Here is a 114030-nt window from a genome sequence, read left to right on the forward strand (position 1 = left end):
GGTGACGGGGCCCGCGCCCGCTATCACGGCGCCGGTGTCGGCCTCGACGAGAGCCTCACCGACAACCTCACCGACAGCCGCGCCGCCGGTCGCGCCGCCGTCCGTCGACGCCACGGTCTCAGTCACGATGTCCGTCATGGTGGAGGCCTCCTTCGGGCCCGGCTGGGTGGGGATGGCCCCCACGCGCCGCGCCATGTCAGCCGGGGTCGCCGTCGTCTTCCTCATGCCGCCCTCCGGGGTTCGCCGGGAATCCGGCCGAGGACCCCGGCCAGGCTCTGGGCGGTGGACGCCCAGCCGTTCAGGGCCGCCCGGCGGCTGCGCGCGGCCGCCTTCAGCCGGCGCCGTACGTCCGCCTCGCCGAACCAGCCGCGCAGTTCCGCGGCGAGGGCGGCCGGGTTCTCCGGCGGGACGAGGATGCCCGGCATCCCGCCGTCGGGTGCGCGGCCGACGGCCTCGGGCAGCCCGCCGACATCGGTCGCGAGGACCGGGATGCCGCGGGCGAGGGCCTCGGTGACCGCCATGCCGTAGGTCTCGGCGTAGGAGGTGAGGACCATCAGGTCGGCGGAGGCGTACGCGGCGTCGAGCTCGGCGCCCGCCTTCGGTCCGGCGAGCTCCAGCCGGTCCTCGAGGCCGTACTTCCGGATCAGGCCGCGCAGATGGGCGACGTACTCCGGGTCCTGGCCCAGGCCGCCCACGCACACGCAGCTCCACCGCAGGTCGGTGACCGCGGCCAGCGCCTCCACCAGCCGGTGCTGGCCCTTGCGCGGAGTCACGGCGGCCACGCACAGCAGCCGGGAGACCCCGTCGGTGCCGGAGGCGAGGGGCGCGATGTCGGCGCCGGGGGCGGCGCAGTGCACCTTCTCCGGGGCGAGGCCGTGGTGGGAGACGAGCCTGCGCACGGCCCAGTCGCTGGTGGCGATGACCGCGGGCACCGCCCGCAGCACGGCCCGCTCCTTGGCGTCGAGGTCGGCGGCCACGAGCGGCTCCAGGCCGGTCTCGTCGCCGAGCGGGAGGTGGACGAGGACCGCGAGCCGCAGCCGCTCCGCCTCCGGTACGACGATCTCCGGGACGCCGCAGGCCACCAGCCCGTCGAGCAGGACGACCGTGCCGTCGGGGAACTCGGCGAGGGTGCGCGCCAGTTCCGTACGGGCGGCGGTGTCCGGGCGCGGCCAGGAGCCGTTCACCAGATGCTTGTGGACCTGCCAGCCGAAACCGGGAAGGTCCAGGCAGACCCGCCGGTCGTATGCGTTGCCGCCGCTGGGGTTGGCCGTGTCGTGGACGCCGCCGGGCATGACGAAGTGCACGGAGCGCAGGGACATGGGGATGAGGTCACCCGTCTTCCGGGCCGTGGGGGCCGTCGGGGCCTTGGGTGCCGCGGTCTGCGCGGGCACGTACGCGAGCGGGGTCTTCTCCAGGGTCACGTCGGTCACAGCGCACGCTCGTAACTCGCCCAGGCGATGTGCGACTCGTGCAGGGTGACGGAGATCGAGGCGATGCCGCGGGCGCCCTCGCCGAGCGCGCCCTTGTGGATCCGCTCGGCGAGCCGGTCGGCGACGACCTTGGCGAGGAACTCGGTGGAGGTGTTGATCCCGGCGAAGTCGGGCTCGTTGTCCAGGTTGCGGTAGTTGAGCTCGGCGACCACGGCGCCGAGCTCCTGGGTGGCCAGTCCGATGTCGACGACGATGTTGTCGTCGTCCAGCTGCTCGCGGCGGAACGTGGCGTCCACCAGGAACGTCGCTCCGTGCAGGCGCTGCGCGGGTCCGAAGACCTCGCCGCGGAAGCTGTGGGCGATCATGATGTGATCGCGGACGGTGACACTGAACAACGGACGACCCTCCAGGTGCGGCGCGTCTGGCCCCACCGGCCCATTGCTGCCGGGGGATGCCGGGTAGTACGGCTCCTCGCTTCCCCGTGTTCAGCCGTATCTCACTCTTTTCTCAGGTCAGGCGCTCCTGCTGGTCCCGGACGGGTACCTGACGCGGTGACACAGGGCGGGGATCTCGCCGGACGCGAGCCTCGGCATCACCTCCGGCAGCTCCTCGAACGCGCTTTCCCCCGTGACGAGTGCGTCGAGCGCCGGATCGGCCAGCAGGTCGAGGGCGAGCGCGAGCCGGTCGGCGTAGCTGCGGTTCGCGCGGGCCGGGGAGACGGTGCCGACCTGACTGCTGCGGATGACGAGCCGGCGCGAGTGGAACGCCTCACCGAGCGGCAGCGCCACCCTGCGGTCGCCGTACCAGCTCAGTTCGAGGACGGTGCCCTCGGCGGAGAGCAGTTCCAGGGAACGGGTCAGGCCCTGTTCGGTGGCGCTGGCGTGCACGACGAGGTCGCAGCCGCCGAGCGCGTCCTGCGGCAGCGCGAAGCCGACCCCGAGCGCCTCGGCGGTCTTCGCGCGCGCCGGGTCGGCGTCCACCAACTGCACACGCACCCCCGGGAAGCGGGCCAGCAGCGCGGCGACCGAACAGCCGACCATGCCGCCGCCGACCACCGCGATCCGGTCGCCGACCAGGGGCCTGGCGTCCCACAGGGCGTTGACGGCGGTCTCCACGGTGCCGGCCAGCACGGCCCGCCCGGCGGGCACGGAGTCCGGTACGACGGTGACGGCCGCCTCGGGGACGACGTACCGCGTCTGATGCGGATACAGACAGAAGACAGTCCGCCCGACGAGCCGCTCGGGCCCCTCCTCCACCACCCCCACACTGAGGTAGCCGTACTTCACGGGTCCGGGGAAGTCGCCCTCCTGGAACGGCGCCCGCATCGCGGCGTGCTGGCTCTCCGGCACCCCGCCGCGGAAGACGAGTGTCTCCGTGCCACGGCTGACCCCCGAGTACAGCGAGCGGACGACGACCTCGCCCTCCCCCGGCTCCCGCAGGACGACGTCACGCACCTCGCCCCGCCCCGGGGAGTCGATCCAGAACGCGCGTCCGCTGCGGTCCATCGGCATCCTCCTGAACGATCTGCTGAACGATCTGCAACCGGTGCACGTACCGAGGTGTGCACAGGTCGCGCACAGTACGCGGCACTGATCATCTCTGTCACCTGGCCGGAGGAATGTGCGGTGGCCCTGAACAACACTTACGACGCAAGGCTGGTCCAGCAGGAGACCGCTGTGGGAGCGGGCGTTCAGATCCTGTTGCTGGCCCTGCTCGGCTCGGCGATCGGCATGGGGCCGGCGGGCTGGGTCACCGGCCTCGTCTTCGCCGTCGCCACCTGGGCGGTCCTCTCCCGGGCCCTGCACCGCTCCCGGCTGCGCTCCTTCGGCCCCGCCAACCGGGTCACGCTCGGCCGCGCCACCCTCGTCGGCGGTGTGACCGCCCTGGTCGCCGACTCCTTCGAGTCCACGCCTCCGGTGACCCTCCTCGTCGGCCTCACCGCCGTCGCCCTGATCCTCGACGGCGTCGACGGCAAGGTCGCCCGCCGCACCGGCACCTCCACCGCGCTGGGCGCCCGCTTCGACATGGAGGTCGACGCGTTCCTCATCCTCGTCCTGAGCGTGTACGTCTCCATGTCGCTCGGCCCGTGGGTGCTGCTGATCGGCGCCATGCGGTACGTCTTCGTCGCCGCCGCCCGCGTCGCCCCCTGGCTCAACGCCCCGCTCCCGCCCAGCATGGCCCGCAAGACCGTCGCCGCCCTCCAGGGCATCTGCCTCCTGGTCGCGGGCGCCGACCTCCTCCCCTACGCCGGCAACTTCGCCGTCATGCTGCTGGCCCTCGGCTCCCTGCTGTGGTCCTTCGGCCGCGACGTCCTGTGGCTGTACGTCACCTCCCGCACCCGCGCCGAACGCCCGGCGGAGCAGCGGGTGCTGGAACTCGCGTAAACCTGCCCGGGGGTTCACGCCCCCGCCCGCCATCGCCCCCCACGGGAAAGGGCCCGCACCGTCACGGACGGTCCGGGCCCTTCCGTATGGACCGCACGCGCCTGTGGCGTTTATACGGCGGTGTCGACGACGTTTTCACGACGGTGCCGGGCGCTTCTACGACCGTACCGATGGTGCTACTACGACCGTGTCGGCGGCGCTTCTACGACCGTGCCGATGGCGCTTCTACGGCCGTGTCGGCGGCGTTTCCACGACGGTGAGGGCGGTCGCGGCCGGGCAGCAGGGCGATCGCGGCGGCCGGTACCGCGGCGAGCAGCAGCCAGGGCACGGCCGGGGGCAGCCCGGTGTCGAGGAGGGTGCCGGTGGCGGCGCTGCCGAGCAGCACGATCAGCCCGGAGACGGAGGACAGCGCCCCGGTGTAGAGGCCGAGCCGGCCGTCCTCGGCGAGGTCGGGGACCCAGGCGCGGGCGGCGGGCGCGACGAGCATCTGGCCGAGGGTGAGCAGTACGACGAACCCGGCGGCGGGCAGCAGCGCGGCCGTCCCGGTCCGCCCTGCGGGCAGCGCGGCGGCCACCACCGCGAACCCGGCGGCGATCAGCGCCAGCCCGGCCGCCATCGAACAGCGTGTGCTGAGCCGCTCCCCCACCCACCGGGTGACGGGCAGCTGGGCGGTCACCACCAGCAGCGACGAGAGCGCCAACAGCCAGGCCAGCGGAGCCTGCGAACCCGCCGCACGCTCCACCTCGGCGGGCAGGGCGAGATAGAGCTGGTTGTAGGCGAGGAGGTAGGCGCCGTAGGCGCAGCACAGGACGAGGAAGCGGCGGTTACGCAGCAACGGCCCGATCCCGCCCCGCACTTGAACCCGCTCCCGGCCGGAAAGATGCTGCGGCAGCAGCCGAACGTGAGCGGCGAGCACCAGGACGAAGATCCCGGCGCCGACGAGACACACGGTCCGGAAGTCGACCGACAGCAGCAGCGCGCCCAGCAGGGGTCCGACGAACGCCCCGGCCTGTCCGGCAACGGTGAACAGGGCCAGCACCCGGGTCCGCGGACCACCGCCCGCCTCCTCGTGGACGACGGCCTGCCGCGCCACCTCCGACTCGACGGCCGGGGAGAACAGCGCGGCCGCGAACCCGACCAGCAGCACCGCACCGACCACCGCCCAGGCCTGCCCGGCGTACCCGAGCCACACGAACCCGGCGATCCGCAGCACACAGCCGGCCAGGACGACGGGCCGTACCCCGTACCGATCGGCCAAGGCCCCTCCCACCACGAACAGCCCCTGCTGACTGAAGGTCCGCAATCCCAGCACGAACCCGACGAGCCACCCGGCCATCCCGACCGCCCGGCCCAGATGCTCGGCGAGAAAGGGCAGCACCATGAAGAAGCCGATATTGAAGGCGAGTTGGGTGAGAACGAGCAATCGGAGGAGAGGGGAGAGCCGGAGGAGGTTCATCACGCCTCGCCCACTCGCGCACCCGCACCGGCTCGCGCTGTTGCCGTGACCGCGAGGGCACCCAGCAGGGCCAGGACGGCGGCGGGGGCGAGAACGGCCCAGGGGGCGCGTTCGGCGTAGGGCTGGTTCTCGGCGAGCAGCAGCCCCCACTCGGGCGACGGCGGCTGCGCACCGAGCCCGAGGAACCCGAGCGAGGCGAGCGCGAGGGCGACCCCGGGCAGCCGCAGCAGTGCGTGCCGGACCACCGGCGGCAGAACGGCGGGCAGGAGCCCCCTCCGCAGCAGATACCAGCGCCCGGCACCCAGGGCGCGGGTGGCGGTGAGATGCGGGGTGGCCCGCTCCTGCAGCAACAGCGCGGAGGTGTGCGCGGCGAGGGGCGCCCACGCCACGACGGCGACCGCGACCACGGGTGTCGCACCCCCGCCGCCCCACAGCGCGGCGACGAGCAGGGCGGCCAGTACGGGCGGCACGGCGTTGACGGTGTCCACCAGCGGCCCGGACAGCCGGGGCGACAGCCCGAGCAGCACACCGGCGGCCAGGGCGAGCGCGCTGACCGCGAGGGCGAGGAGGAGGGTGTCGAGAGCACCGTGGGCGACGCGGGCGAGCAGGTCCCGGCCGAGGGCGTCGGTACCGAAGGGGTGGGTGGTGGAGGGGGGCTGGAGGCGGGTGGTGGTGTCGAGGGCGAGGGGGTCTCGGGGGAGGCCGAGGGCGATGACGACGAGCAGCAGAAGGCTGTATGCAAGAGGCGAGATCCTGCGGGCGGTCGACTGCCGACCGTTGAACGTACGCAATGACCCGCGGAGTGTATGCAGTGGCCTGTGGAGTGTATGCAGCGCTCCGTCGCGCAGGGCGGTGCCGACGAGCCGTCGTACGGCGAGGCGGGTCGCGGCCGTGGTGACGGCGGCGAGCGCGACGAGGGCGAGCGTGCCGGCCTGTAGGACGGGGAGGTCCTGGGCGAGCGCGGCCTGGAGGGTGGTCCGGCCCAGGCCGGGGATGTCGAAGATCTGTTCCACGGCGACCGCCCCTCCGGTCAGGCCCACGGCGAACAGCCCGAGGTTGGGCAGCAGTCCGGGCAGACAGCGGCGCAGCGCGTGGCGGGCGATGGTCCGGCCGGGCAGTCCGCGTGCGGTGGCGGCCGCGGCCCAGGGTTCGGTGAAGGCGGCGGGCAGTTGGTCGTCGAGGAGGCGTCCGAGGACGGCGCCGGCGGGGAGGCCGAGGGCGAGCGCCGGCAGGACGGTCCACTGCGGCCCGTACCAGCCGAGCGCGGGCAGCCAGCCGAGCCGTACGCCGACGACGGTGGCGAGGACGGACGCGGTGAGGAACTCGGGGAGTGCGGCGAGGGCGGCGGAGACCGAGCCGCCCGGGGTCCGTCCGTGCAGTCGGCGCCGGGCCCCTAGGCAGAGGGTGCGGGCGCACACGGCGGCGGCCGTGCAGCAGGCGACGACGAGGGACACGGTCATCAGCGGCAGGGACGCGCCCAGTGCCTGCGTGACGGCGGGGGCGACCTCGGCTCCGGAGATCCAGGACCGTCCGGCGTCCCCGCGCGACAGCCCGCCGAGCCACCGTCCAAGAAGGACCAAAGGGCCTTCCTCCAGGCCGAGTTGGGTGCGGACGGCAGCCAGAGCCTCGGGGTCGGGGTCGCGTTCGGCGGAGCGGGCCCTGAGGACGGTGAGCGCCGGGTCGGTGTGCGAGAGCCAGGGCAGCAGTCCGATGCCGCACACCGGCGCCGCGGCCACTCCGGCACGCCACAGCAGCGTGCCCACCCGGCCTCCCACCCTGTTTCCCAACCCGCTTCCCACGCGGCTCAGCGCCGGGTGCCGGTGCCGACCAGGGTGCGCTCATACGGGTCGAGGAGCACCCCGCCGACCGAGGCCGCGACCCCGGTGATGACACGCTGGTGGACCAGGGGGACGACGGCGTCGGTGCCGAGGATCACGGCCTCGGCGGCCAGGGCGGCGTCCTGCCGCTTGCCGGTGTCGGCGACCGCCCGCGCCCGTTCGACGGCCCGGTCCACGTCCTTGTCGCACAGCAGCGCCAGGTTGTAGCCGCCGTCGCAGGTGAAGTCACTGGCGAGCAGGGAGACCGGGTCACCCGTGTCGAGGAGGCTGTTGCGGGCACCGACGAACGCGTCGAACGTCCCGGCCAGCGCGTCGCTCTCCAGACGCGCGTACGCGCGCACCTCCAGCCTCACCACGAACCCGGCGTTCTCCAGCTGCTGCTTCAACACCTGGGCGACTTCAGGGAGTTCGGGCCGGTTGTCGTAGGTGGCGAGAGTGATCGAGGCACCCTCGGGCTTCCCGGCCTCGACCCGCCCGACCGGCGTGACCCGCTTGGCCCCGGCCCAGGTGACGGCGGGGCCGTAGATGCCGGCGCCGGGGTCGGCATGACCTTCGTGGACGCCGTCGGCGAGCACGCCGGTGTCGACGGCGGCGCGGGCCGCGGCCCGCAGCGAGGCGTCCTTGAAGACGCCCGACCTGGTGTTGAGGAGCAGGCTGGTGGTGCGGGTGGTGGCGGTCTCGCGGCGGCTGCCGGCGTCGAGCGTGGCCGCCTGGGCGACGGGTATCGCCTCGGCGAGGTCGATCTGTCCGGTGCGCAGGGCGTTGGCGCGGGCGGTGCCGTCGGCGATGAAACGCGCGTCGATGCCGGAGGCCTGGGCGCGTCCGCCCCAGTGGTCGTCGAACCGGTCGAGGGCGGCGGCCGTGGTGCCGGTGACCTCGGTGAGTTCGAAGGGGCCGGTGGCGGTGCCGACCGGGTCGACGGCGCCCTTCTCCTCGTACGCCTTCGGAGCGAGTACGGCGAGGCCGGGACTCGCCAGCCGCAGCGGCAGCACGGGGTCGGGTTCGGCCGTGGTGATCCGTACGCCTGTCGCCCCCCGCGCCTCCGCCGTGAGGGTGACGCCGGTCAGGGCGGCCGGAACGGGCTCGGCCCGGCCGGCGCCGATGAGGGCGGTGACCACGGCGGCCGGGGTGACCTCCGTGCCGTCCTGGAAGACGGCCTCGCGCAGGGTGAACAGCCAGCTCCGGTCGTTCTCGCGCCGCCAGGACGAGGCGAGCGCGGGCGCGGCGGCGCCGTTGGCGTCGAGGGCGGTCAGCCCCTCGGTCACGCCCAGGCGGCTGAGGATCGTGGCGTCGGCGCCGTACGGGGAGAGGTTCTCGACGGGCGGGAAGGCGAGGGCGACACGCAGCCGCGCACCGTCCTTGCCGTCGGCCGCCTCGCCGCTGTCGCCGTCTCCGGGGGAGGCGAAACAGCCGGTGAGCAGCGGGGTGAGCAGGAACGCGGCGAGGAGACGCGGGCGGCGGGGAGGGCGCATGGGAGACCGACCTAAGGAGTGAGAGAGCGTGGGGCTGCGTGACTGAGGGAGGGCAGGGGGAGCTCGAAATGGACGATCCGCTGGCCGCCGTCGGGGTCCTCGCGCTCGTCGTGCACGACCTCGCCCAGCGACCGCCAGAAGGCCTCGGCCCCCTCGACGGCGGGGTCGGTGTGCAGATAGACGGAGCGGTATCCGCCGTCGGCGGCGGCGAAGGCGAGGAGTGCCGCGACGAGCCGCCGGGCGAGACCGCGCCGCCGGTGCTCGGGGCGCACGTACACCCGACGCACCTGCGCGGTCTCCCCCGACGGAAAGCGTTCGGCCACCTGCCGCGGGTTCGGCGGATGCACGGGCCCGCGCGAGTCCAGCGCGCCAGTGCCAACGACCTCCCCGCCGGCACCGCCCAGCGCCACCAACAAGGTGTGGCGGGGCGGCGTCAGATACGCGGCGGCCGGGTCGATGATGTCGCCGTGCCAGCGGGGGACGTATCCGCTGCCGAAGTCGCGGTAGACGGTGTCGAGCATGACGGCACGGGCACCGTCGAGGTCGTCACGGCTTGCGGTCTTGATGCAATAACTGTGCACTTGCAGATCATATGCATTAAGGAGCTCACCGACGATCACCACGCCCCTCCCGCCCTCGACTTGACAGTGATCACGACCGAGCCCTAAACATAGCCACATGACATTCATTTTCAAAACGGCGGGTCGGTAGATGCGCGTCGCGTTCGTCGGCAAGGGCGGCAGCGGCAAGACGACCCTCTCTGCGCTGTTCGCCCGCGAACTGGCACGGTCCGGCGCACCCGTGCTCGCCGTCGACGGCGACATCAACCAGCACCTGGCCGAGGCGCTCGCCCCCGACGCCGGCCCGTTCACCGCCCCGCCGCTCGCCGCGCACCTGGGCGAGATCAAGGACCTCCTGCGCGGCACCAACCCGCGGATCGCCTCCCGCGAGGCGATGATCAAGACCACCCCTCCGGGCCGGGGATCACGGCTGCTGCGCCTGCTCGGCGACGACGAGTTGCACACACGCCACGTCCAACAGGTGGGCGGCGTCCCGCTGATGGTCACCGGCGAGTTCGACGAGAGCGATCTGGGAGTGGCCTGCTACCACTCCAAGCTCGGCGCGGTGGAGCTCTACCTCGGGCATCTGGTCGACGGCCCCGGCGAGTACGTCGTCGTCGACATGACCGCGGGCGCCGACGCCTTCGCCTCCGGCCTGTTCACCCGTTTCGACATGACGTTCCTGGTGGCCGAACCCACCCGCAGGGGCGTCTCCGTCTACCGCCAGTACCGCGACCACGCCGCCGAGTTCGGCATCCCGCTCGCCGTGGTCGGCAACAAGGTGACCGGTGAGGACGATCTGCTGTTCCTCAAGGAGCAGGTGGGCGACGACCTCCTCACCCACCTGGCCCACTCCCCCTGGGTACGCTCCGCCGAACGCGGCACCCCCCAGGGCGAGTTGGAGTCATCCAACCGTCACGCCCTCACCGTCCTGCGCGAGACGGTCGACGCCCGCCCCAAGGACTGGCCGACGCTCCACCGCCACGCCGTCGACTTCCACCTGCGCAACGCCCACGCCTGGGCGGACGCGGCGACGGGCCAGGACCTGGCGGCCCAGGTGGACCCGGAGTTCGTACCGGGCCCGGCATCACTGACCTGACCCCCTCCCTGCCTCCCCTCTCCCCTCTCCCCTCCACAAAGAACAGGACACCCATGTCTCTCGACGTCTCCCCGAGGCTCCTCGCCGAGGCCGAAGCCGGTGACATCCGCGAGGCGGACTTCGTCGACACCGTCCGCACCTCCCTGCCGTACGCCTACGACCTCGTCGAGTCCCTCGCCACCAAACTCCACGCGGGTATCGCCGAGTTCGCCGACAACCAGACCCCGCCGTCGTCCGAGCGGGAGCGCGGCCAACTGCTGCGCGCCCTCGCCAGCGACGCGATCCGCGGCAGCCTGGAACGCCACTTCGGCGTGGCCCTCGCCTTCCAGAACTGCCACCGCGTGGCCGCCTTCCGACCGGAGGCCCGGGACGGGCGGACATACACCCGGTTCACCTCGACCCGGGCACAGGTCCTGAACCAGTCGGCGGAGCTCCGCGACTGCTGACCGACACCCACGACAGTGTGCGGAACCGGGTCCGCGTGCCCCCGGTTCAGAGAAGGCCGGCCAAGGGCTTCGCCGTGGTCAGCGACAACACGCTGACCGTCACCGTGCCTTCCGCCATGCGATCAGCCGTTCCCGTCACCGTGACCGCGAGCGGCGGAACGGCGATCGTCGGCCACTACTACTACCGCAGACTGCCCGTCGTGAACCAGATCTCGGTCACCTCCGGGTCGATGAACGGGGGAAACACCATCACCCTCACCGGGCAACGGTTCGTCGGGGTCAAGACCGTACGGTTCGGCACCCTCAACGCGCCCGCCACCGTTCTGTCGGACACCCAGCTCACCGTGACCGTCCCGCCGTCGGGTCTCGCCCACACCGTCCCCGACTACCTGGTCAACCCGGGAGGCGTCCCCAACAGCCTCTCCTACACCTACATCGGCAGCCCCACCATCACCAGCATCAGTCCCACCTCCGGGCCGAGCACCGGAAGCCGCATCGTGAACCTCAACGGCACCTTCCTGTCCCAGGTCACCGGCGTCACCTTCGGCGGCGTCCCGGTCCTCTCGTTCAAGGTCATGTCCGCCATCAAGGTCCAGACGGTCACACCACCGACGTCCACCCCCGGCCCCGTGACCGTGGTCGCGACGACCTCCACCGGAGCCACGGCCACGTCGCCGACGCCGTACACCTACACCTGACCGCCGTCCGGGCAGGCGAGGTCAACTATCCGTCAACGTCCGCGTAACACGCCAGGAGCAGCCGAACCCGCCCGACCCGTGCTGATACATTTTCTTCACGGTTTTGTACAACCTTTTCCACATCCGGAGAGTCCGCGTCGAAATGCACGCGGACGTTCCGGACCGGCAGGCCCCATCGGGCCAACTCCGTCCCGCAGCCGGGCGGACTCGACCTCACCGAGCCCCAGGGCTCTTCAGGAGCAGGCGTTGGACAACGAGATCCAGCTGATCAGTGACGGCCATGGACTGGCGGTCATCGGGGATGCGACGGACGTCGAACGCTTCCTCGCCTCGGAGGGACTGCCGTCGAAGGACCTCGGGGCGCAACGACTCAAGTCCGTCTTCGGTACCGGGGCCACAGTCACGCAGGCGGGTTCGGACATTGCCGCCAACTCCGGTCGCTGGGTCAAGCTGACCAAGGAGTCTGCGGAGCGCGTCAAGAAGTTCGGATTGATGGACACCAAGACACCAGGCATCAGCCACGCGATGATAGGGAAACCCGGCTCGATCAAGAATTGGCTTCAGATCGATAAGGGGGCCGGCTCGTTCCTGACCAACCCCGCACGTCTGGCCGGTGCCGCAGGGCTCATGGCACAGCTCTCGATGCAGCAGACCATGGAGGAGATCACCGACTACCTCGCCACGATCGACGAGAAGGTCAACGATGTGCTCCGCGCCCAGAAGGATGCTGTGCTGTCCCGCATGATCGGAATGGACCTCGTGATCGAGGAGACCATGACCATCCGAGAGCAGGTGGGCCGAGTCTCCGAGGTCACGTGGTCCAAGGTACAGGCCGCGCCGACGACGATCGCGGAGACCCAGGCGTACGCATTGCGTCAACTCGACGCTCTCGCAGAGAAGTTGGAAAACAATCCCAAGATCGGCGATCTCGCCACGAAGGTCAAGGAAGTCGAGCCCAAGGTTCGGGAGTGGCTCGCTGTTCTGGCTCGCTGCTTCCAACTGCAGGACGCGATCGCCGTGCTCGAACTCGACCGGGTGCTGGACGCGCATCCGGATCAGCTGGACCAGCACCGCCTCGGGCTTCGGGCTTCGCGCCAGAACCGGCTGGATCTCATCTCGCGGAGCACCGTGCGCCTGGTGGCCCGGATGATATCGGCTGCCGACGCGGCCAACTCGAAGGTGCTGCTGCACCCGACCAAATCCCCGGTGGTGGTCCAGTCGAGCAACCATGTGGTGACCGGCGTCCATGACTTCCACGCGCGGCTCGGGATCGAGTCCGGTCGCCAGTCGTCGGAGGCGAGACGATGGGGGGAAGCGGCGGCAGAGGTGAAGGACAAGGCGCTTGAGACTGGAGCGAAGGGCGTCGGTGCCGCCAGAAGCCTCAGCAACGTGACCCTCGACCGGGCCAGTTCGGTCACGGGCAGGCTCTCCAACGAGATCGCCCAGCGAGCGCGCCGCCTGCGCGGGGACGAAAAGGAACGTGACGAGGAAAGCTGAGTGAGCGTCGACCCCCCACACCGTGGGGCGAGCCATCAACCGCCCGCCCCACGGCCAGCCTCTGTCAGTCCTGCCCCGCCGCGAACCCCACGAACCGCGACCACTCCTCACGCCCGACGGCGAAGTGAGGGCGCGTCACATCCTTGGAGTCCCGGACGCAGACGGCCTGTTCGGTGAGGGCAACCTCAACACAGTCGTCGCCCTGGCTACCGCTGAAGCTGGACTTGAACCACGCCAGTTCCGTCGTGCTCATAGCTCTCCTCGGAGTCGCTCCAACAGACCCCGCGAGTCCTTGGCATTCAGGGCCTGCGAGCGCAGTGTGTCATAGCGCTGGAAGAGAAGGCTCACCTCTTTCGGGTCGGAGATCAGACGGCCATTCTGCTGCCCCTCCGAGTACCCCAGCCGCTGCCCCTTCGGGGTCTCCAGCAGCCGAACAGGTCCATCCAGACACGCATGCAACCCCGCCTCCAACGGCACGACCTGCAACGTCACATTGCGCGGCGCGCTCAGCTCCAACACCCGGTCAAACATGTCCCGCATCTGCTCCGCGTCCCCGAACCGCCGCCGGAACACGTGCTCCTCGACGATGAAGCTGAAGGGCGTCGTCGGCCGCTCGAACAGCATCCGCTGCCGTTCCATCCGCTTGGCCATGAAGCTCTCCAACTGCTCGTCCGGCGCTACCGGCACGGTCCCCTCGAACACCGCCCGCGCATACGCCTCCGCCTGCAACAACCCCGGCACCAGCCTGCACTCATACGTACACAGACTCACCGCCTCCCGCTCCAGCCGAGCCCACTGCCGGAACCAGGCCGCCAGCCCCACGTCACCGCGCCCCCGCGTCACGTACTTGGAGCCCTTCCGCAGCGCCCCCGTGTTGCCCAGCACCTCGTCCGCCCGCTCCACGAACGCCACATCAGGCATCCGCCGCCCCAACTCCACCGACTCCACGGTGTGTTTGGAGAACCGGACGAGGTCCGCGAACTCGGTCCTGCTGTATCCCGCGTGTTCACGCAGTGCCTGCTGCACAGCACCCCACGTCCGCAGGCTGTCCGAGGGATCGGGCTCCCGGTCCGCCTCGCCGCCCGTCAGGTCGTCGTCGTTCCCCATGCCGCCGTCGGTCATCCGCGGCCACCTCCGTCTCGCGCACTCCTCGTGGCCCCCACGCCCCGACGGCACCCAGGGTGACGGACAGACCACCGTACTGTCCACAGAATGTGCCCGTACGCTGACGCAGCGTACGGAACCGACAGCCCTCGACCCCCCTCGAACAGCCACCACGATGGCCTCATGAACGCCACCGCGCCTCAACGCCTCGCCACCGTACTCACGTTCGTCCAGCCGCTGTCCGCCACCCGACGCGCGGCCCGGCTGGCCCGCCTCCTCACCACCCGGCAGCTTGAGGTCTGGCAGGTGTCACCCGGGGTGACCGAACGCGTCGAGCAGATCGTCGCCGAACTCGCGTCCAACGCGGTCCTTCACGGTCGAGCCCCGGGACGCGACTTCCGTCTCACCCTCTCCCTCCACCCCACGGCCGGCACCCTCCGCGTCGCCGTCACCGACGCCCGCCCGGACCGGTTCCCCCTCGTGCCGGGAGACGTACCGCCCCTCCCCGACGCCGAGTCGGGTCGCGGGCTCCTCCTGGTCACCGCTCTCGCCGACCGCTGGGGAATGGACCTCTCCGCCCCTCCCCTGAAGACGGTCTGGGCGGAACTCGACGACCGTCCTCCCTCCTTCCACGATCACCATTGATCGCAAGAAGTCCCCAGTTCACCACCACCCCGCACCCCTGAAGCGCTAGGTCACCACGCACCCACCGGTGCGCGAACACAGATCCGGCGCACGAGTGACCGACGGGGGCAGGGGTGACCGACAGGCTTCGCCACGGCAAGGGTCAGCTTAGGGCGTCGATTGCCTTCACGATCAGGGCGCGCGCATCAGCCCCGTACACGGCCAGTTCTGTGAGCCGGGCGAACGCCCGCAAGTACATGTCGAGTTCGCTCGGCGCCGTGACGGTCACCTTCGCGGCGAGCAACTCCACATGGATCCGCGAGTCGTCGAACACCGTGAACTGCTCCAGCGGCCACATGACCGCCTCCCGTGCGGTCGCGGCCGGGATGATGCCGAGAGACATGGATGGCAGAGACATCGCGGCCAGCAGGTGGCCGAGCTGGCCGGCCATCACTTCCTGATCGCCGACCCGGTGATGGAGGACGTTCTCCTCGACCAGGGTCGCGAACCGGTGGTCTCCCTCGTGGATGACGCGCGCGCGGCGCATGCGGACCTTGACCGCGTCGGCCACATCGTCGGGGGTACCGCGAAAGCCCGCGATCGTGCGCATCAGCGCCGTCGCGTAGCCAGGTGTCTGCAGATAACCGGGCACGACGTGGGAGGCGTACACGCGGAACTGGCGGGTGCGCTCGTACAGTTTGGCCGAGGTCTCCGCCAACTGCTTCATGCCGGTCCGCTGTAGCCGCTTCCACTGCAGGTACATGGAGTCGGCTTGCCGGTTGGCCGCGATGAGGTCGTCCGCCTGGTCGTGCGCGCCGCAGGCCGCACACCAGACGCGGATGTCGGCGTCGGCCGGCGCCGTGACAGCGTTCTCGATCCTCGACGACTTGGCGACAGACCAACCCGCGAAACGGGCGAGTTCCTTGCCGGTGATACCCGCGTCCAGGCGCAGTTCCCGCAGCCGGGCCGCGAGAGCTGCGCGCGCTTCCTGCACGCTGGACGTGGGGAACGTAGACATGGACGGCTACTTGACCTCGTACTGATCGTGCGGGATGGCCCGTTCCCAGATCCGTTCGTATGCGGCCGCGTGCCGGGAGACCGTGCTGGGTTCGTCGCAGAGTTCCTTGCTGACCCATTCGCCGTCGCCGGAGAAGTGGTGGATGCGTATCAGCCGCCCGTCGAAGATCCACAGATCGGCGCCCGGGACGAGCAGGTCCCACGCGCGGTGTCGGGGGAGCCAGCGCACCTCCTCGCCGGCTTCCACGTTGGCGCGGGTCTGGTAGTGCTCCCACGCGATGTAGGCGGTGACCGGCTCGGACACGATCCTGACGCGCCGCACGCGCACGCCACGGGCGACAGCGTCCGCGATGTTCTGGTGGTAGGGACGCCACCAGGAACCCCGGTCGTCCCAGTCCACGCACCGGCCGTCCTGCCAGGCTTCGAAGCGAGGGTTGGTGAAGTAGGCGTCCCTCATCTCCAGATGGGCGGCCGACTGCCTGGCGTCGGCGAGGAGTTCAGCGAACTCCGGGATCGAGCTCATCACACGCCTTCCTGATGATCGGGATCATACGTGCCGGGATCCTGATGACGGTCTCGCCGGGCGGGATCGGCGCCCTTGCCGGGGACAAAGCGTCGCAGGTCGCGGTCGTCTCGTCGTCGGCCTGGTAGCTCTGGATCAGCAGATCGTCCGTGTTGGTGTCCACCCAGACTGTGGGGCATCCGTCCTCGTCCGTCTCGGGGTCGATCCCGACGAACCGAATGTTCATGGTGGCTGGTCTCCCGCGCTGGTCGGTTGCAGCGATTTACACCACCATCATGCGCACGCATCGCGTGGTCAAGAGCACATGTCGTTCATGAACAGCGCTCTCAAACTACCGTGTAATTCAGTGCAACTTCGTGGCGCGGCCAATGAAGGAGCTCCTACGGTCGGGGCGGACGATGAACCCGGCGGCCTCGCGGCAGGCCACCTGAACTCCCCGCCGCGGCTCCCCACCCCTGGACAGGTCGAGCAGCCGGGGCGGGTTGCACCACACAGCACGGCAACGCCACCTCCGAAGGGCAGGTCAATGACCGTCACACTCGAACAGCCCGCCAGGACGCTCACGCGGGACCCGAAAGAACTCCTCGACGCGGTCGCTCCGCACATCACCGAGTTGACCGTCAACGTGTTCGACTCCGGCATGAGCCTGTGGGACCGCGAGGTCTCCCTGCTCCTGCGCGACCACACCATGGTCCGCGACATGGCCGAACGGATCCTCGGCAACGCCGTCATGTACGTCATGGGTTCCATCGAGAACCCCGACGTCCATCTGGGCGTCGGCAAGCTCGTCGACATCGGCGTCCACCAGCTCATCCTCGACACACCCGTCTGGTGGGGCATCTGCCGCCTCTACAACGGCGGCCGGTTCAAGCACCACGCCCCGTTCATCGAGCGCCGCCGCGATGGTCTGTGCCTGCGCACCGGCGACTTCCTCCGCTCCCAGGGCTGGGCGATCGACGAGGAGCTGTGGGCCATCGACGGCACGGACTGCTCACCGTGCGACGACAAGGTCCCCGACAGCCACTGATCCCGGCTACAGTCGCCCCCGTCCTCACGGCTCCCCGAGGGCGGGGGCTCCCCGCATCCCGACGACCAAGAGGAACAGCTGTGCCCGTACCGCACGACATCGCCGCCGAGACCGAACTGTGGGACGCCTACGCCGAGTCCGCCTTCAAGGACGACGCCGAGCCGTCGTTCTGCTGGACCCAGTACGTCGGCCACGGCCCCGGACCCGAACTCCTCGGCAGCCCGGAGACCGTGCTGGAGATCGGATGCGGCACCGGCCGCGCCCTCGCCCACCTCGCGCAACAAGGCGTCAAGGCCACCGGGGTCGACCTGTCGCCGCGTATGGTGGCGCTCGCGGGCGAGAAGTGGGCGCCGCTCGGGGTGCGAATCGAGCCGGGGGAGATCCTCGACTGGCTCGCCGCCGATGAGGGGCGGTACGACGCCGTCTACTCCGTCTTCGGCGCGGCCTGGTTTACCGACCCGTCCCGCCTCTTTCCTCTCGTCCACAGGCACCTCGTCCCGGGCGGCGTCTTCGTGTTCTCCCAGCCGCCGGCCATCCCGGGCGCCTACGGACCGCAGGGCATGTACAAGGGCGGGTTCGCGGGGAAGGCCATGTTCACGTATCGGTACAGCTACAAGCCGGCGGTGTGGGAGCGACACCTGCTCCGGGCTGGTTTCACGTCCGCTGAGGCGACGGTGGTGGATGCCCCGGAAGCCGGGCACATCGGCACGCTCATCGTCCAGGCCCGCGCCTGACAGTCGCGTCACGGCCCCGATCGCGGAGGAATCCCACCGATCACCAACCACCGATCGCCGACGGCTGACCGTCGTCGGTCCTCTGCCACTCAGAACAGTGCCAGGCCCTCGCCGCCGGTGTCCGCGACGACCGGCCGGGGCTGGGCAGGAAGGCCGTCCAAGCGGTCGGGGCCGGCCGCGGCGGCCACGGCGGGGGCCGTCTCGGCCAGCCAGAAGCGAAACCGCTCGGCGGCTTCGCGGTAGGGGACTCGCGCCAGGACACGGTGCTCACCGGAGGGGCAGCTGTCGACGGCGACCGTGAGCAGACAGGAACGGGGCGCGTTCTGACTGCCCGTCCAGGACACGCGCAGGACACCGCAGGGCGTGCGCCCACGGGGGACTCGGTGGGTCGGGCGCAGCGATCGGCAGGCTATGTGGGCCGTCCATGCGGCGAGGTGCGGCAGGGGCAGGGTGGTGCGTGCGCGACAGCCGGGGCAGCGGTGCCAGTGGCGGAGCCAGTCGTCGGTGTCGGTGCGGAAGAGGCGTGTGTAGCGGCTCGCCACGCGGATGTCGTTGCTGTACAGGTGGTCGGGACGTTCCAGTGTGTTGCAGGACTGGCAGACGGGGGCGCGGACGTAGCCGTGTTCGTGGCAGTGGTCGAGGACCGCGGCGGGTGCGATACGGCAGACGGCGCACGCCCACCCGGCCAACCTGCGGGAGATACCGGGCTTCCTGCTGAGCACCGAGTACAACTGGCCTTCCAGCTCCGCGGTGTACGGGCGCGGTGAGGCGGTGGGACCCTCGGGGCTCGTCGTCTGCCGACCACGGGCGTCCCGGGCCCGCCGGAGGTGGGAGGACGGCTCGGCGACGGCCGCGCTTGCCTGGCGGGTCCGCGCGGCTCGCACCCACTGCGTTTCGGTGTGCTCGGCCGCGTCCAGCAGCCTGACCACGGCGCGGGGCAGCCACCACGTCCGCCGCGTCCCGTCGCGGGTCTGCTCCACGAGCACCTGCCGCCAGTCGATCCCGGCCAGATGGTACGGCCGGCCGACGTCACGTCGTGCCGCCCCGTCGGGGCCGCCCGGCTCCCGCAGTTCCTGTGTGATGCGCCGGCGCCAACGCAGTGGCGTTTCCTCTTCGCCCTCCTGCGTCGGCGCCCCGCGAAACGGACCGATGCGGACCAGGTCCTGCCGATCCATCCTCACCGCGTTCAGTTCCGCGGCCGCCCTGCGCACCTCGGCCTCCGAGACACTCCACTGACCGCCGCTCGCCCTCACCGTCGCCACCGCGTGGCTGCCGAGCAGGACGTATCCGGTCCGGGCATGGGCAGGCGGGCACGTGAATGCCCCCGAAGCCGTCGGCACAGCGCTGTCGGCCGTCAGATCGACCCATAGACCGTCCGCGGCGCCCAGGGTGATCAGTCCGTCCGTGCGACCGGGCATGACACGCTCTGACATACCGACAGGTTAGCGGCGCCGATGCGGCAACAGGTCTCCCGGCAAGATCCCCGCATCACCCACCAAAGATATCCGTACGCGGGGTTTTCATTCCATGCCGCTCATCACCCCTCATCTCCTGGCGTTTGCCACTTGGAATGTCATGGGCATTCTGTATGGGTCTGATCACCGTGCGTGCGCGCAGCCTTGGGGGGCCGATGCCACGAGGGGATATACGGACGGGACAGGGCACCACCGAATCGGTCGCGGACCTCGTCGCCCGGTTCGGCGAAGAGGTCAGGGCCAAGCTGCAAGGCCCCGCAAGCGCGGTCAGCAGCAGGGAGGACAGCCTCACCGCGCCGGTGGAGCAACTGCTGCGCGGTATGGCGTCGCGGCAGCGCCTCACGCTCGTCGTCCACGGTCAGAGTCGCGTCAAGGAACTCGGCATCCGGCCCGACTTCGCCATCACCAGCGGCGGCAGGACCCTGGGGCACGTCGAACTGAAGCAGCCGGGGTCGGGGGCCGATCCGGAGCGGTGGTCGGTGAAGAGCCACGACCGCAGGCAGTGGGAGAAGATCAAAGCCCTCAACAACGTGCTGTACACCGACGGATACCAGTGGGCGGTCTAACGTCTCGGCGTGCAGGTCGGCCCGACCGGGATTTTGGCCGGAGACCTGGAAACCGGCAGTCGGCAACTCGTGGTCGCGGACACCGGGTTCGAGCGCGCCCTCACGCACTTCTTCCTGCCGGCGCCCATCGTCCACGGCAGCATTGACGAACTGGTCAGGCGCATCGCGGGAATCTGCGCCCTGTTACGCGACGAGGTCACCGAACGTCTCGCCCGCGAGGAGCACGGAGAGGCCGACGCGGCGTTCTCGATCCTGGCCGGCAACTGGAAGGACCTGCTCTTCCCCGACGCTCGTCCGGAGGAGTTCGCGGACCAGTACAGCCAGACACTGACGTTCGCCGTCCTGCTGGCCCGTCTTGAGCACATCGACCTGGGCAGGCTCACCCTCCCCGAGGTCGCGATCCGACTGGGCAAGCGGCATTCCTTGATGGGCAAGGCTCTGGCGGTGATGACCGACGACGCCCTCGACGATCTGAAAGGCATCATCGACCCGTTGATCGACGTCATATCGGCCGTCGACCCCGAGATGTTCAAGGACGAGACCGGAGACGCCTACCTCCATCTGTACGAGGGCTTTCTGGGCGCCTACGACCCGGAACTGCGACGACGGACGGGCACGTACTACATACCCGGTGAGATCGTCCGCTTCATGGTCGGGTTCACCGACGAGGTGCTGCGTGACCGGCTCGGCCAGGAGGACGGGTACGGAAGCGACGACGTGACCGTGGTCGACCCCGCCATGGGCACCGGAACCTTCCTCATCAACATCATCGACCACGTCGCCAAGTCCCTGTCACTCAAGTACGGCAGAGAACTCAAGTCCGGGCTTCTCCGCGAACTCTCGGGCCGGCTGGTCGGGTTGGAGAAACAAACCGGGCCGTACGCCGTCGCCGAACTCCGTGTGCACCAGGCCCCTCCAGTCCCACGGCGCCGATGCCACGCGTCGCCCACCGAGGCTCCTGGTGGCCGACACACTCGACGATCCCGCCGTCGAGCATCACTTGGGGTTCATGTACGAGGCGATCGCCCGCCACCGCCGCATGCGAACAAGATCAAGGCGGACGAGAGAGTCATGGTGGTCATCGGTAATCCGCCCTACCTACGACAACCTCTACGTCTACTTCTGGGCATGGTCCACCTGGAAGGTCTTCGACCAGCTGATGGCCTCAGGCACACCGAAAGCGCCCAGCGGGATCGTCGCCCTCATCACCAACTCCGGATACCTGGACAGTGAGGGCGCGGCCGGCATGCGCCACTACCTGCGCGAGGCGGCCGACGAGGGCTGGGTCATCGGTCTCTCCCCCGAGGGCGCCTACTCGGACACGCGCACCCGTGTGTTCCAGGACGTGAAGCGCGAGATATGCATCGCCGTCTTCGTTCGCCACGGCGCCCCAGATGCGAGCACCCCGGCGCGGGTCTGGCGGCTCGACGTCCCCGTGGGCACGCGCGAGGGGAAGTTCGATTGGCTGGATGGGCTCAGCCTCGAAGGCCACAGTGACGGGACCTCCTGGCAGCTCTGCCCTGCACAGTGGACCGCTCGCTTTCACGTCACGTCCGACGCCGAGTGGTCAGCCATGCCACCAGTGGACGCCTTGTTGCCCTGGACGATCACTGGCAACACCAACAACCGCAGTTGGCCCGTCTCACCCAGCCGGGACGTTCTGGAAAGGCGCTGGCGCGGGCTCGTCCAGGCTCCGGCAGACGCCAAAGCGGCGTTGATGAAAAGCACCGGAGACCGCCGTCCGGACAAGCCGGAACCACCCCTGCCCGGCGGGCGGGAGATGGGCAGCCTCGCCGCAGAGAAGGAAACTGTTCCGGTCATCGTCCCGTACGGACGGATGACCTTCGACCGGCAGTACATCATCGCGGACCGGAGAGTGATCGACCGGCCGCGGCCGGCCTTGTGGTTCGCCCACAACGACCAGCGTCAGATCTACCTGTCCGAACTCCACACAGAATCAGGCCGTCCGGGGCCCGCGGTGAGCTTCACCGCCCTTCTGCCCGACGTTCACCACTTCAAAGGCACCGAAGGCGGCCGCGTTGCCCCCCTCTACCGCCACCCCCACCAGGCGGAACCCAACGTGACCCCCGGCCTGTTGCGGCTTCTCACCAAGACATACGGCGTGACGGTCACCGCCGAGGACCTCTTCGCGTACATCGCGGGAACAGCCGGACACGGCGGCTACACGCGCCGCTTCGCCGCGAACCTCGCCGAGCGGGGCACTCGCATCCCCCTGACACGCGACCCGGCCCTGTGGGCGGAGGTGGTGGAGGTGGGGAGGCGCACGGTGTGGATCCACACGTACGGCCGGCGCTTCGCCTCTCACCACCACGACAGTCCGCCTGGATCGACCCCGAGACTGCCCCCGGAGGAGCGACCGGAATGCGTCGTTGCGATCGGAGAGGACGACGGGCTTCCGGAGGACATCTCCTACGACGCGCCCACGCGCACCCTCACGGTGGGCACCGGCTCCATTCGCCCTGTGGCGCCGGAAGTCTGGGACTACCGGATCGGCGGGGTGCAGGTGGTCCGCAAGTGGTTCGGCTTCCGCAAGCGCAGGCCGGACGTGGAGCGGCAGACACCGTTGAACGACATCCTGCCCCCGACCTGGCCCGCCCGGTGGACCGTTGACCTCCTCGACCTCATCAACGCGCTCGGGCTCCTCCTGGCCCTCGAACCCCGACAGGCCCGGCTCTTGGACGCCGTGAGCAGCGGACCGCTCATCACCACCGACGATCTCCGGGACGAGGGCATCCTGCCCGTGCCCGCCTACGCGGCGAAGGAACCGAAGGCGCCTCGACTGTCCCGGCGCAGCCCCGGGCCCGGTCAGGAAGCCCTCGACTTCCCGGACTGACACGCGCCCAGCCCGAGTGCCTGACACCCGGACCGCAAGCAGCATGTCCTCGCACGATGACGCATCGTACGAGCCGTCACCGACCGGTACCGAACACGCGGAGCACATCGTCGCCGAACTCTGGGCGGGGTGCGCCCTGTGAGCGTCTGGTCGTAGCCCCGGTGGAGTTCCGGGACGACTTCCCGAGCCGGGCGACGCGCCGCCGCGGACGAAACTGCGGTCAGCCCTCGGGGGCTCCAGGTGCGGGAGCCCCCGAGGGCTGTGGTGGTATTACGGCGTCATCGCCGCCGCCGCGGGCGCCGGGGCGTAACCCGTGGGGCGGGCCGTGAAGGTGCCGCGGCCCTGGGTGCGGCTGCGCAGTCGGGTCGCGTAGCCGAACAGTTCCGCCAGCGGGACGGTGGCGGTGACCACCGCCGAGCCGCCGCGCACCACCGAGTCGGTGACCCGGCCGCGCCGGGCGGCGAGGTCACCGAGGACACCGCCGACGACGTCCTCGGGCACGGTGACCGTGACCTCGACGACCGGCTCCAGCAGGACCATGGCGCAGGCGCGCAGGGCCTGACGGAGTCCGAACCGGCCGGCCGTGCGGAAGGCCGTGTCGGAGGAGTCCTTCACATGGGTCGCCCCGTCGGTCAGGGTGACCCGCAGCCCCGTCACCGGGTGACCGCCGAGGGGCCCCTCGGCGAGGGCGTCCCGGCAGCCGGCCTCGACGGCCCGCACGTACTCCTGCGGCACGCGCCCGCCGACCACCGCCGACCGGAACTCGAACCCCTCCTCCAGCGCCTCCACATCGAGCACGACATGTGCGAACTGCCCGGCACCGCCGTCCTGTTTGACGTGCCGGTACACCGTGCCGGACACGCCTTCGCCCACGGTCTCCCGGTAGGTCACCCTGGGACGACCGACGTTGACGTCCAGCCCGAGGGTGCGGCGGATCTTCTCCACCGCCACCTCCAGGTGCAGCTCACCCATGCCCGACAGCACGGTCTGTCCGGTCTCGGGATCGGTCCGCACGACCAGCGAGGGATCCTCCTCCGCCAGCCGGGCGAGCGCCGAGGCCAGCCGGTCGGTGTCGGTGCTCCGGCACGCCTCGACCGCCACCGACACGACCGGGTCGGCGACACCGGGCGGCTCCAGGACCAGCGGGGCCGCGGGCGCGCAGAGGGTCGAGCCGGGCCGGGCCGACTTCAGCCCGACGACGGCCACGATGTCCCCCGCGACCGCCCGGTCCACCTGCGCGTGCCGGTCGGCCTGTACGCGCAGGATCCGGCCGATCCGCTCGACACGCCCCGTACCGGACTCCCACACCGAGTCTCCCTTCTCGACCGTTCCCGAGTACACCCGCAGGTAGGTGAGCCTGCCCGTGGGCGTGGCGCTGACCTTGAAGGCGAGGGCGGCGAACGGGGCGGCGGGATCGGCGGGGCGTCGCCCGTCGACGGCATGAGCACCATCCTGACCATCCTGGCCATCCTGCATACGGTCGACCGCACCCTTCCTACGGTCGGCGCCATCCCGGATTCCGCATACCGCCGGCACGTCCAGCGGCGACGGCAGATAGTCGACGACCGCGTCCAGCAGCGGCTCGATCCCCCGGTTGCGGTATGCCGACCCGCACAGGACGACCACACCGTCCCCCGTGCGGGTCAGGTCCCGCAGGGCGGCGGTGAGGGTCGCCGCGGAGAGCGTCTCCCGGTCGCAGAACTCCTCCAGCGCGGCCGGATGCCGCTCCGCCACCGTCTCCTCCAGGAGCCGGCGCCTGCGCAGCGCCTCCTCCCGCAGTGCCTCCGGTACGTCCCCCTCGACAGCGGTGTCGTTGCCGTCGCCCCAGGTCAGTGACCGCAGGCGGAGCAGGTCCACGACTCCGGTGAAGGTGTCCTCAGTGCCGATGGGCAGGTGGACGACGAGCGGGACGGGATGGAGGCGTGCGCGGAGGGAGGCCACGGCGGTGTCGAGGTCGGCGCCCGCACGGTCCATCTTGTTGATGAACGCGATCCTCGGTACGCCGTGCCGGTCGGCCTGGCGCCACACCGACTCACTCTGCGGTTCCACGCCGGCGACGGCGTCGAACACCGCCACCGCCCCGTCGAGCACCCGCAGGGCGCGCTCCACCTCGTCGGCGAAGTCGACATGTCCGGGGGTGTCGATCAGGTTGACGCGGTGACCGTTCCAGTCGCAGCTGACGGCCGCGGCGAAGATGGTGATGCCACGGTCGCGCTCCTGGGGGTCGAAGTCGGTGACGGTCGTGCCGTCGTGGACCTCGCCGCGCTTGTGCGTGCTCCCGGTGGCATACAGGATCCGCTCGGTGACAGTGGTCTTGCCGGCGTCGACGTGGGCGAGGATGCCCAGGTTGCGCACGGCGCAGAGGTGACGACGGTCGAGGTTGTTGCGCACGGCCCTTGGCCTTTCGGGTGTTCTCGGGGAACGGGCGGCGCGATGGGCCGATGCCTGGTGAGGGACGCGCCGTCGGCTCGGTGGAGCGGACGGCGCGTCGCGTACTCGGACGGGCGTCAGCGCATCCGGTGTCCGGCGCGCAGCGGACACCGGACGGACGAAGACACGAGGATCACCTCGTAGCGTGCGCGGGGAGCGACGGCGGCGGTGCGGTCTCGCATGGCCGGGCTCCCTTCGTTCGTCATGGTGCGCCGCGGCCCCGGTCGTGGGCGGCGCTCGGCCTGCGGTGAGTGTAGGAGCGAACCGGCGTGCCCCGCACGGCATTTACCTCACGCCGGAGCCGCTGTGGTCGCCTCCGTGTAGAAGTGCCGCCGGACCCGGCGCAGCCAGGCCTCCGCCGGCCGTTCGTCGGGCTGGTCGGGCAGCACGCTGCGGGTGCCCGCGAACCTCTCCTCGAAGTCGCGCAGCAGCGGCTGGGCGGCCTCGGGATCGGCGGCGACCTGCTCGCCGAAGCGGTGGTAGCTCTCCGGGTCGTCGACGCGGATCGTCAACCGGCCGTCGGCGTACAGCTCGTAGCCCTGGGTGCACAGCCGCTTGAGGTGCCGGGCGTGCTTGGCGATCCGCTTGGCGGTCTGCTCGGTGTGCGTGCCGTCGCCGCGGTTCTGCAGTTTGCGGAACTGCTGGGTGGCGTAGCCGAGGTAGGCGTCGCGGACACGCTGGGCGCCGAGCAACGTCGTGCGGATGCCGATGAGTTCGTCGCCGAGGGGGGTGCGGACCTCGTACAACTCGTCGGGGAGCCAGACGAGTTCCATGACGGTCGGGTTGCCGCCGAGCGCGAGCCGGCACCACTTGGCGGCCTCGTGCACAGTGCGGTCGGGCGCGGTGGAGACGTGGGACTCCTTCGGCGTGTGCAGGCCGTGCAGGTCCTCGGTCGGGGCGGCGAACATGCCGAGGCGGTCCACGTCGGATCCCGCGTGCGCGAGCCCGTAGGCGGTCGAGCCGACGACGCCGGACAGAAGGATGTTGCTGACGGTCACTGGTGCCCCCGTTGATGTGCGCCCGGCGGTGTGCCCGGGTGACGTGAGCGCCATGATGCCCCGGCGTGCACCCCGCCCACCTCACCTTTTCGGCATCCGGCCGCCGTCCCGCCGTTCACCCTGACGGATCCGTCCGCTGGTCGCGGGGCCGACCCGGTGGTGCCTTGGAGGAGCGGTCCCTGCCGCGATCCGACCTCAGGAGGTATCCGTGACCACCCCCAGCCCGTCCCGGCCGTCCGGCCCGACCCGTCCCGCCGGTCCGGGGCGCCCGGGTCGTCCAGGACGTCCGGGACGCCCGGTTCACGCGCGGGCCGCCCTTCCGCGCCCCGGCCTTCTTCCTCACGCCAGAACCATGTGACATATTACTGCGGTGACCAAGCGACCGAGCGGTGACGTCGTGGTCGTCGGCGCCGGCATGGTGGGCGCCGCCTGTGCGCTGTACGCGGCCCGAGCCGGGCTCGACGTCGTCCTGGTGGACCGCGGTCCGGTGGCGGGCGGCACCACCGGCGCGGGCGAGGGCAACCTCCTCGTCTCCGACAAGGAGCCCGGTCCCGAACTCCAACTCGCCCTGCTGTCCCTGCGTTTGTGGGCGGAGCTCGCCGAACAGCTGAGCGTGGACGTGGAGTACGAGCCGAAGGGCGGGCTCGTCGTCGCGTCCACGCCCGAGTCCCTCGGCGCCCTGACCGATCTGGCCGCCGGGCAGCGCGCCGCCGGGGTGGAGACGGTCGCCGTCAGTCCCGCCCGACTGCCCGACTGTGAGCCACACTTGGCGCCCGACCTCGCGGGCGGTGTCCTGTATCCCCAGGACGCCCAGGTGATGCCCACCCTGGCCGCCGCCCATCTCGTACGGGCCTCCGGTGCGCGTCTGGAGACGGGCCGGACCGTGACGAGTGTCCTGCGCGGCGGCGACGGGGCCGTGCGCGGCGTACGCACCGACCGGGGCGACCTCCTCGCGCCGGCCGTGGTGAACGCGGCCGGAACCTGGGGCGGTGAGATCGCGGCGATGGCGGGAGCGGCCCTGCCGGTGCTCCCCCGCCGTGGGTTCGTCCTGGTCACCGAGCCGTTGCCGCCCCGGGTGCGGCACAAGGTGTACGCCGCCGACTACGTGGCCGACGTGGCCAGCGACTCCGCCGCCCTGCAGACCTCGCCGGTCGTCGAGGGCACCGCCGCCGGCCCCGTGCTGATCGGCGCGAGCCGTGAACGGGTGGGCTTCGACCGGTCGTTCTCCCTGCCGGTCGTACGGGCGCTCGCCGCCGGGGCGACCCGGCTGTTTCCGTTCCTGACGGACGTGCGGGTGATGCGCACCTACCTCGGTTTCCGCCCCTATCTGCCCGACCATCTGCCCGCGATCGGGCCCGACCCGCGGGTACCGGGGCTGTTCCACGCCTGCGGGCACGAGGGCGCGGGCATCGGGCTCGCCACCGGCACCGGACAGCTGCTCGCACAGGCGCTGACCGGCCGGAGCCCGGAGCTGGACCTGACGCCGTTCCGCCCCGACCGCTTCGCCGAGACCGAGGAGGCCGCACGGTGAACACCCACAAGTCCTTGCGCGGAGGCCGCCCTTGAATCCGCTGCGTCTGGTGCGGGCCCGACCCGGTGCGCCGTTCACCGTCACCTTCGACGGCCGGGAGATCGAGGCGCTGCCGGGGCAGACCCTCGCGGCCGTGCTGTGGTCCGCGGGGGTCTGCGCCTGGCGCGGCACACGGGGCGAGGGCCGGCCGCGTGGGGTGTTCTGCGGGATCGGCGTGTGCTTCGACTGCCTGGTCACCGTCGACGGCCGCCCCAACCAGCGGGCCTGCCTGGTTCCCGCGGTGCCGGGCGCTGACGTCCGTACGCAGGAGGGGACGGGGCACGATGACTGAACGCCGCCCGGTGCTCGCGGTGATCGGGGCGGGGCCGGCCGGTCTCGCCGCCACGCTGGCGGCGGCCGCGCGGGGTGTCCGGGTGACACTGGTCGACTCCGCCTCCGCACCGGGCGGCCAGTTCTACCGGCAGCCCGCGCGCGGCCTCGGCGCCCGCCGCCCTCAGGCGCTCCATCACCGGTGGCGGACCTGGCAACGTCTGCGCAGCGGACTGGACGCACGGCTCGCCGCCGGACAGGTCACCTGTCTGAGTGATCGTCATGTGTGGTGTGTGGAGCGGGAGTCGGCGGGATTCACGGTGCACGCGCTGCTCGGTCCCGATCAGCGGGAGTCCGTCGCGCTCCAGGCCGATGGAGTGCTGCTGGCGACCGGTGGATACGAGAAGGCCCTGCCGTTCCCGGGCTGGACGCTGCCCGGTGTGGTCACCGCGGGGGGCGCGCAGGCGCTGCTGAAGGACGGACTCGCGCTGCCGGGCCGTACGGTGGTCGTGGCCGGCACGGGCCCGCTGCTGCTGCCCGTCGCCACCGGCCTCGCGGCGGCGGGCGCGAAGGTGGCCGCCCTGGTCGAGTCGGCCGACCCGAGGGAGTTCGTACGCCGGGCCCGCTCCCTCGCCGGGGCCCCGGCCAAGCTCGTCGAGGGCGCCGGATACGCGGCCCAACTCCTCGGACATGGCGTCTCTGTAATGGTTCGTCATACGGTGCTGGAGGCGCACGGCAGCGAGCGACTGGAGTCCGTCACCGTGGCCGCGCTCGACTCCGAGGGGCGCCCGGTGCCCGGCAGCGAGCGCCGTGTCCGCTGCGACGCGCTCGCCGTGAGCCACGGGCTGCTGCCGCACACCGATCTCGCGGACGGGCTCGGCTGCGGTCTCGACGGGCCGGCCGTGCGCGTGGACGACGAACAGCGCACCGACGTCCCCGGCGTCTGGGCCGCCGGAGAGACGACGGGCATCGGCGGCGCGGCCCTTTCGCTGGCCGAGGGCCACATCGCCGGACGCTCGGCGGCGGCCCGTCTGCGGGGCACCACCCCCGACCCGGGCGGGTGGGCACCGGCGGCCCGGACCCGTACCCGACTGCGTGCCTTCTTCGCCGGACTCGACGGCGCCTACGCGCCCGCGGCCCACTGGGCGGAGCAGGTGACCGACGAGACGGTGGTGTGCCGGTGCGAGGAGGTCTCGGCCGGGGCGGTCCGTGAGGCCGTGGGCTCGCTGGGCGCGGGCGATCTGCGCACCGTGAAGCTGCTGACGCGGGCCGGGATGGGCTGGTGCCAGGGCAGGATGTGCGAACCCGGGGTGGCGGGGGTGACCGGCTGTGCCCCTGCCCCGGCCCGCAGACTGCTCGCCCGGCCGGTCCCCCTCGGCGTCCTGGCCGCACCCACCGAACCCCTGGGCACCCAGTGATATGTCACATGCCGTCGACGAAAGAACGGAAGAGAGGCCGGCTCCCATGACCGACGTGACCACCTCCGAGCACCGACCCTGGCGAGGCGTCCTCGTCGCCACCGCGCTCCCCCTCCGCGACGACCTCTCCGTGGACCACGACCGTTACGCAGAGCACTGCGCCTGGCTCGTGGCGAACGGCTGTGACGGCGTCGTACCGAACGGCTCGCTCGGCGAGTACCAGGTCCTCACGCCCGAGGAGCGCGCCCGGGTGGTGGAGACCGCGGTGGCCGCGATCGGCGGGGACCGGGTGATGCCGGGCGTCGCGGCGTACGGCTCGGCGGAGGCCCGGCGTTGGGCGGAACAGGCGGGCGAGGCGGGCTGCGGGGCGGTGATGCTGCTGCCGCCCAACGCCTACCGCGCCGACGAGCGGGCGGTGTTGGCCCACTACGCGGAGGTCGCCGGGGCGGGACTGCCGGTGGTGGCCTACAACAACCCGATCGACACCAAGGTCGACCTCGTGCCCGAACTCCTGGCCCGGCTGCACGGCGAGGGCCACATCCACGGGGTGAAGGAGTTCTCCGGCGATGTCCGGCGCGCCTACCGGATCGCCGAACTCGCCCCGGAACTCGACCTGTTGATCGGGGCCGACGACGTACTGCTGGAGTTGGCGGTGGCCGGGGCCAAGGGCTGGGTGGCCGGATACCCCAACGCGCTACCGAGGGCCTCCGTGGAGCTGTACCGGTCGGCGATCGCCGGGGACCTCACCACCGCCCTGCCGCTGTACCGGCAGTTGCATCCCCTGCTGCGCTGGGACTCGCGCGTCGAGTTCGTGCAGGCGATCAAACTGTCGATGGACGTGGTGGGCCGGCACGGCGGCCGGTGCCGTCCGCCGCGCGGCCCGCTGCCGCCGGAGCAGGAGGCGGCCGTCCGCGCGGCCACCGAGAAGGTCCTGGCCGCAGGCCTGGCATGACGGTCCGGCCCGAATCCACCGCACGGAGGGAGACTTCATGCGCAGCAGACTCGTCCTGCACGCCGTCGACTCGCACACCGAGGGCATGCCGACGCGGGTGATCACCGGCGGGATCGGCACCATCCCGGGCGCGACCATGAACGAGAGGCGGCTGTACTTCCGTGAACACCGCGACGACATCAAGCAGTTGCTGATGAACGAGCCGCGCGGGCACTCCGCCATGAGCGGCGCGATCCTCCAGCCGCCCACCCGGCCGGACTGCGACTGGGGCGTGGTCTACATCGAGGTCTCCGGCTATCTGCCGATGTGCGGGCACGGCACGATCGGCGTGGCGACCGTGCTCGTGGAGACCGGCATGGTCGATGTCGTCGAACCGGTCACGACCATCCGTCTGGACACCCCGGCCGGGCTCGTCGTCGCCGAGGTGGCGGTGGAGGACGGCGCGGCCACGGCGGTCACCCTGCGGAACGTGCCGTCGTTCTCCGTCGGCCTGGACCGCAAGGCGACCCTGGCCGACGGCCGTACGGTGACGTACGACCTCGCGTACGGCGGGAACTTCTACGCGATCCTGCCGCTGGAGGAGTTCGGGCTCCCCTTCGACCGGGCACGCAAGGACGACATCCTGCGGGCCGGGCTGTCGCTGATGGAGGCGATCAACTCCGAGGAGGAGCCGGTCCATCCGGAGGACCCGTCGATCCGCGGCTGCCACCACGTCCACCTGTACGCGCCCGGCGCCACCGCCCGCCACTCCCGGCACGCGATGGCCATCCATCCGGGCTGGTTCGACCGCTCCCCCTGCGGTACGGGGACGAGCGCGCGGATGGCGCAGTTGCACGCGCGGGGTGAACTCCCGTTGCACACCGAGTTCGTGAACGAGTCGTTCATCGGCACCCGGTTCACGGGCCGACTGCTCGGTACGACGGAGGTGGCCGGCCGTCCCGCCGTCCTTCCCAGCTTCACCGGGCGTGCCTGGGTCACCGGAACGGCACAGTACCTGCTGGACCCGACGGACCCGTTCCCGGCGGGGTTCGTGCTGTGACGCCGTTCCGCCGTGACGCCGTGACGCCGGGGACTTCACCGCCGTAGATACTGGTGATACGTGATATGGCACAGCCCGTACCGAGGAGACCCGCCCATGGCCGCCCCGCCCCCGAGCAGCAGCCCGACGCCCGCCGCGCCCTCGCTCCCTGTGCTCGGCGGCCGGCGCAGCAGCTTCCGTGAGCGGGTCGCCGACGCACTGCGGGCCGCGCTGATCGCGGGCGAACTCCTGCCCGGCGAGGTGTACTCGGTGCCGGTCCTGGCCGCCCGCTTCGGTGTCTCGGCGACGCCGGTGCGCGAGGCGATGCTGGACCTGGCCAAGGAGGGCCTGGTGGACGCGGTGCCCAACAAGGGGTTCCGGGTCACCGAGGTCTCCGACCGGCAGCTCGACGAGTACACGCACGTCCGCGGGCTCATCGAGATCCCCACGGTGGCGGGGCTGGCGACGACCGCCGACCCGGTGTCGCTGGAGGCGCTGCGGCCGGCCGCCCGGGAGATCGTCGCCGCGGCGGTGGCGGGTGATCTCATCGCCTATGTCGAGGCCGACACCCGTTTCCACCTGGGTCTGCTCGCCCTGGCCGGCAACGCCCATCTCGTGGACGTGGTCCGGGACCTGCGCGGCCGGGCCCGGCTCTACGGCCTGACCGCGCTGTCCGCTTCGGGCCGGCTGCTGGCCTCCGCCGAGGAGCACCTGGAACTCCTGGACGCCCTTCTGGCACGCGACGAGCAGGCCGTGCGCGAGGTCATGACACGGCACCTCGGGCATGTGCGGGGTCTGTGGGCCGCGGCCCACGAGGAACACGGGCGACCTGCCGGGAGGTAACCGCTTCCACCCCTGATCACACCTTTTTCGCCGGCCCCCGCCTGTGATCCTTGTCGCGGGCGGGCGAAGCGTGGGAGATGCGCCGGATGGGCAGTTACTTGCCCGTACATGAAAGGATGGCATCTCACTTGTGGGGGAATTCGTGCGGCTGTGTGTGATAGGTGCGGGTCTGTCGGGTCTAGCGACGGCACACGCCCTCAAGACCGCCGGGGTCGACTTCGTCTGCCTGGAGCAGGCGAGCGATGTCGGGGGTATCTGGCGTCGGCCGCAAGCCGGCGAGCGCGGCCCCGGCTATCTGTCGCTGCACCTCAACACCGCCAAGCCGCTGACGGGTTACTCGGAATACCCGATGCCGGACTCCTACCCGCTCTATCCCCGGCACAACCAGATCGCCACATATCTACGCGCGTTCGCCGAGTGGGCCGGCGTACTGGACCGCATCGAGCTGGGGACGACCGTGGACTCCGTACGGCAGGACGCCGACGGCGGGTGGACGGTGGTCAGCCGGGATGCCGACGGCACCCTCTCGTCCCGCCGCTTCTCCCACGTGATCGTCGCCTCCGGGCACAACTCGGAGCCGTCGATGCCCGCGCTGCCGCCGGGCGCGGAAACGTTCACCGGAACGATTCGCCATTCCCTCGACTACCTCGACGGCAGCGAGTACGCAGGACAGCGCGTCATCGTCGTGGGGCTCGGCGCCACCGCGGTGGACGTCGCCGCCGACCTGTCCCGGTACGCCGAGCAGACCATGCTCTCGGTGCGCCGGGGGCTGCACATCGTACCCAAGCAGTTGTTCGGCATGGCCCTCGACCAGATAGCCGACGCGCCGTGGTGGATCAGTATGTCCCTGTCCGAACAGCGCCACTTCATCGAACAGGCCCTGCTGGTCGCCCGCGGCAAGCTCAGCGACTACGGCCTGCCCGAGCCGGACCACCCGCTCTTCGCCACGGCCATCACCATCTCCGACGAGATCCTCAGCCGTATCCGCCACGGCGCGGTCACGCCGAGGACCGCGATCGACGCCATCAACGGCGACCGGGTCTCCTTCACCGACGGCACATCGGTCAGAGCCGACGCGATCGTGTACTGCACCGGCTACCGGCTGTCCTTCCCGTTCCTGGAGCCCGGCTGCCCGGTCGGCGCGCAGGGCTCGGTCGAGCTGTACAAACGGGTCGTCGCCCCGGATCGTCCCGGTCTGTTCTTCGCCGGCCTGATCCGCCCCGTCGGTTCGATCACGCGGCTGGTGGAGGCCCAGGCACGGTGGATCGCGCGGCTCGTCACCGGCGACGCGCTGCTGCCGGAGACGGAGTTCATGCGCAAGGAGATCGCGACGTACCTGAGCGGTATCGCGGGTCAGTACGGGCAACGGGAGGGTGCGTCGATCCAGGTCGACATGGCTCCGTATCTGCGGGAGCTGCGGGAGGAGTACTCCTCCCGGTGAAACGCCCGAAGCAAGGGAATGCCCGCCCCGGAGGGCGGGCATCCGGCCTTCTCGTGTGGAACTGCCGTGTGGAGCTACTTGGTCAGCCAGTTGAGGAACTTGCTCCACACACCTGCCTGCTCGGGCTGGCGGGCGGCCACCGGAGTCGGGCGCGCCGACGCCTGTGCGGTGGTCTGCCGGGTCGGCCGAGCCACCGGCTTGATCGGGGTGAACCGGGCGGGGAGTGTGGCGAGACCGCGACTGAAAGCACCCGGACGCCACGTCAGGCTGCTTTCAGGAACGCTGAGTTCGACGTCCGGCAGCCGGTTGAGGAGGTTCTCGATGGCCGACACGGCGATCTGCCGGGCGGGTTCCTTCGAGGGGCAGGCGTGTGGTCCGGCGCTCCAGGCGAGGTGCGCCCGGTTGCTGCCGGCTTTACGGGCCGCCGACAGTGCGGGCCCTGTGTTGGCGGCGCCGATACCGATCAGCATCAGGTCACCGGCGGTGAGCTTCTGGCCCGCGAACTCCATGTCGGACACCGGGTAGTGGGCGGCGAAGGTGGTCATGGGCGGGTTCTCCCACAACGTGTCGTCCATCGCCTCCTCGATCAGCCCGCCCTCGTTGGCGTACCGGTCGTCGGTGAGCAGCCGGTGCAGGGTGTTGCCGATGAGGTTGACCAGGGGCTCGGCGCCCGCGCCCAGCAGCAGGGCGACCTGGTGCAGCATCTCCTCGTCGGTCAGGCCCGTGTGATGCTTCAGCAGCCAGGAGGTGACGTCCTCGCCGGGCTTGCGCCGCTTGAGGGCGATCAGTTCGCCGACGGCCTGGAACAGCACCTCACCCGCCTTCTCGGCGTTGACTCCGTCGAATATGCCGGAGATGCCGAAGAAGACGCGGTCGCCGATGTCGGCGGTGCAGCCGAACAGCTCGTTGAACACGAACAGCGGAAGCTGCTTCGCGTAGGAGCCGATGAGGTCGGCCGAACCGCGTTCGGCGAACTGGGAGATGAGGAAGTCGGAGATCCGCTCGACGCTCTGGCTCAGCTTCATCGGGTCGATGCGCGACATGCTGTCCGTGATGGACTGACGCAGCCTCAGATGTTCGGCGCCGTCGCTGTACATGCAGTTGGGCCGGTGGGCGAGCACAGGGAGGACGGGACTGTCGGGGGCGATCCGGCCCTCGTTGAGGTCCCGCCAGCGGCGCGCGTCCTTACGGAAGGAGCCGGAGTCCTGCAGGAGTTGGAGAGCGGTGGCGTAGTCGGTGACGAGGGTGGCCTCGACTCCCGGGGTGATCTCCACGGGCGCGGTGGGCCCGTAGTGCCGCAGGTATGCGTAGTAGGCCTGCGGGTCGGCCGCGTACTCCGGCCCGTACAGCGGCACTCTGCCGCCGGGCTGGTGCGCCGGGCAACCCGGAGGGGGCACGGGGGCGGTGGGTTGGGCGTCCATGTCTGCTCCTAGTGGGCACGGTCCTGCAGGTGACGGACGAGGGTGATCAGCGCTTCGGCCGAGGACCGTTCGTCCCGTGCGTCGCAGGTGACGACGGGGGTGTCGTCGAGCAGGTCCAGTGCTTCGCGCAGGGCCATCTCGTCGCGCAGCGGCGAGCCGTCGAAGTGGTTGACGGCGATGGCGTAGTCGAGTCCGTACTGCTCGATCAGGTCGATCACGCCGAAGGAGTCGGCGAGTCGCTCGGGGTCGACCAGCACCAGCGCGCCGAGCGCGCCGCGCGCCATGTCCTCCCACATCTGTACGAAACGCTGCTGGCCCGGTGTTCCGAACAGGTACAGCACGACGCGGTCGCTGATGGTCAGACGGCCGAAGTCCATGGCGACCGTGGTGGTGGTCTTGCCCTGGACTCCCTTGAGGTCGTCGACGGACTCGGCGGCCCGCGTCATCGTCTCCTCGGTGGACAGCGGTTCGATCTCGGAGATCGCCCCGATGAACGTGGTCTTGCCCACCGCGAAGTGACCCACGACGAGAATCTTGACCGCCGTCTGGGTCGCGCCCTCACGGACGTACGCCTTCTCATCCAAACTTGGCCCTGAGACCATTCAGCACCTCCTCCAGGATCTCCCTGTCGGCGAGCGGGGCCCGCTGTACGGGCGGGCGGGTGACGAGGTAGCCGCCCTCGGTGAGGGCCGCGAGGAGGATCTTGACGACGCCGAGGGGCAGTTGGGTGTGTCCCGCGATCTCGGCGACGGACAGGTAGCCGGCCGAGCACAGGTCGAGCAGGTTCTGCTCCTCGGGCGACAGCCGGGTGGGCCGCTGCTGCTGGTCGGCGGCGGCCGTGACGAGGGTGATGAGGGAGAGCTTGTCCTCGTCGGGGAGTCCGCGTCCCTTGGTGATGACGTACGGACGCACTAACTCCGGTGTCTGGGGCTCCAGTTCGTCGAAACCGGTCATGACCGTACGCCGTGGTTCTCGCGCGGCGGGGTCGTCAGGGCCTTGCCGAGCTGGCCGACGAGCTGTTGCATACGGAAGGTGATGTCCTGCATGTCGACGTCCGGTGAGGCGGAGACGCCGAGGTAGGCACCCTCTCCGGCGGAGATCAGGAAGACCCAGCCGCCGTCGAACTCGACCAGCGTCTGCCGCCACTTCTGGCTGCCGTCCTCGCAGAAGAAGGCGAGCGAGCGGCTGAGCGACTGCACACCGCTCATCGCGGCGGCCACGCGGTCCGCGTCGTCCTTGCCGAAGTCCTGCGTCCGCGCCATCAACAGGCCGTCGGCGGAGATCAGGACGGCGTGCAGGGCCCCGGGAATCTCCAGGGCGCTGTCAAGCATCCATGACAGATCGTCGTTCACGAGAACTCATGCCCTTCGCTGCTTGCACCACGGGTGCTGCTCGACTGTTCCGCGGGGTCCGTCTGCGTGGCCCGGCCGGACCGGGTGCCGCGCTGGAAGGCGCCCATGATCGCCGCCGTCTCCGCGCCGGATCGGGTGGGACCGGAGCCGTTCGAGGCGCTGCCGGGCACGATGGCCATCGGCCGCTTGCGGCGGCGCTTGGGCAGACCGTCGGAGGTGGTGCCGATGGCCACCGGGGCCTCGGGACCACCGGTGATCGGGGCGGCCGTCCCGGTGGACGGGACCGGGGCCGGCTCCCTCTGCTCGGGTGCCGAGGTGAGCAGGTCGTGCGGCAGGAGAAGGACCGCGCGGACACCTCCGTAGGGGGAGGAGGAGTCCACGGACACCTCGAAGCCGAAGCGCTCGCTGAGCACGCCGACCACCGCGAAGCCGAACTGCGGCGGGTTTCCGAGTGCGGAGACACCGGAGACACGCTCGCTGGACAGGAGTTTCTCGGCGCGGGCCCGTTCCTCGTCGTTCATACCGACACCGGCGTCGTCGACGACGATGCAAATACCCTTGGGCACGGTGCGGATGTTGATTTCGACGACGGTGTCCGGGCTGGAATAGCTGGTGGCGTTGTCGAGGAGTTCGGCGAGGGCCAGGGCGACCGGTTCGACGGCACGGCTGGTGATGCCGAAGTCGACCTGCGAGAGAATTTCCACCCGCCGGTAATGGCGGACCCTGCCCTGGGCGCTGCGGACGACGTCGTAAACGGAGGCGACATCGCGCTGACGTCCGAGCCAGCCGTCACAGAGGACGGCGATGGACTGGGCACGCCGACCGAACTGGGAGTTCGTGTGGTCGATCTCCAGCAGGTCCTGGAGGATGATCGACTCACCGTATTTGCTCTGCAGCCGGGAGACGATCAACTGCTGTTCCGCGGCAAGGCCCTGGAGCGTCCGCATGGCGGACTTCAAGACCGTTTTCGTAGCCTCTTCGGCTCTTTCCTGAGCTGCCTCGACGGATTTCGCGTACCCGTTCTCGAGCTCGGCGTGGCGAGCCCGGACATCTGCGAACTCCTGCCTTAACGTCCGCGCCGCCCTGCGCTGGCGAACAATGACGGCGACTGCGACGAGTACGGCGACGAGGAGAGCCCAGAGTACCGGGTTCTGTATGTAATCAGTCATAAGACTCTCTTCAGGCGGCCTCGACTGACGGCCAGTTGCTGAATTCCCGTCAATATGCGGGTGGACCGGCGGACCGCCCGCATCGGAGTTGCCGCCCGGACTGTCCCCGTAGTCGGAGATGTCGTCTTGCACCCATCCGCCCGCTCTACAAGCGAGCGTGATCGTATCACCACAAGAAGACAACACAGACCGTCAATGTGGGGATCCTGAAGAACGTTGACGACCCGTCAGCCGTACTGGTAAGCGCCTCCACGACGACCCGCGCGACTACCGTGACAGAACAAGTGATAAACGGGCTTCCGCGACATTCGGGCGAGATCCCAGCAATTGCTGCCGACCGAGAAGGCGAGGAACGGCCGGGAAGGGCCAGGGGCGGTCGGGAACGAGAAAACCCGTACCTGGCGGGAGCCGAGCACGGGTTTCAGGCACTCACCGGGCCAAGACCACTCGGTACGGAGAGTGAGAGTGTCCGAGGGGGGACTTGAACCCCCACGCCCGATAAAGGGCACTAGCACCTCAAGCTAGCGCGTCTGCCATTCCGCCACCCGGACAAGGTGTCTGTCGGCCGTCTGGGGTGTTCCCCGCGGCGACATGGACAACAATACCAAGCTTTCGGAGTGCGTTTCACCTGCATATCCGCTCGTCAGACACCCTGGGCGGCCGGACCCGGGGGGCATCACACGATGTGACGGACCGGTCACCCGCTCCGTCCGGGTCCTCGTGTCGTACGAGGACCCGGCGGCCACCCGTGAGACGGACAGTAGGCGGGCGGGGCGTCAGGGCGTCAGCCGGTACTCCGGGAAGTTCCCCGGCAGCCGCTCCCCCGCCGGTCCCCGGGTCACCGCGCGCACCAGCAGTTCGCCGCCGACGAACGCGCCCCGCCAGGACGCGCCGAAACCGCCGAAGAGCTCCTCACGGTCGCCGCGCGAGCGGGGCCGGCCGTGTCCGACCTTGAAGGCGCGGATCTGTGGGGCCAGGCGCTCGTAGGTGGCGCGGTCGTCCGTGGACAGGGTCGCGACGAGCGCGCCGTTGGACGCGTTCATCGCGGCGAGCAGCTCCGCCTCCGTGTCGACCAGGACGATCGTGTCGACCGGTCCGAACGGCTCCGCGTGGTGCAGCGGCGAGGACGGCGGCGGATCGAGGAGCGCGACGGGCTGGACGTACGCCGAGGTGTCCTGGCCGGGCAGGAAACGCGCGTCGGCCGGATCGGCGCGGTACAGCGGGACGGCGCCGCGGTCGACGGCCTCGGCGACCTGGTCGCGCAGCTCCTTGGCCTTGGCCGCGTTGATCACCGGCCCGAAGTCCAGCCGGGGGTAGGGGTCCGAGGGCCGGTCCACGGCCAGTGGGTGTCCGACCGTGAGTGTGCGCACCGCCGGGAGGTAGGCGGTGAGGAAGGCGTCGAACAGCTCGCGCTGGACGACGAACCGCGGATACGCGGTGCAGCGCTGCTTGCCGTAGTCGAACAGCTTGGGGATCACGCCGCCGAGGGTGTCCCAGTCCGAGTAGTTCCAGATGCCCCAGGTGTTGAGTCCCTCCTGTTCGAGTACATGCCGTTTGCCGAGGTCGGCGACGGCCGTGGCCACGGCTGCGCCGGTGTCGCGGCCGCCGACGAAGGAGACGCAGCCGATCTCGGGCGCCCGCACCAGCGCCTGGGACAGCTCGCCCCCGCTGCCGCTCAGGAGAGTGACGGGAATCCCCTCCCGGGCGGCCAGTGCGCAGGCCAGGGTCAGACAGGCGACACCGCCGTCGGTGGGGGTCTTGGCGATCACCGCGTTGCCCGCCAGTGCCTGCACCAGCACTGCGTGAACGAGCACGCTCATCGGGTAGTTCCAGCTCGCGATGTTGGAGACCGGTCCGTCCAGCGGAGCGCGGCCCGCCAGCATCTGTTCGATGCCGTCGACGTACCAGCGCACCCCGTCGACGGCCCGGTCCACGTCGGCCTGCGCGAGCCGCCACGGTTTGCCGATCTCCCACACCAGCAGCAGGGCGAGGAGTTCGCGGTGCGCGGCGAGGGCGTCGAGGGTGGCGGCGATGCGGGCCCGGCGTTCGCCGAGCGGGACGTGCCGCCACGCGCGGTGCTGGTCGAGGGCGGCACGGACGGCGCGGTGCGCGGTGTCCGCGTCGAGGCGGGGCGGTCCGGCGACGGGGGTGCCGTCGACGGGGCTGGTGGCGGGCAGCGTACGGCCGTCCGCGTGCCAGCCGGCGTTCCAGAGGTTGAGGACACGGTCGTCGCGGAAGGCCTCCGGGGCCGTGGCGAGGCAGCGCCGCCAGGCGTCGGCCCAGGAGGTGCCGGACTTCAGGGTGAGGGCGGTGGCCATGGGGATGGGGTCACACCCCTTCGTCTGTGTCTGTGTCTGCGTCTGCGTCTGCGTCTGCGTCTGCGTCCAGTACGGCGAGGGCGAGCCGGGCGGTCTCGGTCGGTGTACCGCCCACCCGGACCCCGGCCGCCTCCAGCGCCTCCTTCTTGGCCTGTGCGGTGCCCGACGTACCGGACACGATCGCGCCCGCGTGCCCCATCGTCCGGCCCTCGGGCGCGGTGAAGCCGGCGACGTAGGCGACGACGGGCTTGGTGACGTGGTCGCGGATGAAGGCCGCGGCACGCTCTTCGGCGTCGCCTCCGATCTCCCCGATGAGGACGACGAGTTCGGTGTCGGGGTCGTCCTGGAAGGCGGCCAGGCAGTCGATGTGGCTGGTGCCGACGACGGGGTCGCCGCCGATGCCGACACAGGTCGAGAACCCGATGTCCCGTAGTTCGTACATGAGTTGGTAGGTGAGCGTGCCGGACTTGGAGACCAGTCCGATACGGCCCGGCTTGGTGATGTCGGCCGGGATGATGCCCGCGTTGGACTGACCGGGGGTGATCAGGCCGGGGCAGTTCGGTCCGACGACCCGCGTTCCGCGTGCCTTCGCGTACGCGGTGAAGGAGACGGAGTCGTGGACGGGGACGCCCTCGGTGATGACGACGGCGAGGCCGATCCCGGCATCGGCGGCCTCCGTCACCGCCGCCTTGACGAACGCGGGCGGGACGAAGACGACACTCACATCGGCGCCGGTCGACTGCATACAGTCGGCGACCGACCCGTAGACGGGTACGGCACGCTCGTCGAAGTCGACGGTACGGCCCGCCTTGCGCGGGTTGACGCCGCCGACGACGTTCGTGCCGGCCGCGAGCATGCGCCGGGTGTGCTTCATGCCCTCGCCGCCGGTCATGCCCTGGACGAGGACCTTGCTCTCCTTGGTGAGGTAAATGGCCATGGTGTCCGGTCTCCTCAGGCAGCGGTGGCGAGCTCGGCGGCGCGGCGCGCGGCGCCGTCCATGGTGGTGACCTGCTGGACCAGGGGATGCCGGTGCTCGTCGAGGATCGCGCGCCCCCTGGCCGCGTTGTTGCCGTCGAGCCGCACGACGAGCGGCCTGGTCAGCCGTACGGTGTCCAGGGCCCGCACGATGCCCTCGGCGACGGCGTCGCACACGGTGATGCCGCCGAAGACGTTGACGAGTACGGACTTCACGGCGGGGTCGGACAGGATGACGGCCAGTCCGTCGGCCATGACCTGCGCGGACGCTCCGCCGCCGATGTCGAGGAAGTTGGCGGGGCGGGCGCCGCAGCCGGCGACCACGTCGAGGGTGGACATGACGAGACCGGCGCCGTTGCCGATGACACCGACCTCGCCGTCGAGCCGGACGTAGTGCAGGCCCCTGGCCGCGGCGGCCGCCTCCAGCGGGTCGGCGTGTCCGTCGGTGTCCGCGCCGACGGCCCAACGGGCCTGCCGGAAGGCGGCGTTGTCGTCGAGGGTGACCTTGCCGTCGAGGGCGAGAAACTGCCCCTGCCGGGTGCGCACGAGCGGGTTGACCTCGACGAGCAGTGCGTCCTCGCGGACCACGACCTGCCACAGCCGCATGAGGACGTCGACGGTCTGCGAGGGGAATCCGGCCGCGGCGGCGATCTCGGCGGCCTTCGCCGAGGTGACGCCCACGGCCGGGTCGACGGGGATCCGGGCGACCGCCCCGGGCCGGGTGGCGGCCACCTCCTCGATCTCCATGCCGCCCTCGGCGGAGGCGATCGCGAGGAACCGTCCGGCCGCGCGGTCCAGTACGTAGGAGACGTAGAACTCGGTGTCGATGTCGACGGGTTGGGCCAGCATCACCGTGCCGACCGTGTGCCCCTTGATGTCCATGCCCAGGATCTGACGTGCCGTGAGCTCGGCGGCGGCCGGGTCGGCGGCGAGCTTGACCCCTCCTGCCTTGCCCCGTCCGCCCGTCTTGACCTGGGCTTTCACCACGACCCTGCCGCCGAGCCGACGGGCGATCCCGCGCGCCTCCTTGGGCGAGTCGGTGACCCCGGCCCTCGGCACCGGGATGCCGTGTTCCTCGAAGAGTTCCCTTGCCTGGTGTTCGTACAGGTCCATTTCGGCTCCTGTCTGAAAGTGCCGCACGCCCCCTGGACACCACCCACCGGATGCGGGATAACAAGCTTCATACAGTATTCGTCGACTGTATGCAATGTACTGCAGACGGCATCCCACCCCCTACGAAGGGACAGGACTTCGCCATGCCCGACGACACGCAGGACGTGATCTCCGGCGGCCATCTCGTGGCCAAGGCCCTGAAGGCGGAGGGGGTCGACCGCATCTACACCCTGTGCGGCGGCCACATCATCGACATCTACGACGGCTGCGTCGACGAGGGCATAGAAGTCGTCGACGTACGCCACGAGCAGGTCGCCGCGCACGCCGCCGACGGCTACGCGCGCATCACCGGCAGGCCCGGCTGCGCGGTGGTCACGGCCGGCCCCGGCACCACCGACGCCGTCACCGGTGTCGCCAACGCCTTCCGCGCGGAGTCCCCGATGCTGCTGATCGGCGGTCAGGGCGCGCTCACCCAGCACAAGATGGGATCCCTCCAGGACCTGCCGCACGTCGACATGATGGCGCCGATCACCAAGTTCGCGGCGACCGTACCGGACACGGCCCGCGCCGCGGACATGGTGTCGATGGCGTTCCGCGAGTGCTATCACGGCGCACCCGGACCCTCCTTCCTGGAGATCCCGCGCGACGTCCTGGACGCCAAGGTGCCGGTGTCCAGGGCGCGCGTCCCCGAGGCCGGTGCCTACCGCGCCTCGACGCGTTCGGCCGGCGACCCCGAGGCGGTCGAGAAGCTCGCCGACCTCCTCGTGCACGCGGAGAAGCCCGCCATCCTGCTGGGCGGCCAGGTGTGGACGACCCGGGGCACCGAGGCCGCCGTCGAACTGGTGCGCACGCTGAACATCCCCGCGTACATGAACGGCGCCGGCCGAGGCACCCTGCCGCCCGGCGACCCGCACCACTTCCAGCTCTCGCGCCGCTACGCCTTCTCGAACGCCGACGTCATCGTGATCGTCGGCACGCCCTTCGACTTCCGCATGGGCTACGGCAAGCGGCTCTCCCCGAACGCGACGGTCGTGCAGATCGACCTCGACTACCGGACCGTCGGCAAGAACCGCGACATCGACCTCGGCATCGTCGGCGACGCGGGCCTGGTGCTGAAGTCGGTGACGGAGGCGGCCTCCGGGCGGATCAACGGCGGGGCCTCGAAGCGCAAGGAGTGGCTCGACGAGCTGCGGGCGGCCGAACAGATCGCGATCGAGAAGCGGTTGCCGCAGCTGCGCTCGGACGCCTCCCCCATCCACCCCTACCGTCTGGTGAGCGAGATCAACGACTTCCTCACCGAGGACTCGATCTACATCGGCGACGGCGGCGACATCGTCACCTTCTCCGGGCAGGTCGTGCAGCCCAAGTCGCCCGGCCACTGGATGGATCCGGGACCACTCGGCACCCTCGGTGTCGGCGTCCCCTTCGTCCTCGCGGCCAAGCAGGCACGGCCCGACAAGGAGGTCGTGGCACTCTTCGGCGACGGCGCGTTCTCCCTCACCGGCTGGGACTTCGAGACCCTCGTCCGCTACGACCTGCCGTTCGTCGGGATCGTCGGCAACAACTCCTCGATGAACCAGATCCGTTACGGGCAGGCCGCCAAGTACGGCGTGGAGCGCGAGCGGGTCGGCAACACCCTCGGCGACGTCCACTACGACAAGTTCGCCCAGATGCTGGGCGGTTACGGCGAGGAGGTGCGCGACCCCGCCGACATCGGCCCGGCGCTGCGCCGCGCCCGCGAGTCGGGGAAGCCCTCGCTGATCAACGTCTGGGTGGACCCGGACGCGTACGCCCCCGGAACCATGAACCAGACCATGTACAAGTGAGGTGAACGCCCATGACCGCCAGGGCACTTGAGGGCATTCGCGTCCTCGACATGACCCACGTCCAGTCCGGGCCCTCCGCGACCCAGCTGCTCGCCTGGCTCGGCGCCGACGTCGTGAAACTGGAGGCGCCCTCCGGTGACATCACACGTAAGCAGCTGCGCGACCTCCCGGACGTCGACTCCCTCTACTTCACGATGCTCAACTGCAACAAGCGGAGCATCACCCTCAACACCAAGACCGAGCGCGGCAAGGAGATCCTCACCGAACTGATCCGGCGTTCGGACGTGATGGTGGAGAACTTCGGCCCGGGTGCGGTCGACCGTATGGGGTTCGCCTGGGATCGCATACAGGAGATCAACCCCAGGATCGTGTACGCATCGATCAAGGGCTTCGGGGAGGGGCCGTACACCGACTTCAAGGCGTACGAGGTCGTCGCCCAGGCCATGGGCGGATCGATGGCGACGACCGGTTTCGAGGACGGGCCGCCGCTGGCGACGGGCGCACAGATCGGTGACTCGGGCACGGGAGTGCATACAGTGGCCGGGATACTGGCGGCACTCTTTCAGCGGGAGCGGACCGGACGCGGTCAGCGGGTCAACGTCGCCATGCAGCACGCCGTGCTCAACCTGTGCCGGGTGAAACTGCGCGACCAGCAGCGCCTGGCGCACGGGCCGCTCGCCGAGTACCCCAACGACGACTTCGGCGACGAGGTGCCCCGCTCCGGCAACGCCTCCGGCGGCGGACAGCCCGGCTGGGCGGTCAAGTGCGCGCCGGGCGGCCCCAACGACTACGTGTACGTGATCGTGCAGCCCGTCGGCTGGCGCCCGCTCACCGAGCTCATCGGCCGGCCCGAACTGGCGGACGACCCCGAGTGGGCCACGCCCGAGGCCCGGCTGCCCAAGCTGAACAAGATGTTCCAGCTGATCGAGGAGTGGTCCTCGACGCTGCCCAAGTGGGAGGTGCTGGAGCGGCTCAACGCCCACAACATCCCCTGCGGGCCGATCCTTTCCACCAAGGAGATCATCGAGGACGAGTCGCTGGTCGCCAACGAGATGGTGGTCCGCGTCCCGCACCCGCAGCGCGGCGAGTTCACCACCGTCGGCAGTCCGCTGAAGCTCTCCGACTCCCCCGTCGAGGTGACCTCCTCCCCGCTGCTCGGCGAACACAACGCGGAGATCTACATCGGCGAACTCGGCCTCGGTGACGGGGAGTTGCGTCTGCTCAAGTCGAACGGGGTGATCTGACGTGATGGCCGAGGACCGGATCGCGCGGGTGCGCGCGCTGCTCGACGCCGTGCGGGGCGAGGGGCGCACCGCGCTCACCGCACCCGAGGGCAAGGTGATCGCCGACGCGTACGGGATCGCCGTACCGGGCGAGGAACTGGCGACGGACGTCGAGGAGGCCGTGGCGTACGCGGCACGCTTCGGCGGGCCGGTGGTGATGAAGATCGTCTCACCGGACATCCTGCACAAGACCGACGCCGGCGGGGTCGTCGTGGGTGTCGAGGGTGCGGTGGACGTACGAGCGGCGTTCCACCGGATCGTGGAGAACGCGCGAGCCTACGACGCCGACGCCCGGATCGAGGGCGTGCAGATCCAGGAGCTCCTGCCGAAGGGCCAGGAGGTCATCGTCGGGGCGGTCACCGATCCGACGTTCGGGAAGGTCGTGGCGTTCGGGCTCGGCGGGGTGCTCGTCGAGGTGCTCAAGGACGTCACATTCCGGCTGGCGCCGGTGGACGCCGACGAGGCGCTGTCGATGCTGGACTCGATCCGGTCGGCGGAGATCCTGCGCGGGGTGCGCGGGCAGGCCGGAGTGGACCGGTGGGCGGTCGCCGAGCAGATCCGGCGGGTGTCGCAACTGGTCGCGGACTTCCCGGAGATCGCGGAGGTGGACCTCAACCCGGTGATCGCGACGCCGGAAAGGGCGACGGCCGCCGACATCCGGGTGATCCTCAGTCAGTCGCAGACAGCGACCCGTCGACGGTATACACGCGACGAGATCCTGTCGACGATGCGCCGTCTGATGCAGCCCCGCTCCGTCGCCGTCATCGGCGCCTCCAACGAGCAGGGCAAGATCGGCAACTCGGTGATGCGCAACCTCATCGACGGCGGTTTCGCCGGCGACATCCATCCGGTGAACCCCCGGGCCGATGACATTCTGGGCCGCAAGGCGTACAAGAGTGTCACGGACGTTCCCGGTGAGGTGGATGTGGCGGTCTTCGCGATCCCCGCCCAGTTCGTGGCCTCGGCCCTGGAGGAGGTGGGACGCAAGGGGATCCCCAACGCCGTACTCATTCCCTCCGGTTTCGCCGAGACCGGGGAGCACGAACTCCAGGCGGAGATCGTGGCGATCGGCGAGCGGTACGGCGTACGGCTGCTCGGGCCGAACATCTACGGCTACTACTCGACCTGGCAGGACCTGTGCGCCACGTTCTGCACGCCGTACGACGTCAAGGGCCAAGTGGCGCTGACCTCGCAGTCGGGCGGCATCGGGATGGCGATCCTCGGGTTCGCCCGCACGACGAAGACGGGCGTGTCGGCGATCGTCGGGCTCGGCAACAAGTCGGACCTGGACGAGGACGACCTGCTCACCTGGTTCGGCGAGGACCCGCACACCCGGTGCATCGCGATGCACCTGGAGGACCTCAAGGACGGGCGCGCGTTCGTCGAGGCGGCGCGGGCCACCGTACCGAAGAAACCGGTTGTCGTCCTGAAGGCGGGCCGTACGGCGGCCGGGGCGAAGGCGGCCGGTTCGCACACGGGGGCGCTCGCGGGCGACGACGCCGTGTACGACGACATCCTGCGGCAGGCGGGCGTGATCAGGGCGCCGGGCCTGAACGACATGCTGGAGTACGCGCGCGCGTTGCCCGTGCTGCCGACTCCGCAGGGTGACAACGTGGTGATCATCACCGGGGCCGGCGGCAGCGGGGTGCTGCTGTCCGACGCGGTCACCGACAGCGGACTGACCCTGATGGAGATCCCGCCGGACCTGGACGCGGCTTTCCGGGAGTTCATCCCGCCGTTCGGGGCCGCGGGCAACCCGGTCGACATCACCGGGGGCGAGCCGCCGTCGACGTACGAGGCGACGATCCGGCTGGGGCTCGAGGACCCGCGGATCCACGCGCTCGTCCTCGGCTACTGGCACACCATCGTGACGCCGCCGATGGTGTTCGCGGAACTCACCGCGCGGGTGGTCGACGAGTTCCGTGCACGCGGCATACAGAAGCCCATCGTCGCGTCGCTCGCCGGCGACGTGGAGGTCGAGGAGGCCTGCCAGTACCTGTTCGAGCGGGGGGTCGTGGCGTACCCGTACACGACCGAGCAACCGGTTGCCGTCCTCGGTGCGAAGTACCGCTGGGCCCGGGCGGCAGGGCTGTTGGGGGACGGTTCATGAGGTGACGAGGAGGGGGCCGGCCGGCGGGTGCGCGTCGGCCGGCCCCGGGACCCGTGCGCGCACGAAAGGCATTGGACAGGGGGCGCTGGCCAGAACTTTCGACGCAAGGGGTGCTGAGCGACATGACAACAACCGACTACTCGATGTCCCTCCCCTACCGGGAGGTGACGGACCGCAACGGCCGCGTGTACCGGATCGGCGAGTCCGACGTCGACATCATGGGCCGTACACGCAGGTGGATGGTCATCCTGCCGTGGGTGGGCATGATGGGCATCAGCTCCGCCGAGTACGCGTTCACATCGGCGGAGGACACCCTCCACGAGGCGCATCTGTGGAGCAGCGGACACATCTTCTGGCTGATGGGCGTCTGGGTGTTCTTCCAGGCGGCCGTGGCCTTCCCGGCCGGACAGCTGCGGGAGAACGGCAGGCTGCCCGCCCGTACGGCGATGCTGATCGGCGCGGTCGGGACCCTGCTGGGCTATCTCTCGCTGGCGTACGCGCCGAACGTGCTCGTCGCCTACTTCGGCTTCGGCATGTGCAGCGGCATCGGCGCCGGTCTGGTGTATGCGACATGCGTGAACATGGTCGGCAAGTGGTATCCGGAGCGCAAGGGCGGCAAGACCGGCTTCGTCAACGGCGGCTTCGCCTACGGCTCCGTGCCGTTCGTGTTCCTGTTCACCTCCTACATGGACCTGGGCAACTACCAGGGTGTCCTGGCGTCGGTGGGCGTCGGGCTGTGCCTGGTGGTGGCCACGGCCGGCTGGTTCTTCCGGGACCCGCCGAAGAACTGGTGGCCGGCGCACGTCGACCCGCTGAAGGTCACCGACGACCCGAAGATCCGCCGGGCGCTGGCGAAGAACCCGCCGGCGACACGTCAGTACACCCCGAGGGAGGCCGCGCGCACCCCCGTCCTGTGGATGATGTGGTTCTGTCTGCTGTGCACGGCCGGCATCAACATCTTCGGCATCGCCTTCCAGGTGCCGTTCGGCAAGGACATGGGTTTCGCGGGCGGGATCGTGGCGACCGCGATGTCCCTGAAGGCGATCGTCAACGGCACCGGCCGCGGCGTGATCGGCTGGATCTCCGACCGGTACGGCCGCCGCAACACGCTGATCATCGTGTGCGTCGTGCTGGGCACCGCGCAGTTCGGCGTGCTGGTGTCCGGCCAGATGGGCAGTATGCCGTTCTTCCTGTTCTGCTCGATGGTCTCCGGCTTCGGCGGCGGGGCGATCTTCCCGCTGTTCGCGGCCATGACGGCCGACTACTTCGGCGAGAACAACAACGCCAGCAACTACGGCATGGTCTACAGCTCGAAACTGATCTCGGGCCTCGTCGGCTCGGGTGTGGGCGCGGTCGTCGTCGACGCGTGGGACTACGAGGGCGCGTTCGTCCTCGCGGGCTCCATCGGGCTGGCCTCGGCGGTCCTGGCGCTGTTCCTCAAGGCCCCGGGCACCCCGAAGTCCCGGAGCATCGTCCCCAACCCGCAACCGCTCGGCGAGGAGATGGCGTAGACGACGACGGACTGGGGCACGCCGATCGGGGCCCACCACGGCGTGGTGGGCCCCGATCGGCGTGCCCGAAAGGGTTTTTGAGCAGACGTCAGGACGGCCTGGTCGCAGCGGGTGCGGGCCCGCCAAGGCCCGCACCCGGGCACGGATCAGGACTTGGCGCGGGCGTGGTACGAGCGCCGGGTGTGCTCCGTGTGCTCCCGCATGAGCCGGGTGGCCAGTTGTTCGTCGCGGTTGAGGATCGCGGTGATCAGGTCACGATGCTCGATCCAGGACTGCTCGCCGCGCTGCCGGGCGACCGGCGTGTAGTACCAGCGCACGCGCCGGTCGACCTGCGCCGCCAGCTCGGCCAGGACCGCGTTGCCCGCCAACTCCATGATCTTGGCGTGGAAGCGGGCGTTGAGGGCGACGGCCGCGTCCACGTCGTCGTCGGCCACGGCCTGCAGGCCCAGGGCCAGGATCTCGTCCAGGACGTCGATGTCGAACGTGTCCGCGCGCGCGGCCGCGAGGCGGGCTGCCTCGGCCTCCAACAGCGTACGGACCGTGAGGAGTTGGTCGGCCTCCTCCTCGGTCGGCTCGTGCACGAACGCGCCCTGGGCGGGCCTGAGGTCCACCCAGCCCTCGGTGTTGAGCCGCTGCAGCGCCTCGCGCACCGGCTGGCGCGAGACGCCGAGATGGTTCGCCAGCTCGCTCTCGACGAGGTGCTGACCCGGCTGGAGTGCACGGGTGGTGATGAGCTCGAGCAGCGCCTCGTAGACGCGGTCGCGCAGCGGGCCTGGCCGTTCGAGCTTGGGCACCGCACCCTGCGGCAGTCCTGTCGACAACATCGGTCGGTTCCCCTCCTGGGCAGCGCGGCGCCGGGCGGCAACGGCCGGCCGGAAAAGCCGCGAATGCGAAAGACGTATGGAGTCAGACTGTATGGAGCCGGACTGTATGGAGCCGGACTGTATGGAGTCGGCTGTCCACCGTGTACCGCGTACTGTCTACAGCCGAGTATCGATTGTCTTTCGTCTACAGTCTACGGCGCACTGTAGCCAGCCCCCGGAACCGTCGGACGCGTCACATCCCCGTCGGCGGTCCGCTCACGGGCAGCGTACGACCTGTCCCGCGTACGACAGGTTGCCGCCGAAGCCGAAGAGCAGCACCGGATCCCCGGTGGAGAGCGCGCCCTGCTCGACCAGTTTGGAGAAGGCGAGCGGGATGCTGGCGGCGGAGGTGTTCCCCGAAGCGGTGACATCGCGGGCGACCACCGCGTTGACGGCGCCGATCTTCTGGGCAAGCGGCTCGATGATCCGCAGGTTCGCCTGGTGCAGTACGACGGCGGCGAGGTCCTCGGGACGCAGTCCGGCTCGCTCGCAGGCCTGGCGGGCGAGCGGCGGCAGCCGGGTGGTGGCCCACCGGTAGACGCTCTGCCCCTCCTGGGCGAACCGTGCCGGCTGCCCCTCGATACGCACCGCGTTCCCCATCTCGGGCACCGATCCCCACAGCACGGGCGCGATCCCGGGCTCGGTGCCGTCGGGACAGGCCTCGACTACCGCGGCGCCCGCCCCGTCGCCGACGAGGACGCAGGTCGTGCGGTCGGACCAGTCCGTCACCTCGGACATCTTGTCCGCGCCGATGACCAGGGCCCGGGTCGCGGCGCCCGCGCGGACGGTGTGGTCGGCGGTGGCCAGGGCGTGGGTGAAGCCGGCGCACACGACGTTGACGTCCATCGCCGCGGGGCGGGGGATGCCGAGGCGGGCGGCGACGCGGGCGGCCATGTTGGGCGAGCGGTCGACGGCCGTGGAGGTGGCGACCAGCACCAGGTCGATGTCGGCGGGGGCGAGGCCGGCGGCGGCGAGCGCCTTGGCGGCGGCGTGAGCGGCGAGCTCGTCCACGGGCTCGTCGGGGCCGGCGATGTGGCGGGTTTCGATACCCACCCGGCTCCTGATCCACTCGTCACTGGTGTCGACCATGCCCGCCAGTTCCTCGTTGGTGAGCACCTTGGCGGGCTGGTAGTGGCCGACGGCGGCGATGCGCGAGCCGTTCATGTGGGGTCCCCCTTGTTGCCGGGTAGCGGGATCCACCAGTCTGATCAGTGACTCGCGGGTACGGGGACAGGTGTTGCGACAGGAAACGGGCGCCGGGGTTGTCGGCTTCCCTCTAACCCTCGGACGCCCGAACACTTTCCGAACACCTGCCCGTGAGCAGCGCGAACGGCTAGCCCGTGAACAGTTTCGCCGCCTTCTGCACGAGTTCGTACAGTCCGTAGGCGAGCGGGGCGCCCACCCACAGCCAGGCGAACGCGATGAGCGGCCGGCGGTCCGGCTCAGGCGGACTCGGGCTGCTGTCGGGCTGTGACATCGGCGGCCTCCTTCGTCGGGGCGGGCAGGTGGTGGCGGGCGGCGACGGGGCGGACGAGCTCGTTGGCGACGAAGCCGACGGCGAGCAGCCCGATCATGATGAACAGGGACAGGGAGTAGAGGTCCGCGCCGTGCTTGCCGGCCTCCTCCTGGCGGTCGGCGATCCAGTTGACGATCAGCGGGCCGAGGACACCGGCCGTCGACCAGGCGGTGAGCAGCCGGCCGTGGATCGCGCCGACCTGGTACGTCCCGAAGAGGTCCTTCAGGTAGGCGGGGATCGTCGCGAAGCCGCCGCCATAGAAGGAGAGGATCACCAGGGCGCACAGGATGAACAGCGGCTTGGAGGAGTCGCCGAACAGTGCGATGAGCGCGTACATGAGCGCGCCGGCACCCAGGTAGAGGCGGTAGACGTTCTTGCGGCCGATGAGGTCGGAGGTGGACGACCAGCCGATGCGGCCCGCCATGTTGGCCGACGACAGCAGGGCGACGAAGCCCGCGGCGGCCGTCACGGACACCGGTGTGGAAGTGTCGGCGAAGAAGTCCGTGATCATGGGGGCGGCCTTCTCCAGGATGCCGATGCCTGCGGTGACGTTCATGCACAGGACGACCCACAGGCACCAGAACTGCGGGGTGCGCACCGCGGAGCGGGCCGAGACCTGCACGCCCGTGACACCGCTCGGCCCGTTGCCGGGTTTGCTGCTCGCCTCGTCGGCGACCGTCCGGACGGTGCGGGGGACGCGGACGAGGAGCACGCCGAGGGTCATGAAGACCGCATACGACATTCCGTGGACGAGGAACGCGAGCGCGATCCCGGAGTGGTCGGAGCCGAAGGACTCCAGCATCTGCGCCGACCAGGGCGAGGCGATGAGCGCGCCCCCGCCGAAGCCCATGATGGCGATGCCGGTGGCCATGCCGGGCCGGTCGGGGAACCACTTGATCAGGGTGGAGACGGGTGAGATGTAGCCGATGCCGAGGCCGATGCCGCCGACGAAGCCGTAGCCGAGGACGATCAGCCAGTACTGCTCGGTGGCGGCGCCGAGGGCGGAGATCAGGAAGCCGGAGGAGAAGCAGACCAGGGCCACCGTCATCGCCCAGCGCGGCCCGTTGCGCTCGACGAGCGTGCCGCCGAACGCGGCGGACAGCCCGAGCATGACGATGGCGAGCTGGAAGGGCAGCGCGCTCTGGGTGCCGCTGAGGCCGAGCGCGGACTCCAGCGGCGGCTTGAACACGGACCAGGCGTAGGCCTGGCCGATGGAGAGGTGGACCGAGAGGGCGGCCGGTGGCACGAGCCAGCGGCTCCAGCCGGGCGGTGCGACAGGGGGACTCATGAACACCGAACGGTAGGAAGGATCAAGGGAGTTGAGAAGGCGGCGCGTCGACCGTATGCGATGAACGGCATGCAGCCTGCGCCGAACGGTCGGACCGTCCCCCGCCTCCCCCGCGCGTGGCAGGTGCTGCGCGGACTCTTGCCGCCGGAAGCACCATACTGTAGACAATATTCAGTCGACAGTGTTCGGCAGTTCCTCGGTACCCTCGACCGAACGGAGCTCCCTCACCATGAAAGTCGCAGTCCTCGGCGCCGGTGCGATCGGCGCCTATGTCGGTGCAGCGCTCCATCGCGCGGGCGCCGACGTGCATCTCGTCGCCCGTGGACCGCATCTGGCGGCCATGAGGCGGGACGGGGTGCGGGTGCACAGTCCGCGTGGCGACTTCACCGCCCGCGCCCACGCCACCGACGACCCGGCCGAGATCGGCCCCGCCGACTTCGTCTTCCTGGGTCTCAAAGCCCACTCGTACGCGGCGTGCGGGCCGCTGATCGAGCCTCTGCTGCACGACACCACGGCGGTGGTCGCCGCACAGAACGGCATCCCCTGGTGGTACTTCCACCGGCACGGCGGCCCCCACGACGGCCACCGGGTTCAGAGCGTGGACCCCGGCGGCGCGGTCAGTGCGGTGCTCGCGCCCGAACGGGCCGTCGGCTGCGTGGTGTACGCGGCCACCGAACTCGAAGCACCGGGCGTCGTGCGGCACTTGGAGGGCACCCGGTTCTCGGTCGGCGAGCCCGACCGCAGAGTCTCGGACCGGTGCACGCGGTTCAGCGAGGCCCTGCAGGCGGGCGGCCTGAAGTGCCCGGTGGAGCCGGATCTGCGCAACGACATCTGGCTCAAGCTGCTGGGGAACATCTCCTTCAACCCGATCAGCGCGCTCGCCCGGGCCACCATGCGGCAGATGTGTCTGCACGGCGGCACCCGCCGGGTCATCGAGACGATGATGCGCGAGACGCTGTCCGTCGCCGAGGCCCTCGGCTGCGAGGTGGGCGTCTCCATCGAACGCCGGCTCGCGGGCGCGGAGCGGGTCGGTGACCACCGCACCTCCACGCTCCAGGACCTGGAGCGCGGCAGACCGCTCGAACTCGACGTACTCCTCGCGGCCGTCGTCGAGTTGGCGGAGATCACCGGCGTCGAGGTGCCCACCCTGCGCACCGTGCACGCCATCTCGGACCTGCTCGCGATCAGGAGCGCCGCATGAACACCGGGGAGCAGCGGATGAGGAAACGGCAACCGAGGACGTACACCAGGCTCACCCACCCCCTGGTGCGCGACTCCCGCGACGAGCCCTTCCGGCCCACGGGCTGGGAGGAGGCCCTCGACCGCGCGAGCCGCGGACTCGGGCGCAACCGGGGGGCGTTCGGCATGTTCTCCTGCGCCCGGGCCACCAACGAGATGAACTTCGTCGCGCAGAAGTTCGCCCGGGTGGTGATGGGCACCAACAACGTCGACTCCTGCAACCGTACGTGTCACGCGCCGAGCGTCGCGGGGCTGTCGGCGGTCTTCGGCTCGGGCGGCGGGACGTCGTCGTACGAGGAGATCGAGCACACCGACCTCATCGTGATGTGGGGCTCCAACGCCCGTTTCGCGCACCCGATCTTCTTCCAGCATGTGCTGAAGGGGATCAGGAACGGCGCCCGGATGTACGCGGTCGACCCGCGCCGCACGTCCACCGCCGAGTGGGCGGAGAGCTGGCTCGGCCTGAACGTCGGCACCGACATCCCGATGGCGCACGCGATCGGCCGCGAGATCATCCGGGCCGGTCTGGCCAACGAGACGTTCATCGAGCGGGCGACGTCCGGCTTCGAGGAGTACAAGGCGCTCGTCGAGCCCTGGACGCTGTCGCTGGCGGAGAAGGTGACGGGCGTACCGGCCGCCGCCATCAGGGAGTTGGCGCACGCCTACGCCCGCGCCGAGCGCGCCCAGCTGTGCTGGACCCTCGGCATCACCGAGCACCACAACGGCACGGACAACGTACGCGCGCTGATCAACCTGTCGCTGCTGACCGGTCAGATCGGGCGCTACGGCGCCGGATTGCAGCCGTTGCGCGGCCAGAACAACGTCCAGGGCGGCGGCGACATGGGCGCCATCCCCAACCGGCTGCCCGGCTTCCAGGACATCCTCGACCCCACGGCCCGGCTGAGGTTCGAGTCGGCGTGGGACACCGTCATCCAGCCGCACTACGGGCTGAACCTGACGGAGATGTTCGAGGCGATGGAGGAGGGCACGCTCAAGGCCGTGTACTGCATCGGCGAGAACCCGGCGCAGTCGGAGGCGGACAGCGAGCAGGCCGTACGCCGCATGCGGCAGTTGGACTTCCTCGTGGTGCAGGACATCTTCCTGACGAAGACGGCCGAGTTGGCGGACGTCGTGCTGCCCGCAACGGCCGGCTGGGCGGAGACGGACGGCACGACCACCAACAGCGAGCGGCGGGTGCAGCGGGTGCGCCGGGCGGTCACACCCCCCGGTGAGGCACGCGAGGACATCGACATCATCTGTGAGCTCGCGGCCCGGCTCGGCCACGACTGGAAGTACGCGGACGCCGAGTCCGTGTGGAACGAGCTCCGGTCCCTCTCCCCCGACCACCACGGCATGACGTACGCCCGCCTGGAGGAGCACCAGGGCATCCAGTGGCCGTGCCCGAGCACCGAGCAGCTCGAACCAACCTACCTGCACGGCCGGTTGTGGGAGGCGGACCCGGGGCAGCGGGGCAGGCGGGCGCCGTTCGGGATCGTGCGGCACGATCCGCCGGTCGACCTGACCGACGAGCGGTACCCGATCCGGCTGACCACCGGGCGGCGGCTGGACTCCTACAACACCGGTGTGCAGAGCGGGAGTTTCGCCTCCCCGCTGCGGCGCGGCGAGTTCGTCGAGCTCTGCCCGGAGGACGCCGAGCGCTACGGCGTCGTGGTCGGCGAGCAGGTGCGGGTCACGTCACGGCGCGCAGCGGTGGTGGCGCCGGTGTGGATCGACACCGCGCTGCGGCCCGGGCTCGCGTTCATGACGATGCACTTTCCCGACGAGGTGGACACCAACCAGCTGACGATCGAGGCCAATTGCCCCATCGCGGGGACGGCGGAGTTCAAGGCGTCGGCGATCCGGATCGAGAAGCTCCCCGCCCCGGTCTGTGAGGTGACGTAAGTGGACCTGCACTTCGGCGACAGCAAGCCGACCGACGAGGAACGGGCGGCCGTCGACGCCCTGCTCGGCCCCGCGCAGTCGGCGTGGGAGGGTGCCGACCGCACGGACGCCGACCTGCGGTGGGCGCGTGGCGGGCGCGAGGCCCGCGACCGCCGTGATCTGCTGCTGCCGGGGCTGCACGCCCTCAACGACCGCGTCGGCTGGATCAGCGAGGGCGCCCTCGACTACCTCTGCCGACGGCTGACCGTGCCGCCGGCGGAGGCGTACGGCGTCGCCACGTTCTACGCGATGTTCTCCGTCCGGCCCCGCCCGGCGACCGTGCTGCACGTGTGCACGGACCTGGCCTGCGCGGCGGCCGGCGCGGCGGGCCTGTGCGCCGGGGTCGAGGCCCGGCTCGGCCCCGGCAGCGGGGTGGCCGTGGAGCGCGGCCCCTGCCTCGGCCTGTGCGAACGCGCCCCGGCCGCCCTCGCGGTCAGGGCGGGCGATCCGGTGCGTACGGCGGTGTCGGCGCCGGCGGCCGTAGAGACGGCCGTGCTCGCCGCGACCGCACCGGACTCGGCGCCGCAGGAGCCGCCGCCGGCCCTGGCGGTCCCGCAGGCCGGCGACCCGTCGCTGACGCTGCTGCGGCGCGTCGGTGTGGTCGACCCGTCGTCGCTGGACGACTACCGGGCGCACGGCGGTTACGCGGCCCTGCGCCGGGCGTTCGCGCTCGGCCCGGCCGGGGTCATCCGCGAGGTCACCGACTCCGGTCTGGTCGGCCGTGGCGGCGCCGCCTTCCCCACGGGCCGCAAGTGGCAGGCCACGGCGTCCCAGCCGGACCGTCCGCACTATCTGGTGTGCAACGCCGACGAATCCGAGCCGGGCACCTTCAAGGACCGTGTGCTCATGGAGGGCGACCCGTACGCGCTGGTGGAGGCGATGACCGTCGCGGCGTATGCGATCGGCGCGCATACCGGATACATCTACCTGCGCGGTGAGTATCCGCGGGCGATACACCGTATGCAGTATGCCGTCGACCAGGCGCGGGCCCGTGGTCTGCTCGGCGACGACGTCCTCGGCCAGGGCTTCGCCTTCGACATCGAGATCCGTCGTGGGGCGGGCGCCTACGTCTGCGGCGAGGAGACCGCCCTGTTCAACTCGATCGAGGGCCACCGGGGCGAACCGCGGTCGAAGCCGCCGTTCCCCGTGGAGAAGGGCCTGTTCGGCAAGCCGACGGTCGAGAACAACGTGGAGACGCTCGTCAACGTCCTGCCGATCCTGACCATGGGAGCGCCGGCGTACGCGGCGATCGGCACGGCGAGGTCCACCGGCCCCAAGCTGTACTGCGTGTCGGGCAGCGTCGAGCGTCCCGGCGTGTACGAGCTGCCCTTCGGCGTGACGCTGGGCGGGCTGCTGGAGCGGGCGGGGGTGCGGCCGGGGCTGCGGGCCGTCCTGCTCGGCGGCGCGGCCGGCGGTTTCGTACGGCCCGACGAACTCGGCATCCCGCTCACCTTCGAGGGCACCCGCGAGGCGGGCACCACCCTGGGCTCCGGGGTGGTCATGGCCTTCGACGACACGGTGCCGCTGCCCCGCCTGCTGCTGCGCATCGCGGAGTTCTTCCGGGACGAGTCCTGCGGACAGTGCGTGCCGTGCCGGGTGGGGACCGTCCGCCAGGAGGAGGCGCTGCGCCGGATCGCCGACCGCACCGGCGCGGCGGCGGCCGGTGACATCGCCCTGCTCAGGGACGTGGGCCGGGCGATGCGTGACGCCTCGATCTGCGGTCTGGGGCAGACCGCGTGGAACGCCGTGGAATCCGCCATCGACCGTCTGGGGGCGTACGAATGACCGTGACACCGCTCGGGATCCCGCGCCGGCTGCTGGGGTTCACCATCGACGGGACGCAGGCCCGGGTTCCGGAGGGTTCGACGATCCTCGACGCGTGCCGTGCGGCCGGGAAGGACGTGCCGACGCTGTGCGAGGGGGACACGCTGCGGCCGAAGAACGCGTGCCGGGTGTGTGTCGTCGAGGTCGAGGGGTCGCGCACGCTGGTGCCCGCCTGCTCGCGCCGGGCCGAGCCGGGCATGGTGGTGCGGTCGGACACCGAGCGCGTCCGGCACAGCCGGAGGATCGTCCTGGAACTGCTGGCCTCCTCGGTCGACCTGTCCACGACACCCCGGGCCGCGGAATGGATCAAGGAGTACGAGGCGAAGCCGGACCGTTTCGGCCCGGACGCGGCGCGCCTGAACGAGGAGCCGAAGATCGACAACGACCTCTACGTCCGCGACTACGACAAGTGCATCCTGTGCTACAAGTGCGTCGACGCCTGCGGCGACCAGTGGCAGAACACCTTCGCGATCTCCGTGACGGGGCGCGGTTTCGACGCCCGGATCGCCGTGGAGCACGACGCCCCGCTGACCGACTCGGCCTGTGTGTACTGCGGGAACTGTATCGAGGTCTGTCCGACGGGGGCGCTGTCGTTCAAGTCGGAGTACGACCGGCGCCGGGCGGGCACGTGGGACGAGTCGGCGCAGACCCGGACGACGACGGTGTGCGCGTACTGCGGAGTGGGCTGCAATCTGACCCTCCACGTGCAGGACAATGAGATCGTGAAGGTCACCTCACCGCACGACAACCCGGTGACCCACGGCAATCTCTGCATCAAGGGCCGCTTCGGCTACCAGCACGTACAGAACCGGGGCTGATCAGCACATGGGACGAGTCACCGAACGACGCAAGGTGCTCCGCATACGCGACGGGGCCGTGTCCACCCGGCCGGACACCCTCGTCGCCGAGGAACCGATGGAGATCCGGCTCAACGGCAAACCGCTCGCCATCACCATGCGCACACCGGGCGACGACTTCGCGCTGGCCGCCGGTTTCCTGGTCAGCGAGGGCGTGCTGGCCGCCGTATCCGATCTGCAGAACATCGTCTACTGCGCGGGGGCGACCGCCGACGGCTCCAACACCTACAACGTCGTGGACGTGAAGACGTCCCCCGGCGTCACGGTCCCCGACATCACCCTCGAGCGGAACGTGTACACCACCTCGTCCTGCGGGCTGTGCGGCAAGGCCAGCCTGGACGCGGTACGGACGACGGCCCACTGGCCCATCGCCGACACTCCCCCGGTCCGCGTCGACGCCGACCTGCTCGCGGTCCTCCCCGACCGGCTGCGCGCGGCCCAGCGGGTCTTCGACCGGACCGGGGGGCTGCACGCGGCGGCTCTGTTCACCGAGGACGGCGAGCTGCTGGACGTACGCGAGGACGTGGGCCGGCACAACGCGGTCGACAAACTGGTCGGCCGCGCCCTGCAGAACGGTGACCTGCCCCTGTCCCGCACGATCCTGCTGGTGTCGGGGCGGGCGTCCTTCGAGCTGGCGCAGAAGGCCGTGATGGCGGGCATCCCGGTGCTCGCGGCGGTCTCGGCGCCGTCCTCGCTGGCCGTGGACCTGGCCACGGAGACGGGGCTGACGCTGGTGGGCTTCCTGCGGGGCAGCTCCATGAACGTGTACGCGGGTGAGGACCGCATCGCCCTGCGGACCGCGGCCGCCCGCGGGTGACCCGGTCTCCCCGCGGCACGGCGGCGGGGCCCCGAACGGCGGGGAGCGCCCCCTGCGCCGCGGGGCCCCGCCTCAGTCCGCCGCCAGGCGCAGCCGCCCCGCCCGTACGACCGTGCCGAGGCGGGGGAAGTCCAGCTTCACCGACGCCTCGTGCTCGGCCTCGGTGAGGGCGGCCATGGCGTCCTCGACGAAGACGAGGTCGTAACCGAGGTCTGCGGCGGCGCGGGCGGTGGACTCGACGCCGAGGTTGGTGGCGATGCCGCCGAGCACGACGGTGGTGACGCCGCGGGCGCGCAGCGCCTCGTCCAGACCGGTGCCCTGGAAGGCGCCGATCGTGCGCTTCACGATCTCCACGTCGCCCTGAGCGAGCAGTCCGTGGACGAGTGCGCTGCCGGGCGGCTGTTCGGCGACGCCGGGGCGTTCGACGCGGACGAGGACGACGAGGGCGCCGGCCGCGCGGAAGGCGTCCGCCAACTCCTCCGCGACGGAGAGGACTTCGGTTCCCTTGCGGGGTTCGAGTGGCAGGGCGACGATCCGGTCCATCAGGTCGACGAGGACGAGGGCGGTGCGTGCGGGGGCGAGCGTGAGGGGTGCGGTCATGACGGAACGTTATCCGTCATGAGCCCTCCGTACCCGGCATCCGGATCAACAGGCCCGCGTGGCGGTCGCGTTCGGGTGTCTCACACCGCTGCCGACGTCCGCCGCGCGACGGCCGCCGGTGACTCCTCCAGCGGATCGCGCGCCCGCCGTTTGGCGATCACCGCGCACACCATCAGCTGCATCTGGTGGAACAGCATCAGCGGCAGCACGGCGAGGGAGGCGTGCGCGCCGAACAGAACACTCGCCATGGGCAGTCCGGAGGCGAGGGACTTCTTCGATCCGGCGAACTGGATGGCGATCCGGTCCTCCCGGCCGAAGCGCAGCGCCTTGCCGCCGTACCAGGTCAGGGCGAGCATCACCGCGAGCAGCACGGCCTCGACGACGAGCAGCCCGCCGAGCCGTACGGGGCTCACCCGGTGCCAGATGCCCTGGACCATGCCCTCGCTGAACGCGGTGTAGACGACCAGCAGGATCGAGCCGCGGTCGACCAGTCCGAGCACCTTCCTGTGCCGGGCGACGAAGGCGCCGATCCAGCGGCGCAGCACCTGCCCCGCGGCGAACGGCACCAGCAGCTGCAGCACGATCTTCACGAGTGAGTCGGCCGAGAAGCCTCCCCCGCTGCTGCCGAGGAGGGCTGCCGCGAGCAGCGGGGTGACGACGATGCCCACCAGGGAGGAGAAGGAGCCCGCGCAGATCGCGGCAGGAACGTTCCCGCGGGCGATCGAGGTGAAGGCGATCGACGACTGGACGGTCGACGGGACGAGGGTGAGGAAGAGCAGCCCCTGGTAGAGCGACTGGGTGAGGAACACCGGCACGAGCCCGCGGGCGGCGAGACCCAGCAGCGGGAAGACGACGAAGGTGCAGACGAGGACGGTGCTGTGCAGCCGCCAGTGCCTGAGGCCGTCGAGTGCCTCGCGGGTGGAGAGGCGGGCGCCGTACAGGAAGAAGAGGAAGGCGATGGCGGCCGTGGACGCCCCGGAGGCGACGTCCGCGGCGGCGCCGCGGGCCGGGAACAGTGCCGCGAACCCGACGGTCCCGAGCAACAGCAGGATGTAGGGGTCGACCGGCATCCGGCTGGGCCACTGCAGGCGTTTCACGGTGCTCCACGTACGTTCGATGGGGGTGCGTCGGGGGCCGGAGGGCCCCTCTCCATCGTCCTCCTCCGTTCCGTGATCGGGAATCCGTCATACCGCTCTGACTGTGATCGCGGTATGCGATGACCAGTACAGTGCCGACTGTGTACGATCCCTCGCATCTGCGGACCTTCCTCGCGGTCGCCCAGACACTGAGTTTCACGCAGGCCGCGCGCCGGCTCGGGCTGCGTCAGTCCACCGTCAGCCAGCACGTACGGCGGCTGGAGGACGCCACCGGGCGGGCCCTGTTCACCCGGGACACGCACTCCGTGGAACTCACGGAGGACGGCGAGGCGATGCTCGGCTTCGCGCGCCGGATCCTGGAGGTGCACGAGCAGGCAACCGCTTTCTTCACCGGCACGCGACTGCGCGGCCGACTGCGCTTCGGCGCCTCCGAGGACTTCGTCCTGACCCGGCTGCCGGAGATCCTGGAGGGCTTCCGGTACGACCACCCCGAGGTCGACCTCGAACTGACCGTGGAACTGTCCGGCACCCTGCACGAACACCTGGCCGCCGGAAAACTCGACCTGGTCCTCGCCAAACGGCGCCCCGAGGACCCGCGCGGCGAGCTGGTCTGGCACGACGACCTGGTGTGGATCGGCGCCGAGCGGCTCCGCCCGGACCCCGAGCGCCCGGTGCCGCTGATCGTCTTCCCGCCGCCGGGCATCACCCGCGCCCTGGCCTTCGAGGCGCTGGAACGGCAGGGGCGCGCCTGGCGGATCGTGTGCACGAGCGGCAGCCTCAACGGGCTGATCGCCGCGGCCCGGGCCGGCCTCGGCGTGATGGCACACTCGCGCGGCCTCATCCCGCCGGGACTGGTGCGCGTCCCGGACCGGGCAGGACTGCCGGAACTGGGCCGGGTCGACTTCGTCCTGGTGCACGGGCGACAGCGCACAGCGGCCCAGGGGGCGGCGGACGCACTGGCGGCGGCGATCCTGGCGGGCGGGGATCGTCTGCAACGGCGGCCGGCGGCGAGGGGCGGGAGGCGGGACGGTTCACGGGAAGGCGGGGAGCGGGGCTGAGACGGCCGCCCGCGCCGGCAACGGGGGGTGCGCATACAAAACACGGCACGTTGCATACCGGAGTGGTTGCATACCGGAGTGACGGAATCCGCCGCCGCGGCGCTGTCCGAGGAGAGGGCGGGGAACCGTCCATGGGCCTCGTGGGGAGGAAGCGGGGCGCGTAAGCGCGGCGGGCGGATTCGGTGGAGATTACGGCACCGAAACTTGCTGAACCGTCGGTTTTCTGTCCGACCCTTCCCCATGTGAGGCCATTTTCCGGCACTGACCAGCGCAGACGAGAGCATCGTTCCGTTTCCGGCCCCCTCCCGGACCGTCCGGGGGTGGGGTAGCTTTCACGGCGCTGCGGCCATGAGAGGCGGGGTGCTGGGTTTGCGCGAGTTCACCAACCCTCCGTTGGCGTTGGCACCGCCGGTCGGCGGTCTGGCCGACGTCGTCTTCCGGCACGCCCAGGAGGACCCGCGGTACGTGGCACTCGGCCGCAAGGACGAACACGGCGAGTGGCGGGACGTGACCGCCGCCGAGTTCCGCGACGAGGTCCTCGCGCTCGCGAAGGGCCTGCTCGCTCAGGGCGTCCGGTTCGGCGACCGGGTCGCGATCATGTCCCGCACCCGCTACGAGTGGACGCTGTTCGACTACGCGCTGTGGACGGTCGGCGCGCAGGTGGTGCCGGTGTATCCGACGTCGTCGGCGGAGCAGTGCTTCTGGATGCTGTACGACGCGGAGTGCACGGCCGCGGTCGTGGAGCACGAGGACCACGCGATGACGATCGCCACCGTCATCGACCGGCTGCCCCGGCTGCGGCAGCTGTGGCAGCTCGACGAGGGCTGCGTGCAGGAGCTGTACGACGCCGGCGCCTCCGTCGAGGACGAGGTGGTGCACCGGCACCGGGAGGCGGTCACGCCCGACTCGGTCGCCACGGTCATCTACACCTCGGGCACCACGGGCCGCCCCAAGGGCTGTGTGATCTCGCACGGCAACTTCATGTTCGAGGCGGACACGGTCATCGAACGCTGGGAGCCGGTGTTCCACTCGCGCAAGGGCGACGAGGCGGCGACCCTGCTGTTCCTGCCGCTCGCGCATGTCTTCGGGCGGATGGTGCAGATCGCCGCGATCCGCGGCAAGGTCCGTTTCGGCCATCAGCCCCAGCTGCACGCGGCCGCCCTGCTGCCCGACCTGGCGGCGTTCCGGCCGACGTTCTTCCTGGCCGTGCCGTACATCTTCGAGAAGGTGTTCAACGCGGCCCGCCGCAAGGCCGAACGGGAGGGCAGGTCGGGGCCGTTCGAGAAGGCCGTCGAGGTGGCCACGGCGTACGCGGAGGCGGTGGAGGCGAAGGCGTGGGGCACCGGGCCGGGCCCGTCGGCGGGGCTGCGGATGCAGCACCAGTTCTTCGACAAGGTCATCTACGCGAAGGTGCGCGCGGCGATGGGCGGCCGGGTGCGGCACGCGATGTCGGGCGGTTCGGCGATGGACCGCCGGCTCGGGCTGTTCTTCGCGGGCGCGGGCGTGCAGGTCTACGAGGGGTACGGACTGACCGAGTCGACGGCGGCGGCGACCGCCAACCCGCCCGGCCGCACCCGCTACGGCACCGTCGGGCAGCCCATCCCCGGCATGACCGTGCACATCGCGGACGACGGGGAGATCTGGCTGCGCGGCGACAACGTGTTCCAGGGCTACCTCAACAACCCCAAGGCCACCGACGAGACCCTGCACGACGGCTGGCTGGCCACCGGCGACCTGGGCTCCCTCGACGAGGACGGCTATCTCACCATCACCGGCCGCAAGAAGGAGATCCTCGTCACCTCCGGCGGCAAGAGCGTCTCCCCGGGGCTGCTGGAGGAGCGGGTGCGCGACCATCCGCTGGTCGGCCAGTGCATCGTCGTCGGCAACGACCGGCCGTTCGTCGCCGCCCTGGTCACCCTCGACCACGAGGCCGTGGAGCACTGGCTGCAGATGCGCGGCAAGCCGCAGCTGACGCCCGCCGAGCTGGTGCGGGACCCGGATCTGGAGGCGGAGGTGCGCCGGGCCGTGGTGGCCGCGAACACGCTGGTCTCGCAGGCCGAGTCGATCCGCACGTTCCGTATCCTGGCCCAGCCGTTCACCGAGGAGCACGGGCTGCTCACGCCGTCGCTGAAGCTGAAGCGCAAGGCGATCGAGAACGCGTACGCGAACGAGGTGGACGCGCTGTACCGGACGTAGAGCTCCGGGCGTGAAGCTCTGAGGGCGTGAATTCCGGAGTCAGGAATGCATCACGGCCTGTGATCGTTGACGATGTCAGTACCACTTGACGGACAACCGAAGGATCGAGAGCTCGTGAGCAGCAAGGTCCCCCCGATCATCCTCAACAACGGCGTGAAGATGCCCCAGCTGGGCTTCGGCGTCTGGCAGGTGCCGGACGACGAGGCGGAGCGGGCGGTCTCCACCGCGCTGGAGGCCGGGTACCGCAGCATCGACACAGCGGCGATCTACGGCAACGAAGAGGGCACCGGCAAGGCGATCGCCGCCTCCGGCGTGCCCCGCGAGGACGTCTTCCTCACCACCAAGCTCTGGAACGCCGACCAGGGCTACGACGCGACGCTGCGCGCGTTCGACACCTCGCTGGCGAAGCTGGGCCTGGACCACGTCGACCTGTACCTCATCCACTGGCCGCTGCCGGCCCGGGACAAGTACGTCGACACGTACAAGGCGTTCGAGAAGCTGTACGCCGACGGCCGGGTCAAGGCGATCGGCGTCTCCAACTTCCCCGTCGAGCAGCTTCGGCGGCTGATCGACGAGACCGCGGTCGTCCCGGCGGTCAACCAGATCGAGCTCCACCCGCATCTGCAGCAGCACGCGCTGCGCGAGTTCCACGCGGAGCAGGGCATCGCCACCGAGGCCTGGTCGCCGCTGGGGCAGGGCAAGGGCCTGCTGGAGGTCCCGGCGATCGTCGCGATCGCCCAGAAGCACAACCGCACCCCGGCCCAGGTCGTGGTGCGCTGGCACCTCCAGATCGGCAACGTGGTGATCCCGAAGTCGGTGACGCCGTCGCGGATCAAGGAGAACATCGAGGTGTTCGACTTCAGCCTGGACACCGAGGACCTGGCGGCGATCAGCGCGCTGAACGAGGACCGGCGGATCGGCCCGGACCCGTCGACGTTCGACATCGGCTGAGCCCGGACCCGGCGCGGGCGAGGTGAGGTGATGCAAGGGGCGTGGCCAGCGGTCACGCCCCTTCGCTCAGCGGTGCGGCTACGCGGGCTTCACCGCCGTATGCACCGTGTGCGCCGCCAGGACGAACACGTCCGGCCTGTGCCGCACGCCCGCCGGGTCGTCGGTGTCGAGGAGCCGGTCCAGCGTGGCGCGGTCCTCGGGGTCCAGGGCGTCGCCGTGGACGTCGCGCAGCCGGGACAGAGAATCGGTGACGTAGGCACGGGCCCGGTCGGAGGCGGGTGCGGGCAGGTCGAGCAGGAAGCTGCGGCTGCGGGAGTGCTTCAGCCCGGCGGAGCCGAGCAGCGCCGGCCAGTCCTCGGTCACCTCGACCGATCCGGGCAGGTCGGCCCGCATCTGCGCGAACCACTCCTCCTGCAGCGCGTCGAGCCGCGACTCCAGGCCGGGACGGCCGATGCCGATGTCGCGCGGCAGGAACCGGGGCGGCAGACCCCCTTCCATGATCGCCAGCGTTCCGCCGGGTGCCAGCCGTTCCGCGAAGGCGGCGAGGGCGGCCCGCTGGTCGCCCAGGTGGTGCAGACTGCGGCCCGCCCACAGCAGATCGGCCGGGTAGTCCAACTCCCCGAGGACTTCCGGGAGTTCACCGGCGAGGGTGCCGAATCGGTCGGCGTACCCGAGTCGGGCGGCCCGCTCGCCGGCCCGCTCCAGCAGCGGTTCGGAGCCGTCGACCGCCAGGACCCTGGCGCCGGGGAAGGTCTCGGCGAACAGACAGGAGACGACCCCGGGACCGCTGCCCGCGTCGACGATCAGCCCCGGCTCGGTCACCTCCTTGCCGAGCCAGGCCAGGGCCCGCTCGTACAGGGGCGTGAACAGTTCGGCCTGCGCTTCGAGGTGCGGGGCCATCGCCGCCCAGTCGATGTCGGTGTCGTGGCCGTGGCCGTGGCCGTGACGGTGGCCGTGCTGGTGCTTGTGCTCGCCTTCGTGCTGGTGCCCGACTTCGTGCCGGTGCTCGCAGGTGTGCTCGTCCTGCCGGGGCTCGTGCCGGTGCTCGTGCGGGTGGTGCGCCATGGTGGTCAGCCTCTCGTCCGGTGTGCCGTCAGCGTGCGCCGACGCACCGCGCGAGGGCCATTCCTGTTGCCGGGACGGCAAAAAAATCCCTCCGCCGGTCCCAGGTTCCGCCGTGTCCGGCCGCTCCCCGAGCACGGGAGCAGCCGGACGGAACCGCGCGCCGGTTCCTACAGCGGCGGGTAGGCGTTCTGCATCAGCTGCTGGAACTGGGCCGAGAACCAGTGCCCGGACAGCGGGGCGCCCGCCAGGGCACCCGACATGTTGTTGCCGTTGCGGGGGTTGCCCGTGTACGTCGGGTCGCACATGCGGTCGAAGCCCTTGCCCTCGTCGTTCGGGATGGCGGAGCTGGAGCCGTCGGACTCGCCCGGCGGCTTCATCCACACGTACGCGTCGATCCCGGCGGCCGGGGCGGCCTGCGGGCGCTCGCCGAGGCCGGCGCCGGACTGGTTGCACCAGTTGCCGATGTGGATACGGCGGTCGTAGCGGCCCCCGTCGACGTACGTGTCGACGCTGGTCGTGGCGCCCGGACCGGTGGGCCGTGCGGTGCCGCCCCAGCCGTTGCGGGAGGTGTCGATCAGCATGCCGATGGTCGACCGGAAGCCGGTGGACACCAGCTGGGTGCGGAAGGCCTGCGCGTACGACAGTTCGTCGACGTACCGGTTCCAGTCCACCCACTTCGACTGCCGTACGGAGGTGCCGTTGACGGAGTCGTTGATGGTGAAGTTGTTCTCCTTCAGGGCGCTGTAGTTCGCCGTGTTGGTGATGAAGCCGTGTACATCGTCTACAGTCGCCCCTTCCGCGTTGGCGGCCTCGTAGAAGAGCTGGGCGGCGGGAGCGAAGTTGTCGTCCCAGCCGAGCCAGCCGTGGTGACCGGCGTCGATGTAGTTGTAGACGTTGGGGATCGCGCCGAGCTTGTCGAGCGCGTAGCCGACGCCCTTCACGTAGTTGCCGTTGGCCTTCATGGTGTCGCAGGCCGCGGTGGCGGTGGGCCGGCTGCCGGTGTTGGTGACCAGGTTCGGCAGCGAGTCGATCTCGATGGTGGTGACGATCCGCAGCGAGGCGTACTTGCTGTCCGCGAGGATCGCCGCGATCGGGTCGATGAACTGCGTCTTGTACTTGTCGATCTCCGTCGGGCCGAGCTCGCCGTTGGAGGCGAGGGCGGCGCAGTCACGTCCGGGCAGGTCGTAGACGACCAGCTGGACGACCTCCTCGCCGCTGCCCTTCTGGGCGAGGGCCGCGTCGAGGTGGTCGCGCAGGCCCATGCCGCTGCCGACGCCCTCAATGGCGGCGATCCGGTCGAGCCAGACACCGGTGGGCTGGTTGGAGATACGGGAGCCACCCGTCTCCGCGGCGGCCTTCGCCGACCATTCCGGGTTCACGTACACCTTGGCGCCCGCGTAGGGGTTGTCGACCTTGGTGGACGGGGTGCCCGGGTCGGTCGGGGTGCCGGGGTCGGTGGGCGTGCCGCCTCCGCTGTCGACGTTGCAGGTGACCCCGTCGAGCGTGAACGTGGTCGGCACCGCGTTGGTGCCGCTGTAGGAGGCCTGGAACCCGAAGCTGACCGAACCGCCGTTCGGCAACGTCCCGTTGTAGGTCTCGTTGTTGGCGGTGACGGCCGTACCGGACTGGGTGATCTTCGCGTTCCAGCCGTTGGTGATCTGCTGGTTGCCGGCGTACGCCCACTTCACCGACCAACTCGTCTTCGCGGCCGAGTTGTTGGTCACGGTGACGTTGGCGGTGAAGCCGGTGTCCCACTGGTTCTGCACCGTGTAGGCGACGGTGCACGGGATGGCGGCGATGCCCGGGTCCCCCGGGACCACCGCGAGTGCCGTCCCGGAGGCGCCGGCGACCAGCGCCAGCGCGGCGAGCATCGCTGTTCTGCTACGGCTCATGAGTGCGGGTTTCCTTGTCCGTCGCGGGTGTTGTCCGTTCTGTCCGTTCCTGACGTCCCTTGCTGCCGATGGCGCCTATCCGTCGAGGGCGCGCAGGTGGTCGCGCAGCCCGGTGCCGTACACGGTGGGGGTCCCGTCGTAACTGGAGATCAGGGACGGGCCCGACGAGCAGTCCCAGGTGTTCCAGGTCCAGCCCAGGTACGAGAGCTCCCGGTCGTCGAACCACTTCATGACCTGGTCGACGAACGCGTGCGAGCAGGTGTTCTCCCCGATCTCGCCCGCCACGAGCGGCACCTGGGCGGCGACGGGGGCGAGCGTGGAGTTCCAGCAGCTCTCGCTCGCACAGGAGTTGAAGTTGTAGACGTGGTAGGCCGCGGCGAGATTGCCGGTCGGGTCGGTGGGCTTGTACGTCAGCCACTGGGTGAGGTCGTTGGAGTAGGCGATCCCGCCGGCGAGGATCACGTTCCGGGCGCCGGTCGACCGTATGGAATCGACGAGATCCTGCATACCGGCGACCTCGTACCCGATGCCGGGGCAGGTACCGCCGTCCCGCCAGCACTGCCACGCCTGAGTGGTCGTGGAGGTCGCGCGGTCCGGGTAGGGCTCGTTGAACAGGTCGAACACGACGGCCTGGTCGCTTTTGAAGGTGTTCGCGACCGACGTCCAGAACGACGGTGTGTACTGCATGTCGGGCATCGGCTTCTGGCAACTGGCGTGCACGTCCGAGCAGCCGGCCGAGTTGCCGGTGTACTGGCCGTAGGTCCAGTGCAGTTCGACGACGGGTGTCATGCCGTGCGCCTCGACGCGGGCCACCAGATCCCTGACGGCGTTGACGTAGTTCGTGCCGCCGTAGGCGGCGTCGATGTTCGACAGGCCCAGCCAGCACTCCTCGTTGAGCGGGATGCGGACCGTGTTCGCGTTCCAGTCGGCGATCGCCCGCACGGACGCGTCGTCGACCGGGCCGTCCCAGATGCCGCGGCCCTGGACGCACATGAACTCGCCGCCGGACCGGTTCACGCCGAGCAGCCTGCGGGTGCGGCCGTCGGCGTCCACGAGCTTGTTGCCGGACACGTGGAGTGCGGGGGGTGCGTCACCGGTGTCGGGCGGGGTGGTGGGGGTCGGCGTGGGAGTCGATCCGTCGTCGACGTTGCAGGTGGTGCCGTTGAGCCTGAACTTCGTCGGCACGGAGTTGGTGGCGCCCTTCGACGCGATGAAGCCCGCGTCGACGCTCGCGCCGGTGCCGAGCGAGCCGTTCCAGCTCTCGTTCGCCGCGGAGACCGTGGTACCCGACTGGGACCACTTGGCGCTCCAGCCCTGGGTGACCTGCTGGCCGTTCGCGAAGTCGAAGGTCAGGGTCCAACCGCTCACGGCGGCCGCGTTGTTGGTGATTCTCACGGCACCCTGGAAGCCGGCGTCCCACTGGCCGGTGACGGAGTACTCCACCGTGCACGCGGGCGTGGCTCCGTGTGCCGTCATGACCGGCAGGGTCACGCCCGTCCCGAGGGCGACCGTGCCGGCGACGGCTAAAAAGAGTGAACGAGGGGGGTGTCGCATGAGCGACTCCTTGCAGCTCAGCGCGTCGTGACGGACGCGTCGACTGATGGAATCGCTCCCACTGGTGTCTCGAAGTTAGCGCCAAGTGCAGGCAAAGAACAGGGGCGTCACTGACTTTCCCTCAACTTCTCGCGTCGAATGTTTTCGACTCTTCAAGCACCTTGACCGCCTTCACCCCTTTCCCCACTATGGGAGCGCTCCCACTGGTTCAGGGCTTGTTGCTCCTCCCCCACCGTCCAGAGCCGCAAGGAGGAACCGGAACCATGCATCCCGTACGCAGACGTCGCGCGGCGCGGCGCCTGTGGACCGCCGTCGTCGCGGCCCTCGCGCTTCCTCTCGCCATGCTCGGCACGCTCCCGACCACCGCTCACGCGGCGGCACCTCAGTGCAGCGTGGACTACAGGACCAATGACTGGGGCTCCGGTTTCACCGCCGACCTCACCCTCACCAACCGCGGTACCGACCCCATCAGCGGCTGGACCCTGACGTACGCCTACACCGGCAACCAGAAGCTGACGAACGGCTGGAACGGGACCTGGTCGCAGTCCGGTCAGCAGATCACGGTGAACAACGCCACCTACAACGGGACCATCGCGGCGGGTGCCGCGGTGAGCACGGGCGCGCAGTTCACCTACAGCGGCACCAACACCGCGCCCACGAGCTTCGCGATCAACGGCACCACCTGCGTCGGCGCGCACCAGCCGCCGGCCACCGTGCTGACCAGCCCGGCCGCGGGCGCCGTCTACACCCAGGGCGACGCGGTGCCGCTCGCGGCGACCGCCGCGGCCGCCGACAACGCGACCATCACCAAGGTCGAGTTCTACGACGACACGACCCTGCTGGGCACGGACACGAGCTCGCCGTACACCCTGTCGGCCTCCGGTCTGTCCGTGGGCGGCCACTCGCTGGTGGCCAAGGCCTACGACAGTCTGGGCGCGTCGGCGTCGTCGACGCCGGTCGGCATCACGGTCGCCTCGGGACCGGCCGTGGTCGCCTCCACCAACCAGCTCGCCGTGCAGCAGGGCGGGACGGGCACGTACGAGCTGAAGCTGTCGACCCAGCCGTCGGCCAGCGTGACCGTCACGACCGCCCGTACCAGCGGCAACGCGGGTCTGACGGTGACCGGTGGCGCCTCCCTCACCTTCACTCCGTCGAACTGGAGCACCGCCCAGAAGGTCACCGTCACCGCGAACGCCTCCGGCACCGGCGCGGCCGTCTTCGAGTCGACGGCCACCGGACACGCGAAGGCGTCGGTCACGGTCACCGAGATCGCCGGCAGCAAGGTGTACGACGCGCGGTTCCTGGACCTGTACGGCAAGATCACCAACCCGGCGAACGGCTACTTCTCCCCCGAGGGCATCCCGTACCACTCGGTGGAGACGCTGATCGTCGAGGCGCCGGACCAGGGCCACGAGACCACGTCCGAGGCCTACAGCTACCTTCTCTGGCTGCAGGCCATGTACGGCAGGATCACCGGCGACTGGACCAGGTTCAACGGCGCGTGGGACCTCATGGAGAAGTACATGATCCCCACCCACGCCGACCAGCCGACGAACTCGTTCTACAACGCGTCGAAGCCGGCGACGTACGCGCCGGAGCTGGACACGCCGAACGAGTATCCGGCGCGGCTGGACACCGGGGTGTCGGTGGGATCGGATCCGATAGCCGGTGAACTGAAGACCGCATACAGCACGGACGACGTCTACGGTATGCACTGGCTGCAGGACGTCGACAACGTCTACGGCTACGGCAACGAGCCCGGCAAGTGCGAGGCCGGCCCGACCGCGACCGGGCCGTCGTACATCAACACCTTCCAGCGCGGTGCGCAGGAGTCGGTGTGGGAGACGGTTCCGCAGCCGACCTGCGACGCCTTCACGTACGGCGGCACGAACGGGTACCTGGACCTGTTCACGGGCGACTCCTCCTACGCCAAGCAGTGGAAGTACACCAACGCTCCGGACGCCGACGCGCGGGCAGTGCAGGCGGCGTACTGGGCGGACGTCTGGGCGACGGCGCAGGGCAAGGGCGGTGACGTTTCGGCGACCGTCGGCAAGGCCGCGAAGATGGGCGACTATCTGCGGTATGCGATGTACGACAAGTACTTCAAGAAGATCGGCAACTGTGTCGGTCCGACCGCGTGCGCGGCCGGCACCGGCAAGAACGCCTCGCACTACCTGCTGTCCTGGTACTACGCCTGGGGCGGCGCCACGGACACCAGCGCCGGCTGGGCCTGGCGCATCGGCTCCAGCCATACCCACGGCGGCTACCAGAACCCCCTGGCCGCCTACGCGCTGAGCAGCTACGCCGACCTCAAGCCCAAGTCGGCGACGGGGCAGGCCGACTGGGCCACGTCCCTCACCCGGCAGCTGGAGTTCTACCGCTGGCTGCAGTCCAGCGAGGGCGCCATCGCGGGCGGCGCGACGAACAGCTGGGCCGGCCGCTACTCCACTCCCCCGTCCGGCACGTCGACCTTCTACGGCATGTACTACGACCAGCAGCCCGTCTACCACGACCCGCCGTCCAACCAGTGGTTCGGGTTCCAGGCGTGGTCGATGGAGCGGGTCGCCGAGTACTACCAGCAGACGGGGAACGCACAGGCCAAGACGGTCCTCGACAAGTGGGTCGACTGGGCGCTGTCCAAGACCACGATCAACCCGGACGGCACCTTCCTGATCCCCTCCACCCTCCAGTGGTCGGGCCAGCCCGACACCTGGAACGCGTCGAGTCCCGGCGCGAACACGGGACTTCACGTCACCGTCGCCGACTACACCAACGACGTGGGTGTGGCCGCCGCGTACGCCAAGACGTTGACGTACTACGCCGCCAGGTCCGGTGACACGGAGGCGAGGACGACCGCCAAGGCGCTCCTGGACGGCATGTGGACCAACTACCAGGACGCCCTCGGCATCGCGGTCCCCGAGACCCGCGCCGACTACAACCGCTTCGACGACGGCGTGTACGTCCCGAGCGGCTGGAGCGGGAAGATGCCGAACGGCGACACGATCAACTCCTCCTCGACCTTCACCTCGCTGCGTTCCTTCTACCGGAACGACCCGGCCTGGTCGAAGATCGAGAGCTATCTCGCGGGCGGTGCCGCGCCCGTGTTCACGTACCACCGGTTCTGGGCCCAGGCGGACATCGCCCTGGCCATGGGTTCGTACGCGGAGCTCCTCGAATAAGTCCCCGCTAACGCTCCGCGTACCGCGCCGGGCGGCCCCTTCCCGCATGGGGGGCCGCCCGGTGGTCGCACATCCCGCACGTCGCACGTCCCGCACCTCCCCCCGCACACATGGCTTCGCGAGGAAGGACCCCCACCGTGCGAAGAAAGCGCATTCTGACGGCGGTGCTGGCGCTCGCCGCCGGCCTGCTCGCCGGCAGCCCGCCCGCGCTGGCCGCCGACGCGGCCCCGAAGGCGACGCTTGCCGCGGAGTCGTACACCTGGAAGAACGCCCGGATCGACGGCGGCGGCTTCGTGCCGGGCATCGTCTTCAACCGCAAGGAGAAGAACCTCGCCTACGCGCGCACCGACATCGGCGGTGCCTACCGCTGGGAGGAGCCGAGCAGGACGTGGACGCCGCTGCTGGACTCCGTCGGCTGGACGGACTGGGGGCACACGGGCGTGGTGAGCCTGGCCTCCGATCCCGTGGACCCGAACAAGGTGTACGCGGCGGTCGGTACGTACACCAACAGCTGGGACCCCGGCAACGGCGCCGTCCTCCGGTCCGGTGACCGGGGCGCCGCCTGGCAGAAGACGGACCTCCCCTTCAAGCTGGGCGGGAACATGCCCGGCCGGGGCATGGGCGAGCGGCTCGCGGTCGACCCGAACAGGAACAGCGTGCTGTACCTGGGCGCGCCGAGCGGCAAGGGGCTGTGGCGGTCGACGGACTCGGGGGTCACCTGGTCGCAGGTGAGCAACTTCCCGAATGTCGGCAACTATGTACAGGATCCCAGCGACACCAGCGGGTATGCGAGCGACAACCAGGGGATCGTCTGGGTCACCTTCGACGAGTCGACGGGCACGTCGGGGACGGCGACGAAGACGATCTACGTCGGGGTCGCCGACAAGGACAACGCGGTGTACCGGTCGACGGACGCCGGGGCGACCTGGTCGCGGGTGGCGGGGCAGCCGACGGGCTACCTGGCACACAAGGGTGTACTGGATACCGTCAACGGCTATCTGTACATCGCATACAGCGACAAGGGCGGTCCGTACGACGGCGGCAAGGGCCGGCTGTTCCGGTATGCGACGGCGACCGGCACCTGGACGGACATCAGCCCGGTGGCGGAGGCCGACACCTACTACGGCTTCAGCGGGCTGACGGTCGACCGGCAGAAGCCCGGCACCGTCATGGCGACCGCATACAGTTCCTGGTGGCCCGACACCCAGATCTTCCGCTCCACGGACAGCGGCGGGACCTGGACCAGGGCGTGGGACTACACGTCGTATCCGAACCGTTCGAACCGGTTCACCATGGACGTCTCGTCGTCGCCGTGGCTGACCTGGGGTGCGAACCCGTCGCCGCCCGAGCAGACGCCCAAACTCGGCTGGATGACCGAGGCGTTGGAGATCGACCCGTTCAACTCCGCCCGCATGATGTACGGGACGGGCGCGACGATCTACGGCACGGAGAACCTCACCAACTGGGACAGCGGAAGCCAGTTCACCGTCAAGCCGATGGTGCAGGGGCTGGAGGAGACGGCGGTCAACGACCTCGCCTCTCCCCCGACGGGTGCGCCGCTGCTCAGCGCGCTCGGTGACGTGGGCGGTTTCCGGCACACGGATCTGACGAAGGTGCCGTCGATGATGTTCACCTCCCCGAACTTCACGACGACCACCAGCCTCGACTACGCCGAGGCCAACCCGAACACGGTGGTCCGGGTCGGCAATCTGGACTCGGGCCCGCATGTGGCGTTCTCGACGGACAACGGAGCCAACTGGTTCGCGGGGTCGGACCCTTCGGGGGTGAGCGGCGGCGGGACGGTGGCCGCGGCGGCGGACGGCAGCCGGTTCGTGTGGAGTCCGGCGGGTACGGGCGTGCAGTACACGACGGGATTCGGTTCGTCGTGGGCGGCGTCGAGCGGCATTCCGTCCGGCGCGATCGTGGAGTCGGACCGGGTCGACCCGAAGACCTTCTACGGCTTCAAGTCCGGGAAGTTCTACGTCAGTTCCGACGGCGGGGCGACCTTCGCGGCGTCCGCGGCGACGGGGTTGCCCAGCGGTGACAGCGTGCGCTTCAAGGCGCTGCCCGGCACGAAGGGCGACGTGTGGCTGGCCGGCGGGGCGAGCGACGGGGCGTACGGGCTGTGGCACTCCACCGACTCCGGCGCCACCTTCACCAAGCTGTCGACGGTCGAACAGGCCGACACCATCGGCTTCGGGAAGGCGGCGACGGGTGCCTCGTACCAGACGCTCTACACCAGCGCGAAGATCGCCGGTGTGCGGGGCGTCTTCCGCTCGACCGACAAGGGCGCGACCTGGACGCGCATCAACGACGATGCCCACCAGTGGGGTTGGACGGGCGCGGCGATCACCGGTGACCCGCGGGTCTACGGGCGGGTGTACGTGTCGACGAACGGCCGGGGTGTCATCTACGGCGACACCTCCGACACCAGCGGCGGCGGAAGCGGGGGCGGCGACGGCGGCGGTACGGATCCCACCCCGACCGGTGCCTGCGCGGTGACGTACACGATCACCAACCAGTGGTCCGGCGGCTTCCAGGCGGACGTGACACTCGCCAACACGGGCACGAGCGCGTGGTCGGGCTGGAGCCTCAACTGGTCCTTCCCCAACGGGCAGACGGTCTCCCAGCTCTGGAACGCCGACTACACCCAGTCGGGTGCGGCGTTGACCGCGAAGAACGTCGCCTGGAACGCCAACGTGGCATCCGGCTCGTCCGTGAGCTTCGGCTTCACGGGCACCTGGACGGGCTCGAACACGAAACCCACGGCGTTCAAGCTGGGCGAGCAGAGCTGCACGGTGGCGTGACCCGGTACCGGCCAACCGGACGATCCGGTTCAGCACCAAGGCCCTGAACTGATCTGCCGCACGACCGCGAAAAGGCCCCGTCCGATGTCGGGCGGGGCCTCGTCACGCCCTTGTCAGGGGGTGTACACCGTCGGCCTGGGTGCCGTGGCCATGCCGTTGCCGATGAAGAAGCTCGGGTGCGGGGGCTGGTTGTAGGCGGTGTTCTGCCAGGCCAGGCCCGTGCGGTACATCGTGTCGTGCAGGAGGGTCGTGATCCTCGTCGTCGTCTCGTACGGGGTCGAGTAGATCCTGAGGGCGGTGTTGTCGGTGGTGGGCCAGACGACCTCCTCGCGCCAGTCGCCGAGGATGTCCCCGGACAGGGAGGGCGTCGCCTTGGTGCTGTTGTTGGAGTGGACGCCGGAGCCGGTCAGCAGGCGGGTGTCGGAGGAGGTGCCGTACTTGTCGATGTGGGTGCCGTCGAGGAGTTCACGGGTGGTGTCGGCGTCCCACCAGGACAGGAAGTTGACGGAGGACGGTTCGCGGCCCTTCGTCGCGCCCGCCTCGTCGCGGACGGAGGAGTCGGAGGCGGACCACACCTCGGCCCCGTCGTTGCCCGCCCAGATGTCGCCGGCGACGCCTCGGCCGTTGTCGCAGCAGGCGGCGAGCTGCCAGTTGACGGTGCCGTTGGCCGGGTTGATGTACAGCTCGGCGGGCTGGCTGCTCGACTCCGAGACCTTGAAGTACTCCAGGCCGGCGTGGGACGGGTCGAGGTCGCCGAGGTGCTGGGCGTCGCCGTGGCCCGTCTTCGTCGTCCACAGGCCGTTGCCGCTGTCGTCGACCGCCATCGCGCCGTAGACGATCTCGTCCTTGCCGTCGCCGTCGACGTCCCCGACGGAGAGGCTGTGGGAGCCCTGGCCGTCGTATCCCCTGCCGGTGTTGGTGGAGGAGTTGGTGTCGAAGGTCCAGCGGCGGGTGAAGGCGCCGCCACGCCAGTCCCAGGCGGCGATCACGGTGCGGGTGTAGTAGCCGCGCGCCATGATCAGGGAGGGGCGGGAGCCGTCGAGGTACGCGGTCCCCGCGAGGAAGCGGTCGACGCGGTTGCCGTACGAGTCGCCCCAGGACGAGACCGTGCCGCGGGCCGGGACGTAGTCGACGCTCTGCATCGCCTTGCCCGTCTGGCCGTTGAACATGGTCAGGTACTCGGGGCCGGACAGGACGTAGCCGCTGGAGTTGCGGTGGTCGGCGGAGGAGCTGCCGATCACCGCGCCGGTGCCGTCGATCGTGGCGTCGGCGGTCTTCATCGCCACCTCGGCCTTGCCGTCGCCGTCGTAGTCGTACACCTGGAACTGTGTGTAGTGGGCACCGGAACGGATGTTGCGGCCCAGGTCGACCCGCCACAGACGGGTGCCGTCCAGCCGTATACCGTCGACGATCGTGTTTCCGGTGTATCCCGACTGCGAGTTGTCCTTGGCGTTGGTCGGCTGCCACTTGAGGACGAGGTCCAGGGCGCCGTCGCCGTCGAGATCGCCCACGGACGCGTCGTTGGCCTCGTAGGTGTAGGCGACACCGTCGGGGGTGGTGCCGCCGGCCGGCGGGGTGATCGGGACGTCCTTGTAGCCGGTGCGGAACTGGATCGCGTGGACGGAGTCGGCCTGTTCGACACCGCCCACGATCGCGCGGACCGTGTAGTCCGCCTGGGCCGGGGCGCCGGAGTGGAAGTAGGTGGTGGAGCCGGTGATCGGGGTCGAGTTGACCTTCGTGCCGGCCCGGTAGACGTTGAAGGAGACACTGTCGGGGTCGGTGCCCAGCCAGCGCCAGCCGACCAGGTTGCCGCTGTCGGTGTGGACGCTGACCACGCCCCGGTCGAGGGCCTCGACCTGGCGGGCGGTGGCGGCCATGGGGGCCCCTCCCGCGCGAGTGAGTTCGAGCGTGGGGGACGTGCCGGTGCCGAGCGCGGTCAGGCCGGCGGCGACGAGGGCCGCGGCCGCTGTCGCCGCCGACAGGAGGGCTCGGCGTCTGCGGTGCTTGTGCGGGTGCTGCACGGGACGAACCTCCAGAGAGGACGGACGGGTTCCGCACTCTCAGTCGCCGCGGGGTTCGGCCACGTTGCCGTGTCTTTCGGCCAGTTCGGCCGCCGGCTTGCGGAACGCGCGCAGGGTGAACTGCGGTTCCGGGCGCGGCCGTTCCTGGTCGGGCAGGGCCGCGAGGCGGGCCTCGAACTCGTCGGCGAGCGGGTCTCCGGGCGGCAGGGTGACGAACCACCCTCGTCTGAGGTCGGCGATCGCCCGGCGCGGGCTGCGCCCCTGTCCCCGCCCGGCGAAACGGGCCTGCCCCGCCGGGACCAGGCCGCAGCCCACGGCGTACGACTCGACGAGCGCGGCGGCGTCGGACGCGGGACGGCGCGGGCGTGAGGCGAGGACCCCGTCGATGTCGCTGCCCACGTTGTGCGAGGCCCCTTTGTCGACCGTGGTGACGTACACACCGCCCGGCCGCAGCACCCGCGCGCACTCGGCGACGATCCGCCGCACGTCCCCGGCGTCGTCGACGAGATGCAGCAGCCACACACTGCTCACGGCGTCGAACCGCGCGTCCGGGAAGGGGAGTCGGCGGCTGTCGGCGCGCACGATCGCGCCCGGCAGCCGGGCGGCGGCGTGCCGGGCCATCACGGGCGACAGGTCGACGCCCGTCACGCGCGGGGCACCGGGTCCGGCCGCGAGCCGGCGGGTGACGATGCCCGTGCCGCAGGCGACGTCCAGCACACTGCGCACTCCGGGCGGCAGCAGACCGAGGACGGCCTCCGCCGCGGCGGCCGCGCGGGGTTCGCCGCCGCGCGAGACGTCGTAGCGCTCGGCTTCCTCGTCGTAGTCCAGCACGCACGCCCCCGTTCGACCCGCCGACTGTATGCAATATGCGCCACGTTGTATGCCGGATGCCTCAACCCGCCCCGTGTCCGCCCACCACCTCCTCCACCCTCCGCGCCAGCTCGAAGTCCAGTTCGGTGACGGCTCCGCCGACGCTGTGGGTGTTCACCGCGAGGGAGACGGTGTTGTAGCCGAGGGTGAGGTCCGAATGGTGGTCGAGTTCGTCCTGGATCCGCGCGACATGGACGACCAGGGCGGTCGCGGCGAAGTGGGAGGGCAGCCGGTAGGAGCGGGTCAGGCGGTCGCCGTCGACGGCCCAGCCGGGCAGTTCGGACAGGCGGTCCGCGATCTCCTTCTGCGACAGCGGTTCCACGGCCATGGGGTGACTCCCTTCGTGGGTGTCGCGTACCCGTCCAGCCTGCCACAGGAGAGCGGCGGCGGCCCTGGTCAGGAGGGCTCCCGGCCGTCCGGGCCGGGGAACCCGCGGGGGCTCAGGCCCGGGCGGCCTCGTCGGCGAGGTCGTCCGCGAGGGCGGCGATGCGGGCGCGGCCCTCCACCTGCCGCAGCCAGGTGTGCGGGAGGCCGTGGTCGCCGTGGCGGGTGCCGAGGAGGTTGCCGCAGATCGAGCCCGTGGAGTCGCTGTCGCCGGAGTGGTTGACCGCGAGGAGCAGGGCGCGTTCGACGTCGGTGTGTGCGAGGGCCGCGTAGACGCCGATGGCGAGGGCCTCCTCGGCGATCCAGCCGGCGCCGAGCCGTTCCACCTTCTCCGCGGTGGGATCGCCCTCCTCCGCCAGGTCGAGTGCCCGCCGCAGGGCCGTGCTCGTCTCCTCGTGGCCGGGGTGCCGGGCCAGCAGGCGCAGGGTGCGCAGGACGGCACCCTCGATCGACTCCCCGTCCGTCAGGTGCCTGACGATCGCGGCGAGCGCGCCGGCGGAGTAGTAGCCCGTGGGATGACCGTGCGTCATCCGGGCGCACACGGAGGCGAGTTGGAAGGCGGACTCCGCCGACGCGCCGGTGAGTCCGAAGGGTGCCGACCGCATGACGGCGCCGCAGCCCTTCGACTCCGGATTGACCGGTCCCGGCGGGCCGGGTTCGGCCCAGGGCTCGGGGACGACGTCCTGCTGGAGGCCGCTCAGGCAGGCGTTGCCCGGGGCGCGGCGGGCGTACAGCCAGGGTTCGGTGACGAGGCCGTCGGCCGGTCCGGCGTAGCCGTGGGCGGTGGGCCCGCCGTCGGGCGCCGGTACGCGCTGGGTGTGCAGCCAGCGTTCGTAGGCCCAGCGCACCAGCCGGGGACCGCCGCCGCCGATCCCCTTGCCGCGCTCGCGCCGCAGCGCCTGCTCGACGCCCTCCGCGGTGAACAGGGTCATCTGTGTGTCGTCGCTGATCCGGCCGACCACGCCCGCCGCGTCGGGGACGAGCCCGGTGACGCCGCGCTCGCCGTGCGCGGCGCGGATACGGCCGAGGGAGTCGAACTCCACCGGGTAGCCGAGCGCGTCGCCGAGCGCTCCGCCGAGCAGACAGCCGCGCACCCGCGCCCGGTACACCGCCTCGGCCTCGAACGCGAACCTCCGCCCGTTCCACGGCACGGTCGCTCACCCACCTCTCGCCCACGCCATCGCGCGGGCTTTCTCGACTACCGTCGTACGTATGACCATTGTCGCGACCGGTACGAACACCGCGTCCGCCGCCCCCGCCGAGCCGGGTGTGGGCCCCCTGCTGCGGGGCTGGCGCGAGCGGCGGCGGGTGAGTCAGCCGGAGCTCGCGCTGCGTGCCGGTTCCTCGGCCCGGCACATCAGCTTCGTGGAGACGGGCCGTTCCCGGCCCAGCGAGGAGATGGTGCTGCGGCTGACCGAGCATCTTGAGGTGCCGGTGCGGGAGCGCAACGCTCCCCCAGTGCCTGAACGGCCTGGGGGGACCCCCAGCTGCTGGCGGCCGGTTGTGCTCCGCGCTTCCCGGAGACCCGCTGGACGACCCGGCATTGGACGGGCTGCGCGCCGGTCTTGAGCGTCTCATCCAGGGTTACGAGCCGTATCCGGCGCTGGTGGTGAACGGACGTACGACGTGGTGGCGGCCAACCGGGGCATCGCCATGCTGTTGGAGGGGCTCCCTCAGACGTTGCTGGCGCCGCCGCTGAACGCGATGCGGCTCACGCCCCGCGTGCTCGATCTGCATCGGCAGCGCGAAGTACGCGTCAGATCGCGCTGCACCGCTCGGCTCCGCTGCGCGCGCTGTACGAGGAGGTCGCCGCATATCCGGTGCCGGAGGAGGAGGCGGTGCGGCTTGCCGAACCCGTCCGAGCCCGTCCCTGGACGTGACCGTCGCCGAGCTGGCCGTCGAGACGCTGCTCCCGGCCGCCCCCGCGACGGTCAAGTACCTTCGGTCACTGATGAGTTGACGCCTTCAGGACGAAGTGCTGGAGCAGCGAAGCCGGCCACCGTCAGGGCCTGCAGCACCGTCCACACCGCGCCCACCGTCGTCGGCGACAGCCAGAAGGCGAGCGCGGCACAACTGAGCACCGTCCAGGCGAGTTTGGACTCCACCACCGCCCGCACCGGAAGCGCCGCCGGCCAGGCTCGGGAGGCCGGCACGCCCACGGCGACGGCGTACACCGCGAGGAGCGCGCCGAGTTCGAGCAGCAAGGTGCCGTCGACACCGAGGAGGCGGCCGAGCGGGCCGGAGGCGGCGAGGCAGGCGAGGCCGTTCACGCCGGTGACGACGGCGTCCGCGGCCAGGAAGCGGCGCAGTGCCGTGTACGGCTCGGCGGTGCGGGCGAGTGCGGTGAGCGGGGCGGACTGGGCTGCGGACATGGCGGATCACCCTCCGTCGAGGTCGAGGTCGGAAGCCGGTGACTGTGACTGTGACTCCACGATCCCGCCCGGAAGGGGGCTGCAGTCGATTACCCCTGAGGTCATGGACGGCCCCGGTGTGGTGCGCCCGGTGTCATGCCCCGGTGTCACGCGTGGCAAGAACCTCATCGCCGTACCGGTGAGACCGCGGCCGGAACATGACACACTGACCCGCGTGCCTCGACACGTAGGGGAGACGTGGCGTGAGTGAACGGCGGCCCGCGCCTACGGTGGGCCAGGTGGTGCTCGGCAGACGGCTGCAGGAGCTGCGCGAGGCGGCGGGTCTCGGCCGTGAGGAGGCGGCCCGCGCGCTGCGGGTTGCTCCGGCGACCGTACGGCGCATGGAGACGGCCGAGGTCGCGCTGAAGATCCCGTACGTGCAGGTGCTGTTGGAGACGTACGGCGTCCCGGAGGGCGAGGCCGAGTCGTTCGTCCGGCTGGCCGAGGACGCGAACCTCCCCGGCTGGTGGCAGCGTTTCCACGATGTGCTGCCGGAGTGGTTCAGCCTGTACGTCAGCCTGGAGGGGGCGGCCCGGCTGATCCGCAGTTACGAACCGCACTTCGTGCCGGGGCTGTTGCAGACGGAGCGGTACGCACGCGCCGTACTGGAGGCGGGCACGGTGGGGCGGACCACCCCGGACACGATCGAACGGCATGTGTCACTGCGCATGGCGCGGCAGAGACTGCTGGACGGCCCGAACCCGCCACATCTGTGGGCGGTGATGGACGAGACGGTGCTGTGCCGCCCGGTGTGCGAGGACCCCTCCGTCATGCGTGAACAGCTGGACAGGCTCCTGGAGTTGAGCGAGCGGGACCGGATCACCCTGCAGATCGCCGAGTTCGCCGACGGCCCCCATCCGGGGACGGCCGCGCCCTTCTCCCTCTTCCGTTTCGCCGAGCCGGAGCTGCCCGACATGGTCGTCACCGAGTATCTGACCGGCGCCCTGTACCTCGACTCGCGCAAGGAGGTCTCCGCGCATCTGGAGGTCCTCGACCATCTGACGACGCACGCCGCGTCCGCCCAGGAGACACGGAGGCTCCTGGAGGACCTCCGCGACACCCTCTGATCTGCCACCGACCGACACGTCCGCCCACCCGCGAGGAGAAGAGCCCGAATGACCGGATCCGAGGACCGGAAGACGCCCGTCCGTATCGACACGAGCAGGCCGCATCCGGCGCGTGTCTACGACTGGTGGCTGGGCGGCAAGGACAACTACCCGGTGGACGAGGAGCTGGCCCGGAAGATCCTCGCCGTGGACGGCACGGTGCTGCGCGGGGCGCGCGGCAACCGACGTTTCATGCAGCGCGCCGTCCGCGCCGCCGCCGAGGCCGGGATACGCCAGTTCCTGGACATCGGCACCGGCATCCCCACCGAGCCGAACCTGCACCAGGTCGCCCAGAGCGTGGCGCCGGAGGCGAGGGTGGTGTACGCGGACAACGACCCGATCGTGCTGCGGCACGCCGAGGCCCTGCTGCACGGCACTCCCGAGGGCTCCACGCAGTACGTGCACGCCGACGTCCACGACCTCGCCGAGTTGCTGGACCGGGCCGCGGAGTCGCTCGACCTCGACCGTCCGGTGTCGCTGTCGCTGGTGGCGCTCACGCACTATCTCGACGACGGCGCCTACGACCTCGTACAGGAGTACGTCTCGAAGCTGGCTCCGGGCAGCTGGCTGATCCTCTCCCAGGTGACCCCGGATCTCAGCCCCGAGGCCATCGAGAACGCGGCGAACCACTTCCGGCGCAGCGGCACCCCGTTCTTCCCGCGCTCCCTCACCGAGTTCGCCCGTTTCTTCGAGGGTCTGGAACTGCTCGGCCCGGGCCTGATCCCGGTCTCGGGCTGGCGGCCGGAGCCGGAGGACGTGGCGGCGCAGGCGGAGGGCATCGTGCCGGTGTACGCGGGGGTCGCCCGCAAGGTCTGAGCGGCGGACACGCCGGTGAGCGGGGCGGGTGCCGTCAGGCGGTGCTCCTGACGGCCTGCCTCGCTAGGCCCCCTTGGCCTGGTCCCGTTCGTCGTCGACGATCTCCGCGTCGACGACCGTCTCGTCGTCGTCCGCCGCCGGGCCGCCGTCGTGGTCGGCGGTGGGGCCGGTGGTCGGCGGCTGCTGCTGGGCCTGGGCGTACATCGCCTGGCCCATCCTCTGGCTGACGGTGGCGAGTTTGTCCACGCCGGCCCGCAGGGCGCTGGTGTCGGCCCGCTGCTGCAGCAGGTCCTTCAGCTCGGTGACGGCCGCGGACACCTCCTGCCTGGTCTCGGCGGGCACCCGCTCCTCGTTCTCGCGGAGGAACTTCTCGGTCTGGTAGACGAGTTGCTCGGCCTGGTTGCGGGTCTCGGCGGCCTCTCGGCGGCCCCGGTCCTCCTCGGCGTACTGCTCGGCCTCGCGCATCATGCGGTCGATGTCGTCCTTGGGGAGCGCCGAGCCGCCGGTGACGGTCATCTTCTGTTCGCGGCCGGTGGCGAGGTCCTTCGCGGAGACGTGCATGATCCCGTTGGCGTCGATGTCGAAGGCGACCTCGATCTGCGGGACCCCGCGCGGGGCCGGCGGCAGACCGGTGAGGTCGAAGACGCCGAGCTTCTTGTTGTAGGCGGCGATCTCGCGTTCGCCCTGGTAGACCTGGATGCCGACGGAGGGCTGGTTGTCGTCGGCGGTGGTGAAGATCTCCGAACGGCGGGTGGGAATCGTGGTGTTGCGTTCGATGAGCTTGGTCATGATGCCGCCCTTGGTCTCGATGCCGAGGGACAGCGGGGTGACGTCGAGGAGGAGGACGTCCTTCACGTCGCCGCGGATCACGCCCGCCTGGAGGGCGGCGCCGACAGCGACGACCTCGTCGGGGTTGACGCCCTTGTGCGGGTCCTTGCCGGTCAGCTCCCGCACCAGTTCGGTGACGGCGGGCATCCGGGTGGAGCCGCCGACGAGGATGACGTGGTCGATCGCGGACAGTTCGACCTTGGCGTCCTTGACTGCCTGGTGGAACGGGGTGCGGCAGCGGTCGAGCAAGTCGGCGGTGAGTTCCTGGAACTGAGCGCGCGTCAGTTTCTCGTCGAGGTGGAGGGGGCCCTCGGCGGAGGCGGTGATGTAGGGGAGGTTGATCGTGGTCTCGGAGGACGAGGACAGTTCGATCTTCGCCTTCTCGGCACCCTCGCGCAGGCGTTGGAGGGCCATCTTGTCCTTGCCGAGCTCGATGCCGTACTGGCCCTTGAACTTCTTCACCAGGTGTTCGACGATCCGCTGGTCCCAGTCGTCGCCGCCGAGGTGGGTGTCGCCGTTGGTGGCCTTGACCTCGATGACGCCGTCGCCGATCTCCAGGAGTGAGACGTCGAAGGTGCCGCCGCCGAGGTCGAAGACGAGGACCGTCTGTTCCTGGCTGCGGTCGAGGCCGTAGGCGAGGGCGGCGGCGGTGGGCTCGTTGATGATCCGCAGCACCTTCAGGCCGGCGATCTCCCCGGCCTCCTTGGTGGCCTGCCGCTGGGCGTCGTCGAAGTAGGCGGGGACGGTGATCACCGCGTCGGTGACGTCCTCACCGAGGTACGCCTCGGCGTCCCGCTTCAGTTTCTGCAGGACGCGGGCGGAGAGTTCCTGGGCGCGGTAGCGGGTGCCGTCCACGTCGCCCTGGTCGGGGAAGCGCCAGTGCGCGTCGCCCATGTGCCGCTTGACCGAGCGGGCGGTGCGGTCGACGTTGGTGACGGCCTGCCGTTTGGCGACCTCGCCGACGAGCACCTCGCCGTTCTTGGCGAAGGCCACGACGGACGGGGTGGTCCGCGCGCCCTCGGCGTTGGCGATGACCGTGGGGTCGCCGCCCTCCAGGACGGCCACCACCGAGTTCGTGGTCCCGAGATCGATGCCGACCGGACGTCCCATCGCCGTCCCCTTCCGCCAGGGAGCCTCCCGTGCCACCGGACTTCCAGCACAAATCGTGCGCGGGATTCTGTCAATGGGGCACTCGGGGCACACCCCCGCGCGGGTGGCCGGGCGGGGCCGCCGTACGGACGGCCCGGGGCGGGTGTACTCGCAGCGTGAGCGCTCCGATCCAACCCGTGCCCGGGGCGGAACGCGTCGGCGCCCGGGGCGTACGGCACCGGCCGGTACGCGGGGTGCGTGCCGGCCGGTGAGGTGGGAGTGTCGGGTCAGGCGAGCTTCGCCGACAGGGTGATCGTGGTGCCGGTGAGGGCCTGGCTGACGGGGCAGTTCTTCTTGGCGTCCTCGGCGGCGGCGACGAACGCGTCGTTGTCGATGCCGGGGACCGTGCCCTCGACGGTGAGGTGGATGCCGGTGATGCCCTCACCCGGCTGGAAGGTGACGTCGGCCGAGGTGACGAGCTTGGTGGGCGGGGTGCCCGCGCCGGCCAGCCCGTGGGACAGGGCCATGGAGAAGCAGCTGGAGTGGGCGGCGGCGATCAGCTCCTCGGGGCTGGTCTTGCCGTTCGCCTTCTCGGCGCGCGACGGCCACGACACCGGCTGCTGACCGATGCCGGAGGAGTCGAAGGTGACGACCCCGTTGCCCTCGAGCAGGTTGCCTTCCCAGACGGTGTGAGCGGAGCGCGTGGTGGCCACGGTTCTTCCTTTCGCGTGGGTTTCCCGTCGGACGGGTTTCCTAGGGCCCCATCCGATCACACTCCGGCTCACCGCACGCGGAACACCGGCCCCTGAGCCGTGAACGGCAGCCGGCCGCCCTGCGGGATCAGGAACGCGTGTTCGCGCCGGATCCGCAGGACGTCGCACCAGCCGTCGGTGATGACCAGCAGGGCGCGTCGCGCGGGAAGTCGTCGGCGCGGTGCAGCAGGTCGATGCCGGGCTGCAGGACCGTACCGCCGCGGCCGCGCACCCGGACCCGGTCGGCGATCTCGGTGACGGGGAGATAGCCGGCGTCGTGCGGGGCGGCGTCGCAGAAGACGACGCGGGCGGCGGGTACGTCGCGGGCCTCGGCGTAGGAGGCGATCGCGCCGAGGGCCTTGCCGAGGAGGGCGGTGTCCATGGAGCCGGAGGTGTCCAGGACCACGCCGAAGGTGCAACGGGGCACCTCCTCGGGCGGGAAGTACCATCCGGCGCGCGGGATGTCGGGGGTCGAGGCCTGACGGCGCGCGGGGCGGGCGTACGACCGTACGGGCTCCGGGCGGGGGACGAACTCGTCGAACCAGCGGGCGAGGCGGGCGTCCCAGGGCAGCGGGGGATGGCTGAGGGCGCGGATCTCCTCGACAAGCCCGCCGGGAAGCAGGCCGCGTTCCTCCCGCTGGTGCAGGTCGAGGCCGTGGGCGAGGCCGCGCCGGTAGAAGCCGTCGAGGTCGACGCAGTCGCGGGGCGGGCCGAGCGGGCCGCCGAGGACGTCGCCGACGCCCTTGCCGCGCAGGGTGGACAGCCGGCGCAGGCGGCGCAGATCGCCGGCGATGCGGTCGTAGACCTCCTCGGCGGACAGGCCGGCGAGCTCCGGGTCGTACAGCAGCCCGTCGGGCATGGTGCCGATCTCCATCTCGCGCAGCCAGCCGTTGATGACGTAGTCGCAGGCGACGTTGAAGAGGTAGGGGTCGCGGGTGCCGCAGCGGTCGCCGTGGCGCAGGGCGGCGTGCAGCATCTCGTGGGCGAGGACGAAGCGCCATTCGTCGTCCTCGAGGCGGTACAGCGGGTTGAGGTAGATCTCGCCGGCCTCGGCGTCGACGGCGGCGATCTGGATGCCGTGGGCGCGGGCGAGCTCGGCGTCGGGGACGAGCTTGATGCCGGCCGCGATGCCGCCGAGCAGCGGGTAGGAGGAGATGAACCAGCTCAGGGCCCGCTCCCAGGGGCGCTCGGGGTCCAGGTCGTCGTCGAGGGAGGCGCGTCGGCCGCCCGCCATGTCCATGGCCGCGGATACGGTGCGGGTGAGGGCGGTGGCGAAGGCGAGCTGCCGGTCGGGCGGTCGGCCCTGCTGCCAGGTGTCCCAGGTCAGCAGGAGCTGGTCGGGTTCCGGTCCTGCGGTGCCGCAGCGCTGGTAGGCGGCGGGGAGGCCGTCGCGGCGCCAGCGGGCGGCGAGCCGCTCCTCGTCGCCGTCGGGGTAGGTGAGCGGCTGGTGCTCGGGGGGTCTGCCGACGGGGAAGGTGAGCAGGAAGCGGTTGACGACCGTGCAGCGGGCGGCGAGGTCGTACCGGTCGGGCTGGACGCGTACGCCCTGGGCCGCCGGGACATGGCCGAAGCCGAGGTGGAGGGCGGCGTGGGCGAGGGACCAGGCCCAGACGGCGGGGTCGGCGATCCGGGCCGGGTGGGCGTGGACCGTGCCGTGGGAGTCGACCCGGACGAGGCCGTCGCGGGGCGCCAGCTCGCACTCCTCCTTGCGGCACAGACCGAAGTCGACGGCGTCGAGCGCGGGGTTGGCGTGCAGCAGCCGCAGCCCTTCGCCGAACGCCTCCGCCGCCAGGTCCCGCTTCTTCTTCCCCCGCCCGCCCCTGCTCATCGCCGCGCCTCCACCAGCCGGGGCATGTCGCGGGCCGCCTCCACCAGGAACCAGGAGGGCAGCACCGGGTTGCCGTCGGTGTCGGAGGCGATGACGGTCTGGGCGACCTCGACGGAGATCTGGGCGAGCTGCACGAGCAGGGACTTGGCGCGGTACGCGGTCTGCCTGCCGTTCGCCGACATGTGCTCCTTGACGGCGGGGAGTTCCTTGATCAAACGGCCGCGGAACGAGTCGGCGAGGTAGTAGAGCAGGTCGCGGTCCTCGACGCGGTGCGGCCAGGGGGCGTCGCCGCGCAGGACGGCCTCGATGCCGTACCGGCTGCGGACGATCTTGACGTAGCCGCAGAAGGCGGTGGCGTGCGCGGGGGTGAGCGTGCCGTGCGCGAGGACCCTGAGGGTGTCCTCGTCGAGGCCCTGGCCGAAGGAGTGCAGGGCGTCGGAGAGCATGTGCCAGGAGCGGGGCGTGGAGAAGGGTTCCTCGGTCTTCGGCGGCTTGGACCACAGGTGGTCGGGCCGGTCGGTGAGGTGGTCGAGGACCCAGGGGTGGATGCCGTGGGCGGCAGCCCAGGCCAGCCAGTCCCGCGGGGAGGCCTCCAGGTGGACATGGGTGAGGCGGTTGACGAGCGCGGAGGCGATGGGCCGGGCGAGGGCGTTGTCGGTGGCGCGGTTGCCGGCGCCTATGACGATCGAGCCCTTGGGAAGTTCGTAGGTGCCGATACGGCGGTCCAGGATCAGCGAGTAGAAGGCCTTCTGGACGTCCGGGGTCGCCGCGTTGAGCTCGTCCAGGAACAGGCAGTACGGCTCCTCGCGGGCGATCGCCTCCGGCGGGCAGAACACCGACCGTCCGTCGCGGATCTGCGGCACGCCGATCAGGTCCTCCGGCGCGAGCTGCGTGCCGAGCGGCTCACACTCCCCCACGCCTTAAGGGCGCGGGGGGACCCCCACCAGGCCCAGCGACTCGGCGAACTCCCGGACCAGGGAGGACTTTCCGATGCCGGGGGCGCCCCAGAGGAAGACCGGCCGCACGGTGGCGAGGCCGAGGAGGAGTTCGGGGATGCGGGAGGGCGTGACGGTGACGGCAGCCTGCAACGCTGCAGCTCCTTGGTGCTGGAGGGAGTGCGACACGGCCAGTGTGGGTGTACGGCCGTGGCGGCGCAGCCGATTTTCAGGCCGCCCGTTCCTCCGGGGCCGGCTCCACGGGTATCTGGGGCCCGTCGGACTCGCGGAGCCAGCGGCGCAGGACGCGGTGGACGTGTTCGGCGCCGGCCAGGGCCTCGCCGTCCTCGACGGGTGCGGACAGGTCGAGCGGGGACAGCAGGAAGGGTCTGGACTGGGCGCCGCCGAGGCCGCCATGGGAGCCGATCTGCTCCTCGAAGGAGAGGACCTCGCCGTCGGCCGGGTCGTGGAAGGAGTTGACCATGATGTCGGCGGTGTGCGGGAACGAGTGCGTGCGGCGCACGGCGTCGGCGGCGCCGGGCCCGAACCGCGCGAGCGGGCCGGGGTCGTCGTCGAGCCGGTCCAGGGGTGTCTCGGCGCCGTACGCGCCGAGGACGACGCCGCCGTGCTCCTCGCTGCGGACCAGGAGGAAGCCGATGCCGGGGTGGTTGGCGAGGGTGGACAGCAGGGCGGGGTGACGGGCGTCGATCTCCTCCTTGGTCATCCGGTGCGGGACGTCCGGGAAGGAGATCAGGCCGAGGTTCCCGGAGGCGAGCACGATGGGCTCGGAGCGGCGGCCGGAGGGGCGGTGCCGTTCGCCGCCCTCCTCGACGGGCCGGTGCAGTGCGGCGCGGACGGCCGCGCGGGCCTCGGCGCCGCTGTGGGTGCGTTCGGCGTGGCGTGGGACGGGCAGGCCGCAGCCGGCCCGCACCAGGTCGCCGAGGGTGAGGCCGTAGCGGGCGCGGAAGGTCTCGCCGGGGCTCTGGCCGTGGTCGGACAGGACGACGATCCGGTAGGGGCGGGGGGCGTGCTCGGCGGCCTTCTCGATCAGGGCGAGGGCGCGGTCGAGGCGGCCGAGGACCTGTTCGGTGTCCCGGCCGAGCGGTCCGGAGTGGTGGGCGACCTCGTCGTAGGCGACGAGGTCGGCGTAGACGGCGGTGCGGCCGGCGAGCAGGTCGCCCATGACGGCGGCCACGACGACGTCCCGTTCGACGACGGTGGCGAAGGCGCGGACGAACGGGTAGAGCCCGCCGCGGCTCACGCGTGGGCGCTCCTTGCGGAGCCGGGCGCGGGTGGACTGGGCGATCTCACGGGTCACCTCGGCGACGAAGGACAGGGCGGTGCGCACGGCGTTGGCAGGGTCGGAGAAGTAGGCGAAGTAGCCGGCGCGGGAGCGGGTCTCGCGGCCTCGTCTGCGGGTGGCGATGGACAGCACGAGGGCCTGTTCGTCGGCGCCGCCGCCGAAGAGGTTGCCGCGGCTGGCACCGTCGGCGGTGAGCAGTCCGCCGTCGCCGGTGCGCTCGACTGCGCGACGCTGGAGTTCGGCGGCGCTGGTGGGGCGGTTGCAGACCATCACCTCCCGGCTGTCCTTCTCGTACCAACGGAAGGCGGGCACGTCGTGGTTGCTGCCGTGCAGGATGCCAAGCTGGCTGGCGCCGGTCTGGCTGGACCAGTCGGTGTGCCAGGGGGTGAGCCGGTGGGTGGGCCGGGGCACCGGCCCCGGGGCGGGGCCTGGACGGCCGTCGACACCCGAGGCCGAGCCGGTGCGTGGGTCCTGGCCGGACGCAGCGCCAGGGTGGGAGTCCAGGCCAGAGCCCGGGTCGAGGCCAGGGCTCGGAACGAGGCCGGGGCCCGAGTCGAGGCCGGGGCCCGAGTCGAGGCCAGGGCCCGGAACGAGGCCAGGGCCCGGAACGAGGCCAGGGCCCGGAACGAGGCCAGGGCCCGGAACGAGGCCAGGGCCCGAGTCGAGGACAGGGCCCGAGTCGAGGACAGGGCCCGGGGCGAGGACAGGGCCCGGGTCGAGGACAGGGCCCGGGTCGAGGCCAGGGGCAGAACCCGTGCGTGGGGTGCCGCCGGAGACCGGACCGGGGCGTGGACCTTGACCGGAAGCGGCGCCGGGGTCCCGGCCGGGGCTCGGGTCGGGGCCGGGGCTCGCGTCCTGGCCGGGGGCAGAACCCGTGTGGTGGTCGCCGCCGGAGACCGGGCCGGGGCGGGGGCCTTGACCGGGAGCGGCGCCGGGGTGGGGGTCCCGGCCGGAGCCCGGGCTCGGGGCGAGGCCGAGCCAGGTGGCGACCGTCGGCATCAGTCCCTTGTGGACGGCGGCGGCCAGCACGTCGTGGCCGACGCCGTCGAACTGGAGGAACACGGTGCCCGGGGTGGTGGCGCAGGGCGGACCGCCTCTGCGGCGGCGGTCGGCGAGGCGGTAGAGACGGCGACGGTAGGCGTCGTCGTCGCGGACGGCGAGGGCGCCGCCGGTCGCGGAGGCGACGGCGGACATCACGGCGGCGACGATGACGGCGGTCTCGGGCGCGGCCTCGGTCTGCCCGGAGGGCGTCAGCCGGAGCGCTATCAGCAGCAGGGAGCCGTTGAGGAAGAACACCAGCAGGCCGAGGACGAGCGCGGGCACCAGCAGCAGGAGGCGTACGAGGAGGGGCCAGACCAGGGCGGAGAGCAGGCCGAAGACTCCGGCGCCGACGGCCGCGGTGACGGCGATGGTGGTGGCACTGTCGCCGTCGGCGGACTGCAGGCGGAAGTCCGGCAGGATCCCCGCGAGCACCAGCATCGTCAGGGTCGAGACGGCCCACACCGCAAGGCTCCGCCCCGCCTGGCTGACGACCCGCCGCCACCGCACCCCACGCACGCCCCGTTCACCTCGTCTTCCGGCCCCGACGCCGTGAGGAGGGGCCGTCGTCCACCCTGTCACACGGGACTGACAACCGGCCCGGTCACCGTTCTCACCGTCCGTCGTACCCGGCCGTCGGCATCGACAGCCGCCGGTGCACGTGGGCCTTCATCTGGGCGTCGTAGGCGGGTTCCGCGTAGCCGACGGTCTCCACGCGCACCCCGCGGCGGGCGCACTCCTCGGTGAATTCCTCGACGTCCGACAGGGCGCTCTCCAGGACGCGGCGGCTGGGCGCGACGAACAGGTCGACGCCGGGCCGCACCCCGTCCCACAGCACGCAGTGGTCGGCGCGCAGCCCGCGCACCAGCAGCTCGCGGCGGACGGTGTAGCCGCGCTGGGCGGCCCAGCGGGCGCACATGGCGTGCTGGCTGCGGGAGTCCACCAGGAAGGGATCGGCGTCCAGTTCCTCGAGCGGCGTCAGACTCGCGATCGCCGTGACCCGCACCGGTCCCATGGCGTCCCCCTCACCTCCGGGTTTCGCCGCCGACCCTACTCCTGCCCGTAGGCTTCGGGGGAGTCGCGCGAAGGAGGCAAAGGGGTGCCGGTGGAGATCACCTGGTGGGGTCACGCGACCTGCACGGTCGAGGATGCGAACGTGCGCGTGCTGACCGACCCTCTGTTCGTGCGCCGGCTCGCGCATCTGCGGCGCCGCCGGGGCGCGCTGCCCCCGCCGGACGCGTGGCGGGCGGACGTGGCGGTGGTCTCCCATCTGCACGCCGACCATCTCCATGTGGCGTCGCTGGCGCGCCTCGCGCCGGGCACGCGCCTGCTGGTGCCCCGGGGTGCGCCGCGCGCCGTACCGGGCCTGCGGCGGCTGGCGCATCTGCAGGTCAGCGAGGTGGAGCCGGGCGACGAGACAGTGGTGGGAGGGGTGCGGATACGGGCGGTGCCCGCGCGACACGACGGGCGGCGGCTGCCCGTGGGCCCGCACCGCTCCCCCGCGCTGGGGTACGTCGTCGAGGGCGAGGCGCGTACGTACTTCGCCGGGGACACCGGGCTGTTCGAGGAGATGGCGAAGGAGGTCGGGCCGGTCGACGTGGCGCTGCTGCCGGTGGGCGGCTGGGGACCGTACCTGGGCGAGGGGCATCTGGACGCCGGCCGGGCGGCCGAGGCGCTGGCCCGGCTGGCGCCGGGGAGCGCGGTGCCGGTGCACTACGGCACGTACTGGCCGATCGGGATGGACGCCGTGCGCCCCCATGAGTTCCATGCGCCGGGTGAGGAGTTCGTGCGCCTCGCGGCGCGGCGTGCGCCGGGCGTGACGGTGCACCGGCTCGGACACGGGGAGAGCGTGCGCCCCGAGGTCGTGCGGTGAGGTGGTGGCTCGCGGCGGCCGCCACGACGGCGGTGCCGACGGAGTCCACCCAGCAGGCGATCGGCTATCCGTCGCTGTTCCTGCTGGTGCTGATCGGGGCGCTGGTGCCGGTGGTGCCGACGGGGGCGCTGGTGAGTTCGGCGGCGGTGGTGGCGTTCCATCAGACAGCGCCGTTCTCGCTGGCGCTGGTGTTCGTGACGGCGTCGCTGGCGGCGTTCCTCGGCGACGCGACGCTGTACGGGCTGGGGCGGCGAGGGATGGGCTCGAGGAACGGTTCGCGCTGGCTGGAGGCGATCCGTGCGCGGGCGCCGCAGGAGCGGCTCGAGCAGGCGCAGGCGCGGCTCACCGAGCACGATGTGGCCGTACTGGTGCTGTCCCGGCTGGTGCCGGCGGGCCGGATCCCGGTGATGCTGGCCTGTCTGATGGCGGACTGGCCGCTGCGCCGGTTCGCGCGGGGCAATTTACCGGCCTGTCTGGCGTGGGCGCTGACTTATCAGTTGATCGGGATTCTCGGCGGTTCGCTGTTCCCGGAGCCGTGGCAGGGCGTGGTGTCGGCGGTCGCGCTGACCGTTCTGATCAGCGCCGCGCCGAGCGTATGGCGGAGGTTCCGCTCCGCCGAGTGACGTCGTGGTCATGTGCGGGCCGGTTGTGGCCGGTCGCGGCCCCGCGCCCCTTCAGGGACGTTGCAGGAGCCGTGAGCCTCCGATAGGGAGGTCCCAGAGGTCTTCGGCAGCCAGGCCCGCCTTCGCCCAGGCCTTGCGGACGCGTTCGAGGGGTTCCAGCACCGGCTCGGCCGAGAGGATGAACGTCGCCCAGTGCATCGGTGCCATACGGCGGGCGCCGAGGTCGAGGGTGGCTCTGACGGCCTCCTCGGGGTCGCAGTGGACATCACCGAGCCACCAGCGGGGGGCATAGGCGCCGATGGGCAGCAGGGCGAGGTCGATGCCGGGGTAGCGGCGGCCGATGCGGGGGAACCAGTGGCCGTAGCCGGTGTCGCCGGCGAAGTAGACCCGCTGCCCGTCGGGGGCGGTGAGCACCCAGCCGCCCCACAGGGAGCGGCAGGTGTCGGTGAGAGTGCGCTTGGACCAGTGGTGGGCGGGGACGAAGTCGAAGCGGACACCGGACAGTTCGGCCGCCTCCCACCAGTCCAGCTCGGTCACACGCGTGAACCGGCGCCGCTGGAACCAGCGTCCGAGCCCGGCGGGCACGAACACGGGTGTGTCGCGCGGGAGTCGGCGCAGCGTGGGTGCGTCCAGGTGGTCGTAGTGGTTGTGGCTGATGACGACCGCGTCGACGCGCGGCAGGTCCTCCCAGGGGACGCCGACGGGGGTGATGCGGGCCGGGGTGCCGAGGATGCGGCGGGACCAGACGGGGTCGGTGAGGACGGTGAGCCCACCGACGCTCAGCACCCAACTGGCGTGTCCCGCCCAGGTGACGGCGACGGTGCGGGCGTCCACGCGGGGCGGCGGGGCGGGCGCGAAGGGCAGCCGGGGAACGTCGGCGAGGCCCTCCCTGCCGGGACGTACGGAGCCCTCGCGGGCGAAGCGGGCGAGGGCCTTGAGGCCGGGCAGCGGAGCGGTCAACCGGTCGTGGAAGGTACGCGGCCACACCCGTCGCTCCGCCAGCGGGCGGGGTTCGGCGAGCGGTGGGAAGGGGGACGGGGCGAGGGTGTCGGTGTCCTGCGGGGGCACGGGTCCGGCGGCGGTGGGGGTGGTCGACTCGGACTGCTGCGTCATCGAGGAGGCTCCCGTCGCTGAGCGTCGTCACGGAGGTCGTCGAAGACCGACCTCACACGCGTCAACGCGCGTTGCACGTGTGGTAGTTCCCACGGCGTGGGTGACGTGAGGCATTCCGCGCGCTCGGTGTCCGTGCCGCCCAGCAGCGGGCAGCCGGTGGACAGCCGTACGCGCAGCGCGCCGAGGTCGTCCCCGAAGCGGTGGCCGCCGGGCGCGGGCATGCCGAGCCGGGCGGTCAGGAAGTCCTCCAGGTCCTGTGCGTCGCCCACGCCGCGCGCGGCGAGCGCCTCCCGCAGGGGGCCGAGGTCGGCGTACAGGTGGCGCCCGGCCTGCGGCGGCAGGGCGAGGGCGCCCGCGGCCACCACGGTGGCGTGCAGCGCGTGGGCCACGCGGGCGTGCAGCCGTACAGTGGCGGCCACACGCGCGGTGACCGGCTCGGGCTCGGTCAGGGCGTACGCGGCGGCGGCGGCGACCGGTGCGGCCACGCGCGCGTCGAGCGCGGTGAGGACGTCGAGCACGCGCGCGTGCAGGTCGTCCCCGGCGGCCGAGGCGGGCAGACGGGCGACGGCGGCCGGCCAGCCGTCGGGCAGCAGCGCGCCCGCCAGGTCGGTGACGACGGTGACCTGCCCGGGCAGCATCTCGGCGGGGCTGACCAGCACGGTGTCGTGCGGGGCGTGCAGGGTGTCGCGCCAGGTCTCGTCGCTGACCAGGTGCAGGCCCTCCCCCGCGGCGGCCTCGACTGCCTCGTGGAGCACCTCGGGCGGGGCGACGGTGGCGGTGGGGTCGTCGGCGACGGACAGCACCAGCAGCCGCGGCTCCCCGCCCTCGGCACGCACCCGGCGCACGGTCTCCAGCAGGGCGTACGGGTCCGGTACGCCCCCGCACTCGGCGGGCGTCGCCACGTGGAACACGGGCCGGCCGAGCAGGCGTGCGTACGGCGCCCACCAGGCCGCGCAGGGCCGGGGCACCAGGACGTCGCCGCCGAGCGCGGCGGTCAGCGCGACCAGGAGCGTGGGGGCACCGGGTCCGGCGACGACCCGGCCGGGGCCGGTGGGGGTGCCACGGCGTTCCTCGTAGCCGCGGGCGGCGTCCAGGAGTTCGGGGCCTCCGCCGACGGGTTCGCCGTACGCGCGCGTGGCGGCCCGGGCGAGGACGTCGGCGAGTTCGGGGAGGACGGGCAGCCCGTCGGGCGGGAGCGGTGGGCCGTAGCGGACGGGCCCGTGGTCTTCCGGTTCCGTACGCCGCATGGGGTCCTCCGCGCAGTCCGTCCCTCGTGCCGGGTGCCGGCGGCGCCGGGGGCCGCGTGCCGTGCGGTGCCCGGGGTGCCGGTGGTGGGTGACGCCTCAGTGGTGGGTGACGTCTCGTACGGGGCGGGTCGTGCCCCGGGGTCTTGCGTACCCCGTGGGCCCCGGCTCATGGCCGCCCGCCCGCGTCGCGCCGGTCACAGCGGGGCCGGGCCGGCGTCGGACGGGGTCAGGCGTCCGCCGCTGGCCTGCGGCGGCGCAGCAGCCGGTGTGCGGCGGCCCCGAACGCGCCGGCGATCAGCAGCCCGCCGGCCACGAGCGCGGGCACCGAGTCGCGGAAAGTACCCCCCGTGCCGGCCCGTACACCGTGTTCGACGGTGGCCGGGGTGGTGGCCCGCTGCGTGGGGTGGGCGGTGGCACAGGGTTTGTCGTGGGGGCAGGTGGGGCCGCTGTCGCAGGAGGGGTCACTCCGGTCGGGGGCGGGGAGACAGGGCGGGATGCCGACCCCGCCGACCCCGCCGACTCCACCGACCCCGCCGCCGCTGCCGCTGCCGCCACCGGCGGTGGGCCGGTTGACGTCGAAGGTCGCGGTCCACGGGCTGCCCTGGCCGCCGGGGGGTGCCGGGCAGGTGCCGTCGACGGTCCAGGCGGTGTCAGGGCCGAGCCCTCCGTCGCCCTCGCCGAGGTCGGCGGCGATGTGGGCGCTGCCCTGGTAGGCGGGCCCGGCGGCCTTCTCGTCGTCGCCGGGGACCTTGTTCAGCTTGACGGTTCCCTCGGAGAACGCCCGTGAGACGGCGTCCAGGGTCTCGGGGACCGTGCCGTCGAGAGCGTCGCAGGAGACCGACACGGTGACGCTGCCCCCGGGATCGACGCTGCCCGGGCCGACCTCGGCCGCCGGATCGGCGACCGCGACCGGCCCGGCGGCGACCAGCAGGGCGGCGGCGAGGAGGAAGGGGGCGGTGCGGCGCATGGGACGGCTCCTTCGGCCGGCGAGGGCGGGGCACGGCGTTCATGCCCCGCACCCATCACAGCCGGAGAGCCACGCGACCGCGCGCGGCCACGGTCCATTGGCGGGACGGGGACCCGCCACACGGGTGACTTCTGATCCGGGGGCGGGGTCATCCCCCGCATACGGACATCCGTCCGTGGGATCCCGTGTCGGCCCCCTCCCCTCGGGTACGCGGTGGCCGAACCCGAAGATCTGGAGGGCGACATGCAGCGAGGCAGTGACCGGCTGAGCGTGCACCGGGACGAGGAGATGAAGCACGAACTGCAGGGTCTGCTGCGGTCCGGGCACCCCACACGGTCCGAGGAATGGCACGATCCGGAACCGTCCGCCGAGGACGATCCGCAGATCTGGGGCGGTCCGGTGGTACCGGGCTCCTCCCGGGCGTCGCTGGCGGCGGTCCGGCAGGAGCTGGGCCGGACCCTGGGGCGCGGTTCCTTCCCCGCGGGCCCGGGCGAGCTGTCCGTGGCCCTGCGCCGCAGGAACGCGCCGGACGCGCTCGTGGACGCCGTACGACGGCTGCCGCACAAGGAGCGCTATGCCAACGCGGCCGCACTGGCCGAGGCACTGGTCGCAAGCAGCCGGTGACGCGTGTGCCGCAGGCCGTACGGCGAGGAGACGTCGGGATGTGGTCGACCGCATCCCGGCGTCCGCATACAGCTCTGAACGGGTGGCTTCGGCTGCCCGCGTCCCCCGAGCGGCATGCCAGTGGTTGCCGCGGGTGGGTCGGCGTGTTGGGGTGCAAAAGGTGCAATCGTAACATACGGTGCACACTCGTAACGCTCAGTTACGTAGCGAGACACACCACCCAGACGACAAAGGGGATGTAATGCGCACGCTTCGCAAGGCCGGCCTCGTGGCCGCCATGATCGGCAGCCTCACCCTGGCCGGCGCGGGAGTCGCCTCCGCCAACGGCTCCGACAACGACTTCCAGAACTGCACCCAGACGGGCGAGGTCAACGTCGGCCTGCTGAACATCCCGGACCTGAACCTCGGACTCGGAGGATCCGGCGGCGTTCTCGGCGGCCTCGGGCTGGCCCAGTCGCACGACGCGAAGCAGTTCAGCTGCGTCAACGGCGACGGCAGCGGCAGCGTGCAGGTCCAGGACGGCGAGGACGGCATCGGCTAGTAAGGCTGACGGCTGAACCCGGCGGCCCCGGGACCCCGCCTCGGGTCCCGGGGCCGCCGTGCGCCGCGCTCGGCGACTGTATGCGTTCGACGAAATCCGGTCGGCTGCCGACAGTCGGCTCACACCGCCCCGGAGCCCCCGCCCGTCGAGCCCGGCCCCCACTTGCCCACGGGCGTCTGTGTCGAGGCCGCTCCGGCCGCAGCGGAGGGCGTGCTGCGGCCGCCGTTCACCGCGGCGGCCCGCTCCCTGGCTCCCTCGCGGGTGCGCCCGGGGGCGACGAAGCGCCGCGGGTTGCGGCGCAGGTACTCGCCCTCGAGCTGGGCCATGCGGTCGTTGTGGGCGCGCAGGGCGTCGTTCGAGCCGTACAGCAGGGTGTCGTGGCGCGTGCGGTGAATCGTCTCCAGCTCTTTCATCAGCTGCTGGTCGTCCAGCCGGTCCGGGTCGACTCCGGTCATGGTGAGCCCCGCTCGTCGTGTTCGTCCATGCGGTTCCGGGGAGGGAGCCATGGCTCTCGCCGTCTGCATCCACTGTACGAACATTCCGGCCCCGGGCGCCTCCGTGTGCGCCGCCCCCGGCGGGCCCACGGAGAGCACGCCGCGACGGAGGCCGCCTCGCTCACCTCGCGCGTTCCACGCGCCGTTCGTCCCACACCGGCTCCGGGGTCTCGCGGACCCGCCCGTCGCTGCCGAAGACCAGGTAGCGGTCGAAGGAGCGGGCGAACCAGCGGTCGTGGGTGACGGCGAGGACCGTGCCCTCGAAGGCTTCCAGACCCTCCTGGAGGGCCTCGGCGGATTCCAGGTCGAGGTTGTCGGTGGGCTCGTCGAGGAGGAGGGCGGTGGCGCCCTCCAGCTCCAGGAGCAGGATCTGGAAGCGGGCCTGCTGGCCGCCGGAGAGCCTGTCGAAGGTCTGCTCGGCCTGCTGGGTGAGCTCGTAGCGGCGCAGCCTGGACATGGCCGCGCCCCGGTCCTGGGAGTGCTCCTTCCACAGGATGTCGAGGAGGGTGCGGCCCTGGAGTTCGGGGTGGGCGTGGGTCTGGGCGAAGTGCCCGGGAACGACCCGTGCGCCGAGTTTCCACTCGCCGGTGTGCGCCACGTCGTCACCGGCGAGGAGGCGCAGGAAGTGGGACTTGCCGGAGCCGTTGGAGCCGAGGACGGCGACGCGTTCGCCGTAGAAGACCTCCAGATCGAAGGGGTTCATCAGGCCGGTCAGTTCAAGTGCCTTGCACGTGACGGCCCTTACGCCCGTGCGGCCTCCCTTGAGGCGCATCCTGATGTCCTGCTCGCGCGGCGGCTCCGGCGGCGGGCCGGCCTCCTCGAACTTGCGCAGCCTGGTCTGGGCCGCCTGGTAGCGGGAGGCCATGTCGGGGCTGATGGAGGCGGCCTGACGGAGGTTCAGTACGAGCTTCTTCAGCTGGGCGTGCTTCTCGTCCCACCGGCGGCGCAACTCCTCGAAGCGGGCGAAGCGTTGGCGGCGGGCGTCGTGGTAGGTGGCGAAGCCGCCGCCGTGCACCCAGGCGTCGGCGCCGGTGGGCGAGGGCTCCACGGAGACGATCTTCTCTGCGGCGCGGGAGAGGAGTTCGCGGTCGTGGGAGACGAAGAGGACCGTCTTGCGGGTCTCCTTCAGCCGCTCCTCCAGCCAGCGCTTGCCGGGGACGTCGAGGTAGTTGTCGGGCTCGTCGAGCAGCAGCACCTCGTCGGTGCCGCGCAGCAGGGCCTCCAGCACCAGCCGCTTCTGCTCACCGCCGGAGAGGGTCCGTACGAGGCGGAACTGCGCCTTGTCGTACGGCACGCCGAGCGCCGCCGTCGTGCACATGTCCCACAGGGTCTCGGCCTCGTAGCCGCGCGCCTCGGCCCAGTCGGAGAGGGCCTGCGCGTACTGGAGCTGGGCGGCCTCGTCGTCGACGGTCATGATCGCGTGCTCGGCCCGGTCGACGGCCTTCGCGACCTCCTGGATGCGGGGTGAGGACACCGACACGAGCAGGTCGCGTACGGTCGTCTCGTCCCGTACGGAGCCGACGAACTGGCGCATGACGCCGAGGCCGCCGCCGACGGTGACGGTGCCGCCGTGCGGCTTCAGCTCGCCGGAGATCAGACGCAGCAGGGTGGTCTTGCCGGCCCCGTTGGGGCCGACCAGGGCCACGACGGCCCCTTCGCCGACCCGGAAGGACACGTCGCCGAGCAACGCCCTCCCGTCGGGGAGGTAGTACTCGAGGTGCGCGGCTTCCAGATGTCCCATGAGGAGGCATTGTGCGGGCCGCCCGCACCGACCGGCAAACCCTTAATCCCCCTGGTCCCCCGTCGCGGGCTCGCCCGCCGGGCCGCCCTCCCCCGCGGGCCGCACCGTGGCGCCCGCCCAGGTCAGGACCTGCCAGCCGGCCGCGGGGTCGCCTTCGAGGATCACGGTGCCGGTGTTGGCGAGGCGGTGGGCGGCGGCGAAGGGGACGTCGATGTTGCGGGCACGGGCCGCGGTCCAGGTGCGGATGGCGGCGCCGTGGCTGACCAGGGCGACCGTGGACGCGTCGCCGGTGGCGGCCTCGGCGACCACGGCGTCGTAGCGCGCGAGGAACTCGGCGCCGCTCTCGCCACCCGGTATGCGCAGGTCCAGGTCGCCGGCGGCCCAGGCGAACACCGTGCGCATGTAGAGGACGGCGTGTTCGGACTCGCCGGGCTGCATCTCCATGTCGCCGGCGGAGACCTCACGGATGCCGTCGCGGACGAGGACGTCGAGGCCGCGGGCGGCGGCCAGGGGGGCGGCGGTGAGCTGGGTGCGCACGAGGGTGGAGGCGTACACCGCCCCGATCTCCTCGTCGGCGAGGGCGTCGACGAGGGCCGCCGCCTGCTGTTCGCCGAGATCGGTCAGGCCGGGGCCGGGGACGGCGGTGTCGAGGAGGTAGTGGACGTTCGTGGGGGTCTGGCCGTGGCGGACGAGCAGCAGGCGCATGCGGTGACCCTCCCGGTCGCGGAGTGCCGCCCGGCGCGGGATTCGGCGGCTTCAGGGTACCCGGCAGGTCCTACGGGCCAACGGCCCTCTCCGGCCTCCGTACCAGTCCGCTCCCGGCCGACACCCACAATTTCTGACACTCCATCAGTCCAGATATTGAGACGTATGGTCTCAAGATACGGTCCATGCGCGTACGGTGACGAGTATCGCCCGGATTACCGGAGCCCGGATTACCGGATTCCCGGAGCCCGGGGGCCGGTATGTCGAGAAGAGGGGCAGAGCCATGCCGAAGGCACAGGAGACCGCCGTCTACACGCACGGGCACCACGAGTCGGTGCTGCGCTCGCACACCTGGCGCACCGCCGCCAACTCCGCGGCCTACCTGCTCGGTTCACTGAAGCAGCACATGCGGATCCTGGACATCGGCTGCGGGCCGGGCACCATCACCGCCGACCTGGCCGCGCTCGTCCCCGACGGGCATGTCACCGGCGTCGACCGCGCCGAGGGCGTCCTGGAGCAGGCGCGGACCGCGGCCGCCGAGCGGGGGCTGACCAACGTCGACTTCGCGGTAGCGGACGTCCACGCGCTGGAATACCCGGACGACTCGTTCTGCGTGGTCCACGCCCACCAGGTGCTCCAGCACGTCGGCGACCCGGTGCAGGCGCTGCGCGAGATGCGGCGGGTGACGAAGCCGGGCGGGTACGTCGCGGTGCGCGACTCGGACTACTCGGCGATGACCTGGTACCCCGCCTCGCCCGGCATGGACGACTGGCAGGACCTGTACCTGCGGGTGGCGCGGGCCAACGGCGGTGAGCCGGACGCGGGGCGGCGGCTGAAGTCCTGGGCGCTGGCCGCCGGCTTCACCGACATCACGGCGACCTCCGCGACCTGGACGTTCAGCACCCCGCAGGAGCGGGCGTGGTGGAGCGGGCTGTGGGCCGACCGCACCGTGGCCTCCACGTACGCCGACCGCGCCACCGAGGGCGGGCACGCCACCCCGGAACAGCTGCGGGCCGTCGCGCGGGCCTGGCGGGAATGGGGTGAGCGGGAGGACGGCTGGTTCGCCGTACTGCACGGGGAGATCCTGTGCCGAAAGGGCGCCTGACGCTCCACGATCTTCATGACACCACCCCCGGTCCACGGGAATTCCGGAGACCTCCGGATTCCTCGCCGGCCGTGTCGTCCGTCCGCTCTCCGGAGTCCTCGTCCTGCTCGACGAACGAGTAGGCGGCCCACGGCCCGGTGAGTTCCACGTGAATTCCGGGTTCCTCGCCCTTCGTACGGTCCACGATCTCCACGAATTCCTCGGACTGCGCGCGCGGCACGAGATAGGCCGCGCCGAGTACGCTCTGTCCGGCGTCGGCTCCGGCGTCGTCGGCGGAAGGGGCGAAACCCTGCGGCGGGTGGAGCCGGGCGTCCTCGGCGCGTGCGCGGAGGGTGGAATGCAATCGGGCGGCGAAACGTTCGGCGCGCTGCCAGGTGTCCTCCGCCCCGGCGGACTCGGGCTCCGGTTCGGCGTACACCTTGACGCCCCACTCGACCCGCCCGGTCAGCCGCTCCAGGGTGCGGCGGAAGTGGTCCTCGCGTTCCTCCATCATCACGCGTACGCCGCTGTCGTCGCGGAAGACGCTGGCGAGCCCCAGCGGCAGCGGGGTGGTGACGGCCGTGAGCGCGTCGACGACCTGCTGATGGGCGCGGGTGGTGGCGGCCAGCCAGTCCGGGTCCTCCAGATGGCGGCGCAGCGGCTCCTCGGAGAAGTCCCGCTCCGGTACATGGCTGACCACGGCGATCAGGCCGTGGTGGGTGAGCAGCCGGGGCGGATCGCCCGCGATCCCGGTCAGGTCGGCCTGCAGGGGCGCGCCGAGCGGCCGGCACACGGCGTAGACGTAACGCAGTCCGGTCATGGAGACTCCTCACCGACGTCCTGCGGGGCACGTGCCGGGGCCGGTTCCTCCAGTCGGTCGAGTGTCCTCCTCCTCGTATTCTCGCCCTCCTCTCCCTCCCCGTCGTCGGCGTACGGGCCGATCCTCCTGGCCCCCTCATCGTCCTCCCGGCGGCCTTCCTGCGCGACCTCGTCCTCGTGTGCGGCTCATGGCACGACCGCCGTCTCCACCAGCAGCCGGGCGGACGCGGCGATCGCCTCGGCGTCGATGCCCGCGGCGTGCAGTTGTTCGGCCGGGGACGCCGAGCCCGGTGTCGTACGGACCGCGAGCCGTGCCAGGCGGGGCAGGGGGCGGCCGTCGAGGAACGCGTCGATGACGGCGTCGCCGAGGCCGCCCTCGGGGTGGTGGTCCTCCACCGTCATCAGGCAGGCGGTCTCCTCGGCCGCGCGGCGCAGCGTGACCCGGTCGACGGGCTTGACCGAGTACAGGTCGAGGACGCGCACCGCGATGCCCTCGCCCGCCAGCGCGTCGGCCGCCCAGAGGGCCTCGGGGACGGTGACGCCGGCGGCGACGATCGTCATCCGGTCGCGGTCGGAGGCCCGCAGCACCTTGCTGCCGCCGACCGGGAACTCCTCGTCGGGCCCGTACAGCACCGGGCCGCCGCCGCGCGAGGTGCGCAGGTAGCGGACGCCGTCGAGCCCGGCCATGGCGGTGACCAGATGCGCGGTCTGGTTGGCGTCGCACGGGTACAGCACGGTCGAACCCTGCACGGCCCGGAACATCGCCAGGTCCTCCAGGCCCATCTGCGAGGGCCCGTCCTGCCCGATGGCGACGCCCGCGTGCGAGCCGACCAGGTTGATGCCGGCGCCGCTGACCGACGCCATGCGGACGAAATCGTGGGCACGGGTCAGGAAGGCGGCGAAGGTGGAGGCGTACGGCACCCAGCCGCGCGTCGCGAGGCCGACGGCGGCGGCGACGAGCTGCTGTTCGGCGATGTAGCACTCGAAGAACCGGTCGGGGTGTTCCTTGGCGAAGAACTCGGCGCGCGTGGAGTCGCTCACCTCGCCGTCCAGCGCGACGACGTCGGGGCGGGCGGTGCCGAGGGCGGCGAGGGCCTGCCCGTAGGCGTCCCTGGTGGCGACGTTCCCGCCGGAGTCCTTCTCCCAGCGGGGCAGGTCCAAACGGCCGGTGGGGAGGGAGTGCAGCATGCGGGCGGCGGGCGGCTCGTGCACCTCCACCCGCAGGTCGCGCGGGCCGCCCAGCTCCCCGATCGCCTCGTCGGCGTCGGGCAGCGGCTTGCCGTGCAGTCCCTCGCGGTCCTGGACGTTCGCGACGCCCCTGCCCTTGAGGGTGCGGGCGAGGATCACGGTGGGCTGACCCCGGGTGGAGGCCGCCTCGCCGTACGCCCGGTCGATCGCGTCCACGTCATGGCCGTCGATCTGCACGGTGTGCCAGCCGAAGGCCTGGAAGCGGCGGGCGTAGGCGCCGAGGTCGTGGCCGTGCCGGGTCGGGCCGCGCTGGCCGAGCCGGTTGACGTCGACGATCGCGGTGAGCTGGTCGAGATGCTCGTACGCCGCGTGCTCGGCGGCCTCCCACACCGAGCCCTCGGCGAGCTCGCTGTCCCCGCACAGTACCCACACCCGGTACCCGGTGTGGTCCAGGCGTTTGCCGGCGAGGGCGATGCCGACGCCCACGGGCAGGCCCTGGCCGAGCGATCCGGTGGCCGTCTCGACCCAGGGCAGCCGCTGCGGGGTGGGATGCCCTTCCAGACGGCTGCCGAGCGTACGGAAGGTGAGCAGCTCGTCGTCGCCGATCGCGCCGGCCGCCTTGTAGGCGGCGTACAGGAGTGGGGAGGCGTGGCCCTTGGAGAGGACGAAACGGTCGTTCGCCGGGTGTGCGGGCCGGTCGAAGTCGTAGCGCAGGTGGTGCGCCAGCAGTACCGCCATCAGGTCCGCGGCGGACATCGAGGACGTCGGATGCCCGGAGCCCGCAGCGGCTGATGCGCGCACGCTGTCCACACGCAACTGCTGTCCGAGTTCGGTGAGTTCGGCGGTGTCCATCGGGCTGGTGGCCTCCTTCAGAAGGGGGTCGGAGGGCGTGTGGGACGGGGCACGGGGGCACCGGGCCGGTCCGTGTGAGGCTGGCCCCACCACCACGGCGGAGTCTCCGGGTACCCGCCGGCACGGACCCGTAACGCCCCGGCCCGCGGGCGAGCGGGCGGGCGAGCGGGGGCGGTCGGCAAGGGGATCGGGTGAAGGGATCCCGGCCCGTGCCCGGCCCAACTAGGCTCGCGGCATGGACATTCTGGGAGCGACACTGCGGGTCTGCGTCGACGATCTGGAGGCCGCCGTCTCCTTCTACGAGCGGCTCGCGGGCACCGAGGCACTCCGTTTCGGACGGGGCGGTGTGCAGGCGGCCGCCGTCGGCTGCTTCCTGCTGATGAGCGGGCCCGAGGAGGAGCTGGAGGTGCTGCGCAAGGTGGCGGCGACGATCGCCGTCGCGGACGTGGACGAGGCCCACAAGACGCTGACCGAGCTGGGCGCGGACGTCCTCGCGGGCCCGGTGCCGACCCCCGTGGGCCGCAACCTGATCGCCCGGCACCCGGACGGCGCGGTGTACGAGTACGTCGACCGCCGGGCCGTCGGCTAGCCCTGCGAGGGGGCCAGGGCCGACACCACGACGTCGGTGAGCAGGGCGCCCGCGGTGCCGTCAGGGTCCAGATCGGGATCGTAGATGGTGACGTTGAGGCCGACGCAGCGTGGGGAGGCGAGCAACGGGCGTAGCAGGGCGACGAGTTCGTCGGGCTGTAGTCCGTCGGGGTCGGGGCTGTCCACGGCCGGCATGACCGTCGGGTCGAGCACGTCGGCGTCCAAGTGGACCCAGAACCCGTCCAGTTGGGGGATCTCGAAGGCCTGGGCGGTGGCGTCGGCGAGCGCCTCGGGATCCCATGCGCGCAGTTCGCCGACAGTGACGACGGGCACCTTCAGGGCGCGGAGTTCGACGACCTCGGGATCGTCGGCGTAGGCGTCGCGGACGCCGAAGAAGCGGACGTCCTCGTCGCGCAGGTAGGGGCCGAGGCCCTCCAGGTTCGTCAGGTCCCGCTGGCCGCGGCCGGTGGCCAGGGCCGTCTCCTCGCCGCCCGCCGCGCCGACCCGGTCGGAGTTGCCGGGGTGCCGGAAGTCGGGCGACGCGTCCACTGCCGCCAGCCCGTACCGTCCGAGGCGGCGCAGCGCGAGCGACGCGCCGAGCTGGATCGAGCAGTCCCCGCCGAGGACGACGGGGAAGGCGCCCACCCGTACGTGCCGCTCGATCCGGTCGGCCAGCCGGCGGGTGTACACGGCGAGGGCGGCCGCGTTGAAGACGCCGTCGCCCTCCTGCCAGTCGCCGCGGTCGTAGCGCGGCGGGACGACCACCCCGCCTTCGGCCGCGCCCAGCCGCCGCAGGATCCCCTGCTCGCGCAGGGCGCCGGCGAGCTTGTGGCAGCCGGGGACGGTACCGGGTGCGGGCGGCCGCAGCCCCAGGTTGGAGGGGGCGTCGACCACGACGAAATTCCGCATGCGCCGCATCCTCGCCGACGTACCCTCGGCCGTCCAACGAGTTGCGCGAGGAGCGAACATGAGCGAGCGGCACACCTACCGGGTGATCGTCCGGGGAACGTGGGGCGGTCTCACCGAGGAGGCCCGCGCCCGGCTGCTCGCCGGGGCCGCCGACCACGGCCTGGCCGGCATGCGCTTCACCGAGGAGGGCACCCTGACGTACGAGCCGCGGCCGCTGAAGCACTTCTCGATGCGTTTCGTGGTGGTGTCGGACGCGGCGGACGGCGAGGAGATGGCGGGCGCGCTCGCCGAGGACCGGGCGGAGACGGCCCTGCGGGAGCTCGGCTACGGGTTCACAGGGCTGAGGTCGACGGTGACGGACCTCGACACCATGAAGATCAACCGGAAGTCCGCATCTCGGCGGTGATCGCCCACCGTTCGTGGTCGCGCCACTCCCCGTCGATGTTGATCATCTTCGGGGAGAAGCCCTCCAGCCGGAACCCGCACGACCGGGCGAGGGCGATCGAGGCGGCGTTCCCGGGCTGCACGTTGATCTCCAGCCGGTGCAGCCGCATCGGCCCGAACGCGTACCCCACCACCAGATCGAGCCCCTCCCGCATCAGCCCCCGTCCGGCCGCGTGCGCGAAGGCGCCGTAGCCGAGCGCACCGCACTGGAAACCGCCGTGCACGATGTTGTTGATGTTGATGAATCCGGCTACGGCCCCGTCGTCCGCCTTCTCGCAGACGAGGAATCCCACCTTGGCGGGGTCCTTGATCAGCTGTGCCGCGTAGGCGGTGTACGCCTCGGGGGTGGCCGGCGGGAACAGCCACGGGTGGTGCAGGTCCTTGCTCTCGCGGACCCGCGCGGTGAACTCGGCCCCGTCCGCGTAGGTGAAGTGACGTATCCCCACGCGGGGGCCCTCGGCGAGGAAGCGGGAGGCGGTGTGCGGCATCCGGCCAGCCTACGGCCCGTCAGCGACGGCGGCGGCCCATGCCGAAGTACGCCCCGCACACCGCGCCGATCAGCCCCGTGGCGAGCAGCGCCGCCCACAGCGGCATGGTCACCTCGGGGATCAGCAGTCTGATCTTGGTCTCCCGGGTGTTCTCGAAGATGAAGATCAGGGTGAGCACGGCGAGCACCAGCATGGTGACCCGGCCGGGCGTCAGCGACACGCGCCAGCCACCGGAGCCGCGGTGGGCCCCGGAGGACTTCGCGGTCCTCGCGGTCTTCGGGCTCATACGTCCAGGGTGGGCCGCGAACCGCCGTCCCGCACGTCAGGCTCTCAGCGCAGCGCGGGCTCGTCCAGGGTGAGCGTGCCCGCGTCCGCGTCGAGGACGGCGCCCACCCCGAAGGGCACGGTGAGCGCGCCCTCGCGGTGCCCGAAGCCGAGTTCCTCGACGACCGGCACCCCGAGCCCGCCGAGCCGGTCGGCGAACACCGGCCGCAGCTCCTCGTACGGCCCGCACCGGTCCCAGGAGCCGAGCGCGATCCCGGCGACGCCGTCCAGCCAGCCGGTGCGCAGCAGCTGGGTGAGGGCGCGGTCGACGGCGTACGGCCGCTCCCCCACGTCCTCGATCAGCAGCAGCCCGCCACGCGCACCGGCCCGGGTGTGCGGGGTGCCGAATCCGGTGGCGAGGAGGGTGAGGCAGCCGCCGAGGGTGACGCCCCGGGCGCGGCCGGGGGCGAGGGCGCGGCCGGGGGTGGTGGAGGTGAGCGTGCGGACGGTCTCGGGCGCGAAGAGGGTGGCCCTGAGGTGTTCCTGGGCGCGGGTGCTCTTGACGAAGTCGACGCCGGCGGCGACGGGGCCGTAGAACGTGACCAGGCCGAGGCGGACGGCCAACGCCTCGTGGAGCGTGGTGTTGTCGCTGAACCCGACGAACACCTTCGGCCCGGCCGCCCGCATCGCCTCCCAGTCCAGCAGGTCGACGACGCGCTGGGCGCCGTAGCCGCCGCGGGCGCACAGCACGGCGTCCACGGACGGGTCGCACCAGGCCCGCTGGAGGTCGGCGGCGCGGTCGGCGTCCGTGCCCGCCAGATACCCGAGGTACGGCTCCCGGTCCAGGACGTGGGGCGCGGCCACCGGGTCGAGGTCCCAGCCGCGCAGCAGATCGAGCCCGGCCTGCAGCCGTTCCTCCGCCACGGGTCCGCTGGGGGCGACGACGGCCACGCGGGCGCCGGGGGCGAGCCGGGACGGCCGGACGAGGTCCTTCACTGCACGAGCTCCAGGGTGGGGATGCCGGGCGGGCGCAGCCCGAACACCTGAGCGTACAGGGACAGCTCTGCCTCCAGTGCCCGCACGGTCGTCTCCGCCCGCCGGAACCCGTGCCCCTCCCCCTCGAACGTGAGGTAGGCGTACGGCACCCTGCCCGCCAGGCGGGCCAGGAACCGCTCGCACTGCACCGGCGGACAGATCACGTCCTGCAGCCCCTGCAACAGCAGGAACGGTACGGTGATCCGCTCGGCGTGCTCGACGGGCGACCGCTCGGCATACCGGGCGGGCACCTCGGCGAGCGGCCCGACCAGCGTGTCCGGGTAGCGGGACTCCAGGTCGTGGGTCTCACCGGTCGCCCAGCCCACCAGGTCCAGCACGGGATACCGGATGGTGCCGCACGCATACACGTCCGTGCCGGCCAGCGAGGCCGCGGCGGTCCAGCCGCCGGCGCTGCCGCCCCGGATCGCGAGCCGGTGCCGGTCGGCGGTGCCCTCGTCGGCGAGGGCCCGGGCGACGGCGGCGCAGTCCTCGACGTCCACCACCCCCCACTGCTCCCTCAGCCGCTCCCGGTACGCGCGCCCGTACCCGGTCGACCCCCCGTAGTTGACCTCGGCGACCCCGATGCCCCGGGAGGTGAAGTAGGCGATCTCCGGATCCAGCACCAGTGGCGCCCGGTCGGTGGGGCCGCCGTGTGCCCATACGACGTACGGCGGCAGCTCGTGCCCGGGGGCGGCGCAGGCCGGGTGGTGCGGTGGGTAGACGTGGGCGTGGACCTCCCGCCCGTCGGGGCCCGCGAAGGTGCGGATCTGCGGCTCGGGGTAGTACACCGGATCCACCGTGTCGTCGTGCGCGGCGCCGATCACCCGGGCCCGCCCGGTCCGGGCGTCCAGCTCGACCACCTCGTAGCCGGTGCGCGGACTGGCCGCCACCGCGACCACCCGGTCCCCGCGCACGGCCAGTGTGGACGCGAACTCCGTCCACGGCCCGGCCGCGTCGACCAGCTCCCCGGTCTCCGGGTCGAGGATCCCAAGGGTGGTGGCGCCGCGGCCGTGCACGACGGCGATGAGCCCGTTGTCCAGAGCCGCGAACCAGCGGAGGCCGAGCTTCCAGAGGGCGCCGCCGAACTCCTCCTCGCGGGGGCAGAGCGGTTCGTCGTCGCGGTAGAGGTTCCACCAGCCCGTGCGGTCGCTTGCATACAGGAGGCGGTTGCCGGGGAGCCGCATGGCATCGACGGGAGGCTGTATGTGATCAGCGGTGGATTGCATACCGCCGCCCGTCGACCGTTGCCAGTCCACCTGGGTGATCGACTCCTCCGGGCCGCCCGCCACCACCCGTGCCCCGCTCAGCGTCCCGTCCGGGGTGATCTCGGCGACGAGTACCTCCGTGCCGTCCCAGGGCATCCGGGGATGGTCCCAGACCAGCCAGGCGGCGTACCGGCCGTCCGGCGAGAGACGGGGGCCGGTGAGGAAGCGGTGGTGGTCGTGGGTGAGTTCGCGGACGGCGGTGCGGTCGTCGGCGGCGGAGCCGTCGAGGGGGACGGCGGCCAGGAGACGGCGGACGTCGGTGGGGGCGGGGCCGGTGAACTCCTCCAGGACGCACCAGACTTCGCCCCGGTCGAGGAGCAACTGGGGTTCCGCCCAGCGGAGTCCGCCGCCGACGGGTGAGACCGGGGTCAACGGGCGGGGCTCGTGGCCGGGTTCACGGGCGTACAGGCGTTGGTCGGGGTGGTGGACGAACACCAGGAGCGGGCCGGCCGGCAGCGCGGCTCCCGCCCAGGGGTGTCCGCCGTATTCGTGGACGCGGCTGCGGACGTTCCAGGGCGGGGGCAGGAGGGACTCCTCGGTGCCGTCGGTGTGGCGGCGGACGAGGGTGCGGCGGCCGTCCTCGGTGGGGCGGGGCGCGGTCCACCACACCTCGTCGCCGACGAAGCCGACGTACTCGGGCCGTCCGTCGTGGGTGGCGGCGAGGTGCGCGTCGATGGGTGAGGGCCAGGAACCGTACGGCAGGATCTGCACGTTCTCCCCGCTCGTCTAGGCCGTGCGCAGGAACCGGTCGAGGACGTGGACGCCGAAGTGCAGGGCCTCGACGGGGACGCGTTCGTCGACACCGTGGAAGAGGGCCTGGTAGTCGAAGCCCTCGGGCAACTTCAGCGGTGCGAAGCCGTAGGCGGCGTCGATGCCGAGCCGGGAGAACTGCTTGGCGTCGGTGCCGCCGGACATGCAGTACGGCACGACGTGGCCCTCGGGTGCGAACTCCTCCACGGCGGCGCGCATCTTGGCGTAGAGCGGGGCGTCGACCGGTGCCTGGAGGGCGACGGAGTGGTGGCGGAACGCCCAGTCGACGTCGGGGCCGGTGAGTTCGTCGAGGGTGGCGGTGAACTCGTCCTCGGTGCCCGGGAGATAACGTCCGTCGACATGGGCGACGGCCTCGCCGGGAATGACGTTGAGCTTGTAACCGGCGTCCAGCATGGTCGGGTTGGCGCTGTTGCGGACGGTTGCCTCGACCAGGGAGGCCGCGGGGCCGAGCTTCTTCAGCAGGACATCCACGGCGTCGGGGTCGTCGAGGGAACTCTCCAGGCCGTAGAGGGCGGCGAGTTCGGTGAGGGCGGCGCGGACGGTGGGGGTGAGGCGCAGCGGCCACTCGTGCTCGCCGATGCGGGTGACGGCGGCGGCGAGGCGGGTGACGGCGTTCTCGCGGTTGACCTTGGAGCCGTGTCCGGCGCGGCCGCGCGCGGTGAGGCGGAGCCAGCCGGTGCCGCGCTCCCCCGCTGCGATGGGGTAGATCTCGCGGCCCGCGCCGTCGTGGAAGGTGAACGCGCCTGACTCGCCGACGGCTTCGGTGCAGCCCTCGAAGAGGGCGGCGTGCCGGTCGGCGAGGAATCCGGCGCCGTCCTCTGCGTCGGCCTCCTCGTCGGCGGTGAAGGCGAGGACGAGGTCGCGTCGGGGACGTACGCCCTGGCGGGCCCAGGCGCGGACGACGGCCAGGATCATCGCGTCCATGTTCTTCATGTCGACGGCGCCGCGGCCCCACACCACCCCGTCGCGGACCTCGCCGGAGAAGGGGTTCACGCTCCAGTCGGTGGCCTCGGCGGGGACGACGTCGAGGTGGCCGTGGAGGAGGAGCGCGTCGGCGGACGGGTCGGTGCCCTCGATACGGGCGACGACGTTGGTGCGTCCGGGGATGCGTTCGAGGAGGGCCGGCTCGAGACCGGTGTCGGCGAGCAGGGCGGCCGCGTACTCGGCGGCGGGGCGCTCGCGGCAGTCGCCGCCGCCCCGGTTGGTGGTGTCGATGCGGATGAGGTCGGAGGTGAACCGGACGACCTCGTCCCGTGCCTGCGCGTCAGCCATCCCGCTCCCGTTCCCGGCGTTCAGCCCTGCTGCTCAGCCGTTGCTCAGCCGTACTGCTCCTCGATCGCGGCCGAGGCGATGGTGGTGACCGCCTTGAAGGTGCGGATGCCCTCGTACATCGTGCCGCTGGTGTAGGCGATCCTACGTTCGCCGGTGCGGGTCACGCCGGGTACGACGGTGGCGGCGAGGGCGAGGTGTTCGGCGTCGAACTCGACGGCGACTGTATACGGTCCACCGTCGACCGGATCCTGTCGTACGGCGAGTGTTGCCGCCTCCTTTGCGGCCGCGCGGATGTCGGCGGCGGTGCGGGCCGGTGTCCGGCACACGGCGGCGTAGCGGGAGACGTGGTCCTTGACGGCGACCTTCAGCGCTTCGGGGGCGTAGCCGAGGGCGTCCTCGCAGGCCACGTCGTCGCCGGTGACCAGGACGACGGGTACGCCGTACTCGGCGACGACGTGGGCGTTGAGGAGGCCCTCGCTGGCGCGTACGTCGTTGAGCCAGACGCCGGTGATGGAGTTGGCGAGGTAGGTGTGGGCGAGGACGCCCTCCATGCCGGCGCCGGCGTGGTAGCCGACGAAGGCGATGCCGTCGACGTCTCCGTGCTGGACGCCTTCCACCATGGAGAGGGACTTGTGGCGGCCGGTGAGCATCTCGGCGCGGTCGTCGAGGCGTTCGAGGAGAAGGTTGCGCATGGTCCAGTGGGCCTCGTTGACGACGACGTCGTCGGCGCCGCCGTCGTAGAAGCCGAGGACGGCCGCGTTGACGTCCGAGGTGAACATCGACCGGCAGCGCTCCCACTGCGGGGTTCCCGGCAGCACGTCGGCCGGCCAGGTGACGCCGGTGGCGCCCTCCATGTCGGCGCTGATCAGGATCTTCACGTCCGGAGCCCCTTCCGCTGGAGGCTGCCGAGCTTAGGGCCTGCCGTTTGGATCACGCCGCAGACGCGAGGGCCGGGGCCCCGGGCGGGCGAAGGCACGCGGGGCCTTGGGGCGGAACACCGTTCAGAATACCCCATGGGGTATCTCTGTTACGGTGATATCCAGATACCCCCTGGGGTAATTTTTCAGCGAGGGAGAGTGCCGTGTTCTTTGCCGACGTCCTGGAGACCGAAGGACTGGGAAACCGCAGCTACCTGGCGGGGGGCGCCCGTGCGGCGGTGGTCGTGGATCCGCCGCGGGACATCGACCGGGTGATCACCGCGGCGGCCCGGCGCGGGGTGCGGATCGTGGCCGTCGCCGAGACCCACGTCCACAACGACTACGTGACCGGCGGCCTGGAGCTGGCCCGGCTGACCGGGGCCCGCTACCTCGTGCCGGGCGGGGCGCAGGTGGCGTACGCGCGTGTGCCGGTCGCCGACGGGGACGTGGAGCCGGTCGACGAGGACCTGGTGCTGCGCGCCGTGGCCACGCCCGGGCACACCCCGCACCACACCGCGTACGTCCTGGAGGAGTCCGGGCGGCCGGTGGCGGCGTTCACGGGCGGGTCGCTGCTGATCGGCAGTGTGGGCCGCCCGGACCTGGTGGAACCCCGGCTGACCGAGCGGCTGGCCCGGGCGCAGCACGCCTCGGCGCACCGGCTCGTCGCCGAGCTCGGCGACGAGGTGTCCGTGCTGCCGACCCATGGTTTCGGAAGCTTCTGCTCCGCCACGCAGGCGGGCGGTGAGAGCAGCACGATCGGCGCGGAGAAGGCGTCGAATCCGGCGCTGGTCCAGGATGTGGACACGTTCGTGAAGGAGCTGCTGGCCGGGCTGGACGACGTGCCCGCGTACTACGCGCACATGGGCCCGGCCAACGCGGGTGGGCCCGCGCCGGTGGATCTGACGCCGCCCCGGCGGGCCGACGCGGCCGAGCTCGCCCGGCGGCTCGCGGCCGGTGAGTGGGTGGTGGACCTGCGCGGCCGGGTGGCGTTCGCCGAGGGGCATGTGGCCGGGGCGTTCAACTTCGAGGTCGACGGGCAGCTGGCGACCTACCTCGCCTGGATGATCCCGTGGGGCAAGCCGGTGACGCTGCTGGCCGCGAGCGCGGAGGACGTCTCCCGGGCGCAGCGGGAGCTGATCCGGGTCGGCATCGACCGGCCGGCCGCGGCGGCCGTCGGCTCCCCCGCCGACTGGCTCCCCGAGGGGGCGGCGACGGCCTCCTTCCCCCGGTCCACCTTCGCCGGGCTCGCCGCCGCCCGC

At 71.3% G+C, this 114030-nt stretch carries 98 protein-coding genes, 1 tRNA gene and 4 pseudogenes (2 of these 103 only partly in view); 43 read left to right on the forward strand and 60 right to left on the reverse strand.

Annotated elements, in window-relative coordinates; all coding sequences use genetic code 11:
- The 4 genes from ACLZN2_RS06475 to ACLZN2_RS06490 form a co-directional block, all read right to left on the reverse strand.
- Positions 1 to 225 carry the start of a trans-aconitate methyltransferase gene (locus tag ACLZN2_RS06475; protein WP_416977395.1) on the reverse strand. The gene continues 882 nt to the left of window position 1, outside the view, so only the first 225 of its 1107 coding nucleotides appear in the window; the start codon lies at positions 223 to 225; its stop codon lies off the left edge, out of view.
- Positions 222 to 1430 carry a glycosyltransferase family 4 protein gene (locus ACLZN2_RS06480; RefSeq protein WP_416977396.1) on the reverse strand — a complete coding sequence of 403 codons (1209 nt, stop codon included), beginning with the start codon at positions 1428 to 1430 and terminating at the stop codon, positions 222 to 224. Before ACLZN2_RS06480 ends, ACLZN2_RS06475 begins: the two co-directional genes overlap by 4 nt.
- A complete protein-coding gene (locus ACLZN2_RS06485) occupies positions 1427 to 1825 on the reverse strand; it encodes a 6-pyruvoyl trahydropterin synthase family protein (RefSeq protein WP_416977397.1) in 399 nt (132 codons plus the stop codon). The genes ACLZN2_RS06480 and ACLZN2_RS06485 overlap by 4 nt, the downstream gene beginning before the upstream one ends.
- Before the next feature lie 117 nt (positions 1826 to 1942).
- Positions 1943 to 2935, reverse strand: coding sequence for a zinc-dependent alcohol dehydrogenase (locus ACLZN2_RS06490; protein WP_416977398.1), 993 nt, complete (start codon positions 2933 to 2935; stop codon positions 1943 to 1945).
- Positions 2936 to 3055: 120 nt separating this feature from the next.
- Here ACLZN2_RS06490 and ACLZN2_RS06495 point away from each other — a divergent pair, with 120 nt between their 5' ends.
- Positions 3056 to 3814, forward strand: coding sequence for a CDP-alcohol phosphatidyltransferase family protein (locus ACLZN2_RS06495; protein WP_416977399.1), 759 nt, complete (start codon positions 3056 to 3058; stop codon positions 3812 to 3814).
- A 202-nt stretch (positions 3815 to 4016) separates the two neighbouring features.
- Here the strand turns inward: ACLZN2_RS06495 and ACLZN2_RS06500 are convergent, their stop codons facing one another.
- From ACLZN2_RS06500 to ACLZN2_RS06515, 4 genes are read right to left on the reverse strand one after another with little or no spacing between them, the layout of a single operon-like run.
- Positions 4017 to 5270, reverse strand: a complete 1254-nt coding sequence (locus ACLZN2_RS06500; RefSeq protein ID WP_416977400.1) for an MDR family MFS transporter — start codon at positions 5268 to 5270, stop codon at positions 4017 to 4019.
- The gene (locus ACLZN2_RS06505; protein ID WP_416977401.1) at positions 5270 to 7045 is read right to left on the reverse strand and encodes an ABC transporter permease subunit; all 1776 of its coding nucleotides are present in this window, start codon (positions 7043 to 7045) and stop codon (positions 5270 to 5272) included. The genes ACLZN2_RS06500 and ACLZN2_RS06505 overlap by 1 nt, the downstream gene beginning before the upstream one ends.
- A 29-nt stretch (positions 7046 to 7074) precedes the next feature.
- The gene (locus ACLZN2_RS06510) at positions 7075 to 8580 is read right to left on the reverse strand and encodes an ABC transporter substrate-binding protein (RefSeq protein ID WP_416977402.1); all 1506 of its coding nucleotides are present in this window, start codon (positions 8578 to 8580) and stop codon (positions 7075 to 7077) included.
- 11 nt (positions 8581 to 8591) lie between these two features.
- Positions 8592 to 9101, reverse strand: coding sequence for a GNAT family N-acetyltransferase (locus ACLZN2_RS06515; RefSeq protein ID WP_416977560.1), 510 nt, complete (start codon positions 9099 to 9101; stop codon positions 8592 to 8594).
- A gap of 190 nt (positions 9102 to 9291) precedes the next feature.
- Between ACLZN2_RS06515 and ACLZN2_RS06520 the strand changes: the two genes are divergently transcribed.
- From ACLZN2_RS06520 to ACLZN2_RS06535, 4 genes are all read left to right on the forward strand, one after another.
- Positions 9292 to 10239, forward strand: a complete 948-nt coding sequence (locus ACLZN2_RS06520) for an ATP-binding protein (protein WP_416977403.1) — start codon at positions 9292 to 9294, stop codon at positions 10237 to 10239.
- Between the two features lie 53 nt (positions 10240 to 10292).
- Complete coding sequence (locus tag ACLZN2_RS06525; protein WP_416977404.1) at positions 10293 to 10685, forward strand: SCO5389 family protein; 393 nt, start codon at positions 10293 to 10295, stop codon at positions 10683 to 10685.
- A gap of 35 nt (positions 10686 to 10720) precedes the next feature.
- On the forward strand, positions 10721 to 11383 hold the full coding sequence (locus ACLZN2_RS06530; protein ID WP_416977405.1) for an IPT/TIG domain-containing protein: 663 nt from the start codon (positions 10721 to 10723) through the stop codon (positions 11381 to 11383).
- A 246-nt stretch (positions 11384 to 11629) separates the two neighbouring features.
- The gene (locus ACLZN2_RS06535) at positions 11630 to 12880 is read left to right on the forward strand and encodes a hypothetical protein (RefSeq protein WP_416977406.1); all 1251 of its coding nucleotides are present in this window, start codon (positions 11630 to 11632) and stop codon (positions 12878 to 12880) included.
- Positions 12881 to 12944: 64 nt separating this feature from the next.
- Here ACLZN2_RS06535 and ACLZN2_RS06540 read toward each other — a convergent pair whose 3' ends face one another.
- Positions 12945 to 13133: a DUF397 domain-containing protein gene (locus ACLZN2_RS06540; protein WP_416977407.1), complete on the reverse strand. Its 189-nt coding sequence runs from the start codon at positions 13131 to 13133 to the stop codon at positions 12945 to 12947.
- Positions 13130 to 14002 (reverse strand): helix-turn-helix domain-containing protein, encoded by an 873-nt coding sequence (locus ACLZN2_RS06545; RefSeq protein WP_416977408.1) that lies wholly within the window; start codon positions 14000 to 14002, stop codon positions 13130 to 13132. Before ACLZN2_RS06545 ends, ACLZN2_RS06540 begins: the two co-directional genes overlap by 4 nt.
- Before the next feature lie 165 nt (positions 14003 to 14167).
- Here ACLZN2_RS06545 and ACLZN2_RS06550 point away from each other — a divergent pair, with 165 nt between their 5' ends.
- A complete protein-coding gene (locus tag ACLZN2_RS06550; protein WP_416977409.1) occupies positions 14168 to 14629 on the forward strand; it encodes an ATP-binding protein in 462 nt (153 codons plus the stop codon).
- 142 nt (positions 14630 to 14771) lie between these two features.
- Here ACLZN2_RS06550 and ACLZN2_RS06555 read toward each other — a convergent pair whose 3' ends face one another.
- Genes ACLZN2_RS06555 through ACLZN2_RS06565 form a run of 3 tightly spaced genes read right to left on the reverse strand, consistent with a single transcriptional unit; the run spans position 14772 to position 16374 of the window.
- Positions 14772 to 15626, reverse strand: a complete 855-nt coding sequence (locus tag ACLZN2_RS06555) for a DUF5753 domain-containing protein (RefSeq protein ID WP_416977410.1) — start codon at positions 15624 to 15626, stop codon at positions 14772 to 14774.
- 6 nt (positions 15627 to 15632) lie between these two features.
- Positions 15633 to 16148, reverse strand: coding sequence for a DUF6879 family protein (locus ACLZN2_RS06560; RefSeq protein ID WP_416977411.1), 516 nt, complete (start codon positions 16146 to 16148; stop codon positions 15633 to 15635).
- Positions 16123 to 16374: a hypothetical protein gene (locus tag ACLZN2_RS06565; protein WP_416977412.1), complete on the reverse strand. Its 252-nt coding sequence runs from the start codon at positions 16372 to 16374 to the stop codon at positions 16123 to 16125. The genes ACLZN2_RS06560 and ACLZN2_RS06565 overlap by 26 nt, the downstream gene beginning before the upstream one ends.
- Before the next feature lie 300 nt (positions 16375 to 16674).
- On the opposite strand from ACLZN2_RS06565, the gene ACLZN2_RS06570 reads away from it, so the two are divergent.
- Complete coding sequence (locus ACLZN2_RS06570) at positions 16675 to 17175, forward strand: hypothetical protein (protein ID WP_416977413.1); 501 nt, start codon at positions 16675 to 16677, stop codon at positions 17173 to 17175.
- Positions 17176 to 17255: 80 nt separating this feature from the next.
- Positions 17256 to 17909: a class I SAM-dependent methyltransferase gene (locus tag ACLZN2_RS06575; RefSeq protein ID WP_416977414.1), complete on the forward strand. Its 654-nt coding sequence runs from the start codon at positions 17256 to 17258 to the stop codon at positions 17907 to 17909.
- A gap of 89 nt (positions 17910 to 17998) precedes the next feature.
- Here ACLZN2_RS06575 and ACLZN2_RS06580 read toward each other — a convergent pair whose 3' ends face one another.
- Positions 17999 to 19342, reverse strand: a complete 1344-nt coding sequence (locus ACLZN2_RS06580) for an endonuclease domain-containing protein (protein WP_416977415.1) — start codon at positions 19340 to 19342, stop codon at positions 17999 to 18001.
- A 197-nt stretch (positions 19343 to 19539) separates the two neighbouring features.
- Here ACLZN2_RS06580 and ACLZN2_RS06585 point away from each other — a divergent pair, with 197 nt between their 5' ends.
- The 3 genes from ACLZN2_RS06585 to ACLZN2_RS06595 are packed head-to-tail and all read left to right on the forward strand — an operon-like array spanning position 19540 to position 22804.
- On the forward strand, positions 19540 to 19950 hold the full coding sequence (locus ACLZN2_RS06585; RefSeq protein WP_416977416.1) for a hypothetical protein: 411 nt from the start codon (positions 19540 to 19542) through the stop codon (positions 19948 to 19950).
- 9 nt (positions 19951 to 19959) lie between these two features.
- Entirely contained in the window at positions 19960 to 21183 is a 1224-nt protein-coding gene (locus ACLZN2_RS06590; RefSeq protein WP_416977417.1) for an N-6 DNA methylase, read from the forward strand.
- Positions 21110 to 22804 (forward strand): type ISP restriction/modification enzyme, encoded by a 1695-nt coding sequence (locus tag ACLZN2_RS06595; protein ID WP_416977418.1) that lies wholly within the window; start codon positions 21110 to 21112, stop codon positions 22802 to 22804. Before ACLZN2_RS06590 ends, ACLZN2_RS06595 begins: the two co-directional genes overlap by 74 nt.
- A gap of 270 nt (positions 22805 to 23074) precedes the next feature.
- Here the strand turns inward: ACLZN2_RS06595 and fusA are convergent, their stop codons facing one another.
- Entirely contained in the window at positions 23075 to 25195 is a 2121-nt protein-coding gene (gene fusA / locus ACLZN2_RS06600) for an elongation factor G (protein WP_416977419.1), read from the reverse strand.
- 329 nt (positions 25196 to 25524) lie between these two features.
- A complete protein-coding gene (locus tag ACLZN2_RS06605) occupies positions 25525 to 26232 on the reverse strand; it encodes a DNA polymerase beta superfamily protein (RefSeq protein WP_416977420.1) in 708 nt (235 codons plus the stop codon).
- A gap of 370 nt (positions 26233 to 26602) precedes the next feature.
- On the opposite strand from ACLZN2_RS06605, the gene ACLZN2_RS06610 reads away from it, so the two are divergent.
- The 7 genes from ACLZN2_RS06610 to ACLZN2_RS06640 all read left to right on the forward strand — a co-directional run bounded on the left by ACLZN2_RS06610 (position 26603) and on the right by ACLZN2_RS06640 (position 33744).
- Positions 26603 to 27763, forward strand: coding sequence for an NAD(P)/FAD-dependent oxidoreductase (locus ACLZN2_RS06610; RefSeq protein WP_416977421.1), 1161 nt, complete (start codon positions 26603 to 26605; stop codon positions 27761 to 27763).
- 31 nt (positions 27764 to 27794) lie between these two features.
- Complete coding sequence (locus ACLZN2_RS06615; RefSeq protein WP_416977422.1) at positions 27795 to 28094, forward strand: (2Fe-2S)-binding protein; 300 nt, start codon at positions 27795 to 27797, stop codon at positions 28092 to 28094.
- Complete coding sequence (locus tag ACLZN2_RS06620; RefSeq protein ID WP_416977423.1) at positions 28087 to 29490, forward strand: FAD-dependent oxidoreductase; 1404 nt, start codon at positions 28087 to 28089, stop codon at positions 29488 to 29490. The genes ACLZN2_RS06615 and ACLZN2_RS06620 overlap by 8 nt, the downstream gene beginning before the upstream one ends.
- Positions 29491 to 29536: 46 nt before the next feature.
- On the forward strand, positions 29537 to 30442 hold the full coding sequence (locus tag ACLZN2_RS06625; RefSeq protein ID WP_416977424.1) for a dihydrodipicolinate synthase family protein: 906 nt from the start codon (positions 29537 to 29539) through the stop codon (positions 30440 to 30442).
- Positions 30443 to 30479: 37 nt separating this feature from the next.
- Positions 30480 to 31481 carry a proline racemase family protein gene (locus tag ACLZN2_RS06630; protein WP_416977425.1) on the forward strand — a complete coding sequence of 334 codons (1002 nt, stop codon included), beginning with the start codon at positions 30480 to 30482 and terminating at the stop codon, positions 31479 to 31481.
- A gap of 96 nt (positions 31482 to 31577) precedes the next feature.
- Positions 31578 to 32303 (forward strand): GntR family transcriptional regulator, encoded by a 726-nt coding sequence (locus ACLZN2_RS06635; RefSeq protein ID WP_416977426.1) that lies wholly within the window; start codon positions 31578 to 31580, stop codon positions 32301 to 32303.
- 142 nt (positions 32304 to 32445) lie between these two features.
- Positions 32446 to 33744, forward strand: coding sequence for a flavin-containing monooxygenase (locus tag ACLZN2_RS06640; RefSeq protein ID WP_416977561.1), 1299 nt, complete (start codon positions 32446 to 32448; stop codon positions 33742 to 33744).
- Positions 33745 to 33818: 74 nt separating this feature from the next.
- On the opposite strand, the gene ACLZN2_RS06645 is transcribed toward ACLZN2_RS06640, so the two are convergent.
- From ACLZN2_RS06645 to sucC, 9 genes are all read right to left on the reverse strand, one after another.
- Entirely contained in the window at positions 33819 to 35165 is a 1347-nt protein-coding gene (locus ACLZN2_RS06645; protein ID WP_416977427.1) for a cytochrome P450, read from the reverse strand.
- Between the two features lie 8 nt (positions 35166 to 35173).
- Positions 35174 to 35767, reverse strand: coding sequence for a GTP-binding protein (locus ACLZN2_RS06650; RefSeq protein WP_133913809.1), 594 nt, complete (start codon positions 35765 to 35767; stop codon positions 35174 to 35176).
- Complete coding sequence (locus tag ACLZN2_RS06655; RefSeq protein ID WP_399097850.1) at positions 35742 to 36119, reverse strand: DUF742 domain-containing protein; 378 nt, start codon at positions 36117 to 36119, stop codon at positions 35742 to 35744. Before ACLZN2_RS06655 ends, ACLZN2_RS06650 begins: the two co-directional genes overlap by 26 nt.
- Positions 36116 to 36517 carry a roadblock/LC7 domain-containing protein gene (locus tag ACLZN2_RS06660; protein WP_416977428.1) on the reverse strand — a complete coding sequence of 134 codons (402 nt, stop codon included), beginning with the start codon at positions 36515 to 36517 and terminating at the stop codon, positions 36116 to 36118. The genes ACLZN2_RS06655 and ACLZN2_RS06660 overlap by 4 nt, the downstream gene beginning before the upstream one ends.
- On the reverse strand, positions 36514 to 37686 hold the full coding sequence (locus ACLZN2_RS06665) for an ATP-binding protein (protein ID WP_416977429.1): 1173 nt from the start codon (positions 37684 to 37686) through the stop codon (positions 36514 to 36516). The genes ACLZN2_RS06660 and ACLZN2_RS06665 overlap by 4 nt, the downstream gene beginning before the upstream one ends.
- Positions 37687 to 38152: 466 nt before the next feature.
- A tRNA-Leu gene (locus ACLZN2_RS06670) sits at positions 38153 to 38237 on the reverse strand.
- A gap of 225 nt (positions 38238 to 38462) precedes the next feature.
- Positions 38463 to 40004 (reverse strand): aldehyde dehydrogenase family protein, encoded by a 1542-nt coding sequence (locus tag ACLZN2_RS06675; RefSeq protein WP_416977430.1) that lies wholly within the window; start codon positions 40002 to 40004, stop codon positions 38463 to 38465.
- A 10-nt stretch (positions 40005 to 40014) separates the two neighbouring features.
- Complete coding sequence (gene sucD, locus ACLZN2_RS06680) at positions 40015 to 40941, reverse strand: succinate--CoA ligase subunit alpha (protein WP_416977431.1); 927 nt, start codon at positions 40939 to 40941, stop codon at positions 40015 to 40017.
- A gap of 14 nt (positions 40942 to 40955) precedes the next feature.
- Positions 40956 to 42092, reverse strand: coding sequence for an ADP-forming succinate--CoA ligase subunit beta (gene sucC / locus ACLZN2_RS06685; protein WP_416977432.1), 1137 nt, complete (start codon positions 42090 to 42092; stop codon positions 40956 to 40958).
- Between the two features lie 143 nt (positions 42093 to 42235).
- Here sucC and ACLZN2_RS06690 point away from each other — a divergent pair, with 143 nt between their 5' ends.
- The 4 genes from ACLZN2_RS06690 (at position 42236) to ACLZN2_RS06705 (ending at position 48822) form a co-directional block, all read left to right on the forward strand.
- The gene (locus ACLZN2_RS06690; RefSeq protein WP_416977433.1) at positions 42236 to 43918 is read left to right on the forward strand and encodes a thiamine pyrophosphate-binding protein; all 1683 of its coding nucleotides are present in this window, start codon (positions 42236 to 42238) and stop codon (positions 43916 to 43918) included.
- A gap of 11 nt (positions 43919 to 43929) precedes the next feature.
- On the forward strand, positions 43930 to 45162 hold the full coding sequence (gene frc / locus ACLZN2_RS06695; RefSeq protein ID WP_416977434.1) for a formyl-CoA transferase: 1233 nt from the start codon (positions 43930 to 43932) through the stop codon (positions 45160 to 45162).
- A 4-nt stretch (positions 45163 to 45166) separates the two neighbouring features.
- Positions 45167 to 47311: an acetate--CoA ligase family protein gene (locus ACLZN2_RS06700; protein WP_416977562.1), complete on the forward strand. Its 2145-nt coding sequence runs from the start codon at positions 45167 to 45169 to the stop codon at positions 47309 to 47311.
- Positions 47312 to 47433: 122 nt separating this feature from the next.
- A complete protein-coding gene (locus ACLZN2_RS06705; protein WP_416977435.1) occupies positions 47434 to 48822 on the forward strand; it encodes an OFA family MFS transporter in 1389 nt (462 codons plus the stop codon).
- A gap of 146 nt (positions 48823 to 48968) precedes the next feature.
- Here the strand turns inward: ACLZN2_RS06705 and ACLZN2_RS06710 are convergent, their stop codons facing one another.
- From ACLZN2_RS06710 to ACLZN2_RS06725, 4 genes are all read right to left on the reverse strand, one after another.
- Positions 48969 to 49646 (reverse strand): GntR family transcriptional regulator, encoded by a 678-nt coding sequence (locus ACLZN2_RS06710; RefSeq protein WP_416977436.1) that lies wholly within the window; start codon positions 49644 to 49646, stop codon positions 48969 to 48971.
- A 255-nt stretch (positions 49647 to 49901) separates the two neighbouring features.
- Positions 49902 to 50849, reverse strand: coding sequence for a beta-ketoacyl-ACP synthase III (locus ACLZN2_RS06715; protein ID WP_416977437.1), 948 nt, complete (start codon positions 50847 to 50849; stop codon positions 49902 to 49904).
- Between the two features lie 169 nt (positions 50850 to 51018).
- On the reverse strand, positions 51019 to 51162 hold the full coding sequence (locus tag ACLZN2_RS06720) for an MFS transporter small subunit (protein WP_416977438.1): 144 nt from the start codon (positions 51160 to 51162) through the stop codon (positions 51019 to 51021).
- Positions 51128 to 52489 carry an OFA family MFS transporter gene (locus tag ACLZN2_RS06725; protein ID WP_416977439.1) on the reverse strand — a complete coding sequence of 454 codons (1362 nt, stop codon included), beginning with the start codon at positions 52487 to 52489 and terminating at the stop codon, positions 51128 to 51130. Before ACLZN2_RS06725 ends, ACLZN2_RS06720 begins: the two co-directional genes overlap by 35 nt.
- A 229-nt stretch (positions 52490 to 52718) precedes the next feature.
- Here ACLZN2_RS06725 and ACLZN2_RS06730 point away from each other — a divergent pair, with 229 nt between their 5' ends.
- Genes ACLZN2_RS06730 through fdhD form a run of 5 tightly spaced genes read left to right on the forward strand, consistent with a single transcriptional unit; the run spans position 52719 to position 59167 of the window.
- Positions 52719 to 53690 carry a 2-dehydropantoate 2-reductase gene (locus ACLZN2_RS06730; RefSeq protein WP_416977440.1) on the forward strand — a complete coding sequence of 324 codons (972 nt, stop codon included), beginning with the start codon at positions 52719 to 52721 and terminating at the stop codon, positions 53688 to 53690.
- A 17-nt stretch (positions 53691 to 53707) separates the two neighbouring features.
- Positions 53708 to 55630: a molybdopterin oxidoreductase family protein gene (locus ACLZN2_RS06735; RefSeq protein WP_416977563.1), complete on the forward strand. Its 1923-nt coding sequence runs from the start codon at positions 53708 to 53710 to the stop codon at positions 55628 to 55630.
- Positions 55631 to 57454, forward strand: coding sequence for an NADH-ubiquinone oxidoreductase-F iron-sulfur binding region domain-containing protein (locus ACLZN2_RS06740; RefSeq protein WP_416977441.1), 1824 nt, complete (start codon positions 55631 to 55633; stop codon positions 57452 to 57454). It begins immediately after the preceding gene.
- Positions 57451 to 58311, forward strand: a complete 861-nt coding sequence (locus tag ACLZN2_RS06745; protein WP_416977442.1) for a 2Fe-2S iron-sulfur cluster-binding protein — start codon at positions 57451 to 57453, stop codon at positions 58309 to 58311. Before ACLZN2_RS06740 ends, ACLZN2_RS06745 begins: the two co-directional genes overlap by 4 nt.
- A gap of 7 nt (positions 58312 to 58318) precedes the next feature.
- Positions 58319 to 59167 carry a formate dehydrogenase accessory sulfurtransferase FdhD gene (gene fdhD, locus ACLZN2_RS06750; RefSeq protein WP_416977443.1) on the forward strand — a complete coding sequence of 283 codons (849 nt, stop codon included), beginning with the start codon at positions 58319 to 58321 and terminating at the stop codon, positions 59165 to 59167.
- Between the two features lie 72 nt (positions 59168 to 59239).
- On the opposite strand, the gene ACLZN2_RS06755 is transcribed toward fdhD, so the two are convergent.
- On the reverse strand, positions 59240 to 59767 hold the full coding sequence (locus ACLZN2_RS06755; protein ID WP_416977444.1) for an isochorismatase family protein: 528 nt from the start codon (positions 59765 to 59767) through the stop codon (positions 59240 to 59242).
- Positions 59768 to 59847: 80 nt separating this feature from the next.
- The gene (locus ACLZN2_RS06760) at positions 59848 to 60864 is read right to left on the reverse strand and encodes a bile acid:sodium symporter family protein (RefSeq protein WP_416977445.1); all 1017 of its coding nucleotides are present in this window, start codon (positions 60862 to 60864) and stop codon (positions 59848 to 59850) included.
- Between the two features lie 140 nt (positions 60865 to 61004).
- Between ACLZN2_RS06760 and ACLZN2_RS06765 the strand changes: the two genes are divergently transcribed.
- From ACLZN2_RS06765 to ACLZN2_RS06775, 3 genes are all read left to right on the forward strand, one after another.
- Positions 61005 to 61922, forward strand: a complete 918-nt coding sequence (locus ACLZN2_RS06765; protein ID WP_416977446.1) for a LysR substrate-binding domain-containing protein — start codon at positions 61005 to 61007, stop codon at positions 61920 to 61922.
- A 369-nt stretch (positions 61923 to 62291) separates the two neighbouring features.
- Complete coding sequence (locus tag ACLZN2_RS06770; RefSeq protein ID WP_416977564.1) at positions 62292 to 64118, forward strand: AMP-dependent synthetase/ligase; 1827 nt, start codon at positions 62292 to 62294, stop codon at positions 64116 to 64118.
- A 114-nt stretch (positions 64119 to 64232) separates the two neighbouring features.
- A complete protein-coding gene (locus ACLZN2_RS06775; RefSeq protein ID WP_416977447.1) occupies positions 64233 to 65069 on the forward strand; it encodes an aldo/keto reductase in 837 nt (278 codons plus the stop codon).
- A gap of 78 nt (positions 65070 to 65147) precedes the next feature.
- On the opposite strand, the gene ACLZN2_RS06780 is transcribed toward ACLZN2_RS06775, so the two are convergent.
- The 3 genes from ACLZN2_RS06780 to ACLZN2_RS06790 form a co-directional block, all read right to left on the reverse strand.
- Complete coding sequence (locus tag ACLZN2_RS06780) at positions 65148 to 66134, reverse strand: class I SAM-dependent methyltransferase (RefSeq protein WP_416977448.1); 987 nt, start codon at positions 66132 to 66134, stop codon at positions 65148 to 65150.
- A 167-nt stretch (positions 66135 to 66301) separates the two neighbouring features.
- The gene (locus tag ACLZN2_RS06785) at positions 66302 to 68026 is read right to left on the reverse strand and encodes a glycoside hydrolase family 6 protein (protein WP_416977449.1); all 1725 of its coding nucleotides are present in this window, start codon (positions 68024 to 68026) and stop codon (positions 66302 to 66304) included.
- Between the two features lie 75 nt (positions 68027 to 68101).
- The gene (locus ACLZN2_RS06790) at positions 68102 to 69580 is read right to left on the reverse strand and encodes a cellulase family glycosylhydrolase (protein ID WP_416977450.1); all 1479 of its coding nucleotides are present in this window, start codon (positions 69578 to 69580) and stop codon (positions 68102 to 68104) included.
- Positions 69581 to 69843: 263 nt separating this feature from the next.
- Between ACLZN2_RS06790 and ACLZN2_RS06795 the strand changes: the two genes are divergently transcribed.
- On the forward strand, positions 69844 to 72759 hold the full coding sequence (locus ACLZN2_RS06795; RefSeq protein ID WP_416977451.1) for a glycoside hydrolase family 48 protein: 2916 nt from the start codon (positions 69844 to 69846) through the stop codon (positions 72757 to 72759).
- Positions 72760 to 72896: 137 nt separating this feature from the next.
- Positions 72897 to 75566, forward strand: a complete 2670-nt coding sequence (locus ACLZN2_RS06800) for a cellulose binding domain-containing protein (RefSeq protein ID WP_416977452.1) — start codon at positions 72897 to 72899, stop codon at positions 75564 to 75566.
- Between the two features lie 113 nt (positions 75567 to 75679).
- Here ACLZN2_RS06800 and ACLZN2_RS06805 read toward each other — a convergent pair whose 3' ends face one another.
- The 4 genes from ACLZN2_RS06805 to ACLZN2_RS06820 all read right to left on the reverse strand — a co-directional run bounded on the left by ACLZN2_RS06805 (position 75680) and on the right by ACLZN2_RS06820 (position 79992).
- Entirely contained in the window at positions 75680 to 77587 is a 1908-nt protein-coding gene (locus ACLZN2_RS06805; protein ID WP_416977453.1) for a rhamnogalacturonan lyase, read from the reverse strand.
- Positions 77588 to 77626: 39 nt separating this feature from the next.
- The gene (locus ACLZN2_RS06810; RefSeq protein ID WP_416977454.1) at positions 77627 to 78418 is read right to left on the reverse strand and encodes a class I SAM-dependent methyltransferase; all 792 of its coding nucleotides are present in this window, start codon (positions 78416 to 78418) and stop codon (positions 77627 to 77629) included.
- 61 nt (positions 78419 to 78479) lie between these two features.
- Positions 78480 to 78785: a 4a-hydroxytetrahydrobiopterin dehydratase gene (locus ACLZN2_RS06815; protein WP_416977455.1), complete on the reverse strand. Its 306-nt coding sequence runs from the start codon at positions 78783 to 78785 to the stop codon at positions 78480 to 78482.
- 112 nt (positions 78786 to 78897) lie between these two features.
- Positions 78898 to 79992, reverse strand: coding sequence for an ADP-ribosylglycohydrolase family protein (locus tag ACLZN2_RS06820; protein WP_416977456.1), 1095 nt, complete (start codon positions 79990 to 79992; stop codon positions 78898 to 78900).
- A 61-nt stretch (positions 79993 to 80053) separates the two neighbouring features.
- Between ACLZN2_RS06820 and ACLZN2_RS06825 the strand changes: the two are divergent.
- Positions 80054 to 80801, forward strand: a pseudogene (locus ACLZN2_RS06825) (helix-turn-helix domain-containing protein).
- Here the strand turns inward: ACLZN2_RS06825 and ACLZN2_RS06830 are convergent.
- Positions 80773 to 81213: a hypothetical protein gene (locus ACLZN2_RS06830; RefSeq protein WP_416977457.1), complete on the reverse strand. Its 441-nt coding sequence runs from the start codon at positions 81211 to 81213 to the stop codon at positions 80773 to 80775. The pseudogene ACLZN2_RS06825 and the gene ACLZN2_RS06830 sit on opposite strands and share 29 nt — an antisense overlap.
- Positions 81214 to 81455: 242 nt before the next feature.
- Between ACLZN2_RS06830 and ACLZN2_RS06835 the strand changes: the two genes are divergently transcribed.
- The gene (locus ACLZN2_RS06835) at positions 81456 to 82319 is read left to right on the forward strand and encodes a helix-turn-helix domain-containing protein (protein ID WP_416977458.1); all 864 of its coding nucleotides are present in this window, start codon (positions 81456 to 81458) and stop codon (positions 82317 to 82319) included.
- Between the two features lie 48 nt (positions 82320 to 82367).
- Positions 82368 to 83174 (forward strand): SAM-dependent methyltransferase, encoded by an 807-nt coding sequence (locus ACLZN2_RS06840; protein WP_416977459.1) that lies wholly within the window; start codon positions 82368 to 82370, stop codon positions 83172 to 83174.
- A 63-nt stretch (positions 83175 to 83237) separates the two neighbouring features.
- Here the strand turns inward: ACLZN2_RS06840 and dnaK are convergent, their stop codons facing one another.
- The 6 genes and pseudogenes from dnaK to ACLZN2_RS06870 all read right to left on the reverse strand — a co-directional run bounded on the left by dnaK (position 83238) and on the right by ACLZN2_RS06870 (position 91962).
- Positions 83238 to 85112 carry a molecular chaperone DnaK gene (gene dnaK, locus ACLZN2_RS06845; RefSeq protein ID WP_416977460.1) on the reverse strand — a complete coding sequence of 625 codons (1875 nt, stop codon included), beginning with the start codon at positions 85110 to 85112 and terminating at the stop codon, positions 83238 to 83240.
- Positions 85113 to 85378: 266 nt separating this feature from the next.
- Entirely contained in the window at positions 85379 to 85804 is a 426-nt protein-coding gene (locus ACLZN2_RS06850; RefSeq protein ID WP_359270921.1) for an OsmC family protein, read from the reverse strand.
- A 68-nt stretch (positions 85805 to 85872) separates the two neighbouring features.
- Positions 85873 to 87671, reverse strand: a pseudogene (locus ACLZN2_RS06855) (DUF2201 family putative metallopeptidase).
- Positions 87668 to 88759: pseudogene (locus ACLZN2_RS06860) on the reverse strand (ATP-binding protein). The pseudogenes ACLZN2_RS06855 and ACLZN2_RS06860 overlap by 4 nt, the downstream one beginning before the upstream one ends.
- Positions 88760 to 88835: 76 nt before the next feature.
- Positions 88836 to 91412, reverse strand: coding sequence for a phage holin family protein (locus tag ACLZN2_RS06865; protein WP_416977565.1), 2577 nt, complete (start codon positions 91410 to 91412; stop codon positions 88836 to 88838).
- A 148-nt stretch (positions 91413 to 91560) separates the two neighbouring features.
- Positions 91561 to 91962: a hypothetical protein gene (locus ACLZN2_RS06870; protein ID WP_416977461.1), complete on the reverse strand. Its 402-nt coding sequence runs from the start codon at positions 91960 to 91962 to the stop codon at positions 91561 to 91563.
- 84 nt (positions 91963 to 92046) lie between these two features.
- Here ACLZN2_RS06870 and ACLZN2_RS06875 point away from each other — a divergent pair, with 84 nt between their 5' ends.
- Both ACLZN2_RS06875 and ACLZN2_RS06880 read left to right on the forward strand, forming a co-directional pair.
- Positions 92047 to 92820, forward strand: a complete 774-nt coding sequence (locus ACLZN2_RS06875; protein WP_416977462.1) for an MBL fold metallo-hydrolase — start codon at positions 92047 to 92049, stop codon at positions 92818 to 92820.
- The gene (locus tag ACLZN2_RS06880) at positions 92817 to 93443 is read left to right on the forward strand and encodes a DedA family protein (protein WP_416977463.1); all 627 of its coding nucleotides are present in this window, start codon (positions 92817 to 92819) and stop codon (positions 93441 to 93443) included. Before ACLZN2_RS06875 ends, ACLZN2_RS06880 begins: the two co-directional genes overlap by 4 nt.
- A 51-nt stretch (positions 93444 to 93494) precedes the next feature.
- Here the strand turns inward: ACLZN2_RS06880 and ACLZN2_RS06885 are convergent, their stop codons facing one another.
- The 3 genes from ACLZN2_RS06885 to ACLZN2_RS06895 all read right to left on the reverse strand — a co-directional run bounded on the left by ACLZN2_RS06885 (position 93495) and on the right by ACLZN2_RS06895 (position 96770).
- Positions 93495 to 94556, reverse strand: coding sequence for an MBL fold metallo-hydrolase (locus ACLZN2_RS06885; protein WP_416977464.1), 1062 nt, complete (start codon positions 94554 to 94556; stop codon positions 93495 to 93497).
- Positions 94553 to 95803, reverse strand: a complete 1251-nt coding sequence (locus ACLZN2_RS06890) for an aminotransferase class I/II-fold pyridoxal phosphate-dependent enzyme (protein ID WP_416977465.1) — start codon at positions 95801 to 95803, stop codon at positions 94553 to 94555. Before ACLZN2_RS06890 ends, ACLZN2_RS06885 begins: the two co-directional genes overlap by 4 nt.
- A 226-nt stretch (positions 95804 to 96029) precedes the next feature.
- Positions 96030 to 96770 (reverse strand): hypothetical protein, encoded by a 741-nt coding sequence (locus tag ACLZN2_RS06895; RefSeq protein WP_416977466.1) that lies wholly within the window; start codon positions 96768 to 96770, stop codon positions 96030 to 96032.
- A 243-nt stretch (positions 96771 to 97013) separates the two neighbouring features.
- Between ACLZN2_RS06895 and ACLZN2_RS06900 the strand changes: the two genes are divergently transcribed.
- Together ACLZN2_RS06900 and ACLZN2_RS06905 are read left to right on the forward strand one after the other, a co-directional pair.
- Complete coding sequence (locus tag ACLZN2_RS06900; RefSeq protein ID WP_416977566.1) at positions 97014 to 97394, forward strand: DUF2795 domain-containing protein; 381 nt, start codon at positions 97014 to 97016, stop codon at positions 97392 to 97394.
- Positions 97395 to 97635: 241 nt separating this feature from the next.
- Positions 97636 to 97935: a hypothetical protein gene (locus tag ACLZN2_RS06905; protein ID WP_416977467.1), complete on the forward strand. Its 300-nt coding sequence runs from the start codon at positions 97636 to 97638 to the stop codon at positions 97933 to 97935.
- 206 nt (positions 97936 to 98141) lie between these two features.
- On the opposite strand, the pseudogene ACLZN2_RS06910 reads toward ACLZN2_RS06905, so the two are convergent.
- The 3 genes and pseudogenes from ACLZN2_RS06910 to ACLZN2_RS06920 form a co-directional block, all read right to left on the reverse strand.
- Positions 98142 to 98419: pseudogene (locus ACLZN2_RS06910) on the reverse strand (DUF6158 family protein); the annotation flags it as partial.
- Positions 98420 to 98550: 131 nt separating this feature from the next.
- On the reverse strand, positions 98551 to 100170 hold the full coding sequence (locus ACLZN2_RS06915; protein ID WP_416977468.1) for an ATP-binding cassette domain-containing protein: 1620 nt from the start codon (positions 100168 to 100170) through the stop codon (positions 98551 to 98553).
- Between the two features lie 42 nt (positions 100171 to 100212).
- A complete protein-coding gene (locus ACLZN2_RS06920; RefSeq protein ID WP_416977469.1) occupies positions 100213 to 100875 on the reverse strand; it encodes a histidine phosphatase family protein in 663 nt (220 codons plus the stop codon).
- 283 nt (positions 100876 to 101158) lie between these two features.
- Between ACLZN2_RS06920 and ACLZN2_RS06925 the strand changes: the two genes are divergently transcribed.
- Positions 101159 to 101980: a class I SAM-dependent methyltransferase gene (locus ACLZN2_RS06925; protein ID WP_416977470.1), complete on the forward strand. Its 822-nt coding sequence runs from the start codon at positions 101159 to 101161 to the stop codon at positions 101978 to 101980.
- A 13-nt stretch (positions 101981 to 101993) separates the two neighbouring features.
- On the opposite strand, the gene ACLZN2_RS06930 is transcribed toward ACLZN2_RS06925, so the two are convergent.
- Both ACLZN2_RS06930 and ACLZN2_RS06935 read right to left on the reverse strand, forming a co-directional pair.
- Entirely contained in the window at positions 101994 to 102779 is a 786-nt protein-coding gene (locus tag ACLZN2_RS06930) for a GvpL/GvpF family gas vesicle protein (RefSeq protein ID WP_416977471.1), read from the reverse strand.
- A 185-nt stretch (positions 102780 to 102964) separates the two neighbouring features.
- Positions 102965 to 104914: a transketolase gene (locus tag ACLZN2_RS06935; protein ID WP_416977472.1), complete on the reverse strand. Its 1950-nt coding sequence runs from the start codon at positions 104912 to 104914 to the stop codon at positions 102965 to 102967.
- Positions 104915 to 105053: 139 nt separating this feature from the next.
- Between ACLZN2_RS06935 and ACLZN2_RS06940 the strand changes: the two genes are divergently transcribed.
- Entirely contained in the window at positions 105054 to 105407 is a 354-nt protein-coding gene (locus tag ACLZN2_RS06940; RefSeq protein ID WP_416977473.1) for a VOC family protein, read from the forward strand.
- Here the strand turns inward: ACLZN2_RS06940 and ACLZN2_RS06945 are convergent.
- The gene (locus ACLZN2_RS06945; RefSeq protein WP_416977474.1) at positions 105404 to 106315 is read right to left on the reverse strand and encodes an arginase family protein; all 912 of its coding nucleotides are present in this window, start codon (positions 106313 to 106315) and stop codon (positions 105404 to 105406) included. The genes ACLZN2_RS06940 and ACLZN2_RS06945 overlap by 4 nt on opposite strands.
- A gap of 58 nt (positions 106316 to 106373) precedes the next feature.
- On the opposite strand from ACLZN2_RS06945, the gene ACLZN2_RS06950 reads away from it, so the two are divergent.
- A complete protein-coding gene (locus ACLZN2_RS06950) occupies positions 106374 to 106721 on the forward strand; it encodes a DUF6204 family protein (protein ID WP_416977475.1) in 348 nt (115 codons plus the stop codon).
- Here ACLZN2_RS06950 and ACLZN2_RS06955 read toward each other — a convergent pair.
- From ACLZN2_RS06955 to ACLZN2_RS06980, 6 genes are read right to left on the reverse strand one after another with little or no spacing between them, the layout of a single operon-like run.
- Positions 106693 to 107247 (reverse strand): GNAT family N-acetyltransferase, encoded by a 555-nt coding sequence (locus ACLZN2_RS06955; protein ID WP_416977476.1) that lies wholly within the window; start codon positions 107245 to 107247, stop codon positions 106693 to 106695. The two genes, ACLZN2_RS06950 and ACLZN2_RS06955, sit on opposite strands and share 29 nt — an antisense overlap.
- A gap of 19 nt (positions 107248 to 107266) precedes the next feature.
- Positions 107267 to 107533 (reverse strand): DUF1049 domain-containing protein, encoded by a 267-nt coding sequence (locus tag ACLZN2_RS06960; protein ID WP_416977477.1) that lies wholly within the window; start codon positions 107531 to 107533, stop codon positions 107267 to 107269.
- Between the two features lie 44 nt (positions 107534 to 107577).
- Positions 107578 to 108507 (reverse strand): S66 peptidase family protein, encoded by a 930-nt coding sequence (locus tag ACLZN2_RS06965; protein WP_416977478.1) that lies wholly within the window; start codon positions 108505 to 108507, stop codon positions 107578 to 107580.
- Positions 108504 to 110522, reverse strand: coding sequence for a prolyl oligopeptidase family serine peptidase (locus ACLZN2_RS06970; RefSeq protein ID WP_416977479.1), 2019 nt, complete (start codon positions 110520 to 110522; stop codon positions 108504 to 108506). The genes ACLZN2_RS06965 and ACLZN2_RS06970 overlap by 4 nt, the downstream gene beginning before the upstream one ends.
- 15 nt (positions 110523 to 110537) lie before the next feature.
- On the reverse strand, positions 110538 to 111854 hold the full coding sequence (locus ACLZN2_RS06975) for a M20/M25/M40 family metallo-hydrolase (RefSeq protein ID WP_416977480.1): 1317 nt from the start codon (positions 111852 to 111854) through the stop codon (positions 110538 to 110540).
- Positions 111855 to 111898: 44 nt separating this feature from the next.
- Positions 111899 to 112732: a M55 family metallopeptidase gene (locus ACLZN2_RS06980; RefSeq protein ID WP_416977481.1), complete on the reverse strand. Its 834-nt coding sequence runs from the start codon at positions 112730 to 112732 to the stop codon at positions 111899 to 111901.
- Positions 112733 to 112935: 203 nt separating this feature from the next.
- Between ACLZN2_RS06980 and ACLZN2_RS06985 the strand changes: the two genes are divergently transcribed.
- A protein-coding gene (locus ACLZN2_RS06985) for a rhodanese-like domain-containing protein (protein WP_416977482.1) crosses the window boundary here: on the forward strand, positions 112936 to 114030 show its 5' portion. 351 nt of this gene lie beyond the right edge of the window; the window shows 1095 of its 1446 coding nt (coding positions 1-1095); it begins with the start codon at positions 112936 to 112938; its stop codon lies beyond the right edge, outside the window.

The organism is Streptomyces sp. T028 (assembly GCF_048159505.1).
In the GTDB taxonomy this organism is placed as follows: Bacteria; Actinomycetota; Actinomycetes; order Streptomycetales; family Streptomycetaceae; genus Streptomyces.

Excerpts from the sequence above, each read along its gene's own strand:
- ACLZN2_RS06585 (WP_416977416.1), top strand. The coding sequence starts at position 19,540 with ATGCCACGAGGGGATATACGGACGGGACAGGGCACCACCGAATCGGTC.
- ACLZN2_RS06620 (WP_416977423.1), top strand. The coding sequence starts at position 28,087 with ATGACTGAACGCCGCCCGGTGCTCGCGGTGATCGGGGCGGGGCCGGCC.
- ACLZN2_RS06745 (WP_416977442.1), top strand. The coding sequence starts at position 57,451 with ATGACCGTGACACCGCTCGGGATCCCGCGCCGGCTGCTGGGGTTCACC.
- ACLZN2_RS06870 (WP_416977461.1), bottom strand. The coding sequence starts at position 91,962 with ATGGGACCGGTGCGGGTCACGGCGATCGCGAGTCTGACGCCGCTCGAG.
- ACLZN2_RS06900 (WP_416977566.1), top strand. The coding sequence starts at position 97,014 with ATGCAGCGAGGCAGTGACCGGCTGAGCGTGCACCGGGACGAGGAGATG.
- ACLZN2_RS06515 (WP_416977560.1), bottom strand. The coding sequence starts at position 9,101 with ATGCTCGACACCGTCTACCGCGACTTCGGCAGCGGATACGTCCCCCGC.
- fdhD (WP_416977443.1), top strand. The coding sequence starts at position 58,319 with ATGGGACGAGTCACCGAACGACGCAAGGTGCTCCGCATACGCGACGGG.
- frc (WP_416977434.1), top strand. The coding sequence starts at position 43,930 with ATGACCGCCAGGGCACTTGAGGGCATTCGCGTCCTCGACATGACCCAC.
- ACLZN2_RS06920 (WP_416977469.1), bottom strand. The coding sequence starts at position 100,875 with ATGCGCCTGCTGCTCGTCCGCCACGGCCAGACCCCCACGAACGTCCAC.
- ACLZN2_RS06520 (WP_416977403.1), top strand. The coding sequence starts at position 9,292 with ATGCGCGTCGCGTTCGTCGGCAAGGGCGGCAGCGGCAAGACGACCCTC.
- ACLZN2_RS06510 (WP_416977402.1), bottom strand. The coding sequence starts at position 8,580 with ATGCGCCCTCCCCGCCGCCCGCGTCTCCTCGCCGCGTTCCTGCTCACC.
- ACLZN2_RS06675 (WP_416977430.1), bottom strand. The coding sequence starts at position 40,004 with ATGGCCACCGCCCTCACCCTGAAGTCCGGCACCTCCTGGGCCGACGCC.
- ACLZN2_RS06940 (WP_416977473.1), top strand. The coding sequence starts at position 105,054 with ATGGACATTCTGGGAGCGACACTGCGGGTCTGCGTCGACGATCTGGAG.
- ACLZN2_RS06560 (WP_416977411.1), bottom strand. The coding sequence starts at position 16,148 with ATGAGCTCGATCCCGGAGTTCGCTGAACTCCTCGCCGACGCCAGGCAG.
- ACLZN2_RS06635 (WP_416977426.1), top strand. The coding sequence starts at position 31,578 with ATGGCCGCCCCGCCCCCGAGCAGCAGCCCGACGCCCGCCGCGCCCTCG.
- ACLZN2_RS06715 (WP_416977437.1), bottom strand. The coding sequence starts at position 50,849 with ATGAACGGCTCGCGCATCGCCGCCGTCGGCCACTACCAGCCCGCCAAG.
- ACLZN2_RS06655 (WP_399097850.1), bottom strand. The coding sequence starts at position 36,119 with ATGACCGGTTTCGACGAACTGGAGCCCCAGACACCGGAGTTAGTGCGT.
- ACLZN2_RS06645 (WP_416977427.1), bottom strand. The coding sequence starts at position 35,165 with ATGGACGCCCAACCCACCGCCCCCGTGCCCCCTCCGGGTTGCCCGGCG.
- ACLZN2_RS06785 (WP_416977449.1), bottom strand. The coding sequence starts at position 68,026 with ATGAGCCGTAGCAGAACAGCGATGCTCGCCGCGCTGGCGCTGGTCGCC.
- ACLZN2_RS06500 (WP_416977400.1), bottom strand. The coding sequence starts at position 5,270 with ATGAACCTCCTCCGGCTCTCCCCTCTCCTCCGATTGCTCGTTCTCACC.
- ACLZN2_RS06625 (WP_416977424.1), top strand. The coding sequence starts at position 29,537 with ATGACCGACGTGACCACCTCCGAGCACCGACCCTGGCGAGGCGTCCTC.
- ACLZN2_RS06925 (WP_416977470.1), top strand. The coding sequence starts at position 101,159 with ATGCCGAAGGCACAGGAGACCGCCGTCTACACGCACGGGCACCACGAG.
- ACLZN2_RS06540 (WP_416977407.1), bottom strand. The coding sequence starts at position 13,133 with ATGAGCACGACGGAACTGGCGTGGTTCAAGTCCAGCTTCAGCGGTAGC.
- ACLZN2_RS06975 (WP_416977480.1), bottom strand. The coding sequence starts at position 111,854 with ATGGCTGACGCGCAGGCACGGGACGAGGTCGTCCGGTTCACCTCCGAC.
- ACLZN2_RS06700 (WP_416977562.1), top strand. The coding sequence starts at position 45,167 with ATGGCCGAGGACCGGATCGCGCGGGTGCGCGCGCTGCTCGACGCCGTG.
- ACLZN2_RS06830 (WP_416977457.1), bottom strand. The coding sequence starts at position 81,213 with ATGTCCGCAGCCCAGTCCGCCCCGCTCACCGCACTCGCCCGCACCGCC.
- ACLZN2_RS06895 (WP_416977466.1), bottom strand. The coding sequence starts at position 96,770 with ATGCGCCGCACCGCCCCCTTCCTCCTCGCCGCCGCCCTGCTGGTCGCC.
- ACLZN2_RS06885 (WP_416977464.1), bottom strand. The coding sequence starts at position 94,556 with ATGACGCAGCAGTCCGAGTCGACCACCCCCACCGCCGCCGGACCCGTG.
- ACLZN2_RS06580 (WP_416977415.1), bottom strand. The coding sequence starts at position 19,342 with ATGTCAGAGCGTGTCATGCCCGGTCGCACGGACGGACTGATCACCCTG.
- dnaK (WP_416977460.1), bottom strand. The coding sequence starts at position 85,112 with ATGGGACGTCCGGTCGGCATCGATCTCGGGACCACGAACTCGGTGGTG.
- ACLZN2_RS06955 (WP_416977476.1), bottom strand. The coding sequence starts at position 107,247 with ATGCCGCACACCGCCTCCCGCTTCCTCGCCGAGGGCCCCCGCGTGGGG.
- ACLZN2_RS06815 (WP_416977455.1), bottom strand. The coding sequence starts at position 78,785 with ATGGCCGTGGAACCGCTGTCGCAGAAGGAGATCGCGGACCGCCTGTCC.
- ACLZN2_RS06960 (WP_416977477.1), bottom strand. The coding sequence starts at position 107,533 with ATGAGCCCGAAGACCGCGAGGACCGCGAAGTCCTCCGGGGCCCACCGC.
- sucC (WP_416977432.1), bottom strand. The coding sequence starts at position 42,092 with ATGGACCTGTACGAACACCAGGCAAGGGAACTCTTCGAGGAACACGGC.
- ACLZN2_RS06790 (WP_416977450.1), bottom strand. The coding sequence starts at position 69,580 with ATGCGACACCCCCCTCGTTCACTCTTTTTAGCCGTCGCCGGCACGGTC.
- ACLZN2_RS06570 (WP_416977413.1), top strand. The coding sequence starts at position 16,675 with ATGACCGTCACACTCGAACAGCCCGCCAGGACGCTCACGCGGGACCCG.
- ACLZN2_RS06730 (WP_416977440.1), top strand. The coding sequence starts at position 52,719 with ATGAAAGTCGCAGTCCTCGGCGCCGGTGCGATCGGCGCCTATGTCGGT.
- ACLZN2_RS06890 (WP_416977465.1), bottom strand. The coding sequence starts at position 95,803 with ATGCGGCGTACGGAACCGGAAGACCACGGGCCCGTCCGCTACGGCCCA.
- ACLZN2_RS06595 (WP_416977418.1), top strand. The coding sequence starts at position 21,110 with ATGGCCTCAGGCACACCGAAAGCGCCCAGCGGGATCGTCGCCCTCATC.
- ACLZN2_RS06795 (WP_416977451.1), top strand. The coding sequence starts at position 69,844 with ATGCATCCCGTACGCAGACGTCGCGCGGCGCGGCGCCTGTGGACCGCC.
- sucD (WP_416977431.1), bottom strand. The coding sequence starts at position 40,941 with ATGGCCATTTACCTCACCAAGGAGAGCAAGGTCCTCGTCCAGGGCATG.
- ACLZN2_RS06950 (WP_416977475.1), top strand. The coding sequence starts at position 106,374 with ATGAGCGAGCGGCACACCTACCGGGTGATCGTCCGGGGAACGTGGGGC.
- ACLZN2_RS06755 (WP_416977444.1), bottom strand. The coding sequence starts at position 59,767 with ATGACCGCACCCCTCACGCTCGCCCCCGCACGCACCGCCCTCGTCCTC.
- ACLZN2_RS06905 (WP_416977467.1), top strand. The coding sequence starts at position 97,636 with ATGCGCACGCTTCGCAAGGCCGGCCTCGTGGCCGCCATGATCGGCAGC.
- ACLZN2_RS06720 (WP_416977438.1), bottom strand. The coding sequence starts at position 51,162 with ATGTCACAGCCCGACAGCAGCCCGAGTCCGCCTGAGCCGGACCGCCGG.
- ACLZN2_RS06705 (WP_416977435.1), top strand. The coding sequence starts at position 47,434 with ATGACAACAACCGACTACTCGATGTCCCTCCCCTACCGGGAGGTGACG.
- ACLZN2_RS06665 (WP_416977429.1), bottom strand. The coding sequence starts at position 37,686 with ATGACTGATTACATACAGAACCCGGTACTCTGGGCTCTCCTCGTCGCC.
- ACLZN2_RS06545 (WP_416977408.1), bottom strand. The coding sequence starts at position 14,002 with ATGACCGACGGCGGCATGGGGAACGACGACGACCTGACGGGCGGCGAG.
- ACLZN2_RS06945 (WP_416977474.1), bottom strand. The coding sequence starts at position 106,315 with ATGCGGAATTTCGTCGTGGTCGACGCCCCCTCCAACCTGGGGCTGCGG.
- ACLZN2_RS06550 (WP_416977409.1), top strand. The coding sequence starts at position 14,168 with ATGAACGCCACCGCGCCTCAACGCCTCGCCACCGTACTCACGTTCGTC.
- ACLZN2_RS06565 (WP_416977412.1), bottom strand. The coding sequence starts at position 16,374 with ATGAACATTCGGTTCGTCGGGATCGACCCCGAGACGGACGAGGACGGA.
- ACLZN2_RS06840 (WP_416977459.1), top strand. The coding sequence starts at position 82,368 with ATGACCGGATCCGAGGACCGGAAGACGCCCGTCCGTATCGACACGAGC.
- ACLZN2_RS06735 (WP_416977563.1), top strand. The coding sequence starts at position 53,708 with ATGAGGAAACGGCAACCGAGGACGTACACCAGGCTCACCCACCCCCTG.
- ACLZN2_RS06630 (WP_416977425.1), top strand. The coding sequence starts at position 30,480 with ATGCGCAGCAGACTCGTCCTGCACGCCGTCGACTCGCACACCGAGGGC.
- ACLZN2_RS06555 (WP_416977410.1), bottom strand. The coding sequence starts at position 15,626 with ATGTCTACGTTCCCCACGTCCAGCGTGCAGGAAGCGCGCGCAGCTCTC.
- ACLZN2_RS06525 (WP_416977404.1), top strand. The coding sequence starts at position 10,293 with ATGTCTCTCGACGTCTCCCCGAGGCTCCTCGCCGAGGCCGAAGCCGGT.
- ACLZN2_RS06930 (WP_416977471.1), bottom strand. The coding sequence starts at position 102,779 with ATGACCGGACTGCGTTACGTCTACGCCGTGTGCCGGCCGCTCGGCGCG.
- ACLZN2_RS06710 (WP_416977436.1), bottom strand. The coding sequence starts at position 49,646 with ATGTTGTCGACAGGACTGCCGCAGGGTGCGGTGCCCAAGCTCGAACGG.
- ACLZN2_RS06650 (WP_133913809.1), bottom strand. The coding sequence starts at position 35,767 with ATGGTCTCAGGGCCAAGTTTGGATGAGAAGGCGTACGTCCGTGAGGGC.
- ACLZN2_RS06490 (WP_416977398.1), bottom strand. The coding sequence starts at position 2,935 with ATGGACCGCAGCGGACGCGCGTTCTGGATCGACTCCCCGGGGCGGGGC.
- ACLZN2_RS06915 (WP_416977468.1), bottom strand. The coding sequence starts at position 100,170 with ATGGGACATCTGGAAGCCGCGCACCTCGAGTACTACCTCCCCGACGGG.
- ACLZN2_RS06690 (WP_416977433.1), top strand. The coding sequence starts at position 42,236 with ATGCCCGACGACACGCAGGACGTGATCTCCGGCGGCCATCTCGTGGCC.
- ACLZN2_RS06725 (WP_416977439.1), bottom strand. The coding sequence starts at position 52,489 with ATGAGTCCCCCTGTCGCACCGCCCGGCTGGAGCCGCTGGCTCGTGCCA.
- ACLZN2_RS06780 (WP_416977448.1), bottom strand. The coding sequence starts at position 66,134 with ATGGCGCACCACCCGCACGAGCACCGGCACGAGCCCCGGCAGGACGAG.